Here is an 88,528-nt window from a genome sequence, read left to right as displayed (position 1 = left end):
CCGCCCCAAGCGGTCCTTCGACGACCGCCCGAAGCGCTCGTTCGACGACCGCGGCGCGTCCGACGCCGGCCGTGGCAGCGACTACTACCCGAAGCGCGACGCCGGCTCCTACACGCCCCAGGACGACGTGGTGCTCGAGCGCCTCGAGGCCGACGCGATCCAGGCCGGCGACGTCGAGGGTGTGACCTTCGAGAGCCTCGGCCTCGGCGGCAACATCGTCCGTGCGCTCGCCGAGCTCGGCGCCGACAGCCCGTTCCCGATCCAGGCGGCGACCATCCCGGATGTCATCGCGGGCCGCGACGTGCTCGGACGTGGCCGCACCGGCTCCGGCAAGACCATCGCCTTCGGTGCCCCGCTCGTCGAGAAGCTCATGGAGAACGGCGGCGGCAAGAACCGCAAGCCGGGTCGCAAGCCCCGCGCCCTCATCCTCGCCCCGACGCGTGAGCTCGCCCTGCAGATCGACCGCACCGTGCAGCCCATCGCGCGCGCCGTCGGCCTCTTCACCACGCAGATCTACGGCGGTGTCCCGCAGGGTCGCCAGGTCGGCGCACTGCAGCGCGGCGTCGACATCATCGTCGGTACGCCCGGTCGCATCGAGGACCTCATCGAGCAGGGTCGCCTCGACCTCTCGCAGGTCACCGTGACCGTCCTCGACGAGGCCGACCACATGTGCGACCTCGGCTTCCTCGAGCCCGTGCAGCGCATCCTGCGTCGCACCGCGCCCGACGGCCAGAAGCTCCTCTTCTCCGCCACCCTCGACAAGGGTGTCGCAGCCCTCGTCAACGAGTTCCTCCCGAACCCGTCGGTGCACGAGGTCGCCGGTGAGGACCAGGCGTCCTCCACGATCGACCACCGCGTGCTGGTGGTCGAGCACAAGGGCAAGGACCGCCTCATCGAGGAGCTCGTCAACCGCACCGAGAAGACCCTCGTGTTCGCCCGCACCCGGGCGTACGCCGAGCGTCTCGCGGAGCAGCTCGGCATGGCGGGCATCCCCGCCGTCTCGCTCCACGGCGACCTCAACCAGGCGCGCCGCACGCGCAACCTGGAGAAGCTCACCTCGGGTCGCGTCAACGTGCTCGTCGCCACCGACGTCGCCGCCCGCGGCATCCACGTCGACGACATCACGCTCGTCGTGCAGGCCGACGCCCCGGACGAGTACAAGACGTACCTGCACCGTGCCGGCCGCACCGGTCGTGCCGGCAAGATCGGTCGCGTCGTCACGATCATCCCCAAGGCCCGTCGCCGCAGGATGACCGAACTGCTCGACCGCGCTGAGATCGAGGCCGCGTTCGACGACGCCGCCCCCGGCGACCAGCTCGTCGAGGACATCGCCACCGCGTAGTCCGCACCGCAGCAGGAACGCCCGCCGAGCTGACGCTCGGCGGGCGTTCTCGCGTGTCAGGGGGTGAGGGCCGCCCGCTCGTCGTCGCGCGGGGCGAGGACGACGGCGTCGTCGACCCCGTCGAAGGTCCGGACCGGGCGGGTGGCGTCCCAGCGCTGCCAGCCCGGGTCGCCTGCCTTCGCGAACGCGACCCAGGCGTCGTGCATCGCGGTCGCGAGCGACTGCGGGGCCGAGCGGCCAGCCATCCGGACGGCCTCCGGGGAGTCGAGGTGGTCGAAGACGAAGCCGATCTCCATCGCGTGGGCCGCACCGAGCTCACCTTCGCCGTCCCCGCCGACCGGGCTCCGCCAGGCGAACTCGTACACCCAGGTGTCCGAGCCGTTGTCGGCGCGTGCGTCCGCGAGTTGATTGAGCGGGACGCGGAGCAGGATGTCGGTCGCGATCGCCCCGAGGATCTCCCCGGACTTCGCTTTCGGACGGTTGCGGCGGAAGGTCCGCACGGCCGAAGCACTGACCCCGAAGCGCAGTCGCGCCGCGAACAGCTGGAGACGGGTGATCCGCCGGGAGATACCGGTCGGGACGAGGAACAGTCGGTGCTCCTCCGTCGTCGTCCCGATGAGCACGGGGATGTCGGCGGAGCCGCCCGACACCAGGGCGTCCAGCGGACTCAGCGGCGCGAGTGGTGACGACGTCGTGATCGAGAACCCCGGACCGCCGGTCAGCGGGTTGCCTCCGCCCATGACCCGTTCCTGGGCCCCGACGAGTCCCTCGGGCGGCACGCGGCGGAAGCCGGCTCGGGTGGTCGGGACGCCGAGGTCCTTGCCCATGAGCTTCGAGATCCGGCCGGAGCGCTCTCGGGGTTCCGAGCGCAGCGGGCCGCTCTGGATGATCGCCCGTCGCATCACGGACGAGGCGTCCGGGTGCGCGAGGAGTGCCGCTACCGAGGCTCCGCCCGCGGACTCTCCGAAGACGGTGACGTTGTCGGGGTCACCGCCGAAGCGGGCGATCTCGTCCTGCACCCACGTCAACGCGGCGAGTTGGTCGGCGAGACCGAGGTTCAGCGGGACGTCGTCGAGTACCGAGAACCCCTCGGACCCGAGGCGGTAGTTGACGGAGACGAGGACGACGCCGTCGCGCGCGAACGCGGTGCCGTCGTACGAGTCGAGTGCGTTGGAGCCGTGTACGAGCGAGCCGCCGTGGATCCACACCATGACCGGGAGCGGGGTGTCGGACCGCTCGGCCGGGGTCCAGATGTTGAGGTTCAGGATCTCATTGCCCGGCACCGTCACGGTGGCGAGCAGCTCGCCGACCGCGCCGGCGTAGGGCGGCTGCGGGGCGGTCGCACCGGGACGGGTCGCATCGCGGGGGTCCTCCCAGGGGACGACCGGCTGGGGGAGTCGGAAGCGGTCGTCACCGAACGGAGCTGCCGCGTACGGGATACCGAGGAATCGGGAGACACCGGCTTCGGTGAGCCCGGTGATCGGGCCGCTGCCGGTGGCGATGGTGACCGGTGTCGATCCGTCAGGCGCCGGGATCGGTTCGCCGGTCGGTTCCAGGCCAGGGTCGATGCTCATACGGGTCCGTTCGTCGATGCTCGGGTGACCAACTGTATCGACGCCGCGTGTGCGGAAGACTGGGCTGATGCAGATCCGTCCCTTCACGCCGTCCGACACCGAGGCCGTCATCGCCCTCTGGCACACCGTCGGGCTCACCCGACCATGGAACGACCCGGCGAAGGACATCGAGCGCAAGTCGACGACGCAGCCCGAGCTGTTCCTCGTCGCGGTGGATGCCGACGGCGCCCTCGTCGGCACCGCGATGGTGGGGTACGACGGCCACCGCGGGTGGGTGCACTACCTGGCGGTGTCGCCGGCCCAGCAGGGCGGCGGGCTCGGACGGCAGCTCATGACCGAGGCCGAACGCCTGCTCACCGAACTCGGGTGCCCGAAGGTCAACCTCATGGTCAGGACGGGCAACGACCGGGTGATCGGCTTCTACGAGGCGCTCGGGTACGGCACCGACGAGGTCGCGCTGCTCAGCAAGCGGCTCATCCCCGACGCCTGACGCCGGTTCGTTCGCCCATTCCTGGGCGAGGGAGTTCTCATTCGCCCAGGAATGGGCGAACGAACGGGTCAGAAGAGGGTCGGCTGGACCTGCAGGCCGGTCGTGACGAACTCCGGGGCGCGCTTGCGCAGCTCGGCCCGCTCGCCGTACCCGTCGCGCAACATGCCGAGCGCCGACGAGCGGACACCTCCGGTGGCGGGGTCTTCGGTACCGCGCTCGAGCCCGTGCTCGCGGATCATCGGGCGGATGCGCGCGGCGAGCCACTTCCGGTACTCCTTCGGGGCGTAGGTGCCGTCGGCGTACATCGAGGTGTAGCGGTCGACGAGTTCGGGGTGCTCCCGCGACAGCCACTGCATGAACCAGGGTTTGACGCCGGCCTTCAGGTACAGGGTCGAGAAGAGGACGGTGCTCGCGCCGGCCTCGCGGATGCGCGACAGGGCGAGGTCGAGGTGGTCGACGGTGTCGGTCAGGTAGGGGAGGATCGGCATCATGAAGACCCCGACGTCGAAGCCGAGGTCGGCAGCAGCGCGGACGGTCGCGAGTCTGGCCGCCGCCGTCGGGGTTCCGGGTTCGATCGATTGCTGGAGCCCGTCGTCGTAGATGGCGATCGACATGGCGAGGTCGACGGGTACGCGCTGAGCGACCTCGGCCAGAAGGGGCAGGTCTCGCCGGAGCAGCGTGCCCTTCGTCAGGATCGAGAACGGCGTCCCCGAGTCGGCGAGGGCGTTGATGATCCCCGGCATGAGCCGGTACTTGCCCTCGGCGCGCTGATACGGGTCGGTGTTCGTGCCGAGCGCCACCGGGTGCCTGCCCCAGCTCGCCTTCGCGAGCTCCTTCTCGAGGACCTCGGCGACGTTCACCTTGACGATGAGCTGCGAGTCGAAGTCCTTCCCGGCATCGAGGTCCAAGTACGAATGCGTCGGTCGGGCGAAACAGTACACGCAGGCATGCGAGCATCCCCGATAGGGGTTGATGGTCCATCCGAACGGCATCACGGATTGGCCGGGCACGCGGTTGAGCGCGGACTTCGCGAGCACCTCGTGGAAGGTGATCCCGGCGAACTCCGGCGTCTGGACGCTGCGCACGAGGTTGTTCAGCTTCGCGAGGCCCGGCAGCGCCGACGTCGCCTCAACCCCGAGTTCCTGTCCGCTCCACCGCATGCCTCCATTAGAACATACATTCGATTGAGGCGGCCATTTGGCATCCGTCATTGACCGTCAGAGTTTGAAGTTTTAGTATTCCAGACACATAGAGAAAGGTGTGAACAATGGCTGTTCATCTATCTATCCAGTCCGAGGCCGACCCTCGACCCGTGCGCTCTCGAGCTGCTGTCAAGATCATCTTGGTCGGGCTGACAGCAGCGTCCGTCGTTCTCGCGCAAACGGGGCCAGCGTCGGCCTCTGAACGCGAGTCTTCGTCTGGAGGTCCGGTTTCGACCGCCGCTGCAGCCGAGCCGAGCGATCTCTCCACGGACACGATCGAAACCGATGGTGCGCCCCTCGTACTGGCGATCGTGGGCGCCGTCCTAGCGACCGGAATGGCCGCCGATCAAGCAGGTCGAACCGCCGGTGCACGGGTGTACTACGCCGGCGTATCCCTCACGCAGTACCAGGAAGTGAAGTGGCAGACGAGGGCCACGGCGGTTGCCGCCCTCGGCGTGATTATGGGGCCGGTCTTCATGGCGTCGTTCGAAGCGACCTTCTATGGATTGGCCTCTTGACCAACGGTCAGCTGCGCTTCTTCCTCGCATTCGTGTCTGCGCTGTTTGCTGCGTACGTCGTGGTGGGTGGCCTGCTCGACCCCCTCGGCCTGCAATCCGGTCAATTAGCGATCGCGTTCAGTATGGCCGTCATGATCATCGCGGCCAGTCTGCCTTCCAAGCCGGGAGACTCAGCCAAGTAGGTTCTCGGTGTGTGGTCCCAGCGTTGGGGCCACACACCGTCGCGCGACGTCATCAAGCGGTCCGATGGGCTCCGGCGGCGAGGCTCCACCACACAAGCACGGCGCTCACGAGCCAGAAGGCGACCATGAAGCACCAGTCGCGGGTGCGGAAGGGGATGCGGGTCCGCTCCGTGCGCTGCGGATGGGCACCGAAGGCGCGGGAGTCCATGGCGAGCGCGACCCGCTCCGCGTGACGGATGGCACCGGCCAGCAGCGGCACGACGGTGCCGGCGGCGCGGCGGACGGCGGCGATCGGTCCGCGACCCTCGGCCATACCGCGGACCCGATGGGCGGAACGGATGACCTCCAGCTCGTGCCCGAACCGCGGCACGAACCGGTAGGCGGCGAGCGCCGTGTACCCGATCCGGTAGGGCACGTGCAGCTGCTGGATCATCGCGCGGACGAACTCCGGGCCGGTCGAGGTGAGGCCGCCGATGCAGGCGAGGACGAGGAGGGCCGCGAGCCGCAGGGCCGTCGCGAGGCCGACGAGCAGCGCCCCGAGGAAGAACCGGTAGTCGCCGACCTGGAACAGCAGGACGGACTGGTCGACGCGGCTCGGGTCGGTCCACAGGCCGAAGCTGAACGACATGATCGCGACGATGAGCGGCAGCGCCACGAAGAGCAGGAGGGCGACCGTCCGCGTCAGGCTGGCTCCGACGAGGATGACGACGACCGCGAGGGCGATGAACAGCGCCGGCGTGACCGGGTCCCTCGTGAACGCCAACAGGATCATCACCGGGAGCGGAGCGCCGAGCTTCGCGAGCGGGTTCAACCGGTACAGGAATCGACCGGCCGGTGCCGTGCCCGAGGCGTACGGGTCGATCGTCGTGGCGCTCATCGGGCGGCCGCCCCGGGCAGGTCGTCGAGTCTCGACAGGTGCCGCCAGTCGGGGTGGTTCGCCAGCGAGCGCATCGCCTGGGCGAGCGGTGGTGGCCGGAGCCCCGCGCGGCGCAGGAGCTCGTCGTCGCCGAGGATCGCGGCGGTCGTGTCGTGGGCGAGCAGGCGGCCGTCGGCCATGACCGCGACGTGACTCGCGTGATCGGCGACGAGCTGGAGGTCGTGGGTCACGACGAGGACCGTGGTGCCCTGCGCGTTGAGGCCGGCGAGGAGGTCCAGGAGCTCGTTCGCCCGCGCCCGGTCCTGACCGAAGGTCGGTTCGTCGAGCGCGAGCACCGGAGCTCCGGCGATGAGGGCGCTCCCGACGGACAGTCGACGCTTCTGACCACCGGAGAGGAGGAACGGGTGCACGTCGCGTGCGGACTCCAGGCCGAACCGCCGCAGCAGGTCGTCGACGCGCCGTTCGATCCCGGTGTCGTCGACGCCCCGGATCCGCAGGCCGTGCGCGAGTTCGTCGTGGACGGTGTGGGCGATGAACTGGTGCTCGGGGTTCTGGAAGACGAAGCCGATGTGTGCCGCGATCGTCCGGACCTCGCTGCGCCCCGGGTCGATCCCGCCCACGTCGATGCGCCCGCGGGGAGGTCGGACCACGCCGGCGATCGCCTGGAGCAGCGTCGTCTTGCCGGCGCCGTTCGTCCCGATCACGGCCAGGAAGTCGCCCGCGGCGACCTCGAGGCTCACCTCGTGGAGGATCGGGGTGCGCCGGCGGCCCCGACCGCGTTCGACGCTGAGGCGGTCGACGCGGACCGCGACCGACCGCTCGGCGGTGATCGAGGCGACGGGTGCCGTCGGCGGCGCCGGCAGTGCGGTCGCATCGAATGCGGCCGTCAGCTCGGCGGGTGTCAGGGGGAGGTCCGGCAACGTGACACCGGCCGACCGCAGGCGCAGCGCGGCGAGCGTCGCGACGGGGAGCCAGACGCCCATGGCGAGGAGCTCGTCGAGGTGTCCGAGCAGGACCTCGCGGGTCGGACCGTCGAAGGCGAGCCGCCCGTCGCGATCGAGGACGACGACCCGGTCGACGAGGTCGATGGCGGCGTCGAGGTTGTGCTCGACGAGCAGGATCGCGTGCCGCTTCCCGGCGTCGTCGGGTCCGGAGACGAGCGAGCGGAGGGCGGCGTAGACCTCCTCGATGCCGGCCGGATCGAGGTTCGCCGTCGGCTCGTCGAGGACGAGGAGGTCGCTGCCCATGGCCAGGGCGCAGGCGATCGCCAGTCGCTGTCGGCCGCCGCCCGAGAGCCGGTCGGGGTTCTCGGTCCGACGCTCCCAGAGCCCGACTTGCCGGAGCGCACGTTCGGCGCGGGACAGCACCTCCTCGACGGGGAGCAGGAGGTTCTCCGGGCCGAAGCACACCTCGTCGAGGACCGTTCCGGTGACGATCTGCGCATCGGGGTCCTGGAACACCATCGCCACGTGCTCGCTCAGCTGCGCGACCGTCGAGGTGGCCGTGTCGAGCCCGCCGGTGATCACAGCACCCTCGAACTCTGCCGGGACGGCGTGGGGGATGAGGCCGTTGAGCGCTAGGGCGAGCGTCGACTTCCCCGAGCCGCTCGGCCCGAGCAGCAGGACCACCTCACCGGGTGCGACCTGGAACGACACGTCGTCCGGGGTCCACTCCTCGCGCTCGTCGTGACGGATGCGCACCCGCCGGACGACGGTGGCGGGGTGCGTCGGCGGTACGGGGTCCACTCAGGCCCGCGTGCCGGCCGAGCCGCGATCGCGCTGCAGCGGTTTCGCGATGGACCGCCCCACACCGGCTCTCGCGAGGGCCGCTGCGACCGCCCGCCCGAGCGCGGTGAAGGCGATCGGGCTCAGGACGAAGAGCGCGATGTAGACCGTCTGGGCGAGGGGCGCGAAGTGCTCGATCCCGAGGACGACGAGCACGGAGCCGCCGAAGACGAGTCCCGCGATGCCCGCAGCCAGGTAGAAGACCCAGGCCTTCCAGACGCGGTAGCGCGACACGGCGAAGGGGATCTCCTGCAGGAGCCCGATCGCGAGGCCGGTGCCGAAATAGCGGAAGAACCACTGCGGGCTGAACGCCGCGGAGACGAGGCCTGCGGTGAGCCCGGTCATGAGGGCCACGCCACCTCGTCGGAGGAGCGCCTGCGAGACGACGCCCGGCAGGAAGTACACGCCGATGATGAGGCCGTAGAGCACGGGTGCGGTCGCGGAGATCGTCCCGCCGACGTACCCGGAGACGACGAAGACGAGGCCGCCTCCGACGCCGATGGCGGCGCAGGTCAGCAGCAGTCGCGTACTCAGACGTTGCATGAGCCCACCTTCACGAGCAGCCGATCTCCTGAGGACAGCCTATCCTTTATCGGCCCGTCGAGACGCCGACGGACACCGCTCGGAACGGGGTCCCGAGCACCCGAACCGGGCGATCAGATCGAGCGTCGGCGCGGGGTCAGCCGGACGTTCGGCAAGGGCGGCGCCGGGATGCGGTCCGTGCCGTGGCCGGCGACCGACCCGAAGCGCGGCGACCCCGCCTCCCAGTCCTCCCGGGCGGACGCGATGTCCTCGTGAGTGCGACCGACGAAGTTCCACCACATGACCAGTTCCTCCGGGAACGGCGTCCCTCCGAGGAGCACGAAGCGGGCACCGGTCGCGCTCCGGAACTCGAGGCGATCGCACCCGGGCGCCAGGTAGAGCAACGGGCCCGAGTCGAGTTCGACGCCGCCGACCTCAAGCGCCCCTTCGAGCACCAGGACGCCGTGCTCGAAGGCCGGATCCACCGGCACCTCGACGACGGTGTCGGCCTCGAGCGTCACGTCGGCACCGAGCAGGGGCGAGTGGACGGTCGCGGTCGACGTCGCCCCGCCGAGCGTGCCGACGAGGACGGTCGCCTCCAGTCCCGGAGCGCGGTGGACGGGCAGGTCCGTGTGCTGCTCGAACGCCGCCGGCACCGAGGCGGCGGCCTCCGGGAGCGCCACCCACAGCTGGAGGCCGTGCATGGCGGCCGCCTCCTCGCCCACCGAGAACTCGGAGTGCGACACGCCGCGGCCGCTCGTCATGAGGTTGAGCTCGCCCGGGCGGACGACCACGTCGCTGCCCACGCTGTCGCGGTGGCGGATGTCGCCGACCAGTGGCCACGTCACGGTCTGCAGGCCGGTGTGCGGATGGGGCAGGACGCGCATCAGCGAGCGGTCCTCGTCGAAGCGGTCGAGGAAACACCAGGCGCCGATCATCGGCAGCTCGCGCTGCGGGAGGGTGCGGTGGACGCTCAGGCCGCGGACGCCGCCCAGGGGGACCTCGCGGGCCTCGAGGAGCCTCGTCCCGGATCCGTCAGGTGCGTGGCAGACGCTGGGGACCGGGTCGGCGTCGAGTCTCGTCATGAGCGCCTCCTTATCACGGACAACGCTACTCCCGCTCGGCCTGACCTCGGCCCGCACCGACGTGGTTGACTGGGCGCGGGGCCCGTCCGGCTCCGCCGCTGCCGAGATTGGGGATCCCATGGGCCTGTTCGACAAGCATGAGGACGCACCGGAGCCGCTCGCCCGCGGCCTCTGGCACGACCGCATCGGCACGCTCGCGACCCGGAGTGTCCAGACGCTCGCCATCGTCGCGGTCGCCGCGCTGATCGTCTTCGCGCTGACCCAGCTCTCGCTCGTGATGATCCCCGTCGTCATCGCACTCATCCTCGCCTCGGCGATCTACCCGCTCATGCGGTGGATGCGGTCGAAGGGGCTCCCGTCGATCCTCGCCACCTGGATCGCCCTCGTCTCGATCCTCGTCGTCCTCGGCGGCATCGGGTGGCTCATCGTCTGGGCCGTGCGCAGCCAGTGGGACGACCTCGTCGACTCCGCCTCGAAGGGCTTCGGTCAGCTGCAGGACTGGCTCGGCACCCTGCCGTTCGACATCGACGAGAAGCAGATCGAGGACGCCAAGCAGACCGCGGTCGACTTCCTCACCTCGAGTCAGTTCGGCAGCGGGGCGCTCGCCGGTGTCTCCGCGACGGCGAGCTTCCTCACCGGCCTGGTGCTCATGGTCGTCGTCCTGTTCTTCTTCCTCAAGGACGGGCCGCGGCTGTGGGAGTTCCTGCTCCGCCCCTTCACCGGAACCGCATACGACCGTGCCAAGCGCATCGGCGGCAAGACGGTGGACACCCTCGGCGGGTACGTGCGCGGCACGGCGACCATCGCGGCCGTCGACGCGATCGGTATCGGTATCGGCCTCGCGATCATCGGGGTCCCCCTCGCCCTCCCGCTCAGCGTCATCGTGTTCCTGACCGCCTTCATCCCGATCGTCGGTGCGACCGCCGCGGGCATCCTCGCGGCCCTCGTCGCGCTCGTCGCCAACGGTCCGGTCGCCGCCCTCATCGTCGTCGGCATCGTCGTGCTCGTGAACCAGCTCGAGGGCAACTTCCTCCAGCCCGTCGTCATGGCCCGCTCGCTCAAACTGCACGCCCTCGTCGTCCTCCTCGCCCTGACGGCCGGCACCATCCTCGGCGGCATCGTCGGCGCGGTCCTCGCCGTGCCGATCGCCGCGGTCGCGTGGGGCATCATCGGCGTCTGGAACGGTCCCGACCAGCCGGCCGAGCCCATGCGACAGAAGCGACCCGAGTCCGTCTGAGGGAGGCCGTACGGGTCGTGGGTCCGCGCGCCGGATAGCATGTGATCGTGGACCCCCACGATCTCCTCGGCCTCGTCCTCGAGGTCTTCACCTGGATCGGCTTCGGCAGCGCCGTCGTCGTGCTGATCGTCATGCTCATCGCGCGGGCCGCGGACGGCAGCTGGGTGGAGACGCACGGGGTCATCGTGGACCTGCCGGACGACGCGGACGGCGGGCAGGGGCGCGAGGTCCGCTGGATGACCGAGTCGGCCGAGCTGTACTCACGACCCGTCACGGACGCGGAGATCGACGCCCTCCGCGACCCCGAGGAGCCGAACGTCTTCTACGCCCGCCGGGAACCGTCGCGCGCACGCTTCCGCCGGACGGCCGATCACACGAGAGCGCTCCGACTGCTCTTCGGCGTGACCTTCGGCATCGGCGTCGTCTGCTCCATCGCCTCGATCGTGCTGCTGTTCGTCGCCGACACCGGGGCCTGAGCACTCTCTCCGGTCCCTGAGTACCTGCTCCCCGGTCCCTGAGCCTGTCGAAGGGCGGCGCTCGGGTAGGCTGTGAGCACGAGCGTCGACACCTGGTCCGCTCGTTCTCCCGGAGGCAGCGCATGACGGAACGGTGGGCCCGTGTCGCCCGCAGCACCGCCGCAGCCGCGTTCGCCACCTTCGCCGCCGCCCTCTCGCACACGATCGGTGGGGCCGCCGCGCCGTCCGCGTTCGTGCTCCTGGTCGGTGGGACCTTCGCCGTCCTGGTCTGTGTCCTCCTCGCCGGCCGCCGCATCACCGCACTCGGGGTCGTCGCCTCCGTGCTCGTGAGCCAGCTCGGCTACCACGCGCTCTTCACCCTCGTCCCGAGCACCGTCAGTGCCACGGTCGCCTCCGGCGGCGCGACCGGCCCCGCCGACTGGCACCGGCACGGGGTCGTCGAACTCGCGACCGGCGGCGTCACCACGGCACACTCCCACGGCGACACCACGATGTGGGCGGCGCACCTCGTCGCGGCCGTCGCGACCATCGCCGCCATCCTCTTCGCCGAACGCGCGACACTCGCCGCGCTCGCCGCGCTGACCGTCCGGATCCTCGCCCGCCGTGCAGCACCGACCCACCTCGTCCCCGCGCCCCGTCGGGTGCGCTGGGTCCGGGTCAACCGTCGCCCCCGCAACCTCGGGGTGGTCCTGCTCCACCTGCGACACCGCGGTCCGCCGGCACTCGCCGCCGCCTGACCGACGCATCACCCTCCGACCGGGACGGGTGCCGTGCGTGGCCGGGTCGGCCCAGCGCAGCAGCACCCTTCGGCGCGCCATCCGGCGCGACCATCCCCATTCCGCACGCTCGACGCCGTGCGGATCAGTCGACAGGACGATCATGAACGCAACCACCCCCCGCCCCACCTTCCGCAAGCCCGCCGTACTCGGTGCCGTCGCCATCGGCGCCGGAGCGCTCCTCGCGGTCGGCGCACCGCTGGCAGCCAGCGCCCACGTCAGCGTCACGCCGACCTCCACGGCCGCCGGCTCCTACACGGTGCTGAGCTTCGCCGTCGGCCACGGCTGCGACGGCTCGCCCACGACGAGCCTCTCCTTCGAGATCCCCGAGGAGATCAACGCCGTGACGCCGACGGTCAACCCGAACTGGACCATCGACAAGCAGATGGCCCCGCTCGCGAAGCCCATCACCGACAGCCACGGTGAGCAGCTCGCCGAGCGTGTCGGCACGGTCGTCTACACGGCCAAGACGCCGCTCGCCGACGGCTACCGCGACACCGTCTCCTTCCAGGTCCAGCTGCCGGCCGACGCCGAGGGCAAGACGCTCGTCTTCCCGGTGACGCAGACCTGCGAGGTCGGCCAGACCGACTGGACCGACGTCGCGAAGGACGGTCAGACCGAGGACGACCTCGAGTCGCCGGCGCCGGTCGTCGTCGTGACCGCTGCCGAGGCCGGCGACCACCACGGTGGCGCCGCCACGGACGACGACGGTGACGGCGACCACACCGAGGCCGCCGCCGCGACCGACGCCGGCAGCACCGACGTGCTGGGCCGCGTGCTCGGCATCGCCGGTCTCGTCGTCGGTGCCGCCGGCATCGTCATCGCTGCCTCCGCACGCCGCGCAGCGTCCGACGCGAAGCGCCAGGCCTGATGACGGTCTCCCGTCGTCGCCGTCTCGTCGGCACCGCTGCGACCGCGTTCCTCGCGGTCGCAGCGGTGCTCGCCGTGGCCCAGCCGGCCTCAGCGCACAACAGCATCATCTCGACGACGCCGGCCGAGGGGTCGACGATCACGGAGCAGCCGGAGCAGCTCGTCATCACGACGAACGACAACCTGCTCGACCTCGGGGAAGCCGGCCAGTCCAACCAGATCCAGGTGACCGGTCCCGGTGACGAGCGGCTGTATTACGGCACCGCCTGCGCAGCCGTGAACGGCCCGGCGCTCGTCATGCCGCTGCAGCTCGGGCAGGCCGGCGAGTACACCGTCGTCTGGCAGCTGGTCTCGACCGACGGCCACCCGCTGTCGGGCAGCTACACCTTCGAGTGGGCGCCGGCCGAGGGCCAGGAACTCGCGGCGGGGAACGCGAAGCCCGCGTGCGCGACGAGCGGTGCCTCCACGGTCGAGCCCTCGTCGGAGGCGGGCGGTGTCGAGCCGCAGTCGTCATCCGACGGCGGCTTGAGCGGCGATGTGTGGTGGATCGTCGGCGCGATCGGCGTCGTCCTGATCGCCGGCATCGGCGTGCTCCTCGTGACCCGGCGGAAGCCGGAGCCCGTCTCGGACGACCAGGGCACGGACACCTCCGCGCCCTGAGCCGTACCCCCCGGACTCTGAGCTTGTCGAAGGGTCCCGATCACAACGGAACAGCCCCGCCATCCTCGAGAGGATGACGGGGCTGTCGCTGTTACCGGTGTAACGTGCGGGTGAACCCGCGGTCGGCTACTTTGCCGGCGGCATCAGCACCGAGTCGATGAGGTACACGGTCGCGTTGGCGGTCTTGACGCCACCGCAGATGACCTTGGCACCGTTGACGGTGATGTTGTCACCCGAGCCCTCGACCTTGACGGTTCCACCCTCGACGGTGGTCTGCTCACCGTCGATGTCGGACGGAGCGATCTGGCCGGGGATCACGTGGTACGTGAGGATCGAGGTCAGCGTCGCGGCACCCTCAGGCGTCTTGAGGCTGTCGATCGTGGCGGCGTCGATCTTCTTGAACGCGTCGTCGACCGGTGCGAAGACGGTGAACTCGGAGCCGTTCAGCGTGTCGACGAGGTTGACGTCGGGGTTCAGCTGGCCGGAGACCGCAGCGGTCAGCGTGGTGAGGAGCGGGTTGTTCGACGCGGCGACGGCGACGGGGTCGGCCGACATGCCGGCGACGGAGCCTGCACCGTCCGGGACAGCCTCGGCGTAGGCGGCGCAGCCCGAGCCGACGAGGTCCGCTGCGGGGTCGGAGGTCATGCTCGACTCGGAGGGAGCGGAGCTCGGCTCCATCGACGAACCGCTGTCGGAGCTGGAGCCGCTGGAACAGGCGGCGAGGCCGAAGGTCGCGACGGCGGCGAGTGCGAGCACTGCCATGTGGTTTCGCTTGATGGTACGCATGTGATTCTCCTTTGATGAGGTTTGGACCGGTTGTCGAGTGCCTCTCAGAACCGGCCCTCGATGACACTTCGGAGCCCCCTCGGGGGTGGTTTGGAAAAAGATCCGATCGCGACTCGGACGGGGTCGCGCATTAAGAGGAGCGAAATTCTTCGGATCCGTTCCTGTGGAGGGGCACCGGGGTGTCAGCCGCTGCGGCTACGATCGACGGATGAGCTGGAGCACCGAACCCGACTGGATCCCGGACGACGCGGACGCTCCCGACGACTTCGACGCCCCGCCGCCCGACGACGCGTATCTCGGCGGTGGCGTCGCGTGGGGGAGCGGTGCTGTCACCTCGGCTCCCGCCGCTCCACCTGCGGTGGCGGTGCGTGCGGCAGGCCAGAAGTTCGCCACGGCGCAGGAGGCACTCCACACGGTCTTCGGGTACGACGCGTTCCGCGGTGAGCAGCAGCAGATCATCGAGCAGGTCGCCGGCGGCGGCGACGCGGTCGTCCTCATGCCGACGGGTGGGGGCAAGAGCCTCTGCTACCAGATCCCCGCCCTGCTCCGGCCGGGCACCGGCATCGTCGTCTCCCCACTGATCGCCCTCATGCAGGACCAGGTCGACGCACTCCTCGCCGTCGGGGTCCGCGCCGCGTTCCTCAACTCGACCCAGGATCCCGCTGAGCGCTCCCGGGTCGAACAGGCCTACCTCGCGGGCGAACTCGACCTCCTCTACGTCGCGCCCGAGCGTTTGAGCTCCGAGGCGACCCGGCGCTTCCTCGGCCAGGGCACCATCGCCCTGCTCGCGATCGACGAGGCGCACTGTGTGTCGCAGTGGGGGCACGACTTCCGTCCCAACTACCTCATGCTCGGCGAGCTCGCCGAACGCTGGCCCGACGTCCCTCGCATCGCACTCACCGCGACCGCCACCGAGGCGACGCACCAGGAGATCACGCAGCGGCTCCACCTCGGCGAGGCGAAGCACTTCGTCTCGAGCTTCGACCGCCCGAACATCCAGTACCGGATCGTCGGCAAGAACGAGGTCCGCAAGCAGCTCGTCGCGTTCGTGAAGGAGCAGCCGGCCGGCACCGCGGGGATCGTCTACTGCCTGAGTCGGAAGACGGTGGAGCAGACGGCACAGCTGCTGCGCGACAACGGGGTGGACGCCGTGGCGTACCACGCCGGACTCGACGCCTCCGTGCGGGCCGCGGCGCAGTCCCGCTTCCTCCGCGAGGACGGCGTCGTGGTGGTCGCGACCATCGCCTTCGGCATGGGGATCGACAAGCCGGACGTCCGCTTCGTCGCCCACGTCGACCTCCCGAAGAGCGTCGAAGGCTACTACCAGGAGACGGGCCGCGCGGGGCGAGACGGCGAGCCGTCCATCGCCTGGCTCGCGTACGGTCTGCAGGACGTCGTCCAGCAGCGGCGCATGATCGCCGAGTCGCCGGGCGACCTCGCGCACCAGCGCAATCTCAGCGCCCACCTCGACGCGATGCTGGCCCTCTGCGAGACCGTCGACTGCCGCCGGGTCAACCTGCTGCGCTACTTCGGTCAGCCCTCCACACCGTGCGGCAACTGCGACACCTGTCTCGAACCCCCGGTCACCTGGGACGGCACCGTGCCGGCGCAGAAGCTCCTCTCGACGATCGTGCGCCTGAAGCGCGAGCGCAACCAGTCCTTCGGTGCGGGGCAGATCATCGACATCCTCCGCGGCAAGCGCACCGACCGCGTCGCCCAGCAGCGGCACGACGAACTCGCGACCTTCGGCATCGGCGAGGACCTCAGCGACCAGGAATGGCGCGGCGTCGTCCGTCAGCTGCTCGCACGCGACCTCCTGGCCACGGTCGGTGAGTACGGCACGCTCGGCCTCACCGAGGGGAGCGCCGAGGTGCTCGCGGGGAACCGGCCGGTCGCCATGCGTCGCGAGCCGGAACGCGCCGCACGCTCCTCGTCGAGGTCGTCCTCCCGCTCGTCGAGCGCGAACGCCGAGCTCGAGCCGGCCGCGGCCGAGCTGTTCCAGGCCCTGCGTGCCTGGCGGGCCGGGGTCGCGAAGGAGCAGGGTGTCCCGGCCTACATCGTCTTCGGCGACGCGACCCTGCGTGAGGTCGCGACGGCGAAGCCCGACTCGCTCGGCGCGCTCGACGGCATCAGCGGCATCGGTGCGAAGAAGCTCGACGCCTACGGGCAAGCGCTCATCGAGGTCGTCGCCGCCAACGCCTGACGCCGCTCCTGAGAGCCAGCTGCGACAGCTGTGGGGGAGGACCAAGTCGATCGACGACGATCGGGCGGGCCCTTGTCCACATCCCACAGGCGCTTTCACCCATCGTTATGACAGTCCTACCATTGTGGGAGGTTTTCATGGGTGAAAGGCAGGACACAGCGATGGTCGACACAGCGATCCGGACGAGCGTCAGCGGGAGCACGGCAGCGACGGTCGAGGTGGCGCCGTCCGACGCGCGGATCGACGTCCCGGCGCTCGCGCACCAGCTGCTCGGCACCTGGCCGGAGGCCCGTCTCGCGTCCCGGGCGCTCGCCGCGAAGCCGGAGATGCAGCGCATCGAGGGCCAGTCGATGGACGACCACCGCGACCGCGTCTTCCACCAGCTCAAGCTCCTCGTCGAGAACGGTCAGGTGCACAAGGCGTTCCCGAAGCGCCTCGGCGGCGCCGACGACCACGGCGGCAACATCGCCGGGTTCGAGGAGCTCGTCCTCGCCGACCCGTCCCTCCAGATCAAGTCCGGTGTGCAGTGGGGGCTCTTCGGTGCGGCGATCCTGCACCTGGGCACCGAGCCGCACCACGACGCGTTCCTGCCCGGCGCGATGAACCTCGACGTCCCCGGTGCCTTCGCGATGACGGAGTCCGGTCACGGCTCCGACGTCGCCTCGATCGCGACCACCGCGACGTACGACCCGGAGACCCAGGAGTTCGTCATCGACACCCCGTTCCGCGCGGCGTGGAAGGACTACCTCGGCAACGCGGCGGTCCACGGGAAGGCGGCGACGCTGTTCGCGCAGCTCATCACGAAGGGCGTGAACCACGGTGTGCACTGCTTCTACGTGCCGATCCGCGACGACGAGGGCGCGTTCCTCCCCGGGATCGGTGGTGAGGACGACGGTCTGAAGGGTGGGCTCAACGGCATCGACAACGGCCGGCTCCACTTCACCGGCGTACGCGTGCCGCGCACCAACCTCCTCAACCGCTACGGCGACGTCGCCGAGGACGGCACCTACTCCTCGCCGATCAAGAGCCCCGGGCGTCGCTTCTTCACCATGCTCGGGACGCTCGTCCAGGGTCGGGTGTCCCTCGACGGGGCCGCGACGTCGGCCTCCGCGCTCGCCCTCCAGATCGCGATCACCTATGGCAGTGAGCGTCGGCAGTTCAATGCGGGCAGCGACACCCAGGAGGAGGTCATCCTCGACTACCAGCGCCACCAGCGTCGGCTCCTGCCGCGCCTCGCGACGACGTACGCGCAGATCTTCGCCCACGACCGGCTGCTCGTGAAGTTCGACGAGGTGTTCAGCGGCAAGGCCGACTCGGACGACGACCGTCAGGACCTCGAGACGCTCGCGGCGGCTCTCAAGCCGCTGTCGACCTGGCACGCGCTCGACACGCTCCAGGAGGCACGCGAGGCGTGCGGGGGCAACGGCTTCCTCGCGGAGAACCGCCTCACCGGGCTGCGTGCCGACCTCGACGTCTACGCGACGTTCGAGGGCGACAACAACGTGCTGCTGCAGCTCGTGGCCAAGCGTCTCCTCACCGACTACAGCCGGAAGTTCGCGAAGGTCGACGCCGGTGCGCTCGCCCGCTACGTCGTCGAGCAGGCGACCGACCGCGCCGTGCACAGCAGCGGACTCCGGAGCCTTGCGCAGACCGTGAAGGACTTCGGGTCCACCGCACGCTCGGTGAGCCAGCTGCGCGACACGAACGTCCAGCGGGAGCTGCTGACCGAGCGCGTCGAGTCGATGATCGCCGAGGTCGCGACCAAGCTGCGCGGCGCGAACAAGCTCTCGAAGCAGGCCGCGTCCGACTTGTTCAACGCACACCAGAACGAGCTCATCGAGGCGGCGCGCGCCCACGGCGAGCTCCTGCAGTGGGAGGCGTTCACGGAGGGTGTCGAGCAGATCGAGGACGCGGGCACCAAGCAGGTCATGACGTGGGTACACGACCTCTTCGGGCTGTCGCTCATCGAGAAGCACCTCGCCTGGTACCTCATCCACGGTCGCCTGTCGCCGCAGCGCGGTCAGGCCGTCAGCGCCTACGTCGACCGCCTCATCTCCCGGCTGCGTCCGCACGCCCTCGATCTGGTCGAGGCGTTCGGCTTCGCGCCCGAGCACGTGCGGGCACCCATCGCGACGGGCCAGGAGGCGCAGCGTCAGCAGGAGGCCGCCGACTACTTCGCCGCCCTCCGCGCCTCGGGCGACGCACCCGTCGACGAGAAGACGCTCACGAAGAAGTCCCGCTGAACCCAGGCGGTTGACGGGAGGCGAATCGTCGCCCGCGCAAGGGGCGGGCGACGATATGCCTCACCTCGCGCTGCGCGATAGGGTGCCGACATGACGTTCAACGACAACGCCGACATCAGCGGGAACAAGGTCAAGCGACGGGGCCGCACGACCGGCATCGCCGTCGGTGGTGGCGCGGTCGGTGTCATCGTGATCGCCCTCATCTCGCAGTTCCTCGGGGTCGACGTGTCGGGCATCCTCGGTGGCGCGGGCGTCGGCGGGGGCCAGCAGGAGGAGAGCCAGCTCTCCGACGAGTGCCAGACGGGCGCCGACGCGAACGCGAGCGTCGACTGCCGCATGGGTGGTGCCTACTCGTCGCTCGACGCCTACTGGGCCGAGGAGCTGCCCGCGCTCGGTGCCGACTACACCTCGCCAGCCGATTTCATCATCTTCGATCAGCAGACGAACACGGGTTGCGGGGCCGCCACGAGCGCCACCGGCCCGTTCTACTGCCCTCCGGATCAGACCATCTACATCGACACCAGCTTCTACGCCGAACTGCGCGACCGCTTCGGGGCGTCGGGCGGACCGCTCGCCGAGATGTACGTCGTCGCCCACGAGTGGGGGCACCACATCCAGGCGCTCACCGGCATCATGGACCGCGCCGATCGCAGCGGTACCGGGCCCGCCTCCGACTCCGTACGGATCGAGGTCCAGGCCGACTGCTTCGCCGGTGCCTGGGTCGCCGCGGCGTCGGACACGGAGGACGCGAAGGGGGTCGCCTTCCTGAAGCCCGTGACCCAGCAGGAGATCGACGACGCGCTGAGCGCCGCGGCGGCCGTCGGTGACGACCGCATCCAGGAGGCCGCGACCGGCCAGGTGAACCCCGAGGCCTGGACCCACGGCTCCGCCGAGCAGCGTCAGCGCTGGTTCATGACCGGGTACCAGTCCGGTCCGTCCGCCTGCGACACCTTCTCGGTGTCCGCCGACCAGCTCTAGCCCGCGAGGGGTCCCGAATGGTCGGTTCAGCGCGTGCCGAGGGGACCATTCGGGACCCCTCGCGAGCTGTGGGGCGATGGGTGCGGCATGCTAGGTGAGACACATGTCGTGAACGCAGGAGGAAGTGGACCGCATGGCTGAGCTGTATCCCGAGATCGAGCCGTACGAGACCGGCATGCTCGACGTCGGCGACGGGCAGTCGCTGTACTGGGAGACCTCCGGCAACCCCGACGGCAAGCCCGTCGTGTTCCTCCACGGTGGCCCTGGCGGCGCGACGAGTCCCGTCCACCGTCGGCTCTTCGACCCGAAGCGCTACCGCATCGTCCTCGTCGACCAGCGCGGCTGCGGCAGGAGCACGCCGCACGCGAGCGACCCGGCGGCCGACCTGTCGACGAACACGACCTGGCACCTCGTCGCCGACCTGGAGACGCTCCGGAAGGCGCTGAAGATCAAGCGCTGGATGGTGTTCGGCGGGTCCTGGGGGTCGACGCTCGCGCTCGCCTACGCCCAGAAGCACACGAAGCGCGTCACCGAGCTCGTGCTCCGCGGCATCTTCACCCTGCGCGACGCCGAGCTCGACTGGTTCTACGAGGGTGGTGCCTCCGCGGTCTTCCCCGACCTGTGGGAGGGCTACCTCGAGCCGATCCCGGTCGGCGAGCGCCGCCACCTCATCGAGGCCTACCACCGGCGGCTGTTCGACGAGGACCCGGCCGTCCACGGGCCGGCGGCCGTCGCCTGGTCGCGGTGGGAGTCGTCGACGATCACGCTGCTCCCGCAGGCGGAGACCGTCGCGCGCTTCACCGACCCGCACTTCGCGGTGGCGTTCGCGCGCATCGAGAACCACTTCTTCACGAACAAAGGCTGGTTCGAACCCGAGCAGCTCATCCGGGACGCCGGCAAGCTCGCCGGAGTCCCCGGTGTGATCGTCCAGGGCCGCTACAACATGTGCACGCCGGTCTTCACCGCGTGGGACCTGCACCGGGCGTGGCCGGAGGCGGACTTCACGATCGTCCCCGACGCGGGGCACGCCTTCGACGAGCCGGGCATCCTGTCGGCGCTCATCGACGCGACGGACCGGTTCGCGAAGGACTGAGGGGCTGGGGCGCCGGAGCCGCTGGCGGCTATTCCGTGAAGCGGGCCCGGCGGACGGCCTTGCCCTCGCGCAGCGCTTCGCCGAGCGAGCGGCCGACGAGGCCCTCGCGGGCGAACCCGCTCAGCAGCTCGGCTGCGAGCGCACCGCGGTCGACCTCGGGTTCCGGGCCGTCGTCGACGCCGTCGGCCGGGCCGGCGAATCCGTCGTGGGCGAGCAGGATCGAGCCCTGGTGGCAGTGCCGGACGGCGTGGGCGACGCGCTCGTGCTCGCCGACGTCCTTGACGTCCCAGGCGGTCGCGGTCCACAGCACGGTCTGCAGGCCGGCTCGTTTGACGGCCTGCCACGTCTCGATGCTCTGCGCGCCGTAGGGCGGCCGGAACCACTCGATCGGCTGGCCGCTCAGCTGCTCGAGCTCCTGTTTGGCGGCGAGGGTGCGCCGGTAGGCGACCTCTTCGGAGAAGTCGGTGAGGCGAACGTGGTCGTCGCCGTGCAGCGCGAGTTCATGCCCACCGGCGACGATGCGTTCGAGGAGCTCCGGGTACTTCCGCGCGCGGCCGACGAGGACGAAGAACGTCGCGGTCGCTCCGGCCTCGGCGAGGGCGTCGAGGACCCCCGGCGTCCCGTCGGGACTCGGGCCGTCGCCGTACGTGATGACGACCGTGCGCTCGTCGGTCGCGACGCCGACGATCGACCCGTGGACGGGCAGCGAGCCGGTGAGCCGGGCGAGCAACGCCTGCCGAGCCTTCGTCATGTGTCCACCGCCCTGTGAGTCGATCCGTCCAACAGTACCTCGCTGTCGTGGCGAACGGGAGCGTGGCCGCGGCGGCGGAACGGGCGCGGGGAGGGCGGGTGTCAGGCCTGGACGAGCGTCGTGTCGAGCTCGCGCTGCTCCTCGAGCTGGGCGAGGGCACGGCGGAGCGCCGTACTCGAGGTGCTCATCGTGTACGGGAAGTAGACGACCTCGACGCCGACCTTGGCGAACTCCGCTTCGAGCCGGAGGCCCTCGGCGGTCCCGCGCCAGTCGTCGCCCTTGAAGAAGATGTCGAACCGAAGCGCGTCCCACGCCTGGAGCTTGTCGTCCCAGGTCTCCTCGACGGCCTCGTCGACGAAGCCGATGTGGCGGACGATCTCGAGACGCTCCGTCAGCGGGACCACGGGCTCGATGCGCTTGCGGGTGCGGAGCAGCTCATCCGAGACGACTCCGGCGATGAGGTAGTCGCACGCGCTCTTGGCGTGGCGCAGGATGTTCAGGTGACCGACGTGGAAGAGGTCGAAGGCCCCTGCGGCGTAGCCGACGCGTCCGACGGTGCTTCGATCGGTCATGCTGTCGCCCCCTGGCGGATTCGTGGTGGTGTGCGCACGACGTCGGCTGATCGACGACGGTGCTCGGCGCGTCCATCGGGCCAGTTGCGAGCCTAGGAGGGGCATCAGCGCTTGCCGAGTCCACTTTCGAGTGGCACCCGGACAGGGCTCAGGACGAGAAGACGGCGCTCTTGACCGGTCGACCGTGCACGAGCGCATCGGCGAGCGACCGGCCGACCCAGCCTCGCGCCCGGAACTCGGCGAGCAGGGTCGCGGTGAGCGCCCCGCGGTCGACCTCGGGCTCGGCTCCGTCGTCGACACCGTCGGCCAGTCCGGCGAAGGCGTCGTGCGCCAGCAGGATCGTCCCCGGGCGGCAGTCGGCCAGGGCGTGGGCGACGCGCTCCTCGGCGGCGACGGCGCGCGCGTCCCAGGTGGTCGCCGACCAGAGGACGGATTCGAGGTCGGCCCGGCGGATGGCACGCCAGGTCGCGAGATGCTGAGCCCCGTACGGTGGTCGGAACCATCGGACGGGCGTGCCGGCGAGGTCCTCGAGCTCGTGCTTCGCGTCGACGGTGCGCCGGGTGACCTGCTCAGCTGTGAACGCCGTGAGACGACGGTGGTCGACACCGTGCAGGGCGATCTCATGCCCCTCCGCGGTGATCCGCGGGATGAGCTCCGGGTGACGGCGAGCGCTGCTCAGCAGGACGAAGAACGTGGCGGTCGCCCCGGCGTCGGCGAGGGATCGGAGGACGCCGTCCGTACCGACCGGGTGCGGCCCGTCGTCGTAGGTCAACACGACGGTCGGGGTCGAGGTCTCGACCTCGATGATCGAGCCCAGGGCCGGTAGCGACCGCTTCACGCGATCCTTGAGCCGTGATCCGAGACCGCTCATGATCCCTCGTCCCGCGCGTACTCGCGGAAGACCACGCCGAAGGCGCCGACGAACATGCCGCCACCCTTCCGGATGGCTCGCGCGCCGCGCGCCCGGTGATGGAGCGAGCCGGTGAGCGTCCCGAACACGGAACGTGCGACACCGACCGCGGCCCGAGCGGCACCACCCACCGCCGCGACCACACGGATCCGCGCTCGGTCACGGCGCCTCGACGCGAAGTACCGCTCCACCGTGATCCTGGTGTTGCCATGGCTCCACGCGCGCTGCAACGCCCAGCGCTTCGTCGCTCGGTCCCGTTCGACGAAGTCGTGGGTGACGGACTCGTTGCACCAGACGATCCGCCCGCCCCGCCGGACGAGGTGCTTGCTGAAGAGCGTGTCCTCGCCACCGCCGAGCTCGAGTTTCGACTCGAACCGCACGCCGAGTGCGCGGACCTGGTCGAGGTCCAGGAGCAGGTTCCCGGCGGCGGCCTCGCCGATGACGGTGCCCGTCGGGCGCTGCACGCGGTCGAAGAACCCGCCCGCGACGACCCACGGGTCGGTGCCCTCCGGCAGGTGCGACTGCACGCGACCCATGACCGCCGCAGCGCCCGTCGCCCGCCACGTCTCGACGATGGGCAGCAGCCAGTGCTCGCCCGGTTCCTCGTCGTCGTCGATGAAGACGAGGAGCTCGGCCGGGTCCGCCTCGGAGAGCGCCCGGTTCCTCGCCGCCGCGATGCCCGGTGTCGATTCCACCACGTAGCGGACGCCCGCCGTCGACCCGGCGACCTCCCTGGCGCTCGCCGCGGGGTCGTTGTCGATCACGAGCACCTCGGTGCTCACGACCGCCGCGTCGGCATCGCGGAGCCACCGGGTCTGCTCCAGCACCTTCGGCAGGCTCGCGGCAAGGGCTGTCGGGCGTCGGAAGGTGAGGATGCCGACGACGAGGCGGACCTCGGCAGTACGGGCGTCGGGCCTGCCTGCGGACGACCCGGTCATCGCGCGGCCCCGGCCGTGGGCGCCGGAGCTCCGCGTCGGGCGGCGATGGCCCGTCGGTAGGCCTCGACGTGTCGTGCGGCTCCGAGATCCCAATCACGGTCGACGAACGTCACCGGACCGCGCGCTGTGGCGCGGACGTGTTCCATCGCCGAGAGCAGTGCCTCGGCATCGAGCTCGCCGGAGAACCGATGGACCCAACCGGGCCCGACCTCGGCTTCGAGGAGTCGGTTCACGGCGTTGTCCGGCACGAGCACCGGGCGGTCCAGCGACAGGGCGGCCAGCGTGCTGCCGGAGTTGTGCATGAACCGGTACGGGAGGACCACGAGCTCCGACGAGGTCGCGATGTCCACGAGTTCGTCGTCACCGAGGAAGTGGAGGTCGAGCAGGACGTCGTCCTCCCGGCCGGCCAGCGAGGTGAGGGTGTCGGCGAGTTCCGCCGTCGACGGCTTGCCGCCGACGCGGAGCGAGAGTCCGCGGGTCGTCGACACCGCGGAACGGAACGCCTCGATGAGGGTTTCGACACCCTTGTAGCGGCGGATCAGCCCGAAGTACCCGAACCGGCCGTCCTGCTGTGCAGCGCGCGGGTGACGGGCGAACCACTCACGGTAGTGGCCGTGCGGGATCAGGATGGACGGTTGGTCCTCGGGCAGGGTCGTCGTCTCGTTGAGCGTGATCCGGAAGTCCGTGCGTCGGTCGATGAGGCGGAGCAGCGTGATCTCGACCCGCGAGATGTCCTGCGGGAGTTCGACGTTGTGCACCGTCCTGACGATCGGGGTCCGGGTGACCGCGAGCCGGACGATGAGCAGCACGGTGAGGCACTGGCGGAGGAACTGCTTCAGCGGGGTGTGCCCCGACACGAGGATCTCGGGCCAGTGGATGTGGAACGCGTCGTACCGCCCGAGGAGCGCGCCCTTCCAGGTGAAGTTCTGCACCGAGACCCCGGGGACCGCGCGGAGATGGTCGGCGAGCATCACCAGATACGGGTTCGTCGTCGGGCGTGGCACGGGGAACTGCTGCAGGACGGTCAGGTGTCCGCTCATGAACCCTCCAGGGGTCGGTGCTCGGGTGCATCGGTCGCGCTCGGCGTTCGTCGGTGCCTTTCGGTAGCCGAGGGTTCGCTGCGAGATCGGGGAGGCGTCGGGTGGTGTGAGCCATTGTGACATGAGCGGCGGCCGGGGTCGCGAGCCGGACGAGGCCGCGCACGGAGCCGAGGCAGTACACTCGGGGCATCGAGCGCCGGGTGGCCGTCGTCGAGGAGAGGTACGGGCGTGAGCGAGCCGGCAGCAGAGCAGCAGACCCCCACGTCGAGCACGCCCGACCCGCGGCGCCGACGCCGGATGGTCGTCATCTCGGTGCTCGCGGCGGTCGTCGTCGCGGTGGTGGCCGTGGTCGTGGTGTTCGCGGTGAACGCCAACCGCGTCGGCACCGGCGACGTCGTGAACCCGCCCGCCATCACGGGCACGCCCACGCCGAGCCCCATCATCACCGACCCGGCCGAAGCCCTCCCCGAACGTGACCCGGTCGCCGGTGACGCACCCGTGGAGATCGTGCCCGGCGTGACCGTCTCCTTGGGCGACTTCGAGGCGGTCGACGGCGAAGCGAAGGCCCCGGGCGAGACAGCCGGACCCGCGGTCCGGTTCACGGCGACGATCGAGAACGCCACCGACGCCAGCATCGATCTCAGCTCGGTGGTCGTCACAGCGTTCTCCGGAGCCGACCGGGTGCCATCGGAGCCACTCACCGAACCCGGCGCCGCGCCCTTCGACCCGGAGGTGGCGGCGGGGGACACCGCGACGGCCACGTTCGTCTTCACGGTGCCCGTCGAGCAGCGGGACGACGTCACGATCCTGGTCGATTACCAGGCAGGCGTCCCCGCGGCCGTGTTCCAGGTCACCGCTCCCCGCTGACCCGATCCGGATCCGCGCTGACCCCCGCAGGATCCCCGTGAAATCGGACCTGTTTTGGGGGTGACGCCCCTGATGCCCCCCGCGTTATGGTTCACGAGCGAGGCACCCCTGCACCTGGCCGGCGATCGTGGATCCGAAACACGATCGCACCCCTCGGCCCGTCCGCGGAGTTCTGTCGCGCCCCGAGCCCGCCTCCAGCGAAACCCGAGAACCCGTGTCCAGATTTCTGCGATCCCAGGATCGACCGAGCGCGCACGCGCCGAGCCGTAACGACGCCCGCGGCGTCCCGTCCAAGTTGAAGAAGCCCGTGGCGCTCGGCGTGATCGGCGCGGTGTTCGCCGCGCTGCTCACGTTCACCGCGACGGCGGCTCCGGCGGTGGCCGACACGGTCCCCCAGGGCGCCGGCGAGGCATCGACGGTCTCGGCGGACGCGCTGCCCACGGTGCAGATCAACAAGACCGTGTGGTCGCAGGTCGTCGTCGGGAACACCGTCTACGCGGGCGGCACCTTCACGAAGGCTCGTCCGGCCGGCAACGCAGCCGGCGTCGGCGAGGTCGACCGCACCTACCTGCTCGCGTACGACCTCACCACCGGCGTGCTCATCAACTCGTTCGCTCCGGTCCTCAACGCCGAGGTCAAGGCGGTCACAGCCTCGCCTGACGGCAAGACCCTCTACGTCGCCGGTAGCTTCACGAAGGTCAACGGGCAGGATCGGACGCGGATCGCCGCGTTCGACACGGCGACCGGCGCCCTCAAGTCCTTCGCCCCGGCACTCAACTACATCGCCTACAGCGTCGCAGCGACGAACAGCACGGTGTACGTCGGTGGCGGATTCACCAACGCCGGCGGCCAGACCAGGAAGGGAGCGGCGGCGTTCACGAACGCCGGTGCCCTCCTGCCCTGGGCGCCCGTCACCGAGGGCGGCGTCGTCCGCGCCCTCGCGATCGCGCCAGACCAGTCCAAGGTGATCCTCGGCGGAGCGTTCACGACGCTCAACGGCAGCAGCAACCCCGGCTACGGCCTCGGCGCCGTGGACGCGACCGCCGGTGCGCTCCTCCCGTGGAACGTCAACGGCCTCATCCGCAACGGCGGCGCCAACGCCGCGATCTACTCGCTCACGAGCGACGCGAACAACGTCTACGGCACCGGCTACGTCTTCGGCTCCGGGGGCAACCTCGAGGGGGCCTTCAACGCCGGCTGGGCGAACGGCGACATGAACTGGGTCGAGGACTGCCACGGCGACTCCTACTCGGTCGCCTCGCACGGCGACGCCGTCTACATCGCCGGCCACCCGCACTACTGCGGAAACATCGGCGGTTTCCCGCAGACCCAGCCGTGGACGTTCCAGAACGCACTGGCGTTCTCGAAGACCACCACCGGCACGGCCACGGCAGACCCGTACGGCTACTACAACTACGCCGGTCAACCGACGCCGAGCATCCTGAGCTGGTTCCCGGACTTCACTCCCGGTACCGCGACCAACCAGAACCAGGGTCCGTGGAGCGTCGCGGCGAGCACGAACTACGTCGTCTACGGCGGGGAGTTCCTCGCCGTCAACAACAAGTCGCAGCAGGGACTGGTCCGATTCGCGACGAAGGCGGTCGCACCGAACCTCGAGGGTCCGAAGCTCAAGGGGAGTGCGTTCCCGGTCACCGCTGTCTCGCTCGCCAGCGGCACCGTGCGCGTCTCCTGGAAGACGAACAACGACCGCGACAACGAACTCCTCAAGTACGAGCTGATCCGCAACAACCAGACGGCGACGCCGATCATGACGAAGTCCGTGCGCTCGACCTTCTGGAAGGTCAGCAACCTCATGTACACCGACAGCGGCCTGACGCCGGGGACGACCGTCAACTACCGCGTCAAGGTGACCGATCCGCTCGGCAACTCGACGATGAGTGACAACGTCCCGGTGACCGTGTCCGCCGACGGCTCCACCTCGGCGTACGCGCAGGCCGTCCTCGCGTCCGGTCCCACGTCGTTCTGGCCGCTCGGCGAGGCCAGCGGCACCACCGGCTACGACTGGGCCACCGGCGACGACCTGACGCTGACGAGCAACACGACGCGCGGGACGGCGGGTCCGATCATCGGCTCGAACACGACCGCGACCACGTTCGCCGGCACGAGCGACAGCGCAGCCTCGACCACGACGGCGCAGCACGCGCCGAACACCTTCACCGCTGAGACCTGGATCAAGACGACCACCGACCGTGGCGGCAAGATCCTCGGCTTCGGCGGGAACTCCACCGGGACCTCCGGGAACTACGACCGCATGATCTTCATGAACAACGACGGGCGCCTGATGTTCGGTGTCTACCCGGGCACCGTCCGGACCGTCCAGTCAGCGAAGGCGTACAACGACGGCGAGTGGCACCACGTGGTCGCGACGCTCGGCGCCAACGGCATGCAGCTCTTCGTGGACGGCAAGAAGCTCGACAGCCGCACCGACACGACGAGCGGCCAGGACTTCACCGGCTACTGGCGGGTCGGCGGCGACAACCTCGGCGGTTGGCCGGGCTCGCGCTCGAGCGACTACTTCGCCGGCGCGATCGACGACACCGCGATCTACCCGACGGTCCTCGACCGCGACACGATCGTGAACCACTACGTGGCCTCCGGCCGGACCTCGCCGGTCCCGGCTGCTCCCACCGACGCCTACGGTGCAGCGGTGTTCAACCTCGACCCGACGTCCTACTGGCGCTTCGATGAGACGACCGGCACCACGGCGAAGGACTCCGGCCGGAACGACAGCCCCGCCACCTACTACGGTGCCGTCGGGAAGGACCAGAACGGTGCGCTCGCCGGCGTCGCCGGGAACCGCTCCGCACAGTTCGGTCCCGATGGGGCAGGTGTCGCCAGCGACACGGCTTACTCAAACCCGACGAGCTACGCGCTCGAGGCCTGGTTCAACACCACGACCACCAACGGTGGCAAGATCGTCGGCTTCGGTTCCAACCAGCAGGGCGGTTCCGGCGGCTACGACCGGCACATCTACATGGAGAACGGCGGCCAGCTCACCTTCGGCACCTGGACCGGTCAGACCAACACGATCACGACCCAGTCCGCCTACAACGACGGGGCCTGGCACCACGTCGTGGCACAGCAGTCGTCGGCGGGCATGAAGCTCTACGTCGACGGTGTCCTCCAGGGGACCAACCCGCAGACGAGTGCTCAGGACTACACCGGGTACTGGCGCGTGGGCTCCGACACGACGTGGGGTGGAACGGCCGGCACCTTCACCGGACGCATCGACGAGGTGGCCGTCTACGCGCAGCCGCTCACCGCGGCGCAGGTCACCCAGCACCACGACCTCGGGCTCGGCATCCTGCCGAACGTCGCTCCGACCGCCGGCTTCGCCGTCACGAACACCGACCTCACCGCGCACCTCGATGCGTCGAGCTCGGTCGACTCCGACGGGACCATCGCGTCCTACGCCTGGGACTTCGGCGACGGCACCACCGGCACCGGCGTGACGACCGATCACACCTACGCCGCGGCCGGCACCTACACGGTGACGCTCACGGTGACCGACAACCGCGGCGGAACCGGGACCCTGCAGCACCCGGCGACCGTCGTCGCACCGAACGTCGCCCCCACGGCGTCGTTCACCGCGACCGTCGCGAACCTGGGGGTCCAGTTCGACGCCTCGGCATCGAGCGACTCCGACGGAACGATCGCCTCGTACGCCTGGAACTTCGGCGACGGCACGACCGGGACCGGCGTCAACCCGAGTCACACGTACGCCTCGGCGGGCTCGTTCACCGTCCACCTGACGGTGACCGACGACAAGGGGCTCCTCGGAGAGACGAGCCAGGCCGTCGTGACGACCGTCCCGGTGAACCAGCCCCCGGTCGCCGCCTTCACCCCGACCGCATCGGGCCTCACGGTCACGGTCGACGGCTCGGCGTCGAGCGACCCGGACGGGACGATCGCCTCCTACGCGTGGAACTTCGGTGACGGCGCGACCAGCACGGGTGCGACGGCGGCACACGCCTACGCCGCCGGTGGGACGTACACGCTCGCGCTGACGGTCACCGACAACGGCGGGGCCAGTACGACGACCTCGCAGGCCGTCACGGTGGTGGCTCCGCCCGCGGCGACCGTCTTGGCGAAGGACACCTTCGCCCGCTCGGTCACCGGCGGATGGGGTTCCGCCGACGTGGGAGGCGCCTGGACCCTCGACGCGGCGTCCAACTACTCCGTGGCGGGTGGCAGCGGTCTCATCTCGACCGCAGTCGGCCTCACGCGGACAGCCAAGCTGACCACGGCCGGCGCCACGGACACCGAGACGCAGGTCCGCCTGTCCTTCGACAAGAGCTCGACCGGCGGCGGGAACTACGCCTCGGTCATGGGTCGCGTCGTCGGCGCCGACAGCTACGCCGCGCGGATCTGGATCCGGAACAACCAGGGTGTGCAGCTCCAACTGATGAACGGGAACACGATCCTCAAGGCGGTGAACATCGACGGTCTGACCTACTTGCCCGGTACCCAGCTGCAGGTCCGGTTCCAAGCCGTCGGGACCTCGCCGACCGAGCTCAAGGCCAAGGTCTGGGCGATCGGATCGACCGAGCCCACCGCCTGGCAGCTGACGGCCACGGACAGCACCGCGGCCCTGCAGGCGGCCGGCTCGGTGAGCCTCCGCTCGTACATCTCGGGCACCGCCACCGGCGGCACCGTGGTGACGCGCTTCGGCAACCTGATCGCGCAGCCCTCCGGCTCGGTCACGGCGCCGCCGGCGAACGTGCCGCCCACCGCGGCGTTCACGCAGGCGGCGACGTTCCTGACCGCCTCCTTCGACGCTTCGACGTCGACCGACTCGGACGGCTCCATCGCGTCCTACGTCTGGGACTTCGGGGACGGCACCTCGGGGACGGGCGTCACCGCGAGTCACACCTACGCGGCTGCAGGGGCGTACCCGGTGAAGCTCACCGTGACCGACAACGCGGGAGCCTCCGCCACCAAGACCAGCACGGTCACGGTGCAAGCGCCACCGCCGAACGTCGCACCGACCGCCGCCTTCACGACGAGCGTGACCGGCCTCGCCCTGACGACCGACGGATCGGGATCAACCGACACTGACGGCACCGTCACCGGGTACACCTGGGACTTCGGAGACGGAGCCACCGCCACCGGAGCGACCGCGAGCCACACCTACGCGGCCGACGGCACCTTCACGGTGACGCTGACCGTGACCGACAACGCCGGCGCCACTGCGGCGACCCAGAAGCAGGTCACCGTGGCAGGAACGGTCGTCGTGCCCCCGGTCACCCCGGCCACCGCGCAGGACGCCTTCGAGCGTCCGGCCGGTGCCGGGTGGGGGACGGCCGAGGCGGGTGGCGCCTGGACGCCGGCGAACAACCCGTCCGCGTTCAGCCTCGCCGACGGCAAGGCCGTGATCACGACCCCGGCCGGCCAGACCCGGGCCACCACGCTCAACGGCGTGAGCCAGACGAGCTCCGACAGCAGCGTGAAGGTCTCGTTCGATCAGGGACCGACCGGCGGCGGCAACTACGTCTCGGTGATCGGCCGTCAGGTCGGCTCGGCGAACTACGCGGCGCGGGTGTGGATCCGCTCGAACAGCGGGGTGCAGCTGCAGCTCCTGCAGGGCGGCACCACCCTGTCCGCCGTGAACATCGCCGACCTGGTGTACGTCCCCGGCCAGCAGCTGCAGGTCCGTCTGCAGGTGTTCGGCACCTCGCCCACCACGGTGCGTGCGAAGGTCTGGGCGGCCGGGACGACCGAACCGACGAACTGGCAGCTGACGAGCGTCGACTCGACGGCGGCGCTGCAGGCTCCCGGCACCGTCGGACTGAGCCAGTACATCTCGGGCACCGCGACCAACGGGCCGATCATCGCCCGGTTCGACGAGTACCTCGTCAAGCCGACGGTCTAGTCCACCGCGGGTGAACGGCCGGTCGTCCTTCGGGACGGCCGGCCGTTCGACGTGCGGGGAGGCGTCCACGCGCAGCGGCGACGCCGAGGCGATGGCCTGGCTGCGTGACCGCGTGCGTCAGCGTCCGCGCGCGGCGGCCTTCGAGAGCCGGAGCCCGTCGACGACCCCGCGGACGCCCGCACGGAGGGGGCTGCGGGTGCTGAGGAACTGCCGACGACCGCCCTGCAGGAGCACGGACCAGGCCACGGGGATGGTCGAGCGTCTCCAGGCCCGCACCTCGGCCGGCGAGAGATGTTCGGCCGCGTAGACGAGACGGTTCCGGATGTTGAAGTAGTAGTAGGTCGTCGACTTGGCACGCGCCGAGGCGGCGTCCGAGCGGTCGTGGGTGCCGCCCTCGTCGTGGACGGCGGTGGCCTCCTCGACGACGGCCAGCGAGCCGCCGACGGCGACGACGCGGTGCGACAGGTCGACATCCTCCCAGTAGAGGAAGTAGGCGTCGTGGAAGCCGCCGGTGCGCTCCCAGAGTTCCGTGCTGAGCATGAGGCAGGCACCGCTCAACCACGGCGCCACGGCTGCCCCGGGGTGGTCCTCGCGTCGTCTCCGCGATCGGATCGTCCCGTCGTGCAGATACAGGTCCACCCCGTCGAACCACAGGCTGCCGTCCGGTCGCTCGATCCGCGGAGCGAGCATCGTCATCGGCTGCTCGGCGCAACGATGCGAGAGCACGTCGAGCGCCTCGGGCGTGAGCGACGCGTCCGGGTTGAGGAGCAGCACCTGCTCGACGCCGAGTTCGATCGCCCGGGCGACACCGAGGTTCATGCCGGCGCCGAATCCGAGGTTGTCGTCGGGCAGGATGACGTCCCAGCGTTCCGCGTCGGCGAGCTGAGTGACGGCGTCGCGGGCTGCAGGGGAGGAGTAGTTGTCGACGACGACGGTCCGGAGGCCGGGTACGGCGCGGGTCAGAGTCGCGAGGTGCTGCTCGAGGAGTGCGGGGTCGCCGTAGTTCACGACGACGATGCCGATCCGCTCGGGTGAACGCACGGGTCCGGTCATGCTGCGTCCCCCCGACGGTGCTCGGACGCGAGGGTCGCCTGGTGTCGTCCCGCACCAGGGCCGTCGGTGCCGACCTTCAGGATGAGGGCGAGCCCCAGGAACAGGGTGAGCGTCGGGACGGAACTGTAGAGCGGACTGAAGAAAAGGTCCCAACAGGTCCGCACCCCCAGGAAGATGACGACGGCGCTCGCGTTGCGCCGTGCGATGCCGTGCCCGAGGCCGTAGATGGTGAGCCAGGCGATCAGCACGGCCAGGGCGAGCCCGATGAGGCCGAAGCGGACCCAGAGGTCGCCGATGGTGGAGTGGACCTCGAACCCGGTGCCGAACATGAAGCGTTCGACGTAACCGTTGTTCGGGTCGTACCCGATGGAGGCCATACCGGTCTTGGCGACCAGCACGTCGCTCAGAGAGGCGTAGGTGCCGCTCCCGTACCCCGCCGGCTGATGGAGGAAGAGGGCGGCGGTCGCGGCGAGCTCCGGTCGTCCGCCGAGCAGGATGGATCCCGACTGATCGAGCTGCGCGACGGTGCGACTCTGGGTCTCCGCGCCGAACACCCCGTCGAGGAGCAGGGCCTGGCCGACGTTGAACACGAACGCCGCGGCGATGCCGATCCCGATGATGACCCGTGCGGTCGACGCCTTGCGGCTCCTGCCGGCGGAGCGCATCTGCCAGGCGACGAGGCAGAGGGTCAGGAGCAGGATCGCGAACAGCGACCGCGAGTCGTTGAGGATCGACACGGCTGCGAGGGCGGCGACGACGGCGACCTCGATCCAGCGGCGGCGGGTCGCCAGGGCCAGTCCGAGCAGGATCACGGTCAGCGGGACCGAGTACTGGAACTTCCACACGTTCGTCATGTAGGCGGTACCGCCCGGGCCGGCGATGACGGCACGAACGAGCAGTCCGAGGCCGTAGAACACGATGATGTGCGACGGCGTCAAGACCGTCCGGGTCCAGACGATGCACGCGACCGACACGAGTGGGCCGAGGAGCACGATGGTCGCACCGATGGCGACGCCCTGGCCGGTCTGGTGGTCGTCGGCCATCGCAGCCGTGAGCCAGAGCCCCGACACCGCTGCAGCGACCCCGCCGAGGAGCAGGGGCACTCCGCCACGGTACCTCCGGAGCTCGCCCATCCAGAGGGGGAGCAGGATCAGGGCCACGCCGAAGCCCACGGTGAAGCCCTGGAAGACCTGGAGGCGAGCGCCGAGGAGCACGAGGAACACGATCGCGATGATGCGGTGGACCGTCGCCATGGTCGGATCGGCCGGCGGTCGCAGGACCGGGAGCGGTTCGAGCCGCTCGTCCGCGGGTGCTCCGACGGTGCCCCGCGATACGCGCCGCGGGCGGGCCGCACGCCACCGCGGGCTTGCGGTCCCCGTCGGGCCCGCCGTCGTCTTCGGGTCAGCGAGCGACATCGACGGGCTCCGCTTCCGTCGCGAGCCGGCGTCGCTTCGCGAGGTCGCGCTGGACGTACCAGAGGTTCGGGACGACCTGGCAGATCGCGACCGCGACCGCGGATCCGACGATGGGACCTGCGGCACCGAGGACGGGGATGAGCACCCAGGAGAGGCCGAGGTTGAGCGGCACCATGAACAGGATGGGGAGGACCTGGAACTGGAGCCCCTTCGCGTCCGTCATGTACATCCCGACCGGGTACTTCGCGGCCTGGAGGGCGACGAACACGACGTAGGAGACGAGGATCGGCCAACCGAGGGTGATCTCGCCGTCGGAGACGAACCCGGCGATCCACGGGGAGATCGCCGCGAGGACGACCGCGAGGGCGAGCCCGCCGCCGAGGAACCACAGCGTCGGGACGAGCGGCGACTCGACGCGCTTCGCGGACCGCGCCTTGGCATAGATCGGCCACAGGGCCAGCCCGGCCGCACCGATCGTCTGGATGACGAGCCCGAAGAGCTGCGTCGCGAGGTTGTACTGGGCGAGTTCCGGTCCGGTCGTCAGGTGGCTGAGCAGCAAGCGGTCGGTCTGCATGGCGATGGGCAAGGCGATCATCTGGACGACCATCGGCCAGGCGAGGGCGAACGCGGGGACGCCCGGAGCGCTGCGGAGCTTGGGCACCTCCTTCATCGCCTGCCAGACCTGCGGCCTGATCGAGCGCGCGGCGAGCACCAGGCAGACGGCGGCGACGACGCCGCTCGCCGCGTAGGAGAGGACGGCGACGAAGGAGCCGCCGTCGAACCCGGTGACGACGAAGAGCCACACGCCGAGGAAGATCGCCGGAGCGGCGATCGCCTGCGTCGCGACCTGGGTGCTTGTCTTACCGACTCCGATGAGGATGCGTTGACCGACGGTCATCGGCAGGACGAGTCCGAACGTCGCGAGGCAGAGGAACGCCGCGACGCTGCCGCCGTCGGGTGCGAGGCCGTTGCCGAGGATCGCCGGCCACAGGTCGAGGACGGTGATGAGGATGGCGACGAGCATGATGACGGCGCCCGACACGGTGAGGATCCGGAACGCCGTCACGATCGAACGCCGCACCTGCAGGTCGCGCTTCGGGTCGTCGGATCCGGCGATGGCGTTGATGACGACGGCGGCGATGCCGAGGTCGGCGAACGGCAGCAGGGCCGGCAGGCTCGTCAGCAGCCCGTACTGGGCGTAGGCGCCGGAGCCGAAGTGTTCGATGATCATCCGGCTCGTGAAGATGCCGAGGACGCCGGAGAGCCCCATCACGAAGATCTTCGCGACGGCCGTCTGGCTGACGGAGGCCCAGATGCCGCCCCTGCCGCGCGCCATCAGCGATCACCGCCGGCGTCACGGAACAGCCAGGTGTCGGCGGCGAGACGGCCGTCACGGGCGGGAAGGTCCGCGAGCACGTTCTCCGGGGTCCGGGTGCTGGCGAGCGTCGCGAGCAGGGCTTCGGCGAGCGCCACCGCGTCGTCCCCCGGCTCGATGACCCGGTGGCCGTGCTCGTCCAGCCAGCCCGCGACGCCGGTCTCGGTCGTGGTCACCACGAGGCAGCCGGCGGCGAGGCCCTCGACGATCGGCAGGCCGACCTGCTCGCGCCAGTCCGGACGTGGCTGAGAGGGCAGGACGAGTGTTCGGCTCGCGGCGAGGGTGTCGAAGATCACGGAGCGTGCCGGGTCGCGGTGGAAGGTGACGGACGGGTGGCGGTCGCTGAGCGCGGTCGCTGCGGGCTCGAGCTCGCCGGAGCCGAGGATGACGAGGGAGGCGCGCGGTTCGCGCTGGAGGACGGTTGACCAGGCTTCGACGAGCAGGGGGAAGCCCTTCCGCTCGACGAGGGCTCCGAGGAAGACGACCTGCAGGGGGTTCCGGACGATGTCGCTCCGCTCGGGCATGGGCGCGGGCAGGGCTTCGATGACCGTGGACTCGAGGTCGCGTCGCGCCGGCAGGACCCGGGCGTGCAGATCGCGGGCACCGGTCGTCCCGTAGACGATCCGGTCGAAACGACGCCACACCCGACCGGCGGCCCAACGCTGCGCCCGGAGTTTGACGCGCGACCGGAGGCGGGCGGGGCGGGCGGACATCGGGTCGAGGTTCTCGATGGCGTACGTCACCACGAGCGGCCGTGTTCCACGGAGGCGTGCGCGCAGGTCGAGGGCGATCAGGGTGCTCAGGGTGGCGATGGCGGTGGACAGTTGGAGCGGCTCGTTGACCTCGAGCGCGGTCACGCCGGAGCGGACGAGCAGCCGTGCTGCGGCCATCGGCTCGGCCTGGACGAGCTCGACGCCCGGGGCGACGCTCGGGTCGAAGTCGTAGCGGCGGCGACGGTAGACGATGCTCGCAGGCGCCAGTTCACGGGCCCGTTCGAGGTGCGCGGTGCGGACGACCTCGTACAGCCTGGCGCGGCGGTGGCTCAGGCGAGCGGGTGTTGGCATCGTTCCTCGGTCCCTTCGGGCGCGTCGTCGGGCAGCGGCTCAGCGGCCGGCCATGGACGGCGTGCGCGCCGCGTCGTTCGCGGCGGGGGTGGCCCCTCCCGCAGCGGGTGGGCCGAGTGGGACGGTGTCCGGAGCCGAGCGGTACGAGTTGTAGCGGTAGTAGGAACTCGTCTCGTCCTGCTTGAGGCCGTTGAGGACCAGCCCGATCGTGCGGGCGTTCGCGCCGTCGAGGGTCTCGAGCGCGCGGTGGAGCTGCTGGCGGCGGGTCGACTTGTAGCGGGAGACGACGATCGCACCGTCGGTCATGTGCGTGAGCCAGAGCGGGTCGGTGACCGGGATGATCGGCGCGGTGTCGATGATGACGAAGTCGTACGACTCCTTGGCGCGGTCCACCAGCTGGCGCATCGCGTCGGAGGCGAGGAGCTGGCTCGGGTTCGGCGGCACCCCGCCGGAGGCGAGGACGTCGAGGTTGCCGCGACCCCAGGACTGCACGGCCTCGTCGAGGGTGATGTCGCCCACGAGGACACTGGTCAAGCCGACCTCGCCTTCGATCTGGGTGTAGCCGGCGATCGAGGGGCGGCGGAGGTCCGCGTCGATGAGGAGGACGCGCGGCGCGCGTTCGGTCATCGCGAGGGCGAGACCGAGCGCGACGGTGCTCTTGCCCTCACCGGGGAGTGCTGAGGTGACGATGACGGAGGTGATCCGTTCGTCGACGTCGGCGAAACTGAGGTTCGTCGCGAGGCTCCGGAAGCCCTCGGCGATCATGCCGTTCGGGTTTCGCATCATGGCCTGCGTCGGCAGCTCGCCCTTCCGTGTGCGGGCGACCGTGGTGAGGACGGGGGTGTCGGAGACCTGCTGCAGCTCGCGCAGCGACCGGATCCTCGTGTCGAGGAGCTCCCGGCCGAACGCGTACAGGACGCCGATGAGCAGGCCGCCGAGTCCGCCTCCGGCGACGAGGAGTTTGGTGTTGGGCGCGAAGGCGAAGATGGGGAGCTTGGCCGGCGCGATGATCGTGAGCTGGACGGCCGGGCGGTCCTGATCGTCCCTCGGGGAGATGCCGTCCACCGCGGAGGACAGGGAGTTCGCCACGGCGGCGGCGATGCTCTGCGCCTGCTCGGCGCTCGTCGACACTGCGGAGATCTCGACGATCACCGTGTTGAGGGGCGCGTCGGCGGTGACCGCTTCCGCGAGGTCCTGGACGCTCATGTCGAGACCGAGCTCGTTGATGACCGGCTCGAGCACGATCGGGGAGGACGCGAGGACGGCGTAGGACTGCACGAGGTTCTGCACGTAGGTGGATCCCTGGACCAGTTCGGTCGTGGAGTTGCCGGCCTCGGTGGTCACGAACACGCTCGTCGTGGAACGGTACTGCGGTGCCATCGTCTGTGCGAAGACGTAGGCTCCGGTCGCGCCGACGAGTGCGAGCACCACGATGACGATCCACTGCTTGCGCAGCGTTGCGATGTAGTCGCCGAGATCCATCTGACTCCCCCTGGTTTGTTGACACCCAACACCTCAGCGTACCGACGATTTCCCGGTTTATCAGGGGAAAGACGCCCCCACTCAGGGGGGTACGGGCCGTTTGATGACCCCCAGTCCGAGGGTGTCCACCCCCGCGGATGACCCCCGTTCGACGGGGTTCAGGGCGGTCTCCTTCGGTGTCGGTCAAGGGGGTGTGGCGCTCACGCTACGATTGTCGGAATTCTTCCCCCGAGCGAAAACCGAAGGACGTCATGGCGCGGATCCTCGTAGTGTGCAGTGCCAACGTCTGTCGCTCCCCGCTCGCGGAACAGCTCCTCCAAGCCCGGTTCTCGACCATTCCCGGCTTCGACCGCCTCGTCTGCTCGAGCGCCGGCATCGAGGTCAGTCGCGGGCACGAGATGTGCGCTGACGCGGCCGCGATCCTCGGCCTGCCGGCGGAGGGGCCAAAGGCGTCAGCTCATCGTGCACGCCGCGTCACCAAGTCGATGATCGGTGGTGCGGGGCTCGTGCTGACCGCGAGCCGCGCCGAGCGCTCCGCCCTCGCCAAACTCTCTCCCGAGGCCCGTTCGAAGGTCTTCACCCTCCGCGAGGCGGCAGCGCTCGCCGAAGCGCCCGACCAGGCGATCGCCACCTGGCGACCCGGTGCCGGCACGACGGCCGATCAGCGTCTGTCCGACCTGGCGGCCCTGCTCAACGCCCGTCGAGGTCTCGCTCCTGCTCCGAAGCCGGAGCGCACCGGGCTGTTCGCGCGATTCGGGAGCGACGTCGACCCGCTCGACATCGCCGACGGACACAACCTCGGCAAGCGGGCGCACCGGGCGACCCTGCGGTCCGTCCAGCGCTCGGTCGAGCGGTTCGGCGCCGCTGTGGAAGCCCTCGCGCGGTAGCGGTTCGAGGGTCATCACTACCCCTGTCTTTGGGGGTACGCAGGGCGCGATTTTCCCGTTTTCCGACGAATGTTGGGCGGTAGGCTCTTCAGCATTCCAGCCGAGACACGCTCCGTGTCCGCGTCGCCCGAACGGCGCCTGGAGCGATGAGGAGAAGCTCGATGGGGGACAACGCTGCACGGCGTCAGGGGCAGCCGACGGTTCGGATCCTCGGCACGCACGGGATCCCGGCGGCCTACGGAGGGTTCGAGACGGCAGCCGAGAACATCGCCGTCTTCCTCCGGGATCAGGGCTGGCGCGTCATCGTGTACTGCCAGTCCGACGGCGACGGGCCGATCGTCGAGGACGACTGGCGCGGCATCGAACGCGTGACGATCCCCGTCGGTCCGGACGGGTGGAAGGGCACCTCGCTGTTCGACCTGAAGTCGATCGGACACGCCTCGCGGTTCGACGACGTCTGCCTCACGTTCGGCTACAACACCGCCGTCTTCAACGTCCTGCAGCGTCTCAAAGGCATCCCGAACGTCATCAACATGGACGGCATCGAATGGTCACGGGCGCGCTGGGGGTTCATGAAGCAGGCGATCCTCTACGTGAACGAACGCATCGCGTGCTGGGTCGGGAACACGCTCATCGCCGACCACCCCGAGATCGAGACCTACCTTGCGAAGAAGGCGAAGCGGTCGAAGCTCACGACGATCACCTACGGCGCACACCGTGTCGACTCGGCACCCGTCGCACCGCTGACGGCCCACGGGCTGACGCCGGGGGAGTACCTGACGCTGATCTGCCGCCCGATCCCGGAGAACACGATCCTGGAGCTCGTGCAGGCGTTCTCGGCCGAACGGCGTGGCGTCACCCTCGCCGTCTTCGGCACCTACACCCCGGAGACGGACCCGTACCACCGCGCCGTCGTCGACGCCGCGAGCGACGAGGTCGCGTTCGTCGGGTCGGTCTACGACCCCGACGAGCTCGCCGCCCTCCGATTCCACGCGCTCGGCTACCTCCACGGGCACACCGTGGGCGGCACGAACCCCTCGCTCGTCGAGGCGATGGCCGCCGGGAACGCCGTGATCGCCCACGACAACCCGTACAACCGATGGGTCGCCGGCGACGGCGCCCTCTACTTCACCACCGCCCGTGACGCCGCCGCACGGATCGGCGAGCTGCTCCAGAACCCCGCCCGCCGTGTCGCCCTGTCCTCCGCCGCGTCCGCGCGGCACGCCGAGGAGTTCACCTGGGAGCACGTCGCCGGCCAATACGAAACCGTCCTGCAGACCTATCTTGGAGGTGCACGTGTCGCACGTGTCTGAAACGAACGCCCCGGCCGCGGAAGTGCCCATCGAGACGGCCCGCGTGCGGGTCGGTGTGATCGGGCTCGGCAAGATGGGCCTCTCCCACCTCGCCATGATCAAGGCCCACCCGTGGGTGAGCGTCGACGCGGTCGTCGACTCGACCGGCTACATCCTCGACGTCCTCGGCAAGTACACCGGCCTCAAGACCTTCACCTCGGTGGACGAGATGCTGGCCGCGGTCGAGCTCGACGCGGTCATCATCGCGACCCCGACGAAGTTCCACGCACCCATGGTGAAGTCGGTGCTCGAGCGCGGTCTCCACATCTTCTGCGAGAAGCCGCTCAGCCTGAGCGCGGCCGACTCCGACGAGCTCGCGGCGCTCGCCGAGCGTCGCGGCGTCGTGACCCAGGTCGGGTACCACAACCGCTTCGTGGGTGCGTTCCGCGAGGTCAAGCGTCTGCTCGACCTCGGTGCCATCGGTCGCGTCACGCACATCCAGGCGGAGGCCTACGGTCCCGTCGTGCTGAAGTCGCGCGGCTCGACCTGGCGGAGCAACCGCAACGAGGGCGGTGGCTGCCTCTACGACTACGCCGCCCACCCCGTCGACCTCCTCACCTGGTACGCCGGCGAGCCGATCGGCGTCGGGGGCACGGTCCTCGGCAGCGTGTTCTCCGAGCACACCGAGGACGAGGTCTTCTCGACCCTCTTCTTCGACGCCGGCGTCAGCGCGCAGCTCTCCGTCAACTGGTCGGACGAGTCCTACCGCAAGATGACCACGCAGATCACCATCACCGGGACCGCCGGTCGGATCCACGCCGACCGCCAGGAATGCCAGGTCTACCTGCGCGACACCGCGCCCGAGATCGAGGGCTACGAGACCGGCTGGAACGTCAAGTACACCACCGAGCTCACCGACGAGGTCTGGTACTACCTGCGGGGCGAGGAGTACAGCGCACAGCTGGACCACTTCGTCACCCGGGTCGTCGAGGGCGCCGTGCTGGGGACGAACTCCTTCACCAGCGCGGCCGCCACCGACCACGTCCTCGAACTCCTCACCATCGACGCGGCGGCAGGCCCGTCCACCCGAGCCGCGACGGCCGCACCCGCTCCCGTCGCGAAGAAGAAAGGCCTCCTCCCATGGCGACGAGCGTAGAGACCCAGACCGGCGCGGCCGCGACAGCTGCCCCGAAGCTTCCCCGGCTCCTGTTCGGAGACAACCAGTTCTTCGGCGTCAACCACATGTCGGAGGAGAAGGCGCGCACCCAGGCCATGCGCTTCCAGGACACCGGCGCGATCATGGACGTGCTCGACGTCGCGTACGACGAGGGCATCACCTCGTTCATGTGCACCACACACGACCGGATCGCCGAGGTCGCGGAGCGGGTACGGCTCGACCCGACGCGGTACGCCGACTTCACGTTCCAACCGTGCATGCCGTACGCGCACAAGTACGCGGACGCCGTCACGGAGAACGGCATGCTCGGTGCGCTCAAGCGCTTCCTGCCTGAGGAGGGCCTGATGAACGCCGCCCTGCGTGGCGGCAAGGCGTTCGCCACGAAGGACGTCGAGGGCATCATCACGCTGCTCATCGACGCCGAGATGGCGATGTTCCGAGGCGTCGAGACGCCGGTGATCTGGCTGCAGAACGTCGTCGTCGACCTCCTGCTCGGTCTCGGGTTCAAGGACGCGTTCGCCATCTTCGACCACCACGTGCGCACGAAGTACCACGCGCAGCCCGGGTTCATCACGATGAACCTGCCCCTGCTGCTCGACGCCTTGGACGAGGCCGGCCTCGACAACCCGATCGTGTGCTCGAACATCAACAAGATCGGCTTCCGCATGTCGGGAGGGATCGAGGGCTACCAGCGGGTGCTCGAGGGCCGCCGATTCCGTGCCGTCGCGATGTCCGTCTACGCGTCCGGTGCGATCCCGCCGCGCGAGGCGATCGAATGGCTCTCCGAGCAGCCGAACATCGAGTCGATGGTGTTCGGCGCCTCCAGCCGGCAGAACATCCAGAGCACGCGACGCCTGGTCGACGAGTTCTTCGGGGTGTGATCCGGCACGAGTCCGGCTGACACGAGGAACGGCCCCTGGCATGCCAGGGGCCGTTCCTCGTGTGGTCGGTGCGTTGCCCGTCGGGGACCTCGCCGTCAGACGCGGACGCGACGGCCGGACTCGATCACCTGGATGATCTCTGATCGATAGCGCTCCGGGGAGAAGCGCTCCTGCGCCGAGCGGCGGGCCCGGTCGGCGATCCGTGCGCTCCGGTCCGGATCGTCGAGGAGCTCGGCGACCGCTGCGGCCATGGCCTCGGCGTCACCCGCCGGCACGAGCAGGCCGGTCGCGCCGTCCTCGATGCTCTCCAGGTGACCGAGCGCTGCTGATGCGACGACGGGTCGCAGCGCCAGCTGGGCCTCGACCACGGCGTTGCCGAAGGGTTCCCGGAGCGAGGGGGCGACGACGAGGTGCGCGCGCTCCAGCGCCGGCCAGATCGGCGAGACGTAGCCCGAGAAGGTGACCGCGCCCCGGAGGTCCGGTCGGTCGGCACGGTCCCGGAGCTGCTGCTCGAACCACTCGTACCCCTCGAACGGCGTACCCGCGATCTCGATCCGCACGTCGCGTCCGGCGCGGCGCAGGATCCCGACCGCGTCGAGCGCGATGTCGGGCCCCTTCCGCGGGGAGAGCCTGGCCACGATCGCGAGTCGATGCGGCTCGGAACCGATCGGCGCCGGCAGGGGATCGACATCCGGGCCTGCGACGCCGTTGAAGACGAGCCGGACCTTCCCGGCGAGTCCTGGAGCGGCCGTGGTGGTCGCCTCGACCGCTGCACGGCTGATGACGATGAGCGCGTCGGCGAGGATCAGGGGCGAGTTCAGGGCGAAGCGGACCAGTCTGCCGTCCGCGGTCTCCGCCTCGTGCACGTGGCAGACGACCGGTGTGCGCGTCAGGCGTGCGGCGAGGATCCACCACGGAAGCGTCACGGTGTTGACGTAGACCGCGGTCGGGGCGATCTCCTCGATGACCTTGCGCAGGAAGCGGACGGATCGCAGACCGTCCATCGCGAGCGAGGCGACGCCGCCCAGCGAGGCGTTGGCCCGACGCAGGACGGGGAAGGGGACGAACCGGACCTCCGCGCCGCGGCCGAGCAGCTTCGGGACCAGCTTGCCGTCGGCGGGGAGGGCGACGATCACCCGGTACCCGCGCTCGACGAAGGCGGTGATGCTTTCGAGCATCTGCAGGTCGGACCCGTAGACGTCACCCGACGGATTCGCGATGAGGACCGTCTGTCCGGCATCGGTGGCCGAGGTGTCGGCGAGCTCGTGAGCGTCCAGGGTGGTCTCCGATGCGTCGATGGCGGTCACCGGCCGAGCGCGACGGGCTGGCCGCCGGACGCGGTCCCGACCGAGCCGAGCCGCTCCATGTCACGGAACCACTTCACCGACGCGAGCAGCAGGTGGCCGGCGTTGGCGAGGAACATGAGGGTGTAGGCGGCGAAGAACACCTGCGGGGCACCCAGGAGCACGAAGATCAGGCAGAGGAAGCCGTAGTCGGTCGGGATGACGAGCAGCGAGCGCAGGATGGTGCTGTGGCCGTTCTCAGGAGCCGGGTCGGCACCGTAGACGCGCTTGAGCTGCTCGTTGAGGATGATCGCGAAGAACGCGACGGCCGCCACGACGCAGTAGCCGATGGGGATGAGCAACAGCGCAGGGGTCGGCAGCTCGAAGAACCGGAAGGCACTGATGAGGACGGCGAGGTGGAGGGACGAGATCTTCGTCGCATCGATGACGTGGTCGAGCCACTCACCGGACGGTGATCCGCCGCCGCGCAGTCGCGCGACCTGGCCGTCGGCCGAGTCGAAGGCGTACCCGATCGCGAGACAGAGCCACACGCCGACACCGAGACCGATGCTCGGCGGCAGGGTCGCGAGCATGATGATGCCGCTGAACGTGAAGACCGCACTGATCACGGTGACCATGTTCGGCGTGAGACCGAGCTGGTACGCCGCCGCGGCGAGGTAGCGACCCGCCTTGCGGTTGACGTAGATCGAGTACGCCGGAGCGCCTCGCGTCCGCTTCTTCTGTGCACCGGCGAGACGGGCGACGATGTCGGAGTACCGCTCGGCGACGTCGGGGTCTTCCGTGGGCTGAGTCATGGGGGCAGTTCGGGTCATGCCGGTCCTTGTGTTCTCATGTGGGCGCTGCAGGCGATCGCTGATTCGGGTGAGCGGTCGTGAGCGGTCGGGCGACGAAGGCGCGCCCGGGTTCGGGTGTTCCGCGACCGGTCGGGTACCGGGTCGCGGGAATCGTGGCGAGGCGCGCACGGTGCCGGACGTGATGCGCCGACGGCTCGGGTAAGTCGTCGCTGCAGTGCGTCGCGGGCGGGTTCGGGTGTGCGGGTCTTGCCAGTGAGCAGCTGTGCGATCGAGCCGTTTTCGGGTGACTCGCCGTGCGACTGCGGGCGGTGATGGTGACGACTGTATCGAAGTGTTGCCCCCTCTGGAAGGGGATTTGTCCTCTTTTCGCAGGACACCCCTCGCTTTGGGGGCATCACCGACAGAAGTCCTGACATCAGTACGCGCCGACCGGTTTGAGCACGACCTTGACGGTCTGCCACATGATCATCAGGTCGCCCGTGATGGACCAGTTCTCGACGTAGTAGAGGTCCAGGCGGACGCTCTCCTCCCACGTCAGGTCGGAACGTCCGGAGACCTGCCACATGCCCGTGAGGCCCGGCTTGATGTGCAGACGCCGGTGGACGTCCTTCTCGTACTCGGCGACCTCGCTCGCGAGCGGCGGCCGGGGCCCGACGAGACTCATGTCGCCGGTGAGGATGTTCCACAGCTGTGGCAACTCGTCGAGGGAGTACTTGCGCAGGATGCGACCGACGCGGGTGACGCGCGGGTCGTTCCTCATCTTGAAGAGCACGCCGTTGCCCTCACTCTGCGCCATGAGGGCGGGGAGGACGGCTTCGGCGTCGGTGACCATGGACCGGAATTTGAACATCGTGAAGCGCTCACCGTTCCTGCCGACGCGTTCCTGCCGGAAGAGGACCGGGCCCGGGCTGTCGAGCCTGACGGCGAGGGCGACGAGCGCCAGCACTGGCGAGATGAGGAGGATCCCGAGGCTCGTGAGCCCGATGTCGAGTGCGCGCTTCATGATGTGGTGACCGCCCTCGAACTGCGGGATCTCCACGTGGATGAGCGGTAGCTCCTCCACCGGGCGGAAGTGGATGCGGGGCCCGGCCACGTCGGTGAGTCGGGCCGCGAGCACGAGCTCGGTCGCCGTGCCCTCGAGGTCCCACCCGAGTCGGCGGACGTAGTCGCTGCCGCCGTCGACGGGGCCGGCGATGATGACCGCGTCGGCGGTGAGGTTCGCGGCGGCCTGGGCGACGCCGTCGATGTGCGCGATGACCGGGACGGAGGTTCCCCGGCTCGAGAACGGCTCTGCCGTCTCCTGGTCGACCACGGCCGCACCGACGACGGTGTAGCTCATGCTGTGCTGCTTGGCGACCTGTTCGAGGACGTACGCGACGTCGTCACGCCGGCCGACGACGACCGTCCGTGCGGTGTACTCGCCGACGCGACGACGGCTGAGCAGCCATCTGCGCCACATCCAGCGGGAAGCGAGGAGCGCGAGTGTCCCCGCGGGGAGCGCGAGGATGAAGTAGCCCCGGGCGATGTCGATCTTCAGGATCAGGAAGACGATGGCGAGGATGCCGAAGGCGAACGCGCTGGCGTTGACGACGCGCTTGTACTCGGCGACACCGGAACCGATGATGCGGCTGTCCCGGGTCCTGGTGAAGCCGAGGAAGGCGAGCCAGACGAACACGATGACGCCCGACAGCAGGACATAGAGCTGCTGGGCCTCGGGGCCGACCGGGTCGTCGCCGAACCGCACGACGAACGCGGCGGAGACGGCGAAGAGTGCGATGACGCTGTCGGTGAGGATGAGCCAGCGACGGTAGCGCCGCGACCACTCGCGCTGGGTCAGGGACTTCACCGCGGCGGTGGAGGACTCCGCGCCGGCCGCTGCGGCGCGACGGCGTCGGAGGCCGATCGGGCTCGCGATCGGAGCGCTCAACGGGAAGGGGTTGTCGTTGATCTCCGCGCTCACGCGTGCACCGGCCCCTCGGGGAGGAGTGCGGTGAAGGCCTCGGTCCGCGCGTGCGGAGCGGCCTGTCGGAAGGACCGACGGCGGTTCGGGTACGTCGTCATGGGGTGTTGTCCGATGGTGGGGTTCGGGTGCGATTCTGGTGTGCGGTGCACATGGGCGGTTCGGGCCGCCCGCGGAGAACGCGACGTCACTCGTGTACCCACGATCGACCGGTGAACCCGGTCGAGATGAGCGTCCCCCTTGGATATCCCTCAACTGTAGAAAGCGGGGGTCATCGGCGGATCCCCCACTCCAGGGGGGTCACCGCCCCCAATGCTGGGGGTGTCAGGGGTCTCCGACGCGCGATTCCGTCGTCATCGGCCGAGATGACGACGGACCTCGTCGGTCGCTCTCGCCGCTGCCGGGTGGGGGACAGCACGGTCCGCCCACGTCACGCCGGTGATGGGTGGCGGCTCGGCCGCACGCTCAGCGACTACATTGGTGCCATGGATGGAGCGCGCGCGACCGATGGCGCGATCGCCGACGCCGCCCGCGATCCCATGGCCGATTGGCCGACCGGGCGCCTCCTCTCCACGGCGTCGCGACTGATCGAGCACACCTGGCAGCAGGCCCTCGACGGCATCGGGGTGACCCACGCCGGGCTCATCGTGCTGCACCTGCTCGACAGCGGGCCCGCCAGTCAGAAGGAGCTCGCCCGTCGGGCCCGCGTGCAGAACCAGACCATGTCGCGCACGCTCGACCGACTGGAGCGGGCGGGCCACATCGAGCGCATCGCCGCGGTCGACGACCGTCGCCGTCACGTGGTGAGCCGGACGACTGCGGGTGATGAGGCCTGGCTCGCCGCACACCGGCTGGAGGCCGACGTCTTCCCGGAACTCCCCGACGAGGCGGCGTTGCGGTCCCAGCTGCTCGCGATCATCCGTTCGGGCGAGTCCGCCCGTTGGTCGCCCGAGGACGTCGAACCCGCCTGACCTGTGGCCCGACGCGCCCACCCCGGTCACTGAGCTTGTCGAAGTGCCCACGGGGAACCTGCATGATGCGCGTGTCCAGTCGGGGCTGCCCTTCGGGTGTCCGCTCAGAGGCACACCCAGGCACAGCCGTACCCCGTCCGGGGGGATTCGAGCTGGTGCTCCGGGACGAGAGTGGCTAGTGTGATCAAAGTTTCTATTGTGACTGTTGTGACAGGATGACGGCCGCGACCCGCCGAGGTCGCCGTGATCGTGTCGTCGGACTGGAGAATGATGACCCCCGCACGAACGCCCGGTGCGCAGCACGGCCGCCGCCGTCCCTGGCTGGCGATGGCCCTCTCCGTCGGCGTCGTCACCGCGTCACTCACCGTCGGTGCACTACCGGCCCATGCGGACGACTACCCGAGCTGGGCCGACGTCGAAGCGGCCAAGTCGAGTGAGTCAGCGAAGGCCGCCGAGATCACGAACATCACCGCACTCATCACCTCGCTACAGGAGCAGTCCGACGCCGCGTTCCGCACGGCACAGATCGCCGCCGAGGCCTATCGTCAGGCGCAGGACGCCGTGACCGAGGCGACCGCCCGCGAGTCGGCCCTGCGCGAGCAGGCCGAAGCCGCTGCGGCCGCTGCCAAGGTCTCGAAGCAGCGCGCCGGTGCGCTCATCGCACAGCTGTCGCGCGGCGGCGGCGGCGACGTCTCGCTCGACCTCGTCCTCGGCGCGGGGAAGTCCGACGACCTGTTGTCCCGACTGTCCGTCATGGACAAGCTGGGCGAGCGGAACGCCGCGAGCTACGCCGAGGCGGTGACCGACCGCAACGCGGCGAGCGGGCTGACCGACCAGGCGGAGGTCGCGAAGACCGAACGCGAACGCCTCGAGGGCGAAGCGCAGACGAAGTACGACGAGGCGGAGAGCGCCTCGGCGGCGGCATCCGCAGCCGTGGCGGCCCAGGAGCAGCAGGCCGACCAGCTCTACGCGCAGCTCGCCTCCCTGAAGAACACCACCGCCGAGACCGAGCGCGGGTACGCGGCCGGCGAGTCCGCTCGTCAGGCGGCGGAGGCGGCGGCAGCCGCTGCGGCTGCCGCCGCGGCCAACACCCCTCCCGCCTCGGGCGGCGGTTCATCCGGCGGCGGCGGATCGAGCGGCGGCGGCGGCGGTGCGTCCAGCGGCGGTGGCGGTGGCGGCGGCTCGGTCGCACCTCCGAACTCCGCCGGCGTCGAGTCGGCGATCGCCTTCGCGCTCGCCCAGGTCGGCAAGGGCTACCAGCTCGGCGGTTCCGGCCCGAACGTCTGGGACTGCTCGGGGCTCACCCGCGCGGCCTACGGCAGCGGCATCGGGACGCATTCGGCGACGAACCAGTACTACACGATGCAGTCGCAGGGACGCCTCGTGCCCTACAGCCAGAAGCAGCGTGGCGACCTCATCTTCTGGTCGAGCGGCTACGACTACTACCACGTCGCCATCTACCTGGGGAACGGCCAGATCGTCGAGGCGGCCAACGAGCGGGCCGGTACCCGTGTCGGCGGCATCTGGGGCTCCGGCGACGTCGCACCCTACGTCGGTCGCCCGACGGGTTGATCCCATGAGCTCCGCCGAGGTCGACGCCTACCTCGCGTCCCTCACGCACCAGCTGAAACCGGCGGTCGTCCGTCTGCGCAAGGCGATCATGGCCTCGGACACGGGGTTCTCGGAGCACCTGAAGTGGAAGGCGCCGAGCTTCGTCTACGACGGTGAGGACCGCGTCACCTTCGCGCTGCACCCGGCGAACCGTATCCGGATCATCCTGCACCGGGGCGTGCATCAGCGCGACGACGCCGACGCCTTCCGGTTCGACGACCCCTCCGGTCTCGTGGTGTGGGCTGCGCCGGACCGCGGTGTCGTCACCTTCTCGACCATCGATGCGGCGGCCGCCGCCGAACCCGCCCTGCTCGAACTGATCGGGCGCTGGGTGCGGGCCTGACACCCGTCGACGAGCGCAGGGGCACGCGGTCGGCGAGCCGACGTATGATCGACTGCCGAGCGGGCGACAGTGCTCCGACGGACCGGTCGTGAAGGAGGCCTCGTGCGCAGTGCCGTGCTCGGCGTCGTGCTGCTCGTCATCGGGACGATCGCGGTCCTCACCGGCGTCCTCCCCGCCCCGGAGGCCCTCGGCATCGCCGACCGCGTGTGGCCGATCCTCCTGTTCGTCGTCGCGATCACCGTCGTCGCCGAACTCGCTGCCGACGCCGGCCTGTTCACGCTCGTCGCCTCCCGGCTCGTGCGCTGGGGTCGGGGGAGCACCTGGTTGCTCTGGTTGCTCGTCGTCGCGCTGGCCACGCTCAGCACCGTCTTCCTCTCGCTCGACACCACGGCCGTCCTCCTGACGCCGGTCGTCATCACGCTCGCGCGGCACGCGGGGCTGTCGCCGGTGCCGTTCGCCCTGACCACCGTCTGGTTGGCGTGCACGGCGTCGTTGCTGTTGCCGGTGTCGAACCTCACCAACCTCCTCGCTGAGCACGCGATCGACGAGGCCGCCACGGCGTCGGGCGGCGGCCCGCTCGGTCCCGGTGGTTTCGCAGCGCTCATGGTCGTCCCCGCGATCATCGCGGTCGTGGTCCCGTGCGTGGTCCTCGCGATCGTGTACCGCCGTCAGCTCGCCGGTGCCTACACGGTGGACGTGGAGGCGCAGGACGACGACCGGGTGCTGCTGTGGACGTCCGGGCTCGTGGTGCTGGTGCTCCTGCCACTGCTGGTGTCGGGTATCCCGGTGTGGATGTCGGCGGTCGGCGCGGCGGTGTTCCTCGTCGTCGTGTTCCTCATCCGGCGTCCGGCGGCGTTGCGTCCGGCGCTCGTCCCGTGGCAGCTCGTCCTGCTCGCCTCAGGACTGTTCCTCGTGGTCGAGGCGGCTCACGCCCTCGGGCTCGCGCGGGCGCTCGCGTCCATCGCGGGGACCGGCGACTCCCTCCCGGCGCTCCTGCAGCTGGCGGGGGTCGGCATGGCGAGCGCCAACCTCGTCGACAACCTCCCGGCGTACCTCGCACTGGAGCCGGTGGCCGGCGATCCCGTGCGGTTCGCCGCCCTGCTCGTCGGCGTGAACGCGGGCGCGCTCATCACCCCGTGGGCCGCCCTCGCGACCCTGCTCTGGCATGCGCGGCTCACCGCGGCGGACGTCGAGTTCGGTTGGGGTCGGTTCATCGCGCTCGGATTCGTGGTCGCTCCGCTGACGGTGGCCCTCGCCACCGTCGGGCTCTGGCTGGCCCAGGGTGCCGGCGCCGTACTGCCGTGACTTCCCAGCGCCGCCCTAATGCTCGTGGCGCGCGTCGGCCGCCCGGCGTCGCTCCAACAGCTCCGTGACGATGAGGTCGATGAGGTCGAAGGGGATCGGCCGGCTGAACGGGAACTGCAGCGTGTCCTTCGCCGCCCGGTAGTCGGCGACGGCGTTCTGGAGGGGGCCGTCGAACGGGGGGATCGAGTAGAGGGCGATGTGGTGTTTCCAGGCGCCGAGGTACAGCAGGTAGCGGTCGTCGAGCATGAACGTCGGCATGCCGTACCGGATGGCTTCGGTGACTTCAGGCACGATGCGGTGGACGCGGAGTCGGATCTCCTCGATGGCGTCCGCGGCGTCGGCGGGTTGCGCGGCGAGGTAGTCGTCGATCGTGGTGGGTGCACCCGGCATGTCTCTCCTCGTCGGAACGGACACGGCACGGGAGCCGTCGGGCCCCCGTGCCGTCATCGTCCCACGTCCGAGTCTCGCGCGACAGTGGTGGTTCTACCGCTTCGCGAGGGCGCGCCGCACGTCCTCCTGGACGAGGTCGGCGTTCATGATCGCGCCGGCCATCGATCCGGCCGCCGCCGCCTGGAGGACCTGCGTACGCAGGTTCGTGACGTCGCCGGCCGCCCAGACGCCCGGCACCGAGGTGGCACCCAGCTCGTCGACGCCGATCGCGTCGCCGAACTCGGCTCCGCGGGGGTGCGGTCGCGTGTGGAGCCCGAGACCGGTGAACGCCTCGGCGCGCACCCGGTTGACCGGGGCGACGGCCAGCGCCTCGACGGGGACGGTGCGGCCGTCGTCCAGGCGCACGCCGACGAGCCGGTCGTCGGCGATCTCGAGCCGCTCCACGACGCCGTCGACCACCTCGATGCCGCGCGCCGCGAACGCCGCCTCCTGCTCCGCCGTGAAGGCGCCCGCGGTGTTGCGGAGCACGACGACCCGGTCGCTCAGCTGCCGGAACAGCTGCGCCTGGTGGGCTGCGGCCTCCGCGTTCGTGCCGAGGACACCGATCACGCGGTCCTGGACCTCCCAGCCGTGGCAGTAGGGGCAGTGGAGGGCGTCGCGGCCGAACCGCTCCCAGAGGCCGGGGATGGGCGGGAGCTCGTCGGCGGTGCCGGTGGCGATGAGGAGGCGGCGGCCTCGGACGATCGCGCCGTCCGCCGTCGTCAGGGTGAACCCGTCATCGTCGCGCCCGGCATCGACGACCTGACCGTCGACGACGCGGACGCCGTACGACGCCACCTCCGCGCGGCCGAGGCGGAGGACCTCGCGAGGCGGGGTGCCCTCTCGGGTCAGGAAACCGTGGACGCCGTCGGCGGGTGCGTTCCGGGGTTCGCCGCCGTCGACGACGATCACGGACCGTCGTGATCGTCCGAGCATGATGGCTGCACTGAGCCCGGCTGCGCCCCCGCCGACGATGACGGCGTCGACGAGGTCGGTGGTGGTTGCTGCGGTGACGGGAGTGCTCATGGATCGTTCCGTTCGTTCGGCGTGCTGGGAGGTGTCCAGGGTGCGCCGAGCGGTGCCGAAATGGCAAGGACCCTTGCTGAAACGGCAACGTGCGCGCGAGAATCGACCCATGGCGCATGCACACGACGAGCAACGGTCCATCGACGGCGTCCTGGATGCCGTCGGGCCGAGGCTGCGAGCCATCCGGCAGCATCGCGGCACCACCCTCGCCGCACTGTCGGCGGAGACGGGCATCTCGGTCTCCACCCTCTCCCGGCTCGAGTCCGGCCAGCGCCGACCGAACCTCGAGCTGCTCCTGCCACTCGCCAAGGCGCACCAGGTGCCTCTGGACGACCTCGTCGGTGCTCCGCAGACGGGTGATCCCCGCGTCCATCTGAAGCCCGTCCAGCGGCACGGCCAGACGATCGTGCCGCTGACGCGTCGATCCGGCGGTCTCCACGCGTTCAAGAGCATCATCCACGGCGGCGACGGCCCGCAGACGCCTGAGACGCAGAAGGTCCACGAGGGCTACGAGTGGCTCTACGTCCTCAACGGCCGGTTGCGGCTCCTCCTCGGCGACCAGGACATCGTGCTCACCGCGGGTGAGGTCGCCGAGTTCGACACCCGCGTCCCGCACTGGTTCGGCCGGGCCGAGGCCGCAGGGGTGGAGTTCCTCAGCCTGTTCGGCAAGCAGGGTGAACGGATGCACGTCCGCGCGACGTCGACGAGGAGGAGCGCATGATCGGACGTGATGACGAGGAGGGTGCCCGCCCACCCGAGGACGACCGGCCGTTCGCGGAGCAGGTCCTCGAACGCCGCGGGTTCGCGGTCACGGCGGCCCTGTTCGTGATGCTCGGCGGGCTCGTCGTGCCGTTCGTCGGTTGGGTGGCCGGCATGGTCATGCTGTGGCGGTCGCGCGCCTGGACCACCAGGCAGAAGGTCTGGGCCACCGGCGGACCAGTCCTCGCGAGCGCCGCGGTACTGCTCGTCCTGGCCCTCCTGAGTGCGAACTGGAAGTCGACGGATGCCGGCGTCGGTGGCTCCCCGGTGATCCCCGTCGTCTACGACCTCGGGTCGACGGCTGTCGTGCTGCTGTTGGTCGGCTACGCCGCTGCCGGCACCTGGTTGCTCTGGCTGGCGCTCCGGCCAGCGGGCCGGCCCGACTGATTCGCGGTCGTCGCTCAGGTGGACCGGGCAGCATGGGCAGATGCCCGACTCCTCGCGATTCCGCCGCCCCCTGCCCGTCCAGCCCGGACCCGGTGAGGAGTCCGTCTGGGAGTACCCGCGTCCGCCGCGGGTCGAGCCGCGCGATGAGCGCGTCGTGATCCGGTTCGGCGGCACGGTCATCGCGGAGTCGACGGCCGCGGTCCGGGTCCTGGAGACGAGCCACCCGCCGGTGTACTACGTGCCGGCCTCAGACTTCTCGCCCGGGGTCCTGGTGCCGGTCGACGGGACGACCATGTGCGAGTTCAAGGGCGAGGCCCACTACCTCGACGTGCGGGTGGGCGACGAGGTCGCCGGTGCCGCGGCGTGGACCTACCCCGATCCACGCCCGGGATACGCGCCGCTGTTCGGCATGATCGCCGTCTATCCGGGACGCATGGACGCCTGCGAGGTCGACGGGGTGCCGGTGCAGGCGCAGGAAGGCGACTTCTACGGCGGATGGATCACGCCGGGGATCGTCGGGCCGTTCAAGGGCGCCCCGGGCACGCGCGGCTGGTAGAAGACGCCGCCGCCCTACACCCGCTCCTCCGTCGCGCGCAACGCCCTGGAGCACCCTGCACCCGCATGCCACGCTGAGCGCCAAGCGCTGTCGACGACGAGGCGCGCAGGAGGCGGTCGAAGCCATGGACGTGTTCGATGAAGCAGCGGACCCGGGTTGGTCCCTCCTCCGTGTCGTCCCGCTGTTCGGCCTCGCCGTCAGCGTCGGTGCGGTCGCCGGTGCGGCCCTCGCGGCCGGTGCGGAGCTCTTCGGGGCGGTCGGGACCGTCTCGATGCATCCGGCCGATCTCGGTGGGATCGCCGTCCTCGTCGGCGGACTCGTCGGAGGGATGCTCGCCGCCGTCGGGGCGGTCGGCGCGCTGCTGGCGCTCGGCATCCTCGACCACTGGGGTGAGCGGGGCCCGGTCCACCGGGCCTGGATCGCCGGTGGTGGTGCGGCCTTCCTCGTCCTGATCGTCGGCGGCCTCATCGCCGCACCCATCGGACTCGCCTCGACGATCGGGGTCGTCGTGTTCGCGGTGCTCGCCGCCGGAGTGGCGGCCGGCGGTGGGCTCTACGCCTTCGAACGGGCGCTGGCGCGTCGTCGAGCCGGGTGGGCCGGTCTCAGGCGGTAGCGCGGACGGTCAGCCGGCGAGCTGCTGGAGGCGCGCCCGGTGCCAGTCGGTCTGCGTGAGGGCCGAGACGCGCAGGAGACCGGTCAGTGCGTCCCATCCGGCCGACCAGCCGATGCGGGAGGCGATGGTCCACACGCTCGCGTCGGGGTCGTCCGCCAGGACGGCGCGCACCTCGTCGGCTCGCCGCAGATGGTGCGCGGCCAGCTCGTCGCAGCGGTCCGCGAGTCCCGTGAACCGGAAGCCGTGTCCGGGGACCACCTGATCGCCGTCGTAGCCGCGGACGCGGTCGAGCGACGACAGGTAGGCCGTCACCGGGTTCTCCGAGGTGCGCGCCCCGAGGCCGAGGCCGGAGAAGATCGTCGGCAGCACGTGGTCGCCCGTGAAGAGGTAGCCGCGGTCCTCATCGCGGAGGGTGAGGTGGCCCGTCGTGTGGCCGGGTGTGTGCAGGACCCTGATCGAGCGACCGGGGAGCGTCAGCAGCTCGCCGTCCTCGAGCGTCCGGTCCGCACGGGTGTCGCCGAGGTGCCCGGCGGGTGCCGTCGCACCGGTGGCCCAGGGGCGCACGGTCGTGTCATCCGCCGGGACGCCCCACTCGTCCAATGCTGCGGCGAGATCGGCCGGGCCCGGCGGGGTCGAGCCGGCCGCCTCGTCCTCGAGGCGGTGCATGAGGACCGGAGCGGCGAGCTCGTCGCGGAGGGTGCCGGCGAGGCCCAGATGATCGGGGTGCAGGTGGGTCACGACGACGCCCGTGAGCGTCGTCACCCCGATGCCGCGGAGCTCCTGCAGCAGGTGTTCGCGGCCCTCGGGGGTGTTGGTTCCGGGGTCGACGACGATCGCACGACCGTCGGTGCCGAAGAGCACCGAGCAGAGGGTGAACGGATTGCCGGGGTCGCCGGTCGGGACGGCGATGACGACCGTGTCGGCGTCGAGGTGCTCCGTCGCAGGGATCCGGCCGTCGCGGAAGGCGGCAGCCTGGGATTCGCTCGATGAGGTGATCATGGTGCTGCTCCGGGTGGTGTCGGGGGACGGACCAACCCTAGTCGTGGGGTCCGTCGGGTTCAGTACGATGGGTGCATGACCGTCAACGACATCCTCATCGGCGTGATCGCCTTCATCACCGTCTTCGGCGGCATCGGCCTGGTCGGAGCGCTCGTCGCCATGGCCAAGTCCGGCTACCACGGCTGATCCTCCCCGGAGGAGGCTCGGCCGGTTCCGCCGTGGCTCAGCGGGCGACGGCCTCGTCCGTGGCACGCTGTACCGCCGCGAGCGCTGCCGCGACGGCCGAACGCTGCAGTGAGCCCTTCCTCGCCGTCGCGACGATCTTCCGTTCGCTCATCCCGGCGATGGGTTTCCGCACGACGTCCGTCCGCGAGCCGATCGCGATGTCCGGAAGGACGGCGATCGACAGCCCGGCCGCCACGTGGTCGATGACGACCTCGTAGCTCGTGAACCGTCCCGCCACCTTCGGCTCGAACCCCGCGCGACGACAGATCAGTGGGACGAGTTCGCCGAGGTAGGTGCCCGGGGCGTCGAGGGCCCACGACTCCCTCTGCAGCTCGCTGAACGTGACCTGCTCCTGTGCGGCCAGTCGGTGGTCGAGCGGCGCGATGAGCAGGAGGGGGTCGGTGGTGAGCGGCACGCTGTGCACCGAGGGGTCGAGGAGGAACCCGTCCTCCTGATCGACGGTGATCACGACGTCGCAGGTTCCCCGCTGGACCGCCGTGGTGCTCTCGTGCGGTTCGACCTCGATGAGTTCGACCTCGAGGCGCGGGTACTGCCGCGCGAGGGAACGGGCTGCGGGGATGAGGATGGGGGCGATGACGCTCGCGAACCCGGCGATGCGGAATCGACCGGACGGCTCGGACTCGACCTCGGCCAGCTCGACCTCGATGGCGTCCATCTGCGCGAGGAGGGCCCGAGCGCGCTCGACGAGCAGCGCACCGGTCGGCGTCAGGGTGAGCGTCCGGCCACGTCGTTCCAGGAGCGCGGCGCCGGTCTCGGCCTCGAGGACGGAGAGCTGCTGCGAGACGGTCGAGGGGCTGAGGTCGAGCTCACGGCCGACGGCGCGGATCGTACCGAGGCGGTCGAACGCCTCGAGCAGTCGCAGTCGCACGGGGTTCAGGGCCATGCTGCAACAGTATCGAGCGCGCCAGGGCGCCCTCCACACGGGCCCCAGTCCGATCCGGGTCCCGTGGCTCCCGGAGGGTGCTGACCGTCACCGTCCGGTTCACTCCCAGACGAGCTCCTCCGGCAGATGGCCGGGCTCGGCGAGTCGGGCGTTCCGGAGCACCGCGCCGTCGGGGCCGAGCGAGAGCGCGGTCACCGAGAGCGAGGCGAGGCGCAGACCGTCGTGGTCGTCGATGCGGACGATCGCCTCGTCGGCGTCGGCGGGGACGCTCGTCGTGGAGCGCAACGTGCGCAACCACGGCTCCCAGGACGCGGCCGTCGCACCGTCCAGCGGCCCGATGGGCGACGGGGCCTCGAGGAAGGCCGGCCGCCACCGGTGGACCCGGGGGACGTCGAGGTGGTCCGGGCCTTCGTGCGTCACGAGGTGGAGACCGGGTGCGACGTCGATCGACCGGAGCGAGGCGCCGTCCCAGCTCGTCACGGTGACGCGGTCAGGACGCAGCTCCACGAGGTTCCAGGACCGGGCACTGCGGGCGTCGTCCGCGTCGACGCCGGTCGTGACGGCTTGCAGGGGGAGGACGCCCCGCGAGGTCCACCCGGCGGCGGGAATGTCGAGGTCCTCGCGTCGGTTGAGGACCACCGCCGCCCGGGGGCCGCCTGAGGCGCCGTCGTTCGTCGCCAGCCACGCGCCGCCCGCTTCGCGGTCGTGGATGCCGCGGACGCCGTCACCGAGTCCGGGCCACCACGCGCCGGGTGGATCCCAGGCACGCCCCGGCTGCTCGTCTCGCAGCCCGAGGACGGCGATCGGCCACGCGCGCCCCGGCTCGAAGTCGATGATGACGGTGCACACGCTGGTTCCTCCTCGGGCCGGCCGGACTAGGACAGACTAGACGAGGACCCGGCGCGGAAGCGCCGGAAGCGAGGAGGCGGCATGGGTGTGCAGGATGCATCGCGGGAGGCGGCGGGGCGCACGGTCGTCGTCGGGATCACGGGCGGGATCGCCGCGTACAAGGCGGTCGGTGTCGTCCGCGGGTTCGTCCTCGCGGGCTTCGACGTCCACGTCGTGCCGACCGAGAGCGCCCTCCGGTTCGTCGGCCTGCCGACGCTCGAAGCGATCAGCCGGAACCCCGTCACGACCTCGCTGTACGACGGCGTCGCCGAAGTCCGGCACGTCGCCCTCGGGCAGCGCGCGGAGCTCATCGTCGTCGCACCGACGACGGCCAACACCCTCGCGAAACTCGCGGCGGGACTTTCCGACGACCTCCTCGGCACCACCATCCTGGCCAGCCGGGCGCCGGTCCTGCTGGCGCCGGCGATGCACACCGAGATGTGGCAGCACCCGGCGACGACCGCGAACGTCGCCCTCCTGCGATCGCGCGGGGTGGCGGTCATCGGTCCGGCGCACGGCGCGCTGACCGGCGGCGACACGGGGCCGGGACGCATGAGCGAGCCCGACGACATCGTGGCCGCCGGCTTGGCGCTGCTCGCCGGACGCACCGGTGGAGCGGACGCGCACCCGGACGACCTGCGCGCCGAGCGTGTCGTCGTCTCGGCCGGTGGCACCCGTGAGCCGCTCGACCCGGTGCGGTTCCTCGGCAACCGGTCGAGCGGTCGGCAGGGACTCGCCATCGCGCAGGCCGCCGCCGAGCGCGGGGCGGACGTGGTGCTCGTCGCGGCGCACCTGGACGCCGACGTCGCGGCCGAAGCGGCTGCGGTCGACGGTCTGCGGGTCGTTCCGGTCGGCACCGCAGCGGAACTCGCGGTCGCCGTGGAGGACGCGGCGGCCGACGCGACGCTCGTGGTCATGGCGGCCGCCGTGGCCGACTACCGCGCCGCCGAGATCGCCGAACGGAAGATCAAGAAGGACGACACCGGCTACGAGCTCACCCTGCGACTCGTCCGCAACCCCGACGTGCTCGCCGGACTCGCCGCCGCTCGGATACCGGGACGCCTGGTCGTCGGGTTCGCCGCGGAAACCGCCGCCGACCGCGAGGAGCTCCTGGCCCTCGGCCGGACCAAGGTCGCGCGCAAGGGCGCCGACCTCCTCGTGCTCAACCGCGTGGGGTGGACCGACGGCTTCGGCACGCCGGACAACGAGGTCGTCGTGATCGACGGCGCCGGCGAGGTGGTCGGCGCGGCGGCCGGCTCGAAACGCGGCATCGCCGACCGGCTGCTCGACCTCGTGCTCGCCCACCGGGCGGAGCCGGTTCGTTCCCAGGCGGGCGAGCCTCCCCCCGAACGGGGCTGAGCACTGCCACGATGGCACCATGCCACGCCTCCGTCCCGCGCGCCGTCGCGCCTCCATCGCCGCGGCCCTCGCCGGAGTCATCGTCCTCTCGATGGGTCTCGCGCAGCCGGCCGCCGCTGCGGAGTACCCCAGCTGGGAGGACGTCGAGGCGGCCCGCTCGAGCGAGTCCTCGAAGCAGTCGACCATCGGTCAGATCGAGGGGCTCGTCCAGCAGCTGAAGACCGCTGCGGCGCTCGCCGAAGCCGAGGCCGTCCTCCGTGCCGACGAGTACGAGGCCGCTCAGCTGGCCGTCGACGAGGCGAGCTACCGTGCCCTCTCGCTCCGTGAGCAGGCCGTTGCAGCGACGACCGCGGCGCAGGCCTCCAAACGCCAGGCCGGCGCGCTCGTCGCCGCGTGGTTGCGGTCGGGGAACGTCGACCTCAGTACCGCCGCGTTCCTCGACGGCCAGGAGCCGGAGTCGCTCCTCGGACGCTTGAGCACGATCACGAAGCTCAGCGAGTCCACGGACGGCACCTACGACCGGGCGAGGACCGATGCGAACACGGCGTCGCTCCTCACCGAGCAGGCGACCATCGCCGAGGCCGCCCTCGGCGAGCTCGCCGCGGCAGCCGAGACCGCGCTCGGCGACGCGGTCGCAGCCCGTGCCGACGCCGAGACCGCCGTGTCCGAGCAGCAGGAGTACCTCGCGACGCTCGAGGCCCAGCTCGTGGTCCTCAAGGAGAACCGCGCAGCCACCGAGGCCGACTACCGCAAGGGCGAGGAAGTCAAGGCGGCCGCGGCCGCCGCTGCTGCAGCCGCGGCGGCTGCGGCTGAGGCTGCACGGGCGGCTGCCGAAGCCGCTGCGAACGCCGGCGGTGGCGGAGGCGGCGGCGGAGGAGGTGGTGGCGGTGCCTCGGGCGCTGTCGGGAGCCAGGGGTGGGCCCTGCCGATCTCCGGCCGGATCACCGACAACTACGGACCGCGACCCGGTCGCCCCGTGCCCGGCGTCAACCCGTTCCACTCGGGCACCGACATCGGAGCGGGTTGCGGGCGAGCGGTCTACGCCGCGAACGCCGGCACCGTGGTCTACGCCGGCTGGCTCGGCACCTACGGCAACTGGGTCCTCGTCGACCACGGCGGCGGCGTCATGACCGGATACGCGCACAACAGCAGCATCCTCGTCGGGGAGGGGCAGTGGGTGTCCGCCGGTCAGAACATCTCGCTCGTCGGGACGACGGGTGCCTCGACCGGATGCCACGTGCACTTCGAGGTCAGGATCGGCGGTTCGCGCGTCGACGCCGTCCCGTTCATGGCGGACCGGGGCATCCGGCTCGGCTGAGCCGCGTCCCGGATCGAGGCGTCAGAGTCCGAGGCGCTCGAGCTCGGCGTCCATGCGGCGAGCCATCTCCGCGTACCCCTCGTCGTTCGGGTGGAGGCCGTCTGCGGCCATCCACTCCGGGTGTCCCTCGATCCAGTGCGACGCCCCGGGGATGGTGTCGGCGTCGATCTCCTGCGCGGCGTCGGCCACCCAGCCGATGATCGTCTCGATCGACTGCGGTCGCTCGTCGGTGTACCAGAACGGTTCGACGACGATGAAGCGGGCCTCCGGGAGGGCGTCGCGGAGGCGATCCAGGTCGGTCGTGATCTGTTCGTGGATCCGGTCGGCGGCATCGTCGAAACTGAACGCGTCGTTGAGGCCCATCGTGACGAAGACGATGTCGGGCTGCTCGGCGATGATGAGGGAGGGTAGGTCGCCGCTGCCGTCGCCGAAGCGGTCGCGGTGGTTCACGAACCCGAGGCCGTTGACGCTGGGGTTGAACTCCCGCCAGCCGCGTTCCTCGCTGACGACGGTGGACCAGCGGTTGGCCGGGTCGCTCGCTCCGGTGCCGAGGGTGTACGAGTCGCCGTAGAACGCGACGAGCGGTCCGTCGCCCGTGGCGCTGCCGGTCCCCGAGCCGGGGGAAGCGCAGGCGGTGAGGCCGGTGGCGAGGGCGAGCAGGGTGACGGCGGCGAGCAGTCGTGATCTCATACGGATGCTTCGGAGCGGTGGGCGTCGCGGAGGGCCGAAGCGCCGGTCGACTGCCGAAGGTCCGGAACGCGGATGCGGTTACGGTTACGTCGTATCAACGCGAATGCGTGCACTAACCTGTCTCTATGCCGCAGATCCGTATCCGAGACGCCGCCCTGTTCCTCGGGGTCAGTGACGACACCGTCCGTCGCTGGATCGACCAGGGCGCACTCGTCAGCGCGAAGGACGAGGCGGGCCGAGCGGTCGTCGACGGCCTGTCGCTCGCTCGGCTGGCCAGGGAGAACGCCGTCCTCCCCGTCGACCCCTCGGAGATCGGACGCTCGGCACGCAACCGCTTCGTCGGCATCGTCACCGACATCACGATGGACACGGTCATGGCGCAGGTCGAACTGCAGTGCGGCCCGCATCGGGTGGTGTCCCTCATGAGCAGTGAGGCCGTGCGTGAACTCGGCCTCGAACTCGGATCCACGGCCATCGCCGTCGTGAAGGCCACGACGGTCCTCATCGAGACCCCGAAGGCGAGCTCATGAACCGCACCGCACCGCGCCGATCCCTCCGATTGCTCAGCGCATTGGCCCTCGGCACCGGGGTCCTGCTCGCCGCGTCCGCGTGCGCCGCACCCGCGGCGACGCCGACACCCACCGCCTCGGCCATGACGGACGAGCTCAGCGGCTCCATCACGGTGTACGCGGCCGCCTCGCTCAAGACGACCTTCACCGAGCTCGCGGAGGACTTCGAGGAGGCGCACCCCGGTACGACCGTCGAGCTGACCTTCGCCGGCTCCTCCGACCTCGTCACGCAGCTCACGAACGGTGCTCCCGGCGACGTGTTCGCCTCGGCGGACGAGAAGAACATGGCGAAGCTGACCGATGCCGATCTCGTCGAGGGCGACCCGGTCGACTTCGCGACCAACGTCCTGCAGATCGCCGTGCCCCCGTCGAACCCTGCCGGTGTGAAGACGTTCGCCGACCTCGCCCGTCCGGACGTCAAGACGGTCGTGTGCGCGCCGCAGGTCCCCTGTGGAGCGGCCACGGTCTCCGTCGAGGACGCCACGGGTGTCGCGCTGAGCCCGGTCAGTGAGGAGTCATCGGTCACCGACGTCCTCGGCAAGGTGACCTCGGGCGAGGCCGATGCGGGGCTCGTCTACGTGACCGACGTCATCGCGGCCGGCGACACCGTGCAGGGCATCGCCTTCCCCGAGTCGTCGGAAGCCGTCAACACCTACCCGATCGCGCCGCTGGCAGGAAGCGCGAACCCCGCCGTCGCCGCGGCGTTCGCGGCCTACGTCGTGAGCGCCGAAGGACAGCGGGTGCTCGCCGACGCCGGCTTCGGCGCACCGTGACCCCGTGAGGGATCTCGGCTCGGGGGTGCCCCGCTGGATCGTCGTCGTCGCCACGGTCGGCGCGGCGTTCGTCCTGCTGCCGCTCGTGGCGATCGTCCTGCGCGTGGACTGGGCGGACTTCGGAACACTCATCACCTCGGAGTCGTCGGTCGCGGCGCTCGGGCTGAGCCTGCGGACGTCGTCGCTCGCGACGGCACTCTGCATCGTGTTCGGCGTGCCGCTCGCCCTCGTCCTCGCGCGCACCCGGTTCCCGGGGCAGCGGCTGCTGCGGTCGCTCGTCCTCCTCCCGCTCGTGCTCCCGCCCGTCGTCGGCGGGATCGCGCTGCTGTACACCTTCGGTCGGCTCGGCCTGCTCGGACCGGCGCTCGCTGACGCCGGGATCGACATCGCGTTCTCCACGACCGCCGTCGTCCTCGCCCAGACGTTCGTCGCCCTCCCGTTCCTCGTGCTGAGCCTGGAGGGGGCGATCCGCACGACCGGCTCGCGGTACGAGGCCGTCGCCGCGACGCTCGGCGCACGTCCCACCACCGTCTTTCGCACCGTCACGCTGCCGCTCCTCGCACCCGCCGTCGTGTCGGGCGCGATCCTGTCGTTCGCGCGGGCCCTCGGCGAGTTCGGGGCTACTCTCACGTTCGCGGGCAGCCTGCAGGGGGTCACGCGGACGCTGCCGCTCGAGATCTACCTGCAGCGCGAGACCGATCCCGACGCCGCGGTCGCGCTGTCGCTCGTCCTCGTCGTCGTGGCCGTGCTCGTCGTCGGCGTGGCGGGGGCACAGGGGTCGATCCGCCGTGGACGGACCGTCGCCGGAGTGGTGCGATGACCGGGGCGGCCCTGGAGTTCCGAGCGACGCTGCGTGAACGCGACTGGGAGCTCGCCGTCGACCTCGCCGCGGGGGAGACCGTCGCCGTGCTCGGACCGAACGGCGCCGGCAAGTCGACGCTGCTCGCCGTCCTCGCCGGGCTCCTGCGTCCGGACACGGGTCACGCGACCCTCGCCGGTCGCGAGCTGTTCGCGGTCGGTGGATCGGGTCGGGACCGCTGGTCGCGGCCGCACCGGCGGGGGATCTCGCTCCTGGCGCAGGAGGCGCTGCTCTTCCCGCACCGCTCCGTGCTCGACAACGTGGCCTACGGCCCGCTGGTCGCCGGTGCGTCGCGCGGCGAGGCTCGGGACATCGCCCGACGACGACTCGCGGACGTCGAGGCGTCCGAGCTCGAAGGGCGCCGTCCTGCCGAGTTGTCCGGCGGCCAGGCGCAGCGGGTGGCGCTCGCCCGCGCGCTGGCCCCGGACCCGGCCCTCCTGCTCCTCGACGAACCGATGGCCGCGCTCGATGCGACGGTCGCGCCCCACCTGCGCCGCATGCTCCGTGAGCAGTTGCGTGGGCGGACGACCATGCTCGTGACGCACGAGGTGCTCGACGCGTACACGCTTGCGGACCGGGTGATCGTCCTGGACGCCGGGCGCATCGTCGAGCAGGGGCCGACGGCGGAGGTGCTCGAGCGGCCGCGGACGGCGTTCACCGCGGACCTCGCGGGACTCGAACTGTTGTCGGGCGTTCGCACAGCACGCGGGATCCGTCTGCAGGACGGGGCGGAGGTCGAGGTCGGCACCTCCGCGGAGGCAGACCCGATCCCGGTCGGGGTCGCCGTCGCCTGCGCGTTCCGACCGTCCCGCGTCGAGGTCCGAGAGGCTGACGGGTCTGGCAGCCCGAGTGCGTCAGGCGCCCTCCGCGCGATGATCACCGACCTCGAACCCCGCGGTGACGTCGTCCGGGTCCGCTCGGCGGTCATCACCGCCGACGTCGCCGTGCAGCAGCTCGCGGCCGCGGGGTGGTCGACGGGGGACGTCGTCGACTTCGTGGTCGACCCGCGGGCCGCGGTCCTCTACCCGCGCTGAGGCGTCCTGCTCCGGGACACGTCCGAGACGTGACAGAGTGAGTCGATGAACCGATTCTGGAGGCGCTGGTGGCCGATCGTCGTCGGGGCGGCCGGCACGCTCGCCATCGGCGGGATCTGCGCTGCACTCGTCGCCATGGGGCTCGTGCGGCCGAACGCGATCGTGGCCGCCTCGTACGCGGTGCGCGGTGTCGACGTCTCCTCGTACCAGGGCGAGGTCGACTGGGACGTCCTCGCGGCTCAGCCCATCGACTTCGCGATCATGAAGGCGACCGAGGGATCAGGTGATCAGGACGAACGGTTCGCCGCGAACTGGGCGGGCGCGCAGCGGGCGGCCGACGAGAGCGGCTTGCTCATCGGGGCGTACCACTTCCTGAGTTTCGACAGCCCGGCCGAGACGCAGGCGCAGAACATCTTCGACACCGTGCCGGTCACCGCGGGGGCTCTCCCGATCACCATCGATCTCGAGTGCTACGCCGACTACTGTCGGACGCCACCGAGTGCTGAGCGGGTCGCCGCCGTGCTCGATCCGCTCCTCGCCGCACTCGAGGAGCACTACGGTCGGCCGCCGATCATCTACGCCACCATGCGGTATTACGACGCGTTCCTCGCGGGTGCGTACGAGCGCAACCCGATGTGGATCCGCTCCGTCGTCACGCCGCCGGTCCTGACGGACGGGCGGGCGTGGGACCTCTGGCAGTACACCAGCCGGGAACGGATGCCCGGGTACGTCGGCAAGGAGGAGTTCATCGACGTGAACGTCTTCGACGGTTCATGGGATGACCTCCAAGCGCTCGTCGGACCCTGAGCCGCGGCGTCCAGAGGCGCCTCGGGTTACGGCGCGGGAGCGGGACCGGTGGTCGGCTCGGCGACGGGGAGGAACGTGTCCTCGCCGTCGACCTCCTGCTCGATGGAGTCCTCGGTGGTCTCGTGGTCCTCGGGGAGGTTGTCGTCGTTCGCTGCGTGCTTGCTCATACGACCACGATACGACGGGTGTCGCGCTGGGCGATGGGGTTGCGCGCCGCAGGCGTCCTCAGGAGGCGAAGGCGAGTGAGCGGGCCGTGAGTTCTGCGGTCAGGAGGTCGACGGCCTTCGGGCCGACGCCGTGGATGCGGAGCAGGGCGGCGGGGGAGACCCTCGTGAGCTGCTCGAACCGGGTGAAGCCGTGCGCGCTGAGTGCTTCGTGGGCGACCGAGCCGATGGTGGCCGGGAACTCGGATGCCTCGGCGGGCACGAGTTCGACGAACAGTGCGGCGATCCGCTCCTCGATGTCGTCGCGGATGCGGCGGACGGCCTCGATGCCTTGCCTGGCCGGATCCTCGAGTTCCCAGTCCTCGTAGCGCTTGCCGGGGAAGATCGGGCAGGCGTCGCCGCAGCCCATCGTGATGACCGCGTCGGACGCCCGGACGGCGTCGGTCGTGAGGATGCGGGGCACGGCCGCGGTGATGTCGATGCCGTGTTCGGCCATCGCCTCCACCGCCACGGTGTTGATCCGGTCCTTCGGCTCGCTCCCGGCCGACAGCACCTCGACCCGGTCACCGGCGAGGGCACCGAGGAAGCCGGCTGCGATCTGGGAGCGACCGGCGTTGTGCACGCAGACGAAGAGGACGGTGGGGGTGGTGGTCGTGATGGTCATGGCGTCTCCTGGGGGTGGCGTGAGCCGAGTGCGGACGAATGGTCGAGCAGCTCCACGAGGGCAGCGTAGCTGGTGGCGGGGTCTGCGCCGCGGGTGAAGCCGCCGACGAGCTCGAGTGACACGAAGCCGTGGAGGGCCGCCCGGACGATGCGTCCGGCATCCGTCATCGCCACGCTGTCGAGACCGCGCCCCGCGAGGGCGCGCTCGACGAGCATCACGAGCTCGCGGTCGGCCGGCTCGCCGGTGTCGGCGCGGACGTCCGCGATCGAGAACGCGAGGGCGTACCGACCGGGATAGGCGAGGGCGAAGCGCCTGTACCCGTCGGCCAGCGCGGTGAGGGCGGGGGTCCCGCTCAGGCTGGTCGTCGCGATGTCGAGCCCGCTGGCCAGTTGGGCGAGGGCGAGCTGGGCGACGGCGGCGCGGAGGTCCTCGGTGCTGCGGACGTGCTTGAGGAGGGCCGGTGCCGAGGTGTCGAGCTCGCGGGCAAGGGCGGCGAGTGTGAGTGCGTCGGCTCCGTGCGTGTCGGCGAACTCGGCGGCTCCGACGATCACCCGTTGGCGGGAGAACTTGGTCCGGGAAACGGGTGCATCGGTCATCGGATCGAGCCTAACGGCACGCGGCCCTGATGCTGTGCGGCCTCAGACCGTCGGCGGTGTGGCTTCGTGGTGGGGCGCGCCGTGCGTGCGGCGGTCCTCCTTCATCGCGGCTTCCGCGAGGTGGCGTCGGCCGCCCGCCAGCTCGTTGCGGACCTTCGCCTCGAGCGTGCGGAACGGCTCCCAGTAGTTGCCGTCGTAGTCTTCGACGATCTGGAACGTCCAGCGTCCGTCGATGACGTTGCGTCCGACCAGCTCGGTGTCGATCCGGTCGGCGAGGGCGTCGTGTCCGGCTTCGCGGAGGGCGTCCGCGGCTTCGCCGAGCGCGAGGTCCGCTTTACCCGTCAGGCGGTGGAAGCCGTAGAGCATGCCGCGCGCCTGCTCGACCACTTCGAGCGCCTCGGTCACTTTGCCGACCGCTTCCACGGTGGCGTCGTCGACCCCCGCGGGGACTCGGTGGGCGTCGTCGGGGCCGTCGGTGGTGCGGTCGTCTGCAGAACTCATGTCATCAGTCTGTCCCGATCGGCCCAGGATGTCTGGGGCTTGCGGACGGAGGTGCACGATGTGAGCCGGCGGACGTCCTGACGTGCATCGATCTGGCTCGACCGGACTGCCCTTCGACAGGCTCAGGGACCGAGTCGTCTCCGGTGGACTTTTCCCGCTCACTGAGCGAGTCCTCCCCGCTCACTGAGCTTGTCGAAGTGCCTACGAGCTTGCCTCACCGCTCCGGACACACCTCTGCCGGTCACTGAGCCTGTCGAAGTGCGGTGCAGCTCAGGGATCGGAGCTGGTCAGAACGGGGCGGGATCGGGTTCGGTCCGGTGGTGCTTCCCGTCGGGTGTCGTCCACTCGAGCACCCCGCCGGGACCATGGTCGAGGTTCCAACCCGGCAGGTGCTTCATCCGGTGGTGATGTCGACACAGGCAGGCGAGATTGCCGACGTCCGTCGTCCCGCCGTCTTCCCACGCGACGGAATGGTCGAGGTCGCACGCTCTGGCTCGCCTGCCGCAGCCCGGTGCGCGACAGGTGCCGTCCCGGAGGCGCACCGCGCGTTGCAGGTCGGCCGGGACCCGGTACTGGTTCCGCCCGACGGACAGCACGGATCCCGTTTCCGGCTGGACCAGGATCCGGGTGAAGCTCGGAGCGTTCACCGCGATGCGTGCTGCGGTCTCGGGGTCGATGGGACCGTAGCCGTCGAGGGTGGCCGGGGCGTCGGGGACGCCGGCCATGCTCAGCGCGGGGACGGTGATCTGCACGGTCGGTGTGATGTGCTCCTGCACTTCGATCGGGTGCGGGAGCACCGGGCTCGACATGACGTCGTCCGGTGTGACGCCGGTGAGCGCGAGCGCCGCGAGGGCGTCCGCCTGCAGCTGTCCGCAGGTGCGGGTGTCGCCGGCGGCGCGCGACTCAGCCGCCGCGGCCTCAACCCGCTCGATGACGCCCTGGGCGATCGGCGCCGTCGTGAAGAGGTGCACCCACGCCATCCCGTCGGCGGCGGGCTCGAACTCCACCCGGCGGTCGGCCTCGGACCGCCGGGCTCGGGCGGTGATGGACTCTGGGTGGAGGCGCTCGCGGAGCACGCGGGCGCGCCTGCGGAGGTTCGCGTTGGTCGAATCCTCCGCGACCGGTAAGACTTCCGCGAGGAACACCGCCCGCCCCGCGGTCGGCACATCGCTGAGTTGGTCGATGATCGTCTGCGCGTGCCGTGCCGAGATGCGACCGGCCTCGAGGGAGGCGAGCACGGCCGGTGCGTCGTTGACGAGCCGCTCGGCGTCGTTCGTCGCACGCTGCACGGTCCGCTCAGGGGTGCGGGTCGCCATCGCGAGCGCCGCACACGTCGAACGACGGGAGAGGGCCTGCCGTTCCGCCGGCGGGAAGATCGCCGGGACCGTGGCGTCGGCGAAGGCGTCGGCGTAGGCGGCGGAGCGGACGAGCAGCCGGGCCTCACGCGCGTCGAGGGCTGCCCGCAGCCGTTGGATCTCTGCGTATTCGTCCGAGAACTCCGCGAGTTGCGCGGCGTAGTCGTCGCCGACGCGGGTCGCGGTGAGGGTGGTCTCGGTCATGGGACAAGTCCAGCATGGACCACTGACATTCCAGATGCCGAGTCGTTTCGGTTGTGGAAGTGTCCTCGTGTGCCCTTCGACAAGCTCAGGGACCGGGGGAACAGCGCCGGATTCGTGAGCTTCGTCGTGTGTCTTTCGACAGGCTCAGGGACCGGGGAAGGGTGCCGGACTCGGGAGGTCGCGCGTGTGCCCTTCGGCGGGCTCAGGGGTCGAACTTCGCCGAGCGTGCTTTCCGGTCACTGAGCTCGTCGAGGTGCGGAGGTTCCTCGTTGCTCAGGGACCGGGAGGGGGCGCTCAGGGAGCAGAGGAGGCTGGCCCATCCCGGGTGCGCTAGTAGTTCAGGCAGCGATCCGGATCCTCGGTCTCCGGAGGATCGCCCTGATACAGGGTGAAGAAGTTCTCGGCCGGACCGGACAAGGACCCGCGGGCGTGGACGCAGAGACGTGCGAGATCATCGTCGCTCCGGACGTCGGAGGTGATCCGGGACGTATCGCATGCACCGCCACCGGGCTCCAGGATCAGGTCGCGATTGGTTCCCTCGTTGTCCACCATCCAGGTCCCGGAGAAGTCGATCGGCTCGTCCGCACGGGGGTCGTCGTCACGGCTGCACTGAACCTGCGAGGGCCAGGCAGTGGCCTCGAACGTTCCGTCGTCGGCGAGCTCGAGCCGGGTGTCCCCGCTGCGCCAGGTGCCGACGGCTGCATCGCGCGGCAATCCGTACCTCGTGTCCGAGCAGGCGACGAGCGACGTGCCGAGCATGACTGCGAGCACGGAGGCTGCTATCCAGAACGCGCTTCGGGACGTCGCCCGCGGTACCTGGTCGGTCGCTCGGTGTGCCGGTCTCGATTCCACGCTGCGAGTCTGGCCGTCCTGGCAGGGGAGTGGCAACTCGGGCGGGGCATGCGGTCCGGCGGCAGGGCAAAAAAAGAACCCCCACCATGTAGAAGCTAGGTGGGGGTTCCGTGGCTCCGACGGGCGTCGATCCCGTGACCTCACGATTTTCAGTCGTGCGCTCTACCAACTGAGCTACAGAGCCGAGTACATCAGCTGCACGAACGGCGACGATGTCTCAAAAGCAGAAGCCCTCCCTTGCGAGAGGGCTTCCGACCTTTTGCGACCCTGACGGGACTTGAACCCGCGACCTCCGCCGTGACAGGGCGGCACGCTAACCAACTGCGCTACAGGGCCATACATGTTGAATTGCTGGTGATACGAACTGCGGTGATGCTGGTGTTCCTCGGTGCTTCTCGCAGTCGCGCAGACTCACTATACCTGAATCTGTGCGGCTGTTTTTCCAGTAGTCGGTGGTGACCCCAACGGGATTCGAACCCGTGCTGCCGCCGTGAAAGGGCGGTGTCCTAGGCCGCTAAACGATAGGGCCGCGAAGCCCTGAAGCTTCATGACTACCGAGCGACAAGCATACGGATGAAACCGCCGAATCCAAAATCGGGTTCGCGGAGCTGCGGTCGGCACTCCATGCCGGATGTGGCGACAGGCACCGAATGACCACTGCACGGCCCCCGGCCGGGGTTAGCCTCTGGCGTGGACCACTCCCGGATGCCGCGGCCGACGGGAGTGTCCGCAGCCGGTCCCGACCCCCGTCGGGCTAGCGTGGACAGTGGTACCGATGTGACCGATGTGACTGCAGCGAACCGAGATGGGCCCCTACTTCATGAGCAAGAAGCTTGCCGGCGCTTGGCGCCGAAGCCGGACGACCAACGCCGGATCGGCGTCATCCGTGCGGTGGCGAGGACGCCTCACCGCCGCCATCGTCATGTCGCTCACGATCGTCGGCTCGTTCGGCGTCGCCGGTCCGGCGTCCGCAGCCGACTACCCCTCGTGGGACGACGTCCAGGCGGCGAAGGGCAACGAGGCCGCCAAGGCCGCCGAAGTCACGAACATCAAGAACTTCATCGTCCAGCTGCAGGACGAACTGCAGGTCGCCCAGGACGAGGCCGAGAAACGCGGCACGGAGTTTCAGGCCGCTGAGGAGGCCTTCTTCGAGGCGGACGCCCGGGCCACCGCGATCCAGTCGCAGGCCGACGCCAAGACGACCGAGGCCGACACCGCCACGAAGCAGGCCGGTCGGGTCGCCTCACAGCTCTACCGGTCCGGCGGCGCCGACCTCAGCCTGAGCCTCTTCCTCGACGGCGAGAGCAAGGGCGCGACCGACCTCCTGTCCAAGCTCGGCAATATGAACCAGGTCGCCGAGCACAGCAACGGCGTCTACGAGCAGGCGGTCGCCGCACGCAACACCGCGGCTGCGCTCGGCGAGCAGGCCGGTGTCGCCCGCGACGAGCGCGAGTCCCTGCGTCAGGCCGCCCAGGTGGCGATGGAGGCAGCACAGGCGGCTGCGTCCGCGGCAGCCGACAAACTGGAGCAGAACCAGGAACTGATCGTCACACTCAACGCCCAGCTCAGCGCTTTGCAGGACTCCACGGCGAAGACCGTCAAGGACTACGAGGCGGGCGTCGCGGCCGCGAAGGCGAAGGCCGCGGCCGAAGCCGCCGCGCGGGGACAGAGCGCCGACGGCGGTCAGCTCAGCAGCCAGGGCTGGGCTATCCCGGCCTCCGGCAGCATCTCGGGCACCTACGGCTACCGCGACCCGATCTCCACCGGCGGCGGCAGCTCGGGCAGCTTCCACCGCGGCACCGACATCGCGGGCGGCTGCGGGATCCCGATCTACGCGGCGACCGGGGGCACCGTCAGCTACGCCGGCTGGTACGGCACCTACGGCAACTTCATCCTCATCGAGCACGGGGCCGGCGTCTCGACCGGCTACGCACACATCGTGAACGGTGGCATCCAGGTCGCTGTCGGCAGTCAGGTCTCCGCCGGACAGGTCATCGCCTACGTCGGCACGACCGGTGCCTCGACCGGCTGCCACCTGCACTTCGAGGTCCGCATCAACGGCAGCGCGATCGACGCGCAGCCGTTCATGGCCGACCGCGGTGCGCCGCTCGGCTGATCGAGCACCTCGACCCGCACGACGAAGCGGCCGACACCCGAGGGTGCCGGCCGCTTCGTCATGCGGGGTGCGGAGGTCCGCAGGGGGTCAGTGACCCTCCGCCTTGAGCTTGTCGAAGCCCGCGAGGATGATCTTCTCGGCCGCAGCGGCGTCGCCCCAGCCGTCGATCCGCGCCCACTTGCCGGGCTCGGTGTCCTTGTAGTGGACGAAGAAGTGCTCGATCTCGTCGCGCGTCGCCTGCGGGATGTCGTTCAGGTCCTGGATGTGCGACCAGCGCGGGTCCTTGTACTGCACGGCGATGACCTTGTCGTCGCCGCCGCCGTCGTCCGTCATGTGCAGCACACCGACGGGGCGGACCTTGATGCCGACGCCCGGGAAGGTCGGGAAGTCGAGCAGGACCAGGACGTCGACCGGGTCGCCGTCCTCGCCGAGGGTGTTCTCGAAGAAGCCGTAGTCGGCGGGGTAGACGAAGCTCGTGAACAGGACGCGGTCCAGGAAGACCCGACCGGTCTCGTGGTCGATCTCGTACTTGTTGCGGCTGCCCCGCGGGATCTCGATGACGGCGTCGTACTCGGCCATAAGCCTGCTCCTTGCGCGGTTGGATGACGTGGAGTCGGCGCGGTCGCCGACGAGGACCAACCATAACCGATGCGTCCCGGAGCGAACGGTGTGGGGAGGCGCTCGGCGCGGTGCAATAGCGTGGTCCGCGTGAACGACGTCCGACCCCCGCTCCACCCGTCCGTCGCCGCCCTGCGGAAGGCGGTGCGCAATGCGATCGCGGGCACGGCGCCAGCGGCGTCACGTGACGTCGCCGGTGCCGACCTGCTCGTCGCGCTGAGCGGTGGTGCCGACTCGCTCGCGCTCGCCGCCGCGACCGCGTTCGAAGCCGGAAAGGTCGGTCTGCGGGCCGGCGCCGTGATCGTCGACCACGGATTGCAAGCGGGCTCGGCCGACGTCGCGGCGCGTGCCGCGGACCAGGCGCGTGCCCTGGGGCTCGACCCCGTCCTCGTCCGCGTCGTCGAGGTGGGCTCCGAGGGTGGACCGGAGGCCGCGGCACGGGCGGCCCGGTACACCGCGCTCGACGCCGCCCGGGTCGAGGTCGGTGCGTCCCTGGTGCTGCTCGCGCACACCCTCGACGACCAGGCGGAGACCGTGCTCCTCGGCCTCGCTCGCGGGTCGGGCACGGGTAGCCTGCAGGGCATGGCGCCCGTCTCCGGTCCACTTCTCCGGCCACTGCTCGGGATCCGACGCTCCCAGACCCGCGAGGCGTGCGCGTCCGAAGGACTCGAACCGTGGCACGACCCGCACAACACCGACGACGCCTACGCGCGGGTCCGGGTCCGGGAACGGGTCCTGCCGGTGCTCGAGGCGGAGCTCGGACCGGGGATCGCCGAGGCCCTCGCCCGCACCGCCGACGCCGCCCGGGAGGATGCGGACGCCTTCGAGGAGATGATCGAGGAGACCATCGAGGAGCTCGTCGAGCACGCTGAGGCCGGGATCTCCGTCAGCGCCGGGGCACTCGCCGCCAATCCGGCGGCGCTCCGCCAGAGGATCATCCGGTACATCGTGCAGAGCGAGTTCGGCGTCTCGCTCACGAGGTCGCAGACGATCGAGGTCGCGCGGCTCGTCACCGACTGGACCGGTCAGGGTCCGATCGACCTGCCCGGCCTGACGGCGTCCCGGCACGCGGGACGCATCGTCTTCGCGGCCCGCTGATCACGGCGCTCCCGAGCAGGAGGCGCACGGGCGTCCGGGTCATCTCGCATACACTCGACGCATGGAGCAGAGCGACATTTCCGACGACCTCACGACCATCCTCGTCACCGAGCAGGAGATCCGCGACAAGCTCGCCGAACTCGCCCGGCAGATCGAGACCGACTACGCCGGGAAGGACGTCCTGCTCGTCGGCGTGCTGAAGGGCGCGGTCATGGTCATGGCCGACCTCGCGCGCGAACTCCGCATCCCGCTCTCGATGGACTGGATGGCGGTCAGCTCCTACGGCGCCGGCACGAAGTCGAGCGGTGTCGTCCAGATCCGCAAGGACCTCGACGCGGACCTCACCGGCCGCCACGTCCTGATCGTCGAGGACATCATCGACTCCGGCCTCACCCTCTCCTGGCTGCTCGAGAACTTCGCCTCGCGCGGAGCCGCGTCCATCGAGGTCTGCGCGCTCCTCCGCAAGCCCGAGGCCGCCAAGGTGCACGTCGAGTGCAAGTACGTCGGTTTCGACATCCCGAACGACTTCGTCGTCGGGTACGGCCTCGACTTCGACGAGAAGTACCGCAACCTCCGCGACGTCGGCGTCCTCGCCCCGCACGTCTACGCCTGAACCACTCCACCGACCTCACACCGCACCCCCGTTAAGCCCACGGCAAACACAGGGGAGGCATCCAGCGGCGAGGGGGTAGCCTGATTCGCGACGCGGCTCCGCCCGTCGACCCCTCCTGCAGAAAGGGAACGGGCCAGCCCCGGCCTCTCAACTTATGAACGTCAAGCGTCTCTTCAAGGGTCCCATCCCGTACCTCATCATCGCCGCCCTGGTCTTCTGGATCGGCATCAGCCTGATGAGCATGAACGGCTTCCGTGAGGTCTCCACGCAAGAGGGTCTCGCCTTCCTCGAGAAGGGGCAGGTCAAGGAGGCCGTCATCACCGACGGCGACCAGCGCGTCGACCTCACGCTGACGAAGGCCGACGACGAGTTCGGCAAGCAGGTGCAGTTCTACTACGTCGGCGCCCGTGCGGCCGACGTGGTCGAGGCCGTCGACGCCGCAGACCCGTCCGGTGGCTACAACGACAAGGTGCCCCAGCCCAGCTGGCTCCTGTCGATGCTCGGACTCCTCCTCCCGCTGCTCCTCATCGGTGTCTTCTTCTGGCTGATGCTCTCCGGCATGCAGGGCGGCGGCAACAAAGTCATGCAGTTCGGCAAGTCCAAGGCGAAGCTCGTCTCGAAGGAGTCGCCGAAGGTGACCTTCGACGACGTCGCCGGTGCCGACGAGGCGATCGAGGAGCTCGAGGAGATCAAGGACTTCCTCAAGGAGCCCGCGAAGTTCCAGGCCGTCGGTGCGCGCATCCCGAAGGGTGTCCTGCTGTACGGCCCTCCTGGAACGGGCAAGACGCTCCTCGCCCGCGCGGTCGCCGGAGAAGCCGGTGTGCCGTTCTACTCGATCTCCGGTTCCGACTTCGTCGAGATGTTCGTCGGTGTCGGTGCGAGCCGCGTCCGCGACCTCTTCCAGCAGGCCAAGGAGAACTCGCCCGCGATCATCTTCGTCGACGAGATCGACGCCGTCGGTCGTCACCGCGGCGCCGGCATGGGCGGCGGTCACGATGAGCGCGAGCAGACCCTCAACCAGCTGCTGGTCGAGATGGACGGCTTCGACGTCAAGACGAACGTCATCCTGATCGCGGCGACCAACCGCCCCGACATCCTCGACCCCGCGCTGCTGCGCCCGGGCCGCTTCGACCGCCAGATCGGCGTCGACGCCCCCGACCTCGCCGGCCGCAAGAAGATCCTCGAGGTGCACGGCAAGGGCAAGCCGCTCGCCGCGAGCGTCGACCTCGAGGTCGTCGCCCGCAAGTCGCCCGGTTTCACCGGTGCCGACCTCGCCAACGTCCTCAACGAGGCCGCACTGCTCACGGCGCGCTCCAACGCCCAGCTGATCGACAACCGCGCACTCGACGAGGCCATCGACCGCGTCATCGCCGGTCCGCAGCGCCGCACGCGCGTCATGCGCGAGCAGGAGAAGCTCATCACCGCGTACCACGAGGGCGGGCACGCGCTCGCTGCAGCGGCGATGAACAACACCGACCCCGTCACGAAGGTCACGATCCTTCCGCGCGGCCGTGCCCTCGGTTACACGATGGTGCTCCCTCTCGAAGACAAGTACTCCGTCACGCGCAACGAGCTGCTCGACCAGCTCGCCTACGCGATGGGCGGCCGTGTCGCCGAGGAGCTCGTGTTCCACGACCCGACCACGGGCGCGTCGAACGACATCGAGAAGGCGACAGGTATCGCCCGCAAGATGGTCACCGAGTACGGCATGACCACCGACGTCGGTGCCGTCAAGCTCGGGCAGTCGTCGGGCGAGATGTTCCTCGGCCGCGACATGGGCCACCAGCGCGACTACTCGGAGGAGATCGCGCAGCGGGTCGACGCCCAGGTCCGCGAGCTCATCGAGGCCGCGCACGACGAAGCCTGGCAGGTCATCACGACCAACCGGGCCGTGCTCGACCGCCTCGCCGCCGAGCTGATGGAGAAGGAGACCCTCGACCACGTCCAGCTGGCCGAGATCTTCAAGGACGTCAAGAAGCTCCCGCCGCGCCCCGTCTGGCTGTCCAGCAAGAAGCGCCCCGTCGGGTCGGGTTCGGCCGTCGGTTCCGCATCGTTCACCGCACCCATCGACTCCGGTGCGGCTGACGGCGGCGTGAGCTCCGAGCCCGAGCCCGAGGCTCCCGCGAAGCCCAAGCGCACCCGCGCGACGAAGCCGCGACCGGCGACCGCCTAGCCCGCATGACCCACGGCGAGCACACCGCGGACGACGCGGTCGCAGCCGCGCAGGCCGAGCCCGATCAGGGCTCGGTCTCGCGGTCGTCGGTGGACCGCGAACGGATCGCCGCAGCGGTCCTCGAGATCCTCGAGGCGATCGGCGAGGACCCCTCCCGCGACGGCCTCGCCGACACCCCCTCGCGCGTCGCCGATGCGTACGCGGAGTTCTTCGGCGGCGTCGGCCAGGACGCCGGCGTGCACCTGGCCCGCCCCATCCCGATCGAGGAGGGCGCGACCAGTGATGTCGTGCTCGTCCGGGACATCGCCTTCCGTTCCGTGTGCGAGCACCATCTGCTCCCGTTCCTCGGCACGGCGCACATCGCCTACCTGCCTGACGAACTCGTCATCGGCCTCGGTGCCCTGCCGAAGCTCGTCGACACACTCGCCTCGCGCCCGCAGGTCCAGGAGCGCCTGAGCGAGCAGATCGCCGACACCCTCGTCGAGCGGCTCGCGCCTCGCGGCGTCCTCGTCGTGCTCCAAGCCGCGCACGGCTGCGTCTCGATGCGCGGATCGCGCCAGTCGACGAGCACCACCGTCACCATCGCCAGCCGTGGAGCCCTGGCCGATCCGGCCGCGCGGGCCGAGCTGATGGTCCTGATCGGCGCGTCCGCCGACCAGGCGGGGTGATCACATGTTCCAGATCATGGGCGTCGTCAACGTCACCCCCGACTCGTTCAGCGACGGCGGCCGGTACCTCGACGTCGACGACGCCGTCGCCCACGGGCTCGAGCTCATCGCGGCCGGCGCCACCATCATCGACGTCGGCGGCGAATCGACGCGGCCTGGTGCCGCCCGGGTCGACACCCGCGAGGAGCAGCACCGGGTCGCACCCGTCATCGCGGCGTTGGCCGCCGCTGGTGCGCGAGTGAGTATCGACACGATGAACGCGGACACCGCCAGTGCCGCGGCCGACGCCGGTGCCTCGATCATCAACGACGTCTCCGGTGGCCTCGCCGACGACCGGATGCCGGGCGTGATGGCGGCGTCCGGTCTCGACTGCGTCATCAGCCACTGGCGCGGGCACTCGGCCGACATGGCGAGCCGCGCCACCTACACCGATGCGGCGGTCGATGTCGCTCGGGAACTCGACGACCGGGTGACGACCCTCCGTGCTCAGGGCGTCGACCCCGGCCGGATCGTCGTCGATCCGGGCCTCGGGTTCTCCAAGCACGCCGAGCACAACTGGCGCATCCTCGCCCGACTCGACCTGCTGCGCGAGCTCGGGTACCCGGTGCTGGTGGGCGCGTCCCGCAAACGGTTCATCGGAGCGCTCCTCCCCGAGGACGCCTCGATGCAGGCGCGCGATCTGCCGAGCGCCGTGGTGAGCGTGCTGGCCGCGCAGGCCGGAGCCTGGGGTGTGCGCGTCCACGACGTCGCCGCCACCAGACTCGCTCTCGATACCCTCGATGCATGGCAAGGTGGAGCCGATGACTGATTCGATCACCCTCACGGGCCTGCGGGCGTTCGCGCACCACGGCGTCTTCGACTTCGAGCGCGAGGCCGGACAGGAGTTCGTCATCGACGTCACCGTGTCGCTGGACCTCCGCCCGGCCGCCGGCGGCGACGAGCTCGGCGCGACCATGCACTACGGGGAGCTCGCCGAAGCGGTCGTGGCGGCCGTCGAGCGCGACCCGGTCGATCTCATCGAGACCGTGGCCGAGCGCATCGCCGACGTGGTGCTCGCGAACGAGCGCGCGGAAGCGGTCCGGGTCACCGTGCACAAACCGAGCGCCCCGATCACGGTGCCCTTCGCGGACGTGGCGGTGACGATCGAGCGCACCCAGGCCGACCGTACTGCGACCGGGCGGGCCGTCTGATGGTCTCGCGCACACCGATCCACGACCCCGCCCGTCGGCCCGGACCGCCGAAGCCTCGTGCCGTCTGGGCCGTCGTGGCCATCGGGGCCAACCTGGGGGACCGCCGCGCGACGATCGCACAGTCGGTGGAAGACCTCGCCGCCGTCGACGGGGTGCTCGAGGTGCGCCCGTCGCCGCTCGTCTCGAGCGCGGCCGTCAAGCCTACCGGCGTCGACGAGTCGGCTCCGGCCTACCTCAACGGTGTCGCGGCCGTCCGCACCCGCCTCCAGCCGCACGCGCTCCTCGACGAACTCCAGCGGATCGAACTCGCGCACGGCCGCGTCCGCGAGGAGCGCTGGGGCGACCGGACGCTCGACCTCGACCTCATCGCCTATGACGACGAGACGATCGACGACGATCGCCTGACGGTCCCGCACCCGCGAGCCGCCGAGCGCGGATTCGTCGTCGTGCCCTGGCTGCTCCTCGACCCCGACGCGACGCTGCCCGGCGTCGGCCGCCTCGACACCCTTGCGGCCGCAAAGGACGGCTCCGTGGTCCCCGACGACGGCACGCACCCGTGAGCCGCACCACCGCGACACCGCTCATCGTCCTCGCCGGGGTGGGCGTCGTCGTCGGCTTCCTCGTCGAGGTCGCGATGGTCTCCGGCGGACGCGCGTCGATCATCCCACCCGTCACCCTCGCGGTCTCGCTCGTGGCGGTCGCGATCATCCTCATCGCCCTGTCCTGGCCGATCCGCCGCAGCACGACCGGTCGCGCCACCCGCCGGATCGATCCGTTCCGCGCCATGCGGGTCGCCGCGCTCGCGAAGGCCTCGAGCCATGCCGGCTCCCTGGTGGCCGGGGCGACCGTCGGGATCCTGCTCTTCGTCCTGACCCGCCCGATCCTGCCCGCGATAGGCTCGTTGTGGCTGGTGATCGCGTCCATCGTGGGATCGGTCGCACTCGTCGTCGCCGCCTTGGTGGCCGAGTGGTTCTGCACCGTTCCGAAGGATGATGATGACGACGCCGCACCCGGGGGAGCCCCGTCCCACACCTGATCAGCCCGCTGAACGGCCGCTGATCGAGACGCCGCTGGAGGAGCTGTCGTCGCCGGAGGCGGACCAGGTCGGCCCTGCGGAGCAGAGCGGCAAGCGGCTGGAACTGCCCGATGCCGAGTGGCGCCGCGTGAGTCGCAAGCTCATCGCCGTCGAGTTCATCTCCGAGGGCGCCGGCCTCGTGCTCGTCACGGCGGCCGTGGTCTTCGTCGCGCTCGTCTGGGACTGGACCTGGATCTGGTGGCCGTTCGCCGCGTTCGCCGTGATCTCCCTGATCGCCGCGGCATTCATCCCGCGCCGGATCCGATCGATCGGGTACCAGCTGCGCGCGGACGACCTGTTGTTCCGCCGGGGGATCATGTGGCAGCGCTTCGTCGCCGTGCCCTACGGGCGCATGCAGCTCGTCGACATCAACCGCGGGCCCCTCTCGCGGGCGTTCGGCCTCGCCGACCTCAAGTTCGTGACCGCCTCCGCCTCGACCGGTGTGGTGATCAACGGGTTGCCGGAAGCCGAGGCCGAGGGGCTGCGCGACCACCTCGTCGCCGTGGCGGAGAGTCGGCGGACCGGACTGTGAGCGAGCACCAGGCGGCAGGACCGCCGGAGCGGTTCGAGGCTCCGGCCGCGGGTCCTCGGGTGAAGCCGACGGCCGAGGCGATCGTCCCACGGGTGGCCGGACAGAGTCTCGTCGACGGACAGTGGCACCGGCTGCATCCGGCGACGCCGTTGCTCCGAGGTGGGATCGCGTTCGTCGCCATCCTCGGCATCGTCATCGCGAACCTCCGCGAGCGACTCATCGAGTTCTTCATCCCCGCTCCCGGGATGGAGCAGCCGACCGACCCGATCGACTACATCCTCAACCACGGCTTCGTCGGGTGGGTGCTCCTCGCGATCGCCGTCGGGCTCATCGTGGTGATCGCCGTGTTCTGGTTCTCCTGGCGCATGCACACCTTCCGGGTCACCGACGAGGCGGTGGAGGTGCGCAGCGGGATCCTGTTCCGCACGAACCGCAAAGCCAAGCTCGACCGCATCCAGGGCGTCTCGATCGAGAAGCCGCTCCTCGCCAGGCTCATCGGGGCCTCGCGCATCAACGTGAGCGTCGCGGGCCAGGACGCGAACGTCAAACTCGAGTACCTGTACGGTGTCGACGCCGACGGCCTCCGCCGGGACGTACTCACGCTCGCGAGCGGGGTGAAGCTCGCCGAACGCCGGCAGTCCGCAGCAGCCGTCGACCCGGCCGACCCGACCCTGCCGCCGCAATCGGTGCCCGACGGCGCCGGCGGGGTGTCCCGGTTCGTCACCGAGCGCGTCGACGACTTCATCTCGCCCGAACTCGACCCGGAGGAGGCGGTGCCGGACTCCGTCGTGCGCCTGACGCTCGGGCGCCTGGTCGGGTCCACGCTGCTCAGCCCGTTCACCGTGATCGTCCTGATCTCGGTCGTGGTCGGTGTCGTGCTCCTCGTCAACGGCCTGGACTGGGCCTGGTTCTGGCTCGTCCCCATGGTGCTGAGTCTCGGGGCCTTCGTCTGGTCGAGCGTGACGAAGTCGTTGCGCTACAGCATCGCCGCGACACCCTCGGGCGTCCGCATCGGCTTCGGGCTCTTCTCGACGACCAACGACACCGTCCCGCCCGGCCGGATCCATGCGATCGAGGTGTCGCAGCCCATCATCTGGCGCCCGTTCGGCTGGTGGCGGGTTCGGATCAACAAGGCCGGCCTGTCCCTGGAGCAGGCCGCTCGCGGTGCGACGAGCAATACGGTGTTGCCGGTCGGGTCGCTCGTGGACGCCGCGCAGGTCGTGGAGTTGATGCTCGCGGGCCGCATCGACGGCAGCGCCTGGGCGCCCCTGCAATCGGCCCTCGCCACACGCGACGGCGTCGGTTTCGTGGGCTCGCCCCGCCGCTCGCGATGGATCAACTGGTTCTCCTGGCGTCGTACCGGCTACGCCCTGCGGGACGGGATGCTGCTGTTCCGGCAGGGGGTGGTCTGGCGCAAACTCCACATCCTGCCGCTCGCACGCTTGCAGAGCATCCGGATCGACCAGGGACCGCTCCTGCGCGCGCTCGACCTCGCCTCCGCGACCGCGCACACGGTCCCCGGCCCGGTGATCGCCAAGCTCCCGGCCATGGCCCGCGACGAGGCGGTGCGGATGTTCGATGCGGCGTCGGAGGCGATCGTGGTCGCGCAGTCGACCGACCGCAGTCACCGGTGGGCGAGCTTCGACCCCGATCACCAGCCGTCCGAGGCGCAGGCGACGGCGCCCTACCTCGATGAGCCGACGGCGCAGTCCGCGTCGGTGACGCGGCCGGACGCCGAGCCGTGGCAGGAGCAGCGGCCGACTCCGTCCGTCCCGCTCCCGACGACCGACCACGACCGGAGGACCACGTGAGCGCGGAACGACGGAGCGCCAGACTCGGCATCGGGATCATCGGGAGTGGTCGCGTCGGCCCGGTCATCGGAGCGGCGCTCGGGGGAGCCGGACACGCGATCGTCGGCATCACCGCGGTGTCGGAGGAGAGCCTCGAACGGGCGAACGCCCTGTTGCCGGACGTCCCGGTGCTCGATCCGACCGAGGTGGTCGAGCGGAGTGAACTCGTCGTCATCGCCGTACCGGATGCGCAACTCGCGTCGTTGGTCGAAGGGCTCGCGGCGGTCGGTGCGTGGCAGCCGGGTCAGCTCGTCGCCCACACCTCGGCTCGGTTCGGGACCGCAGTCCTCGCTCCCGCCGCGAAGGCCGGCGCCATCCCGTTGGCATTGCACCCCGCGATGGTGTTCACCGGGACGAGCCTCGACCTCGCCCGGCTCCACGAGACGTCGTTCGCCGTGACCGCACCGGCCCCGGTCCAACCGATCGGGCAGGCGCTCGTGGTCGAGATGGGCGCGGAGCCCGTGATCATCGCCGAGGCCGATCGAGCGGCCTACGCCGAAGCGGTGGAGACGGCCGCGAGCTTCTCCCGCGCGGTCGTGCAGCAGGCGACGGGTCTGCTCCAGGACATCGGCGTGGAGAACGCCGGCGGCTTCCTGTCGTCGCTCGTGCGCTCGTCTGTCGACGAGGCCCTGCGCGGTGCGACCACGCCCGACGTCGACGAGCTGCTCTAGCCGGGTGGACGGATCACCGCCCGCCCACCCGAGTCGGGGCAGGCGGGCGGATCCGAGTCAGCCGACCCGTGTCAGCGGCTGCGGCGGCGACGGATCAGCGCGTCGATCGCGAGTCGGCCCGGGCCCGCGAGGGTGAGCGCGAGCGACGCGAGTGCGAGCAGCATGACGTACTCGAAGCCACCGTCGGCGGCGTAGAACCCCGCCGGCAGGTGCACGAGCACCATCGCCACGGCCATCGTCACCGCGAGCAGGGCGCCCACGATGCGCGTGCCGAGGCCGACGATGAGCAGCAGGCCACCGACCACCTCGAGACCGGCGACGACGACCGCCGCGACCTCGGGAGCCGGGATGCCCATGCCGCCGAACCCGGAGGCGACGCCCGGAATGGAGTCGACGAGGAACTTCTGGAGCCCGTGCGCGATGAAGACCACGCCGAGCGCCAGGCGCAGGAGGAGGAGACCGGCGTCGATCCCCACCTGTCCGCGCGTCGCGGCGGAGGAGGCCGGGACCGGTGGGACGGTGGTGGCTTCGCGGTGGTCGGTGTGCTGGTGGTCGGAGAGCGTCGTCATGACGAGCCTTTCGAGTTCGTTTCCGGCGTCGGTGCCCCCGATCGGGACTCCTGTCCTTCGAGCCAAGCACGGCCCGGGTGCCCGGCGGTGTCCTCCGAATGGTTCTTCGCAGACCCTTGTCAGGCCGTCGATAGCCGGTTCATAGGAAGCCGGCCGTGCGCGCGGCCCGTACGGTCCCCGGTAAACTCCAGTGACCGCACGAGGAGAATCCCACCGCATGACTGACACGACGCCAGAGCCGATCGACGACGCAGCAGAGCAGGCAGAGCTCTCCGAGCAGAAGGCCGTCCGGCTGGCGAAGCGCCAGCGCCTCATCGACGAGGCGACGTCTGGTGCCGGTGGCGCGTACCCCGTCACCCTCCCCATCACCGACACGATCCCGGCGGTGCGTGCCCGCTTCGGCGACCTCCAGCCCGACGAGGCGACCGGCGTCACGGTCGGCGTCGCGGGCCGCGTCGTGCACCTGCGCAACACCGGCAAGCTCTGCTTCGCCAGCCTCCAGTCGGGCGACGGCAGCCGCATCCAGGCGATGGTGAGCCTCGCCAGCGTGGGCGACGAGCAGCTCGCGGCCTGGAAGGAGCTCGTCGACCTCGGCGACCACGTCTTCGTCTCCGGCGAGGTCATCTCCAGTCGTCGTGGCGAGCTGTCGATCATGGTGGCCGAGTGGACCATCGCGGCGAAGGCGATCCTGCCCCTGCCGAACCTCCACAATGAGCTCAACGAGGAGACGAGGGTCCGGAGCCGGTACCTCGACCTCATCGCCCGCGACCAGGCGCGCAAGAACGTGCTCGACCGGGCCAAGACGGTCGCGAGCCTCCGCCAGACCTTCACGGAGCGCGACTTCGTCGAGGTCGAGACGCCGATGCTCCAGGTCATGCACGGTGGAGCCTCGGCCCGCCCGTTCGTCACCCACTCGAACGCGTTCGACACCGAGCTCTACCTGCGCATCGCGCCCGAACTGTACTTGAAGCGCGCCGTCGTCGGCGGCATCGACCACGTCTACGAGATCAACCGCAACTTCCGCAACGAGGGCGCCGACTCCACGCACAGCCCCGAGTTCGCCATGCTCGAGGCGTACGAGGCGTACGGCGACTACGGCACCATGGCCGACCTCACGCAGACCCTCATCCAGAACGCCGCGCTCGCGACGAGCGGGAGCCACATCGTCACCTGGGCCGACGGCACGCAGTTCGACCTCGGTGGCGAGTGGGACCGCATCTCGATGTTCGAGAGCCTTTCGGCCGCGGCGGGCGTCGAGATCACTCCGCAGACGCCGATCGAGGAACTCAAGGCGCTCGCCGAGCGTGAAGGCGTCGAGGTCCCGCACCCCATCCACGGCAAGTACGTCGAGGAGCTGTGGGAGCACTTCGTCAAGGGCGGCCTCGAGCGCCCGACCTTCGTCATGGACTTCCCCGTCGACACGAGCCCGCTCGTGCGCGCCCACCGCTCGATCGAGGGCGCCGTCGAGAAGTGGGACCTCTACGTCCGCGGCTTCGAGCTCGCCACCGGCTACTCCGAACTCGTCGACCCGGTCGTGCAGCGCGAACGGTTCATCGAGCAGGCGAAGCTCGCCGCGCAGGGCGATGTCGAGGCCATGCGTCTCGACGAGGAGTTCCTGCGGGCGCTCGAGTTCGGGATGCCGCCGTCCGGCGGTATGGGGATGGGCATCGACCGTCTCCTCATGGCGCTCACCGGCCTCGGCATCCGCGAGACGATCCTCTTCCCCCTGGTCAAGTAGCTGCCACCCGGCAGCACGACCACCGACAGTCAGGCGCGACGATGAGCATGATGGACCCCGGCGACCACCAGGACCCGAAGAAGCAGGGGCCGACGACGGCGCGCATCACGATCTGGATCGTGGTCGGCGGGATCGGCCTGTACCTCGTCGTCAGCGGTCTGTGGGGCGCTCTCGCCGGAGGCTCCTGAGCCGGGTGCGCGCCCGTTCGGGATCGCGCCACCACGTCGTTCCGGTCCCTGAGCCGGCTCTCCGGTCCCTGAGCCTGTCGAAGGGCGGTACGATTGACGGGTGATCGAAGACTACTGGCTCAACGCGCTCTGGTCGCTGCTGCCCACCGTGGTCGTCGGCATCATCTTCTGGGTCGTCATGCGCGCCATCCTGCGGTCCGACCGCAACGAGCGCAAGGCGTACGCGCAGGTCGAGGCGGAGCAGCGCGCGAAGCTCGGTCTCCCGCCGGTCGAGCCCTCCGGCCCCCGCGAGGTCTGATCCCGCACCTATCACGTGGCGAGGTCGCCCCACAGCTGTCCGGCATGGTCAGTAGGCTGGAGCCTCGGCAGCTGAGCGGATGGGCGACATGACGATCGAGTTCTCCTGGAACTGGCTGGGCATCACGGCCCTCGTCCTGGACTTCATCATCCGTGTCATCGCGGTGATCGTCGTCCCGCGCAACCGGCGCCCCACCGCGGGGATGGCCTGGCTGCTCGCGATCTTCCTCATCCCGTACGTCGGTGTCATCGCCTTCCTCCTCATCGGGAACCCGAAACTCCCGCGGGCGCGCCGGCGGAAGCAGTACGACATCAACGTCTACATCCGCCAGACGACGCGCGACCTCGTCAAGGCGAACCTGACGTCGAACGCGCCGGCCTGGTTCCGCTCGGTCGTGACGCTCAACCGCAATCTCGGATCGATGCCGCTGCAGGGCGGGAATACCGCGAGTCTCATCGGTGACTACGAGGCATCACTCCACGCCATGGCCGAGGAGGTCGACCGCGCCGAGCAGTTCGTGCACGTCGAGTTCTACATCCTCACCTGCGACCGCACCACGAAGCCGTTCTTCGACGCCCTCGAGCGTGCGGTGGCCCGCGGCGTGACGGTCCGAGTGCTGCTCGACCACTTCGCGAGCTGGCGGACCCCCGACTACAAGCACACGCTGAAGCGCCTCACCACGATGGGTGCCCAGTGGGCGCTCATGCTGCCGCTCCAGCCGTTCAAGGGCAAGTTCCAGCGTCCCGACCTCCGGAACCACCGCAAGATGGTGATCGTCGACGGCGCGGTCGCGTTCATGGGCTCGCAGAACATGATCGACCGGAGTTACAACAAGCCGGGCAACATCAAGCGGGGTCTCCAGTGGCAGGAGCTCATGACGCGGGTGGAGGGCCCCGGTGTCGCGGGGATCAACACGATCTTCCTGAGCGACTGGTACAGCGAGACGGGCGACGTCCTGTCGCACGAGGTCGGCCTGCTCGAGGCCCGACCGGTTGGGGACCTCGAACTGCAGGTCGTACCGAGCGGGCCGGGGTTCGACGGCGACAACAACCTCAAGTTGTTCCTCACCCTCATCTACGCAGCTCAGCGGCGCATCGTCATCACGAGTCCGTACTTCGTACCCGACGAGTCGTTGCTCGCAGCGGTCACGACCGCCGTCCAGCGCGGTGTGCCGGTCGACCTGTTCGTCTCGGAGATCGGCGACCAGGCGATGGTGTGGCACGCGCAGCGCTCCTACTACGAGGCGCTCCTGCGGGCCGGCGTGCGGATCTTCCAGTACCCGGCGCCGTACATCCTCCACGCGAAGCACTTCACGATCGACGACGACGTCGCCGTGATCGGATCGAGCAACATGGACATGCGTTCCTTCGGCCTCAACCTGGAGGTCTCGCTGATGGTCCGCGGTCGCGAGTTCGTCCAGGAGATGCGGGGCGTCGAAGACGGATACCGGGAGATCAGCAAGGAGCTGACGCTCGCGGAATGGTTGAAGCAGCCGCTGCGGTCGACGGTGCTCGACAACCTCGCGAGGCTCACCTCCGCGCTCCAGTAGGCGTCACCCGTCGACGCACCGACGCCCCGATCATCCGACAGCTGCCCGTCTTCGTCCGGACCTGTGGATATCCCAGATATCAGTTGACCCCATTGTGTAACGTGTGACCGCCCCCTCTCGTCAAGAAGGTCGGACCCACGTGAACACCATCCTCTTCCGCAGGGCGCTCGGCGCCCTGTCCGTCGCCGCCGTGACCGGGGGCGCGCTGCTCCCGGCCGCGACGCCTGAACCCGCGGCCGCGCCGGCGCCCGACATCGTCTCGGCCGCCACCGACGTCTCGGAACGGGCGCTCGGGCTTACCACCGTGCTCCAGCGGACCGCCACCGGCAGCGTCCCGTTCGACGCCGAGCCGGGGCCCGGGCTCGACGTCTCTCCGGACGACCCCGTGCTGCGTTCCCACGACGCGGTCACCTACACGATCGAGGTGCAGCTGCGCGGTGCCGCCGAGGACGACCGGGTGGTCGTCCGTCAGCGCCTACCCGAGGGACTCCGATGGCCGCCCGTCGCCCAGCTCCCGGGGTACTGTGCCGCGGGCTCGACCGTCAGCGACGATCGCTCGGTCGTCGACTGCGTGCGGACCGACGTCCTGCCGAACTCGGTGAGCGCGATCGACCTCACGGCCGTGCTCGCATCCTCCCCGCCGAACGGCACGGTCATCACCGCGCCGCAGAGCGGGATCGAGACCATCGCGATCGACGCGGCCGACGGCTCGGAGATCCGTGCCAGCACGACCGCACCCGATCTCGTCGTCAGCAGCGCTCCCCGCGTCAACGTGGGTGTGAAGCGCGGTCCGATCGTCGCCGACGTCACGGAGCGCGACGGCACGCGAGGCTGGTACGTCGCGCACGACACCGCCCTCTCGGTCACCGGGTTCGGCACCGACGAGGGCCGAGGCGCCCGAGGTTCCGGCAACGTGGTCGAAGACGTGACCTTCCGGATCGACCTCGGCGGGTACCCGGCCGGCACCCGCCTGGCCACGGTGAACCCCGAGGGGCGACCGGTCTCGAACAGCTGCCTCGTCGGCGCCTTCGACACCGCGGTCTTCCCGAAGGCCGGCGGCGGGGGCACCGACGCGGTCACGGACTCCGGGACCTGGTCCTGCGAACTCGAACCCGATGGTCGTTCCGCGCTCGTCACCATCAGCGGCGCCGATCTGAGCGGCGACCACATCCCGACCCGGTCCGCCTCGGGCGCCGCGATCACCGCGCAGGGTTTCCTCGCGATCGGCCGGTTCGGCGTGTTCGTGCCCGAGTCCGTGGTGCCGTCGAACGGCTCCCTGCCGGTGCGGCTCGACCTCACCGACCTCGACGTCCGGGGTGTCACCGCCGACGGGACACCCCTCCCGAACGCCCCCGAACCGCTCACCGACAACACGGCCAACGCGACGATCGCCCAGCGCACCGGTGGCGGCGAGCACACGACGCGCTACGTCGACCGCCGGACGGAGAACCGTCTGGTACCGGGGCAGAGCACGGCCGGCTCCGGAGACGGGCCCGTCGCCGGCGGACAACGCTTCGAACAGACGGTCGCCTGGAACAACACCACGACGAGCCCCCTCACGGGAGCGGTGCTCTGCGCGGTCTTCGACCCGGCCACGCAGCGCGTCGGTGAGCGTCCCGGAGGCGGTGCCCCGGCCGAATCCCGGACCACCGGTGGGCCCGTGATCGTCGAGTACGGCACGACGCCGAGCGTCGACACGACGGCCGACGCGGAGACGCGCCAGACGCAGATGGACGCGACCACGTGCGAGGACGCCGACGACACCTGGGTCTCGGACCCGTCGCTCGTCGACACCGAGGACATCACCAGGGTCCGTCTCCGTCCGGTCGACGGTGTGCTCCCGCCCCGGACGGGCGTCACCCTGTGGGTACAGCTCCAGGCGGTGCAGGGCCTCGAGGTGGGCACCCGTCTCACCGAGACCTACAGTGTGAAGTCCTCCGGCAATGGGGAGGACCGTGAGTCGGCGAGCTCCTGGGTCGAGGACGGCTGGTGGCACGGACGGTATCGCGCCACCGACGACAACGCCCAGTACCCGCGAGGCGATCAGCTGGTCGCCGCGAACGCGGCGGTCGCTCTGAACAAGCGCGCGACCTCGCCCCAGGTCACTCCCGGCGCACCGGCCCCCATCGCCGCCGGCTCCCCGATCACCTTCGAGGTCCGGCCGGAGATCGTCACGCCGGACGGCGTGGCCGACCGGGCTGCGGGTGTCACCGTCTCAGACTCCCTACCGGCCGGCTTCGTCTTCGACGCCGAATCGGCGACGCCGCC

Annotated in this window: 84 protein-coding genes, 3 tRNA genes and 1 pseudogene (1 of these 88 running past the window's edge); 51 read left to right on the top strand and 37 right to left on the bottom strand. The window is 70.3% G+C overall.

Annotation, left to right across the window (positions count from 1 at the left end; all coding sequences use genetic code 11):
* The coding region (locus BIU99_RS04470; RefSeq protein WP_254773564.1) for a DEAD/DEAH box helicase at nucleotides 1-1,342 on the top strand (1,342 nt) is incomplete at its 5' end.
* A 56-nt stretch (nucleotides 1,343-1,398) separates the two neighbouring features.
* Here BIU99_RS04470 and BIU99_RS04465 read toward each other — a convergent pair.
* Nucleotides 1,399-2,916: a carboxylesterase/lipase family protein gene (locus tag BIU99_RS04465; protein WP_083397193.1), complete on the bottom strand. Its 1,518-nt coding sequence runs from the start codon at nucleotides 2,914-2,916 to the stop codon at nucleotides 1,399-1,401.
* Nucleotides 2,917-2,983: 67 nt separating this feature from the next.
* On the opposite strand from BIU99_RS04465, the gene BIU99_RS04460 reads away from it, so the two are divergent.
* Nucleotides 2,984-3,406: a GNAT family acetyltransferase gene (locus BIU99_RS04460; RefSeq protein ID WP_071259794.1), complete on the top strand. Its 423-nt coding sequence runs from the start codon at nucleotides 2,984-2,986 to the stop codon at nucleotides 3,404-3,406.
* A gap of 68 nt (nucleotides 3,407-3,474) precedes the next feature.
* Here the strand turns inward: BIU99_RS04460 and BIU99_RS04455 are convergent, their stop codons facing one another.
* Nucleotides 3,475-4,566: an Rv2578c family radical SAM protein gene (locus tag BIU99_RS04455; RefSeq protein WP_083397192.1), complete on the bottom strand. Its 1,092-nt coding sequence runs from the start codon at nucleotides 4,564-4,566 to the stop codon at nucleotides 3,475-3,477.
* 152 nt (nucleotides 4,567-4,718) lie between these two features.
* Here BIU99_RS04455 and BIU99_RS19670 point away from each other — a divergent pair, with 152 nt between their 5' ends.
* Both BIU99_RS19670 and BIU99_RS04450 read left to right on the top strand, forming a co-directional pair.
* Nucleotides 4,719-5,126 carry a hypothetical protein gene (locus BIU99_RS19670; RefSeq protein WP_139205342.1) on the top strand — a complete coding sequence of 136 codons (408 nt, stop codon included), beginning with the start codon at nucleotides 4,719-4,721 and terminating at the stop codon, nucleotides 5,124-5,126.
* A complete protein-coding gene (locus BIU99_RS04450; protein ID WP_064294237.1) occupies nucleotides 5,123-5,308 on the top strand; it encodes a hypothetical protein in 186 nt (61 codons plus the stop codon). The genes BIU99_RS19670 and BIU99_RS04450 overlap by 4 nt, the downstream gene beginning before the upstream one ends.
* Before the next feature lie 52 nt (nucleotides 5,309-5,360).
* Here the strand turns inward: BIU99_RS04450 and BIU99_RS04445 are convergent, their stop codons facing one another.
* The 4 genes from BIU99_RS04445 to BIU99_RS04430 all read right to left on the bottom strand — a co-directional run bounded on the left by BIU99_RS04445 (nucleotide 5,361) and on the right by BIU99_RS04430 (nucleotide 9,576).
* Nucleotides 5,361-6,185 carry an energy-coupling factor transporter transmembrane component T gene (locus BIU99_RS04445; protein ID WP_071259792.1) on the bottom strand — a complete coding sequence of 275 codons (825 nt, stop codon included), beginning with the start codon at nucleotides 6,183-6,185 and terminating at the stop codon, nucleotides 5,361-5,363.
* Nucleotides 6,182-7,930, bottom strand: a complete 1,749-nt coding sequence (locus BIU99_RS04440; RefSeq protein ID WP_071259789.1) for an ABC transporter ATP-binding protein — start codon at nucleotides 7,928-7,930, stop codon at nucleotides 6,182-6,184. The genes BIU99_RS04445 and BIU99_RS04440 overlap by 4 nt, the downstream gene beginning before the upstream one ends.
* Nucleotides 7,931-8,512 (bottom strand): ECF transporter S component, encoded by a 582-nt coding sequence (locus BIU99_RS04435; RefSeq protein WP_071259786.1) that lies wholly within the window; start codon nucleotides 8,510-8,512, stop codon nucleotides 7,931-7,933.
* A 113-nt stretch (nucleotides 8,513-8,625) separates the two neighbouring features.
* Nucleotides 8,626-9,576: a pirin family protein gene (locus tag BIU99_RS04430; protein ID WP_071259784.1), complete on the bottom strand. Its 951-nt coding sequence runs from the start codon at nucleotides 9,574-9,576 to the stop codon at nucleotides 8,626-8,628.
* A 118-nt stretch (nucleotides 9,577-9,694) separates the two neighbouring features.
* Between BIU99_RS04430 and BIU99_RS04425 the strand changes: the two genes are divergently transcribed.
* The 5 genes from BIU99_RS04425 to BIU99_RS04405 all read left to right on the top strand — a co-directional run bounded on the left by BIU99_RS04425 (nucleotide 9,695) and on the right by BIU99_RS04405 (nucleotide 13,595).
* Nucleotides 9,695-10,813, top strand: a complete 1,119-nt coding sequence (locus BIU99_RS04425) for an AI-2E family transporter (RefSeq protein WP_071259781.1) — start codon at nucleotides 9,695-9,697, stop codon at nucleotides 10,811-10,813.
* Between the two features lie 47 nt (nucleotides 10,814-10,860).
* Nucleotides 10,861-11,289: a DUF3592 domain-containing protein gene (locus tag BIU99_RS04420; RefSeq protein WP_139205341.1), complete on the top strand. Its 429-nt coding sequence runs from the start codon at nucleotides 10,861-10,863 to the stop codon at nucleotides 11,287-11,289.
* A 122-nt stretch (nucleotides 11,290-11,411) separates the two neighbouring features.
* The gene (locus tag BIU99_RS04415; protein ID WP_071259777.1) at nucleotides 11,412-12,026 is read left to right on the top strand and encodes a hypothetical protein; all 615 of its coding nucleotides are present in this window, start codon (nucleotides 11,412-11,414) and stop codon (nucleotides 12,024-12,026) included.
* 142 nt (nucleotides 12,027-12,168) lie between these two features.
* A complete protein-coding gene (locus tag BIU99_RS04410) occupies nucleotides 12,169-12,936 on the top strand; it encodes a YcnI family protein (protein ID WP_064294245.1) in 768 nt (255 codons plus the stop codon).
* A complete protein-coding gene (locus tag BIU99_RS04405) occupies nucleotides 12,936-13,595 on the top strand; it encodes a copper resistance CopC family protein (RefSeq protein WP_071259775.1) in 660 nt (219 codons plus the stop codon). The genes BIU99_RS04410 and BIU99_RS04405 overlap by 1 nt, the downstream gene beginning before the upstream one ends.
* Before the next feature lie 126 nt (nucleotides 13,596-13,721).
* On the opposite strand, the gene BIU99_RS04400 is transcribed toward BIU99_RS04405, so the two are convergent.
* Entirely contained in the window at nucleotides 13,722-14,381 is a 660-nt protein-coding gene (locus BIU99_RS04400) for a fasciclin domain-containing protein (protein WP_064294247.1), read from the bottom strand.
* 208 nt (nucleotides 14,382-14,589) lie between these two features.
* Here BIU99_RS04400 and recQ point away from each other — a divergent pair, with 208 nt between their 5' ends.
* The 4 genes from recQ to pip all read left to right on the top strand — a co-directional run bounded on the left by recQ (nucleotide 14,590) and on the right by pip (nucleotide 20,898).
* Nucleotides 14,590-16,584 (top strand): DNA helicase RecQ, encoded by a 1,995-nt coding sequence (recQ, locus tag BIU99_RS04395; protein WP_071259773.1) that lies wholly within the window; start codon nucleotides 14,590-14,592, stop codon nucleotides 16,582-16,584.
* Between the two features lie 161 nt (nucleotides 16,585-16,745).
* Nucleotides 16,746-18,827 carry an acyl-CoA dehydrogenase gene (locus BIU99_RS04390; RefSeq protein WP_064294249.1) on the top strand — a complete coding sequence of 694 codons (2,082 nt, stop codon included), beginning with the start codon at nucleotides 16,746-16,748 and terminating at the stop codon, nucleotides 18,825-18,827.
* A gap of 90 nt (nucleotides 18,828-18,917) precedes the next feature.
* Complete coding sequence (locus BIU99_RS04385; RefSeq protein WP_064294250.1) at nucleotides 18,918-19,805, top strand: neutral zinc metallopeptidase; 888 nt, start codon at nucleotides 18,918-18,920, stop codon at nucleotides 19,803-19,805.
* 133 nt (nucleotides 19,806-19,938) lie between these two features.
* On the top strand, nucleotides 19,939-20,898 hold the full coding sequence (pip, locus tag BIU99_RS04380; protein ID WP_071259770.1) for a prolyl aminopeptidase: 960 nt from the start codon (nucleotides 19,939-19,941) through the stop codon (nucleotides 20,896-20,898).
* Nucleotides 20,899-20,926: 28 nt separating this feature from the next.
* On the opposite strand, the gene BIU99_RS04375 is transcribed toward pip, so the two are convergent.
* The 5 genes from BIU99_RS04375 to BIU99_RS04355 all read right to left on the bottom strand — a co-directional run bounded on the left by BIU99_RS04375 (nucleotide 20,927) and on the right by BIU99_RS04355 (nucleotide 25,109).
* Nucleotides 20,927-21,649, bottom strand: coding sequence for a polysaccharide deacetylase family protein (locus BIU99_RS04375; protein WP_071259758.1), 723 nt, complete (start codon nucleotides 21,647-21,649; stop codon nucleotides 20,927-20,929).
* 101 nt (nucleotides 21,650-21,750) lie between these two features.
* Complete coding sequence (locus BIU99_RS04370) at nucleotides 21,751-22,221, bottom strand: adenylyltransferase/cytidyltransferase family protein (protein ID WP_064294253.1); 471 nt, start codon at nucleotides 22,219-22,221, stop codon at nucleotides 21,751-21,753.
* Between the two features lie 148 nt (nucleotides 22,222-22,369).
* Nucleotides 22,370-23,092, bottom strand: coding sequence for a polysaccharide deacetylase family protein (locus BIU99_RS04365; protein WP_071259756.1), 723 nt, complete (start codon nucleotides 23,090-23,092; stop codon nucleotides 22,370-22,372).
* Nucleotides 23,089-24,069 carry a glycosyltransferase family 2 protein gene (locus tag BIU99_RS04360; RefSeq protein ID WP_071259753.1) on the bottom strand — a complete coding sequence of 327 codons (981 nt, stop codon included), beginning with the start codon at nucleotides 24,067-24,069 and terminating at the stop codon, nucleotides 23,089-23,091. Before BIU99_RS04360 ends, BIU99_RS04365 begins: the two co-directional genes overlap by 4 nt.
* Complete coding sequence (locus BIU99_RS04355) at nucleotides 24,066-25,109, bottom strand: glycosyltransferase (protein ID WP_071259750.1); 1,044 nt, start codon at nucleotides 25,107-25,109, stop codon at nucleotides 24,066-24,068. The genes BIU99_RS04360 and BIU99_RS04355 overlap by 4 nt, the downstream gene beginning before the upstream one ends.
* Before the next feature lie 228 nt (nucleotides 25,110-25,337).
* Here BIU99_RS04355 and BIU99_RS04350 point away from each other — a divergent pair, with 228 nt between their 5' ends.
* Complete coding sequence (locus tag BIU99_RS04350; protein WP_139205340.1) at nucleotides 25,338-25,976, top strand: hypothetical protein; 639 nt, start codon at nucleotides 25,338-25,340, stop codon at nucleotides 25,974-25,976.
* Nucleotides 25,977-26,190: 214 nt separating this feature from the next.
* Nucleotides 26,191-31,869, top strand: coding sequence for a PKD domain-containing protein (locus tag BIU99_RS04345; RefSeq protein ID WP_139205339.1), 5,679 nt, complete (start codon nucleotides 26,191-26,193; stop codon nucleotides 31,867-31,869).
* Between the two features lie 117 nt (nucleotides 31,870-31,986).
* On the opposite strand, the gene BIU99_RS04340 is transcribed toward BIU99_RS04345, so the two are convergent.
* From BIU99_RS04340 to BIU99_RS04320, 5 genes are read right to left on the bottom strand one after another with little or no spacing between them, the layout of a single operon-like run.
* Entirely contained in the window at nucleotides 31,987-32,922 is a 936-nt protein-coding gene (locus tag BIU99_RS04340) for a glycosyltransferase (RefSeq protein ID WP_071259745.1), read from the bottom strand.
* Nucleotides 32,919-34,337: a hypothetical protein gene (locus tag BIU99_RS04335; protein ID WP_071259743.1), complete on the bottom strand. Its 1,419-nt coding sequence runs from the start codon at nucleotides 34,335-34,337 to the stop codon at nucleotides 32,919-32,921. The genes BIU99_RS04340 and BIU99_RS04335 overlap by 4 nt, the downstream gene beginning before the upstream one ends.
* Nucleotides 34,324-35,673, bottom strand: a complete 1,350-nt coding sequence (locus BIU99_RS04330) for an oligosaccharide flippase family protein (RefSeq protein ID WP_071259741.1) — start codon at nucleotides 35,671-35,673, stop codon at nucleotides 34,324-34,326. Before BIU99_RS04330 ends, BIU99_RS04335 begins: the two co-directional genes overlap by 14 nt.
* On the bottom strand, nucleotides 35,673-36,776 hold the full coding sequence (locus BIU99_RS04325) for a glycosyltransferase (protein WP_083397190.1): 1,104 nt from the start codon (nucleotides 36,774-36,776) through the stop codon (nucleotides 35,673-35,675). Before BIU99_RS04325 ends, BIU99_RS04330 begins: the two co-directional genes overlap by 1 nt.
* Before the next feature lie 39 nt (nucleotides 36,777-36,815).
* A complete protein-coding gene (locus BIU99_RS04320; RefSeq protein WP_071259739.1) occupies nucleotides 36,816-38,258 on the bottom strand; it encodes a polysaccharide biosynthesis tyrosine autokinase in 1,443 nt (480 codons plus the stop codon).
* A gap of 251 nt (nucleotides 38,259-38,509) precedes the next feature.
* Here BIU99_RS04320 and BIU99_RS04315 point away from each other — a divergent pair, with 251 nt between their 5' ends.
* The 4 genes from BIU99_RS04315 (at nucleotide 38,510) to BIU99_RS04300 (ending at nucleotide 42,495) form a co-directional block, all read left to right on the top strand.
* A complete protein-coding gene (locus BIU99_RS04315; RefSeq protein ID WP_071259737.1) occupies nucleotides 38,510-39,145 on the top strand; it encodes a hypothetical protein in 636 nt (211 codons plus the stop codon).
* 161 nt (nucleotides 39,146-39,306) lie between these two features.
* Nucleotides 39,307-40,458, top strand: a complete 1,152-nt coding sequence (locus tag BIU99_RS04310; protein ID WP_071259734.1) for a DUF1972 domain-containing protein — start codon at nucleotides 39,307-39,309, stop codon at nucleotides 40,456-40,458.
* On the top strand, nucleotides 40,451-41,593 hold the full coding sequence (locus tag BIU99_RS04305) for a Gfo/Idh/MocA family protein (protein WP_197977383.1): 1,143 nt from the start codon (nucleotides 40,451-40,453) through the stop codon (nucleotides 41,591-41,593). The genes BIU99_RS04310 and BIU99_RS04305 overlap by 8 nt, the downstream gene beginning before the upstream one ends.
* Nucleotides 41,578-42,495: a hypothetical protein gene (locus BIU99_RS04300; protein ID WP_071259731.1), complete on the top strand. Its 918-nt coding sequence runs from the start codon at nucleotides 41,578-41,580 to the stop codon at nucleotides 42,493-42,495. The genes BIU99_RS04305 and BIU99_RS04300 overlap by 16 nt, the downstream gene beginning before the upstream one ends.
* A gap of 95 nt (nucleotides 42,496-42,590) precedes the next feature.
* Here BIU99_RS04300 and BIU99_RS04295 read toward each other — a convergent pair whose 3' ends face one another.
* The 3 genes from BIU99_RS04295 to BIU99_RS04285 all read right to left on the bottom strand — a co-directional run bounded on the left by BIU99_RS04295 (nucleotide 42,591) and on the right by BIU99_RS04285 (nucleotide 46,553).
* Nucleotides 42,591-43,802, bottom strand: a complete 1,212-nt coding sequence (locus tag BIU99_RS04295) for a glycosyltransferase family 4 protein (protein ID WP_083397188.1) — start codon at nucleotides 43,800-43,802, stop codon at nucleotides 42,591-42,593.
* Nucleotides 43,799-44,593 (bottom strand): CDP-alcohol phosphatidyltransferase family protein, encoded by a 795-nt coding sequence (locus tag BIU99_RS04290; RefSeq protein WP_071259728.1) that lies wholly within the window; start codon nucleotides 44,591-44,593, stop codon nucleotides 43,799-43,801. The genes BIU99_RS04295 and BIU99_RS04290 overlap by 4 nt, the downstream gene beginning before the upstream one ends.
* A gap of 415 nt (nucleotides 44,594-45,008) precedes the next feature.
* Complete coding sequence (locus BIU99_RS04285; protein WP_254773563.1) at nucleotides 45,009-46,553, bottom strand: sugar transferase; 1,545 nt, start codon at nucleotides 46,551-46,553, stop codon at nucleotides 45,009-45,011.
* A gap of 485 nt (nucleotides 46,554-47,038) precedes the next feature.
* On the opposite strand from BIU99_RS04285, the gene BIU99_RS04280 reads away from it, so the two are divergent.
* The 4 genes from BIU99_RS04280 to BIU99_RS04265 all read left to right on the top strand — a co-directional run bounded on the left by BIU99_RS04280 (nucleotide 47,039) and on the right by BIU99_RS04265 (nucleotide 50,783).
* Entirely contained in the window at nucleotides 47,039-47,524 is a 486-nt protein-coding gene (locus BIU99_RS04280) for a MarR family winged helix-turn-helix transcriptional regulator (RefSeq protein WP_254773562.1), read from the top strand.
* Between the two features lie 270 nt (nucleotides 47,525-47,794).
* Complete coding sequence (locus tag BIU99_RS04275; RefSeq protein ID WP_083397187.1) at nucleotides 47,795-49,096, top strand: C40 family peptidase; 1,302 nt, start codon at nucleotides 47,795-47,797, stop codon at nucleotides 49,094-49,096.
* Nucleotides 49,097-49,100: 4 nt separating this feature from the next.
* Nucleotides 49,101-49,478, top strand: coding sequence for a DUF1801 domain-containing protein (locus BIU99_RS04270; RefSeq protein ID WP_071259726.1), 378 nt, complete (start codon nucleotides 49,101-49,103; stop codon nucleotides 49,476-49,478).
* 102 nt (nucleotides 49,479-49,580) lie between these two features.
* A complete protein-coding gene (locus tag BIU99_RS04265) occupies nucleotides 49,581-50,783 on the top strand; it encodes an SLC13 family permease (protein ID WP_071259724.1) in 1,203 nt (400 codons plus the stop codon).
* A 15-nt stretch (nucleotides 50,784-50,798) separates the two neighbouring features.
* Here the strand turns inward: BIU99_RS04265 and BIU99_RS04260 are convergent, their stop codons facing one another.
* Nucleotides 50,799-51,173 carry an iron chaperone gene (locus tag BIU99_RS04260; RefSeq protein ID WP_064296057.1) on the bottom strand — a complete coding sequence of 125 codons (375 nt, stop codon included), beginning with the start codon at nucleotides 51,171-51,173 and terminating at the stop codon, nucleotides 50,799-50,801.
* 93 nt (nucleotides 51,174-51,266) lie between these two features.
* Nucleotides 51,267-52,238 carry an NAD(P)/FAD-dependent oxidoreductase gene (locus BIU99_RS04255; protein WP_071259721.1) on the bottom strand — a complete coding sequence of 324 codons (972 nt, stop codon included), beginning with the start codon at nucleotides 52,236-52,238 and terminating at the stop codon, nucleotides 51,267-51,269.
* A gap of 109 nt (nucleotides 52,239-52,347) precedes the next feature.
* Here BIU99_RS04255 and BIU99_RS04250 point away from each other — a divergent pair, with 109 nt between their 5' ends.
* The 4 genes from BIU99_RS04250 to BIU99_RS04235 all read left to right on the top strand — a co-directional run bounded on the left by BIU99_RS04250 (nucleotide 52,348) and on the right by BIU99_RS04235 (nucleotide 54,553).
* Nucleotides 52,348-52,959 (top strand): helix-turn-helix transcriptional regulator, encoded by a 612-nt coding sequence (locus tag BIU99_RS04250; RefSeq protein ID WP_064296059.1) that lies wholly within the window; start codon nucleotides 52,348-52,350, stop codon nucleotides 52,957-52,959.
* The gene (locus tag BIU99_RS04245; protein WP_071259718.1) at nucleotides 52,956-53,384 is read left to right on the top strand and encodes a hypothetical protein; all 429 of its coding nucleotides are present in this window, start codon (nucleotides 52,956-52,958) and stop codon (nucleotides 53,382-53,384) included. The genes BIU99_RS04250 and BIU99_RS04245 overlap by 4 nt, the downstream gene beginning before the upstream one ends.
* A gap of 40 nt (nucleotides 53,385-53,424) precedes the next feature.
* Nucleotides 53,425-53,940, top strand: coding sequence for a DUF427 domain-containing protein (locus tag BIU99_RS04240; RefSeq protein ID WP_071259716.1), 516 nt, complete (start codon nucleotides 53,425-53,427; stop codon nucleotides 53,938-53,940).
* Nucleotides 53,941-54,064: 124 nt separating this feature from the next.
* A complete protein-coding gene (locus BIU99_RS04235) occupies nucleotides 54,065-54,553 on the top strand; it encodes a hypothetical protein (protein WP_071259713.1) in 489 nt (162 codons plus the stop codon).
* Nucleotides 54,554-54,562: 9 nt separating this feature from the next.
* Here BIU99_RS04235 and BIU99_RS04230 read toward each other — a convergent pair whose 3' ends face one another.
* From BIU99_RS04230 to BIU99_RS19665, 3 genes are all read right to left on the bottom strand, one after another.
* A complete protein-coding gene (locus BIU99_RS04230) occupies nucleotides 54,563-55,552 on the bottom strand; it encodes an MBL fold metallo-hydrolase (RefSeq protein ID WP_071259710.1) in 990 nt (329 codons plus the stop codon).
* Nucleotides 55,553-55,775: 223 nt separating this feature from the next.
* Complete coding sequence (locus tag BIU99_RS04225; RefSeq protein WP_071259707.1) at nucleotides 55,776-56,681, bottom strand: LysR family transcriptional regulator; 906 nt, start codon at nucleotides 56,679-56,681, stop codon at nucleotides 55,776-55,778.
* Between the two features lie 99 nt (nucleotides 56,682-56,780).
* Nucleotides 56,781-57,530: an NRDE family protein gene (locus BIU99_RS19665; RefSeq protein WP_071259704.1), complete on the bottom strand. Its 750-nt coding sequence runs from the start codon at nucleotides 57,528-57,530 to the stop codon at nucleotides 56,781-56,783.
* An 81-nt stretch (nucleotides 57,531-57,611) separates the two neighbouring features.
* Between BIU99_RS19665 and coaBC the strand changes: the two genes are divergently transcribed.
* The gene (coaBC, locus tag BIU99_RS04215; protein WP_071259701.1) at nucleotides 57,612-58,928 is read left to right on the top strand and encodes a bifunctional phosphopantothenoylcysteine decarboxylase/phosphopantothenate--cysteine ligase CoaBC; all 1,317 of its coding nucleotides are present in this window, start codon (nucleotides 57,612-57,614) and stop codon (nucleotides 58,926-58,928) included.
* Between the two features lie 19 nt (nucleotides 58,929-58,947).
* Entirely contained in the window at nucleotides 58,948-60,246 is a 1,299-nt protein-coding gene (locus BIU99_RS04210; RefSeq protein ID WP_071259698.1) for a M23 family metallopeptidase, read from the top strand.
* A gap of 21 nt (nucleotides 60,247-60,267) precedes the next feature.
* On the opposite strand, the gene BIU99_RS04205 is transcribed toward BIU99_RS04210, so the two are convergent.
* The gene (locus BIU99_RS04205) at nucleotides 60,268-60,936 is read right to left on the bottom strand and encodes an SGNH/GDSL hydrolase family protein (RefSeq protein ID WP_071259695.1); all 669 of its coding nucleotides are present in this window, start codon (nucleotides 60,934-60,936) and stop codon (nucleotides 60,268-60,270) included.
* Nucleotides 60,937-61,061: 125 nt separating this feature from the next.
* Here BIU99_RS04205 and BIU99_RS04200 point away from each other — a divergent pair, with 125 nt between their 5' ends.
* The 5 genes from BIU99_RS04200 to BIU99_RS04180 are packed head-to-tail and all read left to right on the top strand — an operon-like array spanning nucleotide 61,062 to nucleotide 64,978.
* Nucleotides 61,062-61,466, top strand: coding sequence for a molybdopterin-binding protein (locus BIU99_RS04200; RefSeq protein ID WP_064296069.1), 405 nt, complete (start codon nucleotides 61,062-61,064; stop codon nucleotides 61,464-61,466).
* A complete protein-coding gene (gene modA / locus BIU99_RS04195; protein ID WP_071259692.1) occupies nucleotides 61,463-62,278 on the top strand; it encodes a molybdate ABC transporter substrate-binding protein in 816 nt (271 codons plus the stop codon). Before BIU99_RS04200 ends, modA begins: the two co-directional genes overlap by 4 nt.
* Before the next feature lie 4 nt (nucleotides 62,279-62,282).
* Nucleotides 62,283-63,098, top strand: a complete 816-nt coding sequence (locus tag BIU99_RS04190) for an ABC transporter permease (protein WP_064296071.1) — start codon at nucleotides 62,283-62,285, stop codon at nucleotides 63,096-63,098.
* On the top strand, nucleotides 63,095-64,171 hold the full coding sequence (locus tag BIU99_RS04185) for a sulfate/molybdate ABC transporter ATP-binding protein (RefSeq protein WP_071259688.1): 1,077 nt from the start codon (nucleotides 63,095-63,097) through the stop codon (nucleotides 64,169-64,171). The genes BIU99_RS04190 and BIU99_RS04185 overlap by 4 nt, the downstream gene beginning before the upstream one ends.
* A gap of 45 nt (nucleotides 64,172-64,216) precedes the next feature.
* Complete coding sequence (locus BIU99_RS04180) at nucleotides 64,217-64,978, top strand: GH25 family lysozyme (RefSeq protein ID WP_083397184.1); 762 nt, start codon at nucleotides 64,217-64,219, stop codon at nucleotides 64,976-64,978.
* Nucleotides 64,979-65,004: 26 nt separating this feature from the next.
* On the opposite strand, the gene BIU99_RS19890 is transcribed toward BIU99_RS04180, so the two are convergent.
* From BIU99_RS19890 to BIU99_RS04140, 9 genes and pseudogenes are all read right to left on the bottom strand, one after another.
* Nucleotides 65,005-65,145, bottom strand: coding sequence for a hypothetical protein (locus tag BIU99_RS19890; RefSeq protein ID WP_153303386.1), 141 nt, complete (start codon nucleotides 65,143-65,145; stop codon nucleotides 65,005-65,007).
* Nucleotides 65,146-65,398: 253 nt separating this feature from the next.
* Nucleotides 65,399-65,806 (bottom strand): annotated as a pseudogene (locus BIU99_RS04175) (arsenate reductase ArsC); the annotation flags it as partial.
* Nucleotides 65,803-66,402 (bottom strand): TetR-like C-terminal domain-containing protein, encoded by a 600-nt coding sequence (locus tag BIU99_RS04170; RefSeq protein ID WP_064294390.1) that lies wholly within the window; start codon nucleotides 66,400-66,402, stop codon nucleotides 65,803-65,805. The gene BIU99_RS04170 and the pseudogene BIU99_RS04175, both read right to left, overlap by 4 nt.
* A 42-nt stretch (nucleotides 66,403-66,444) precedes the next feature.
* Complete coding sequence (locus tag BIU99_RS04165; protein WP_071259685.1) at nucleotides 66,445-66,903, bottom strand: hypothetical protein; 459 nt, start codon at nucleotides 66,901-66,903, stop codon at nucleotides 66,445-66,447.
* 287 nt (nucleotides 66,904-67,190) lie between these two features.
* A complete protein-coding gene (locus tag BIU99_RS04160; protein ID WP_071259682.1) occupies nucleotides 67,191-68,462 on the bottom strand; it encodes an HNH endonuclease signature motif containing protein in 1,272 nt (423 codons plus the stop codon).
* A gap of 330 nt (nucleotides 68,463-68,792) precedes the next feature.
* Complete coding sequence (locus BIU99_RS04155) at nucleotides 68,793-69,221, bottom strand: hypothetical protein (protein WP_064294387.1); 429 nt, start codon at nucleotides 69,219-69,221, stop codon at nucleotides 68,793-68,795.
* Between the two features lie 204 nt (nucleotides 69,222-69,425).
* Nucleotides 69,426-69,498 (bottom strand) — tRNA-Phe (locus BIU99_RS04150).
* 78 nt (nucleotides 69,499-69,576) lie between these two features.
* Nucleotides 69,577-69,650 (bottom strand) — tRNA-Asp (locus tag BIU99_RS04145).
* A 117-nt stretch (nucleotides 69,651-69,767) separates the two neighbouring features.
* A tRNA-Glu gene (locus BIU99_RS04140) sits at nucleotides 69,768-69,843 on the bottom strand.
* A gap of 291 nt (nucleotides 69,844-70,134) precedes the next feature.
* On the opposite strand from BIU99_RS04140, the gene BIU99_RS04135 reads away from it, so the two are divergent.
* Nucleotides 70,135-71,430, top strand: a complete 1,296-nt coding sequence (locus tag BIU99_RS04135; RefSeq protein ID WP_083397197.1) for a M23 family metallopeptidase — start codon at nucleotides 70,135-70,137, stop codon at nucleotides 71,428-71,430.
* A gap of 87 nt (nucleotides 71,431-71,517) precedes the next feature.
* Here the strand turns inward: BIU99_RS04135 and BIU99_RS04130 are convergent, their stop codons facing one another.
* Entirely contained in the window at nucleotides 71,518-72,009 is a 492-nt protein-coding gene (locus BIU99_RS04130; RefSeq protein ID WP_064294335.1) for an inorganic diphosphatase, read from the bottom strand.
* Between the two features lie 129 nt (nucleotides 72,010-72,138).
* Here BIU99_RS04130 and tilS point away from each other — a divergent pair, with 129 nt between their 5' ends.
* The 11 genes from tilS to BIU99_RS04075 all read left to right on the top strand — a co-directional run bounded on the left by tilS (nucleotide 72,139) and on the right by BIU99_RS04075 (nucleotide 81,918).
* On the top strand, nucleotides 72,139-73,146 hold the full coding sequence (gene tilS / locus BIU99_RS04125; RefSeq protein WP_071259832.1) for a tRNA lysidine(34) synthetase TilS: 1,008 nt from the start codon (nucleotides 72,139-72,141) through the stop codon (nucleotides 73,144-73,146).
* Nucleotides 73,147-73,207: 61 nt separating this feature from the next.
* Nucleotides 73,208-73,759, top strand: a complete 552-nt coding sequence (gene hpt, locus BIU99_RS04120; protein ID WP_064294334.1) for a hypoxanthine phosphoribosyltransferase — start codon at nucleotides 73,208-73,210, stop codon at nucleotides 73,757-73,759.
* 154 nt (nucleotides 73,760-73,913) lie between these two features.
* The gene (ftsH, locus tag BIU99_RS04115; RefSeq protein ID WP_064294333.1) at nucleotides 73,914-75,932 is read left to right on the top strand and encodes an ATP-dependent zinc metalloprotease FtsH; all 2,019 of its coding nucleotides are present in this window, start codon (nucleotides 73,914-73,916) and stop codon (nucleotides 75,930-75,932) included.
* 5 nt (nucleotides 75,933-75,937) lie between these two features.
* Nucleotides 75,938-76,600 carry a GTP cyclohydrolase I FolE gene (gene folE / locus BIU99_RS04110; RefSeq protein ID WP_083397181.1) on the top strand — a complete coding sequence of 221 codons (663 nt, stop codon included), beginning with the start codon at nucleotides 75,938-75,940 and terminating at the stop codon, nucleotides 76,598-76,600.
* A gap of 4 nt (nucleotides 76,601-76,604) precedes the next feature.
* Nucleotides 76,605-77,408, top strand: coding sequence for a dihydropteroate synthase (gene folP, locus BIU99_RS04105; protein WP_071259679.1), 804 nt, complete (start codon nucleotides 76,605-76,607; stop codon nucleotides 77,406-77,408).
* The gene (folB, locus tag BIU99_RS04100; RefSeq protein ID WP_079003845.1) at nucleotides 77,401-77,790 is read left to right on the top strand and encodes a dihydroneopterin aldolase; all 390 of its coding nucleotides are present in this window, start codon (nucleotides 77,401-77,403) and stop codon (nucleotides 77,788-77,790) included. Before folP ends, folB begins: the two co-directional genes overlap by 8 nt.
* Nucleotides 77,790-78,350 (top strand): 2-amino-4-hydroxy-6-hydroxymethyldihydropteridine diphosphokinase, encoded by a 561-nt coding sequence (gene folK / locus BIU99_RS04095; protein ID WP_071259676.1) that lies wholly within the window; start codon nucleotides 77,790-77,792, stop codon nucleotides 78,348-78,350. The genes folB and folK overlap by 1 nt, the downstream gene beginning before the upstream one ends.
* The gene (locus BIU99_RS04090; RefSeq protein WP_064294329.1) at nucleotides 78,347-78,826 is read left to right on the top strand and encodes a DUF3180 domain-containing protein; all 480 of its coding nucleotides are present in this window, start codon (nucleotides 78,347-78,349) and stop codon (nucleotides 78,824-78,826) included. The genes folK and BIU99_RS04090 overlap by 4 nt, the downstream gene beginning before the upstream one ends.
* Entirely contained in the window at nucleotides 78,783-79,397 is a 615-nt protein-coding gene (locus BIU99_RS04085) for a PH domain-containing protein (RefSeq protein WP_369808444.1), read from the top strand. The genes BIU99_RS04090 and BIU99_RS04085 overlap by 44 nt, the downstream gene beginning before the upstream one ends.
* Nucleotides 79,394-81,208 (top strand): PH domain-containing protein, encoded by a 1,815-nt coding sequence (locus tag BIU99_RS04080; RefSeq protein ID WP_071259674.1) that lies wholly within the window; start codon nucleotides 79,394-79,396, stop codon nucleotides 81,206-81,208. The genes BIU99_RS04085 and BIU99_RS04080 overlap by 4 nt, the downstream gene beginning before the upstream one ends.
* Complete coding sequence (locus BIU99_RS04075) at nucleotides 81,205-81,918, top strand: Rossmann-like and DUF2520 domain-containing protein (RefSeq protein ID WP_064294399.1); 714 nt, start codon at nucleotides 81,205-81,207, stop codon at nucleotides 81,916-81,918. The genes BIU99_RS04080 and BIU99_RS04075 overlap by 4 nt, the downstream gene beginning before the upstream one ends.
* 71 nt (nucleotides 81,919-81,989) lie before the next feature.
* Here the strand turns inward: BIU99_RS04075 and BIU99_RS04070 are convergent, their stop codons facing one another.
* A complete protein-coding gene (locus tag BIU99_RS04070) occupies nucleotides 81,990-82,487 on the bottom strand; it encodes a DoxX family protein (RefSeq protein WP_083397180.1) in 498 nt (165 codons plus the stop codon).
* A 217-nt stretch (nucleotides 82,488-82,704) separates the two neighbouring features.
* On the opposite strand from BIU99_RS04070, the gene lysS reads away from it, so the two are divergent.
* The 5 genes from lysS to BIU99_RS04050 form a co-directional block, all read left to right on the top strand.
* Nucleotides 82,705-84,225 carry a lysine--tRNA ligase gene (lysS, locus tag BIU99_RS04065; RefSeq protein ID WP_071259672.1) on the top strand — a complete coding sequence of 507 codons (1,521 nt, stop codon included), beginning with the start codon at nucleotides 82,705-82,707 and terminating at the stop codon, nucleotides 84,223-84,225.
* Between the two features lie 41 nt (nucleotides 84,226-84,266).
* The gene (locus BIU99_RS19885) at nucleotides 84,267-84,413 is read left to right on the top strand and encodes a hypothetical protein (protein ID WP_153303387.1); all 147 of its coding nucleotides are present in this window, start codon (nucleotides 84,267-84,269) and stop codon (nucleotides 84,411-84,413) included.
* Between the two features lie 100 nt (nucleotides 84,414-84,513).
* Nucleotides 84,514-84,711: a hypothetical protein gene (locus tag BIU99_RS04060; RefSeq protein ID WP_213014309.1), complete on the top strand. Its 198-nt coding sequence runs from the start codon at nucleotides 84,514-84,516 to the stop codon at nucleotides 84,709-84,711.
* A 79-nt stretch (nucleotides 84,712-84,790) separates the two neighbouring features.
* On the top strand, nucleotides 84,791-86,260 hold the full coding sequence (gene cls, locus BIU99_RS04055) for a cardiolipin synthase (protein WP_139205336.1): 1,470 nt from the start codon (nucleotides 84,791-84,793) through the stop codon (nucleotides 86,258-86,260).
* Between the two features lie 139 nt (nucleotides 86,261-86,399).
* On the top strand, nucleotides 86,400-88,528 hold the 5' portion of the coding sequence (locus BIU99_RS04050) for an SdrD B-like domain-containing protein (protein ID WP_071259669.1). The gene runs 1,411 nt beyond the window's last position; 2,129 of the gene's 3,540 nt are visible here — the first part of the coding sequence; its start codon is at nucleotides 86,400-86,402; the stop codon falls past the right edge of the window.

Source organism: Plantibacter sp. MMLR14_011 (assembly GCF_001865025.1).
Lineage (GTDB): Bacteria > Actinomycetota > Actinomycetes > Actinomycetales > Microbacteriaceae > Plantibacter > Plantibacter flavus_A.
Note: the sequence above shows the minus strand (reverse complement) of the source record. Positions and strands in the feature narration are given on the sequence as shown.

Excerpts from the sequence above, each read along its gene's own strand:
- BIU99_RS04465 (WP_083397193.1), bottom strand. The coding sequence starts at position 2,916 with ATGAGCATCGACCCTGGCCTGGAACCGACCGGCGAACCGATCCCGGCG.
- BIU99_RS04460 (WP_071259794.1), top strand. The coding sequence starts at position 2,984 with ATGCAGATCCGTCCCTTCACGCCGTCCGACACCGAGGCCGTCATCGCC.
- BIU99_RS04455 (WP_083397192.1), bottom strand. The coding sequence starts at position 4,566 with ATGCGGTGGAGCGGACAGGAACTCGGGGTTGAGGCGACGTCGGCGCTG.
- BIU99_RS04445 (WP_071259792.1), bottom strand. The coding sequence starts at position 6,185 with ATGAGCGCCACGACGATCGACCCGTACGCCTCGGGCACGGCACCGGCC.
- BIU99_RS04435 (WP_071259786.1), bottom strand. The coding sequence starts at position 8,512 with ATGCAACGTCTGAGTACGCGACTGCTGCTGACCTGCGCCGCCATCGGC.
- BIU99_RS04430 (WP_071259784.1), bottom strand. The coding sequence starts at position 9,576 with ATGACGAGACTCGACGCCGACCCGGTCCCCAGCGTCTGCCACGCACCT.
- BIU99_RS04425 (WP_071259781.1), top strand. The coding sequence starts at position 9,695 with ATGGGCCTGTTCGACAAGCATGAGGACGCACCGGAGCCGCTCGCCCGC.
- BIU99_RS04415 (WP_071259777.1), top strand. The coding sequence starts at position 11,412 with ATGACGGAACGGTGGGCCCGTGTCGCCCGCAGCACCGCCGCAGCCGCG.
- BIU99_RS04410 (WP_064294245.1), top strand. The coding sequence starts at position 12,169 with ATGAACGCAACCACCCCCCGCCCCACCTTCCGCAAGCCCGCCGTACTC.
- BIU99_RS04405 (WP_071259775.1), top strand. The coding sequence starts at position 12,936 with ATGACGGTCTCCCGTCGTCGCCGTCTCGTCGGCACCGCTGCGACCGCG.
- BIU99_RS04400 (WP_064294247.1), bottom strand. The coding sequence starts at position 14,381 with ATGCGTACCATCAAGCGAAACCACATGGCAGTGCTCGCACTCGCCGCC.
- recQ (WP_071259773.1), top strand. The coding sequence starts at position 14,590 with ATGAGCTGGAGCACCGAACCCGACTGGATCCCGGACGACGCGGACGCT.
- BIU99_RS04390 (WP_064294249.1), top strand. The coding sequence starts at position 16,746 with ATGGTCGACACAGCGATCCGGACGAGCGTCAGCGGGAGCACGGCAGCG.
- BIU99_RS04385 (WP_064294250.1), top strand. The coding sequence starts at position 18,918 with ATGACGTTCAACGACAACGCCGACATCAGCGGGAACAAGGTCAAGCGA.
- pip (WP_071259770.1), top strand. The coding sequence starts at position 19,939 with ATGGCTGAGCTGTATCCCGAGATCGAGCCGTACGAGACCGGCATGCTC.
- BIU99_RS04375 (WP_071259758.1), bottom strand. The coding sequence starts at position 21,649 with ATGACGAAGGCTCGGCAGGCGTTGCTCGCCCGGCTCACCGGCTCGCTG.
- BIU99_RS04370 (WP_064294253.1), bottom strand. The coding sequence starts at position 22,221 with ATGACCGATCGAAGCACCGTCGGACGCGTCGGCTACGCCGCAGGGGCC.
- BIU99_RS04365 (WP_071259756.1), bottom strand. The coding sequence starts at position 23,092 with ATGAGCGGTCTCGGATCACGGCTCAAGGATCGCGTGAAGCGGTCGCTA.
- BIU99_RS04360 (WP_071259753.1), bottom strand. The coding sequence starts at position 24,069 with ATGACCGGGTCGTCCGCAGGCAGGCCCGACGCCCGTACTGCCGAGGTC.
- BIU99_RS04355 (WP_071259750.1), bottom strand. The coding sequence starts at position 25,109 with ATGAGCGGACACCTGACCGTCCTGCAGCAGTTCCCCGTGCCACGCCCG.
- BIU99_RS04340 (WP_071259745.1), bottom strand. The coding sequence starts at position 32,922 with ATGACCGGACCCGTGCGTTCACCCGAGCGGATCGGCATCGTCGTCGTG.
- BIU99_RS04335 (WP_071259743.1), bottom strand. The coding sequence starts at position 34,337 with ATGTCGCTCGCTGACCCGAAGACGACGGCGGGCCCGACGGGGACCGCA.
- BIU99_RS04330 (WP_071259741.1), bottom strand. The coding sequence starts at position 35,673 with ATGGCGCGCGGCAGGGGCGGCATCTGGGCCTCCGTCAGCCAGACGGCC.
- BIU99_RS04325 (WP_083397190.1), bottom strand. The coding sequence starts at position 36,776 with ATGCCAACACCCGCTCGCCTGAGCCACCGCCGCGCCAGGCTGTACGAG.
- BIU99_RS04320 (WP_071259739.1), bottom strand. The coding sequence starts at position 38,258 with ATGGATCTCGGCGACTACATCGCAACGCTGCGCAAGCAGTGGATCGTC.
- BIU99_RS04315 (WP_071259737.1), top strand. The coding sequence starts at position 38,510 with ATGGCGCGGATCCTCGTAGTGTGCAGTGCCAACGTCTGTCGCTCCCCG.
- BIU99_RS04310 (WP_071259734.1), top strand. The coding sequence starts at position 39,307 with ATGGGGGACAACGCTGCACGGCGTCAGGGGCAGCCGACGGTTCGGATC.
- BIU99_RS04300 (WP_071259731.1), top strand. The coding sequence starts at position 41,578 with ATGGCGACGAGCGTAGAGACCCAGACCGGCGCGGCCGCGACAGCTGCC.
- BIU99_RS04290 (WP_071259728.1), bottom strand. The coding sequence starts at position 44,593 with ATGACTCAGCCCACGGAAGACCCCGACGTCGCCGAGCGGTACTCCGAC.
- BIU99_RS04280 (WP_254773562.1), top strand. The coding sequence starts at position 47,039 with ATGGATGGAGCGCGCGCGACCGATGGCGCGATCGCCGACGCCGCCCGC.
- BIU99_RS04275 (WP_083397187.1), top strand. The coding sequence starts at position 47,795 with ATGACCCCCGCACGAACGCCCGGTGCGCAGCACGGCCGCCGCCGTCCC.
- BIU99_RS04270 (WP_071259726.1), top strand. The coding sequence starts at position 49,101 with ATGAGCTCCGCCGAGGTCGACGCCTACCTCGCGTCCCTCACGCACCAG.
- BIU99_RS04260 (WP_064296057.1), bottom strand. The coding sequence starts at position 51,173 with ATGCCGGGTGCACCCACCACGATCGACGACTACCTCGCCGCGCAACCC.
- BIU99_RS04255 (WP_071259721.1), bottom strand. The coding sequence starts at position 52,238 with ATGAGCACTCCCGTCACCGCAGCAACCACCACCGACCTCGTCGACGCC.
- BIU99_RS04250 (WP_064296059.1), top strand. The coding sequence starts at position 52,348 with ATGGCGCATGCACACGACGAGCAACGGTCCATCGACGGCGTCCTGGAT.
- BIU99_RS04245 (WP_071259718.1), top strand. The coding sequence starts at position 52,956 with ATGATCGGACGTGATGACGAGGAGGGTGCCCGCCCACCCGAGGACGAC.
- BIU99_RS04240 (WP_071259716.1), top strand. The coding sequence starts at position 53,425 with ATGCCCGACTCCTCGCGATTCCGCCGCCCCCTGCCCGTCCAGCCCGGA.
- BIU99_RS04235 (WP_071259713.1), top strand. The coding sequence starts at position 54,065 with ATGGACGTGTTCGATGAAGCAGCGGACCCGGGTTGGTCCCTCCTCCGT.
- BIU99_RS04230 (WP_071259710.1), bottom strand. The coding sequence starts at position 55,552 with ATGATCACCTCATCGAGCGAATCCCAGGCTGCCGCCTTCCGCGACGGC.
- BIU99_RS04225 (WP_071259707.1), bottom strand. The coding sequence starts at position 56,681 with ATGGCCCTGAACCCCGTGCGACTGCGACTGCTCGAGGCGTTCGACCGC.
- coaBC (WP_071259701.1), top strand. The coding sequence starts at position 57,612 with ATGGGTGTGCAGGATGCATCGCGGGAGGCGGCGGGGCGCACGGTCGTC.
- BIU99_RS04210 (WP_071259698.1), top strand. The coding sequence starts at position 58,948 with ATGCCACGCCTCCGTCCCGCGCGCCGTCGCGCCTCCATCGCCGCGGCC.
- BIU99_RS04205 (WP_071259695.1), bottom strand. The coding sequence starts at position 60,936 with ATGAGATCACGACTGCTCGCCGCCGTCACCCTGCTCGCCCTCGCCACC.
- BIU99_RS04200 (WP_064296069.1), top strand. The coding sequence starts at position 61,062 with ATGCCGCAGATCCGTATCCGAGACGCCGCCCTGTTCCTCGGGGTCAGT.
- modA (WP_071259692.1), top strand. The coding sequence starts at position 61,463 with ATGAACCGCACCGCACCGCGCCGATCCCTCCGATTGCTCAGCGCATTG.
- BIU99_RS04185 (WP_071259688.1), top strand. The coding sequence starts at position 63,095 with ATGACCGGGGCGGCCCTGGAGTTCCGAGCGACGCTGCGTGAACGCGAC.
- BIU99_RS04180 (WP_083397184.1), top strand. The coding sequence starts at position 64,217 with ATGAACCGATTCTGGAGGCGCTGGTGGCCGATCGTCGTCGGGGCGGCC.
- BIU99_RS19890 (WP_153303386.1), bottom strand. The coding sequence starts at position 65,145 with ATGAGCAAGCACGCAGCGAACGACGACAACCTCCCCGAGGACCACGAG.
- BIU99_RS04170 (WP_064294390.1), bottom strand. The coding sequence starts at position 66,402 with ATGACCGATGCACCCGTTTCCCGGACCAAGTTCTCCCGCCAACGGGTG.
- BIU99_RS04165 (WP_071259685.1), bottom strand. The coding sequence starts at position 66,903 with ATGAGTTCTGCAGACGACCGCACCACCGACGGCCCCGACGACGCCCAC.
- BIU99_RS04160 (WP_071259682.1), bottom strand. The coding sequence starts at position 68,462 with ATGACCGAGACCACCCTCACCGCGACCCGCGTCGGCGACGACTACGCC.
- BIU99_RS04155 (WP_064294387.1), bottom strand. The coding sequence starts at position 69,221 with ATGCTCGGCACGTCGCTCGTCGCCTGCTCGGACACGAGGTACGGATTG.
- BIU99_RS04135 (WP_083397197.1), top strand. The coding sequence starts at position 70,135 with ATGAGCAAGAAGCTTGCCGGCGCTTGGCGCCGAAGCCGGACGACCAAC.
- BIU99_RS04130 (WP_064294335.1), bottom strand. The coding sequence starts at position 72,009 with ATGGCCGAGTACGACGCCGTCATCGAGATCCCGCGGGGCAGCCGCAAC.
- hpt (WP_064294334.1), top strand. The coding sequence starts at position 73,208 with ATGGAGCAGAGCGACATTTCCGACGACCTCACGACCATCCTCGTCACC.
- ftsH (WP_064294333.1), top strand. The coding sequence starts at position 73,914 with ATGAACGTCAAGCGTCTCTTCAAGGGTCCCATCCCGTACCTCATCATC.
- folE (WP_083397181.1), top strand. The coding sequence starts at position 75,938 with ATGACCCACGGCGAGCACACCGCGGACGACGCGGTCGCAGCCGCGCAG.
- folP (WP_071259679.1), top strand. The coding sequence starts at position 76,605 with ATGTTCCAGATCATGGGCGTCGTCAACGTCACCCCCGACTCGTTCAGC.
- folB (WP_079003845.1), top strand. The coding sequence starts at position 77,401 with ATGACTGATTCGATCACCCTCACGGGCCTGCGGGCGTTCGCGCACCAC.
- folK (WP_071259676.1), top strand. The coding sequence starts at position 77,790 with ATGGTCTCGCGCACACCGATCCACGACCCCGCCCGTCGGCCCGGACCG.
- BIU99_RS04085 (WP_369808444.1), top strand. The coding sequence starts at position 78,783 with ATGATGACGACGCCGCACCCGGGGGAGCCCCGTCCCACACCTGATCAG.
- BIU99_RS04070 (WP_083397180.1), bottom strand. The coding sequence starts at position 82,487 with ATGACGACGCTCTCCGACCACCAGCACACCGACCACCGCGAAGCCACC.
- lysS (WP_071259672.1), top strand. The coding sequence starts at position 82,705 with ATGACTGACACGACGCCAGAGCCGATCGACGACGCAGCAGAGCAGGCA.
- BIU99_RS19885 (WP_153303387.1), top strand. The coding sequence starts at position 84,267 with ATGAGCATGATGGACCCCGGCGACCACCAGGACCCGAAGAAGCAGGGG.
- cls (WP_139205336.1), top strand. The coding sequence starts at position 84,791 with ATGGGCGACATGACGATCGAGTTCTCCTGGAACTGGCTGGGCATCACG.